109 protein-coding genes (2 of these 109 only partly in view) are annotated in these 111305 nt (G+C 66.2%); 44 read left to right on the forward strand and 65 right to left on the reverse strand.

The features are described from left to right. Together metK and FHY19_RS20610 are read right to left on the reverse strand one after the other, a co-directional pair. On the reverse strand, positions 1-1076 hold the 5' portion of the coding sequence (gene metK, locus FHY19_RS20605; RefSeq protein WP_259168233.1) for a methionine adenosyltransferase. The gene continues 136 nt to the left of window position 1, outside the view; only the first 1076 of its 1212 coding nucleotides appear in the window; its start codon is at positions 1074-1076; its stop codon lies off the left edge, out of view. Between the two features lie 358 nt (positions 1077-1434). Beyond that, positions 1435-1920: an OsmC family protein gene (locus FHY19_RS20610; protein ID WP_259154454.1), complete on the reverse strand. Its 486-nt coding sequence runs from the start codon at positions 1918-1920 to the stop codon at positions 1435-1437. A gap of 475 nt (positions 1921-2395) precedes the next feature. On the opposite strand from FHY19_RS20610, the gene FHY19_RS20615 reads away from it, so the two are divergent. Continuing rightward, positions 2396-3484, forward strand: a complete 1089-nt coding sequence (locus FHY19_RS20615; RefSeq protein ID WP_259168235.1) for a metal-dependent hydrolase — start codon at positions 2396-2398, stop codon at positions 3482-3484. A 204-nt stretch (positions 3485-3688) separates the two neighbouring features. Here the strand turns inward: FHY19_RS20615 and dusB are convergent, their stop codons facing one another. From dusB to FHY19_RS20635, 4 genes are all read right to left on the reverse strand, one after another. Next, the gene (gene dusB / locus FHY19_RS20620; protein WP_259168236.1) at positions 3689-4687 is read right to left on the reverse strand and encodes a tRNA dihydrouridine synthase DusB; all 999 of its coding nucleotides are present in this window, start codon (positions 4685-4687) and stop codon (positions 3689-3691) included. Positions 4688-4817: 130 nt separating this feature from the next. Then, entirely contained in the window at positions 4818-5420 is a 603-nt protein-coding gene (locus tag FHY19_RS20625) for a DUF4893 domain-containing protein (RefSeq protein WP_259168238.1), read from the reverse strand. A 99-nt stretch (positions 5421-5519) separates the two neighbouring features. Further along, positions 5520-6473, reverse strand: a complete 954-nt coding sequence (locus FHY19_RS20630; RefSeq protein WP_259168239.1) for a ribokinase — start codon at positions 6471-6473, stop codon at positions 5520-5522. An 80-nt stretch (positions 6474-6553) separates the two neighbouring features. Beyond that, the gene (locus FHY19_RS20635) at positions 6554-7852 is read right to left on the reverse strand and encodes a nucleoside transporter C-terminal domain-containing protein (protein ID WP_259154444.1); all 1299 of its coding nucleotides are present in this window, start codon (positions 7850-7852) and stop codon (positions 6554-6556) included. A gap of 153 nt (positions 7853-8005) precedes the next feature. Here FHY19_RS20635 and FHY19_RS20640 point away from each other — a divergent pair, with 153 nt between their 5' ends. The 5 genes from FHY19_RS20640 (at position 8006) to FHY19_RS20660 (ending at position 13475) form a co-directional block, all read left to right on the forward strand. After that, complete coding sequence (locus tag FHY19_RS20640; RefSeq protein WP_259155956.1) at positions 8006-8989, forward strand: aldo/keto reductase; 984 nt, start codon at positions 8006-8008, stop codon at positions 8987-8989. A 262-nt stretch (positions 8990-9251) separates the two neighbouring features. Then, positions 9252-9491, forward strand: a complete 240-nt coding sequence (locus tag FHY19_RS20645) for a hemin uptake protein HemP (protein WP_259155955.1) — start codon at positions 9252-9254, stop codon at positions 9489-9491. Positions 9492-9646: 155 nt separating this feature from the next. Beyond that, on the forward strand, positions 9647-11878 hold the full coding sequence (locus tag FHY19_RS20650) for a TonB-dependent hemoglobin/transferrin/lactoferrin family receptor (protein WP_259168241.1): 2232 nt from the start codon (positions 9647-9649) through the stop codon (positions 11876-11878). A 5-nt stretch (positions 11879-11883) separates the two neighbouring features. Continuing rightward, positions 11884-12516 carry a Hemin transport protein gene (locus FHY19_RS20655; RefSeq protein WP_259168243.1) on the forward strand — a complete coding sequence of 211 codons (633 nt, stop codon included), beginning with the start codon at positions 11884-11886 and terminating at the stop codon, positions 12514-12516. A 29-nt stretch (positions 12517-12545) separates the two neighbouring features. Continuing rightward, positions 12546-13475, forward strand: coding sequence for a DUF6607 family protein (locus FHY19_RS20660; RefSeq protein WP_259168246.1), 930 nt, complete (start codon positions 12546-12548; stop codon positions 13473-13475). Between the two features lie 241 nt (positions 13476-13716). Here the strand turns inward: FHY19_RS20660 and FHY19_RS20665 are convergent, their stop codons facing one another. The 7 genes from FHY19_RS20665 to FHY19_RS20695 all read right to left on the reverse strand — a co-directional run bounded on the left by FHY19_RS20665 (position 13717) and on the right by FHY19_RS20695 (position 21294). Next, positions 13717-14070: a DMT family protein gene (locus FHY19_RS20665; RefSeq protein ID WP_046962671.1), complete on the reverse strand. Its 354-nt coding sequence runs from the start codon at positions 14068-14070 to the stop codon at positions 13717-13719. Positions 14071-14238: 168 nt separating this feature from the next. Further along, positions 14239-15123: an ABC transporter permease gene (locus FHY19_RS20670; protein WP_259168247.1), complete on the reverse strand. Its 885-nt coding sequence runs from the start codon at positions 15121-15123 to the stop codon at positions 14239-14241. After that, positions 15120-15953: an ABC transporter ATP-binding protein gene (locus FHY19_RS20675; RefSeq protein ID WP_259168251.1), complete on the reverse strand. Its 834-nt coding sequence runs from the start codon at positions 15951-15953 to the stop codon at positions 15120-15122. Before FHY19_RS20675 ends, FHY19_RS20670 begins: the two co-directional genes overlap by 4 nt. A gap of 3 nt (positions 15954-15956) precedes the next feature. Continuing rightward, complete coding sequence (locus tag FHY19_RS20680; protein WP_259168252.1) at positions 15957-17003, reverse strand: ABC transporter substrate-binding protein; 1047 nt, start codon at positions 17001-17003, stop codon at positions 15957-15959. A gap of 40 nt (positions 17004-17043) precedes the next feature. Next, entirely contained in the window at positions 17044-17961 is a 918-nt protein-coding gene (locus tag FHY19_RS20685; RefSeq protein ID WP_259168255.1) for a TauD/TfdA family dioxygenase, read from the reverse strand. A 247-nt stretch (positions 17962-18208) separates the two neighbouring features. After that, positions 18209-20692 (reverse strand): FtsX-like permease family protein, encoded by a 2484-nt coding sequence (locus FHY19_RS20690; protein WP_259168257.1) that lies wholly within the window; start codon positions 20690-20692, stop codon positions 18209-18211. After that, positions 20689-21294, reverse strand: a complete 606-nt coding sequence (locus tag FHY19_RS20695; RefSeq protein ID WP_023902758.1) for an ATP-binding cassette domain-containing protein — start codon at positions 21292-21294, stop codon at positions 20689-20691. The genes FHY19_RS20690 and FHY19_RS20695 overlap by 4 nt, the downstream gene beginning before the upstream one ends. A gap of 103 nt (positions 21295-21397) precedes the next feature. Between FHY19_RS20695 and FHY19_RS20700 the strand changes: the two genes are divergently transcribed. The 3 genes from FHY19_RS20700 to FHY19_RS20710 all read left to right on the forward strand — a co-directional run bounded on the left by FHY19_RS20700 (position 21398) and on the right by FHY19_RS20710 (position 24282). Beyond that, on the forward strand, positions 21398-22066 hold the full coding sequence (locus FHY19_RS20700) for an arylesterase (RefSeq protein ID WP_259155954.1): 669 nt from the start codon (positions 21398-21400) through the stop codon (positions 22064-22066). Between the two features lie 88 nt (positions 22067-22154). Further along, positions 22155-22868 (forward strand): response regulator transcription factor, encoded by a 714-nt coding sequence (locus FHY19_RS20705; protein WP_005408123.1) that lies wholly within the window; start codon positions 22155-22157, stop codon positions 22866-22868. Positions 22869-23010: 142 nt separating this feature from the next. Continuing rightward, positions 23011-24282, forward strand: a complete 1272-nt coding sequence (locus FHY19_RS20710) for a HAMP domain-containing sensor histidine kinase (RefSeq protein ID WP_259154393.1) — start codon at positions 23011-23013, stop codon at positions 24280-24282. Between the two features lie 310 nt (positions 24283-24592). Here the strand turns inward: FHY19_RS20710 and FHY19_RS20715 are convergent, their stop codons facing one another. Beyond that, the gene (locus tag FHY19_RS20715) at positions 24593-25303 is read right to left on the reverse strand and encodes an SGNH/GDSL hydrolase family protein (protein ID WP_259154392.1); all 711 of its coding nucleotides are present in this window, start codon (positions 25301-25303) and stop codon (positions 24593-24595) included. Positions 25304-25486: 183 nt separating this feature from the next. On the opposite strand from FHY19_RS20715, the gene FHY19_RS20720 reads away from it, so the two are divergent. The 8 genes from FHY19_RS20720 (at position 25487) to FHY19_RS20755 (ending at position 31203) form a co-directional block, all read left to right on the forward strand. Next, positions 25487-25867, forward strand: coding sequence for a diacylglycerol kinase (locus FHY19_RS20720; RefSeq protein ID WP_259168259.1), 381 nt, complete (start codon positions 25487-25489; stop codon positions 25865-25867). A 399-nt stretch (positions 25868-26266) separates the two neighbouring features. Continuing rightward, the gene (locus FHY19_RS20725; RefSeq protein WP_259168261.1) at positions 26267-26932 is read left to right on the forward strand and encodes a LemA family protein; all 666 of its coding nucleotides are present in this window, start codon (positions 26267-26269) and stop codon (positions 26930-26932) included. 316 nt (positions 26933-27248) lie between these two features. Beyond that, entirely contained in the window at positions 27249-28145 is an 897-nt protein-coding gene (locus tag FHY19_RS20730; RefSeq protein WP_259168263.1) for a TPM domain-containing protein, read from the forward strand. Continuing rightward, a complete protein-coding gene (locus FHY19_RS20735) occupies positions 28145-28636 on the forward strand; it encodes a TPM domain-containing protein (RefSeq protein WP_259154376.1) in 492 nt (163 codons plus the stop codon). The genes FHY19_RS20730 and FHY19_RS20735 overlap by 1 nt, the downstream gene beginning before the upstream one ends. A 53-nt stretch (positions 28637-28689) precedes the next feature. After that, the gene (gene lgt, locus FHY19_RS20740) at positions 28690-29580 is read left to right on the forward strand and encodes a prolipoprotein diacylglyceryl transferase (protein ID WP_259168266.1); all 891 of its coding nucleotides are present in this window, start codon (positions 28690-28692) and stop codon (positions 29578-29580) included. Continuing rightward, positions 29577-30371: a thymidylate synthase gene (locus FHY19_RS20745; protein ID WP_259154370.1), complete on the forward strand. Its 795-nt coding sequence runs from the start codon at positions 29577-29579 to the stop codon at positions 30369-30371. Before lgt ends, FHY19_RS20745 begins: the two co-directional genes overlap by 4 nt. 53 nt (positions 30372-30424) lie before the next feature. Further along, a complete protein-coding gene (locus FHY19_RS20750) occupies positions 30425-30712 on the forward strand; it encodes a hypothetical protein (protein ID WP_259168267.1) in 288 nt (95 codons plus the stop codon). Next, positions 30709-31203, forward strand: a complete 495-nt coding sequence (locus FHY19_RS20755; RefSeq protein ID WP_259168269.1) for a dihydrofolate reductase — start codon at positions 30709-30711, stop codon at positions 31201-31203. Before FHY19_RS20750 ends, FHY19_RS20755 begins: the two co-directional genes overlap by 4 nt. Positions 31204-31293: 90 nt before the next feature. Here the strand turns inward: FHY19_RS20755 and FHY19_RS20760 are convergent, their stop codons facing one another. The 7 genes from FHY19_RS20760 to msuE all read right to left on the reverse strand — a co-directional run bounded on the left by FHY19_RS20760 (position 31294) and on the right by msuE (position 38169). Beyond that, positions 31294-32367, reverse strand: a complete 1074-nt coding sequence (locus FHY19_RS20760; protein WP_259154367.1) for a sigma-54 dependent transcriptional regulator — start codon at positions 32365-32367, stop codon at positions 31294-31296. An 89-nt stretch (positions 32368-32456) separates the two neighbouring features. Next, positions 32457-33644, reverse strand: coding sequence for an acyl-CoA dehydrogenase family protein (locus FHY19_RS20765; RefSeq protein WP_259168271.1), 1188 nt, complete (start codon positions 33642-33644; stop codon positions 32457-32459). A 120-nt stretch (positions 33645-33764) separates the two neighbouring features. Continuing rightward, entirely contained in the window at positions 33765-34520 is a 756-nt protein-coding gene (locus FHY19_RS20770) for an ABC transporter ATP-binding protein (RefSeq protein WP_259168273.1), read from the reverse strand. Then, positions 34517-35371, reverse strand: coding sequence for an ABC transporter permease (locus FHY19_RS20775; protein WP_259168275.1), 855 nt, complete (start codon positions 35369-35371; stop codon positions 34517-34519). Before FHY19_RS20775 ends, FHY19_RS20770 begins: the two co-directional genes overlap by 4 nt. 8 nt (positions 35372-35379) lie before the next feature. Continuing rightward, on the reverse strand, positions 35380-36384 hold the full coding sequence (locus FHY19_RS20780) for an aliphatic sulfonate ABC transporter substrate-binding protein (RefSeq protein WP_259168277.1): 1005 nt from the start codon (positions 36382-36384) through the stop codon (positions 35380-35382). An 11-nt stretch (positions 36385-36395) separates the two neighbouring features. Beyond that, positions 36396-37559 (reverse strand): FMNH2-dependent alkanesulfonate monooxygenase, encoded by a 1164-nt coding sequence (gene ssuD, locus FHY19_RS20785; RefSeq protein ID WP_259168279.1) that lies wholly within the window; start codon positions 37557-37559, stop codon positions 36396-36398. A gap of 46 nt (positions 37560-37605) precedes the next feature. Then, positions 37606-38169: an FMN reductase gene (gene msuE / locus FHY19_RS20790; RefSeq protein WP_259154339.1), complete on the reverse strand. Its 564-nt coding sequence runs from the start codon at positions 38167-38169 to the stop codon at positions 37606-37608. Between the two features lie 847 nt (positions 38170-39016). Here msuE and sfnG point away from each other — a divergent pair. Continuing rightward, positions 39017-40120 (forward strand): dimethylsulfone monooxygenase SfnG, encoded by a 1104-nt coding sequence (sfnG, locus tag FHY19_RS20795; protein ID WP_259168282.1) that lies wholly within the window; start codon positions 39017-39019, stop codon positions 40118-40120. A 34-nt stretch (positions 40121-40154) separates the two neighbouring features. Here sfnG and FHY19_RS20800 read toward each other — a convergent pair whose 3' ends face one another. The 9 genes from FHY19_RS20800 to FHY19_RS20840 all read right to left on the reverse strand — a co-directional run bounded on the left by FHY19_RS20800 (position 40155) and on the right by FHY19_RS20840 (position 49542). Next, the gene (locus FHY19_RS20800) at positions 40155-41183 is read right to left on the reverse strand and encodes a symmetrical bis(5'-nucleosyl)-tetraphosphatase (protein ID WP_259168283.1); all 1029 of its coding nucleotides are present in this window, start codon (positions 41181-41183) and stop codon (positions 40155-40157) included. A gap of 28 nt (positions 41184-41211) precedes the next feature. Beyond that, complete coding sequence (apaG, locus tag FHY19_RS20805) at positions 41212-41595, reverse strand: Co2+/Mg2+ efflux protein ApaG (RefSeq protein ID WP_259154333.1); 384 nt, start codon at positions 41593-41595, stop codon at positions 41212-41214. A 36-nt stretch (positions 41596-41631) separates the two neighbouring features. Next, on the reverse strand, positions 41632-42420 hold the full coding sequence (rsmA, locus tag FHY19_RS20810) for a 16S rRNA (adenine(1518)-N(6)/adenine(1519)-N(6))-dimethyltransferase RsmA (protein ID WP_259168285.1): 789 nt from the start codon (positions 42418-42420) through the stop codon (positions 41632-41634). Between the two features lie 115 nt (positions 42421-42535). Continuing rightward, positions 42536-43504 (reverse strand): 4-hydroxythreonine-4-phosphate dehydrogenase PdxA, encoded by a 969-nt coding sequence (gene pdxA / locus FHY19_RS20815; RefSeq protein WP_259168287.1) that lies wholly within the window; start codon positions 43502-43504, stop codon positions 42536-42538. 7 nt (positions 43505-43511) lie between these two features. After that, positions 43512-44903: a peptidylprolyl isomerase gene (locus FHY19_RS20820; protein ID WP_259154326.1), complete on the reverse strand. Its 1392-nt coding sequence runs from the start codon at positions 44901-44903 to the stop codon at positions 43512-43514. After that, positions 44900-47329 carry an LPS-assembly protein LptD gene (gene lptD / locus FHY19_RS20825; protein ID WP_259168289.1) on the reverse strand — a complete coding sequence of 810 codons (2430 nt, stop codon included), beginning with the start codon at positions 47327-47329 and terminating at the stop codon, positions 44900-44902. Before lptD ends, FHY19_RS20820 begins: the two co-directional genes overlap by 4 nt. Positions 47330-47454: 125 nt before the next feature. Next, on the reverse strand, positions 47455-48363 hold the full coding sequence (locus tag FHY19_RS20830; RefSeq protein ID WP_259168290.1) for a histone deacetylase family protein: 909 nt from the start codon (positions 48361-48363) through the stop codon (positions 47455-47457). 38 nt (positions 48364-48401) lie between these two features. Continuing rightward, positions 48402-48959, reverse strand: coding sequence for a cob(I)yrinic acid a,c-diamide adenosyltransferase (locus FHY19_RS20835; RefSeq protein WP_259168292.1), 558 nt, complete (start codon positions 48957-48959; stop codon positions 48402-48404). A 4-nt stretch (positions 48960-48963) separates the two neighbouring features. After that, entirely contained in the window at positions 48964-49542 is a 579-nt protein-coding gene (locus FHY19_RS20840; RefSeq protein ID WP_259154315.1) for a hypothetical protein, read from the reverse strand. A gap of 194 nt (positions 49543-49736) precedes the next feature. Here FHY19_RS20840 and ubiH point away from each other — a divergent pair, with 194 nt between their 5' ends. The 5 genes from ubiH (at position 49737) to FHY19_RS20865 (ending at position 54630) form a co-directional block, all read left to right on the forward strand. Beyond that, on the forward strand, positions 49737-50945 hold the full coding sequence (gene ubiH, locus FHY19_RS20845) for a 2-octaprenyl-6-methoxyphenyl hydroxylase (protein ID WP_259168294.1): 1209 nt from the start codon (positions 49737-49739) through the stop codon (positions 50943-50945). Continuing rightward, positions 50942-52123 (forward strand): UbiH/UbiF family hydroxylase, encoded by a 1182-nt coding sequence (locus tag FHY19_RS20850; RefSeq protein ID WP_259168297.1) that lies wholly within the window; start codon positions 50942-50944, stop codon positions 52121-52123. Before ubiH ends, FHY19_RS20850 begins: the two co-directional genes overlap by 4 nt. A 122-nt stretch (positions 52124-52245) precedes the next feature. Next, positions 52246-52965, forward strand: coding sequence for an alpha/beta hydrolase (locus FHY19_RS20855; RefSeq protein ID WP_259168298.1), 720 nt, complete (start codon positions 52246-52248; stop codon positions 52963-52965). 83 nt (positions 52966-53048) lie between these two features. Next, positions 53049-53477 (forward strand): nuclear transport factor 2 family protein, encoded by a 429-nt coding sequence (locus tag FHY19_RS20860; protein ID WP_259168300.1) that lies wholly within the window; start codon positions 53049-53051, stop codon positions 53475-53477. A 118-nt stretch (positions 53478-53595) separates the two neighbouring features. After that, a complete protein-coding gene (locus tag FHY19_RS20865) occupies positions 53596-54630 on the forward strand; it encodes a transporter (RefSeq protein WP_259168302.1) in 1035 nt (344 codons plus the stop codon). Positions 54631-54754: 124 nt separating this feature from the next. On the opposite strand, the gene FHY19_RS20870 is transcribed toward FHY19_RS20865, so the two are convergent. Next, entirely contained in the window at positions 54755-55429 is a 675-nt protein-coding gene (locus FHY19_RS20870) for a GntR family transcriptional regulator (protein ID WP_259168304.1), read from the reverse strand. A gap of 231 nt (positions 55430-55660) precedes the next feature. Between FHY19_RS20870 and FHY19_RS20875 the strand changes: the two genes are divergently transcribed. The 3 genes from FHY19_RS20875 to FHY19_RS20885 all read left to right on the forward strand — a co-directional run bounded on the left by FHY19_RS20875 (position 55661) and on the right by FHY19_RS20885 (position 57992). Then, a complete protein-coding gene (locus FHY19_RS20875) occupies positions 55661-56557 on the forward strand; it encodes a gallate dioxygenase (protein WP_259154297.1) in 897 nt (298 codons plus the stop codon). A gap of 10 nt (positions 56558-56567) precedes the next feature. Next, positions 56568-56927 carry a protocatechuate 3,4-dioxygenase gene (locus tag FHY19_RS20880; protein ID WP_259168306.1) on the forward strand — a complete coding sequence of 120 codons (360 nt, stop codon included), beginning with the start codon at positions 56568-56570 and terminating at the stop codon, positions 56925-56927. A gap of 63 nt (positions 56928-56990) precedes the next feature. Continuing rightward, complete coding sequence (locus FHY19_RS20885) at positions 56991-57992, forward strand: LysR substrate-binding domain-containing protein (RefSeq protein ID WP_259154284.1); 1002 nt, start codon at positions 56991-56993, stop codon at positions 57990-57992. Positions 57993-58249: 257 nt separating this feature from the next. Here FHY19_RS20885 and FHY19_RS20890 read toward each other — a convergent pair whose 3' ends face one another. The 7 genes from FHY19_RS20890 to FHY19_RS20920 all read right to left on the reverse strand — a co-directional run bounded on the left by FHY19_RS20890 (position 58250) and on the right by FHY19_RS20920 (position 65250). After that, positions 58250-59728 (reverse strand): AMP-binding protein, encoded by a 1479-nt coding sequence (locus tag FHY19_RS20890; protein ID WP_259154274.1) that lies wholly within the window; start codon positions 59726-59728, stop codon positions 58250-58252. Positions 59729-59934: 206 nt separating this feature from the next. Further along, positions 59935-61404, reverse strand: a complete 1470-nt coding sequence (locus tag FHY19_RS20895) for an aldehyde dehydrogenase (RefSeq protein ID WP_259168307.1) — start codon at positions 61402-61404, stop codon at positions 59935-59937. A gap of 83 nt (positions 61405-61487) precedes the next feature. Then, a complete protein-coding gene (locus tag FHY19_RS20900) occupies positions 61488-62315 on the reverse strand; it encodes a p-hydroxycinnamoyl CoA hydratase/lyase (protein ID WP_259154262.1) in 828 nt (275 codons plus the stop codon). 32 nt (positions 62316-62347) lie between these two features. Then, positions 62348-62821 (reverse strand): MarR family transcriptional regulator, encoded by a 474-nt coding sequence (locus FHY19_RS20905; RefSeq protein ID WP_259154261.1) that lies wholly within the window; start codon positions 62819-62821, stop codon positions 62348-62350. 144 nt (positions 62822-62965) lie between these two features. Continuing rightward, positions 62966-63361 (reverse strand): EF-hand domain-containing protein, encoded by a 396-nt coding sequence (locus FHY19_RS20910; protein WP_259168309.1) that lies wholly within the window; start codon positions 63359-63361, stop codon positions 62966-62968. Between the two features lie 176 nt (positions 63362-63537). Continuing rightward, positions 63538-64260: a hypothetical protein gene (locus FHY19_RS20915; RefSeq protein ID WP_259168310.1), complete on the reverse strand. Its 723-nt coding sequence runs from the start codon at positions 64258-64260 to the stop codon at positions 63538-63540. Positions 64261-64344: 84 nt separating this feature from the next. Beyond that, a complete protein-coding gene (locus FHY19_RS20920; protein ID WP_259168312.1) occupies positions 64345-65250 on the reverse strand; it encodes an SMP-30/gluconolactonase/LRE family protein in 906 nt (301 codons plus the stop codon). A gap of 256 nt (positions 65251-65506) precedes the next feature. Here FHY19_RS20920 and FHY19_RS20925 point away from each other — a divergent pair, with 256 nt between their 5' ends. Beyond that, the gene (locus FHY19_RS20925; RefSeq protein ID WP_259154250.1) at positions 65507-66616 is read left to right on the forward strand and encodes a Gfo/Idh/MocA family oxidoreductase; all 1110 of its coding nucleotides are present in this window, start codon (positions 65507-65509) and stop codon (positions 66614-66616) included. Between the two features lie 203 nt (positions 66617-66819). On the opposite strand, the gene rlmM is transcribed toward FHY19_RS20925, so the two are convergent. From rlmM to FHY19_RS20955, 6 genes are all read right to left on the reverse strand, one after another. Beyond that, positions 66820-67863: a 23S rRNA (cytidine(2498)-2'-O)-methyltransferase RlmM gene (gene rlmM / locus FHY19_RS20930; protein ID WP_259154249.1), complete on the reverse strand. Its 1044-nt coding sequence runs from the start codon at positions 67861-67863 to the stop codon at positions 66820-66822. Positions 67864-67884: 21 nt separating this feature from the next. Continuing rightward, positions 67885-68445, reverse strand: a complete 561-nt coding sequence (locus tag FHY19_RS20935) for a nucleoside deaminase (protein WP_259154247.1) — start codon at positions 68443-68445, stop codon at positions 67885-67887. Continuing rightward, the gene (locus FHY19_RS20940; RefSeq protein ID WP_259168314.1) at positions 68445-68861 is read right to left on the reverse strand and encodes a hypothetical protein; all 417 of its coding nucleotides are present in this window, start codon (positions 68859-68861) and stop codon (positions 68445-68447) included. The genes FHY19_RS20935 and FHY19_RS20940 overlap by 1 nt, the downstream gene beginning before the upstream one ends. Before the next feature lie 165 nt (positions 68862-69026). Beyond that, entirely contained in the window at positions 69027-69299 is a 273-nt protein-coding gene (locus tag FHY19_RS20945) for a hypothetical protein (RefSeq protein WP_259168413.1), read from the reverse strand. A 40-nt stretch (positions 69300-69339) separates the two neighbouring features. Further along, positions 69340-70269, reverse strand: coding sequence for a DMT family transporter (locus tag FHY19_RS20950; RefSeq protein WP_259168315.1), 930 nt, complete (start codon positions 70267-70269; stop codon positions 69340-69342). Positions 70270-70633: 364 nt separating this feature from the next. After that, a complete protein-coding gene (locus tag FHY19_RS20955) occupies positions 70634-72373 on the reverse strand; it encodes a glutamine--tRNA ligase/YqeY domain fusion protein (RefSeq protein WP_259168317.1) in 1740 nt (579 codons plus the stop codon). Between the two features lie 303 nt (positions 72374-72676). On the opposite strand from FHY19_RS20955, the gene FHY19_RS20960 reads away from it, so the two are divergent. Next, positions 72677-73318 (forward strand): glutathione S-transferase family protein, encoded by a 642-nt coding sequence (locus tag FHY19_RS20960; RefSeq protein WP_259168319.1) that lies wholly within the window; start codon positions 72677-72679, stop codon positions 73316-73318. Then, positions 73318-73548: a DUF2007 domain-containing protein gene (locus FHY19_RS20965; RefSeq protein WP_259154235.1), complete on the forward strand. Its 231-nt coding sequence runs from the start codon at positions 73318-73320 to the stop codon at positions 73546-73548. The genes FHY19_RS20960 and FHY19_RS20965 overlap by 1 nt, the downstream gene beginning before the upstream one ends. Before the next feature lie 91 nt (positions 73549-73639). Here FHY19_RS20965 and FHY19_RS20970 read toward each other — a convergent pair whose 3' ends face one another. From FHY19_RS20970 to FHY19_RS20980, 3 genes are read right to left on the reverse strand one after another with little or no spacing between them, the layout of a single operon-like run. Continuing rightward, a complete protein-coding gene (locus FHY19_RS20970) occupies positions 73640-74104 on the reverse strand; it encodes a response regulator (protein WP_259168321.1) in 465 nt (154 codons plus the stop codon). Then, positions 74101-76011, reverse strand: coding sequence for an ATP-binding protein (locus tag FHY19_RS20975; RefSeq protein ID WP_259168322.1), 1911 nt, complete (start codon positions 76009-76011; stop codon positions 74101-74103). Before FHY19_RS20975 ends, FHY19_RS20970 begins: the two co-directional genes overlap by 4 nt. Beyond that, positions 76008-76715: a response regulator transcription factor gene (locus FHY19_RS20980; RefSeq protein WP_259154223.1), complete on the reverse strand. Its 708-nt coding sequence runs from the start codon at positions 76713-76715 to the stop codon at positions 76008-76010. Before FHY19_RS20980 ends, FHY19_RS20975 begins: the two co-directional genes overlap by 4 nt. A gap of 125 nt (positions 76716-76840) precedes the next feature. Between FHY19_RS20980 and FHY19_RS20985 the strand changes: the two genes are divergently transcribed. Further along, entirely contained in the window at positions 76841-77356 is a 516-nt protein-coding gene (locus FHY19_RS20985) for an SgcJ/EcaC family oxidoreductase (protein ID WP_259154217.1), read from the forward strand. A 96-nt stretch (positions 77357-77452) separates the two neighbouring features. Further along, entirely contained in the window at positions 77453-78103 is a 651-nt protein-coding gene (gene msrA, locus FHY19_RS20990) for a peptide-methionine (S)-S-oxide reductase MsrA (protein ID WP_259154214.1), read from the forward strand. A 340-nt stretch (positions 78104-78443) separates the two neighbouring features. Here msrA and FHY19_RS20995 read toward each other — a convergent pair whose 3' ends face one another. The 6 genes from FHY19_RS20995 to ahpC form a co-directional block, all read right to left on the reverse strand. Beyond that, positions 78444-79013 (reverse strand): type 1 glutamine amidotransferase family protein, encoded by a 570-nt coding sequence (locus FHY19_RS20995; RefSeq protein ID WP_259168326.1) that lies wholly within the window; start codon positions 79011-79013, stop codon positions 78444-78446. Positions 79014-79430: 417 nt separating this feature from the next. Then, positions 79431-80399, reverse strand: coding sequence for a transaldolase (gene tal / locus FHY19_RS21000; protein ID WP_259168327.1), 969 nt, complete (start codon positions 80397-80399; stop codon positions 79431-79433). A 53-nt stretch (positions 80400-80452) separates the two neighbouring features. Further along, the gene (gene rnk / locus FHY19_RS21005; protein ID WP_055851460.1) at positions 80453-80893 is read right to left on the reverse strand and encodes a nucleoside diphosphate kinase regulator; all 441 of its coding nucleotides are present in this window, start codon (positions 80891-80893) and stop codon (positions 80453-80455) included. A 416-nt stretch (positions 80894-81309) separates the two neighbouring features. After that, positions 81310-82251 carry a LysR substrate-binding domain-containing protein gene (locus FHY19_RS21010; RefSeq protein ID WP_259168328.1) on the reverse strand — a complete coding sequence of 314 codons (942 nt, stop codon included), beginning with the start codon at positions 82249-82251 and terminating at the stop codon, positions 81310-81312. 90 nt (positions 82252-82341) lie between these two features. Beyond that, positions 82342-83934, reverse strand: coding sequence for an alkyl hydroperoxide reductase subunit F (ahpF, locus tag FHY19_RS21015; RefSeq protein ID WP_259168329.1), 1593 nt, complete (start codon positions 83932-83934; stop codon positions 82342-82344). Between the two features lie 189 nt (positions 83935-84123). After that, complete coding sequence (gene ahpC, locus FHY19_RS21020; protein WP_003488826.1) at positions 84124-84687, reverse strand: alkyl hydroperoxide reductase subunit C; 564 nt, start codon at positions 84685-84687, stop codon at positions 84124-84126. Between the two features lie 202 nt (positions 84688-84889). On the opposite strand from ahpC, the gene prmC reads away from it, so the two are divergent. Continuing rightward, positions 84890-85744, forward strand: a complete 855-nt coding sequence (gene prmC / locus FHY19_RS21025; RefSeq protein ID WP_259168342.1) for a peptide chain release factor N(5)-glutamine methyltransferase — start codon at positions 84890-84892, stop codon at positions 85742-85744. A gap of 135 nt (positions 85745-85879) precedes the next feature. Beyond that, positions 85880-86821, forward strand: coding sequence for a prolyl aminopeptidase (gene pip, locus FHY19_RS21030; RefSeq protein ID WP_259168344.1), 942 nt, complete (start codon positions 85880-85882; stop codon positions 86819-86821). A 127-nt stretch (positions 86822-86948) separates the two neighbouring features. On the opposite strand, the gene FHY19_RS21035 is transcribed toward pip, so the two are convergent. Genes FHY19_RS21035 through FHY19_RS21050 form a run of 4 tightly spaced genes read right to left on the reverse strand, consistent with a single transcriptional unit; the run spans position 86949 to position 89833 of the window. After that, complete coding sequence (locus FHY19_RS21035) at positions 86949-87746, reverse strand: N-formylglutamate amidohydrolase (RefSeq protein WP_259168346.1); 798 nt, start codon at positions 87744-87746, stop codon at positions 86949-86951. After that, a complete protein-coding gene (locus FHY19_RS21040) occupies positions 87727-88278 on the reverse strand; it encodes an NUDIX hydrolase (protein ID WP_065466011.1) in 552 nt (183 codons plus the stop codon). The genes FHY19_RS21035 and FHY19_RS21040 overlap by 20 nt, the downstream gene beginning before the upstream one ends. 2 nt (positions 88279-88280) lie before the next feature. Further along, positions 88281-89261 (reverse strand): 5'-3' exonuclease H3TH domain-containing protein, encoded by a 981-nt coding sequence (locus FHY19_RS21045; RefSeq protein WP_259168349.1) that lies wholly within the window; start codon positions 89259-89261, stop codon positions 88281-88283. Then, a complete protein-coding gene (locus FHY19_RS21050; RefSeq protein ID WP_259154177.1) occupies positions 89258-89833 on the reverse strand; it encodes a nitroreductase in 576 nt (191 codons plus the stop codon). The genes FHY19_RS21045 and FHY19_RS21050 overlap by 4 nt, the downstream gene beginning before the upstream one ends. Before the next feature lie 133 nt (positions 89834-89966). Here FHY19_RS21050 and FHY19_RS21055 point away from each other — a divergent pair, with 133 nt between their 5' ends. Next, a complete protein-coding gene (locus FHY19_RS21055) occupies positions 89967-92201 on the forward strand; it encodes a DUF1631 domain-containing protein (protein ID WP_259168352.1) in 2235 nt (744 codons plus the stop codon). 222 nt (positions 92202-92423) lie between these two features. Then, positions 92424-94781 carry a DUF1631 domain-containing protein gene (locus FHY19_RS21060; protein ID WP_259168355.1) on the forward strand — a complete coding sequence of 786 codons (2358 nt, stop codon included), beginning with the start codon at positions 92424-92426 and terminating at the stop codon, positions 94779-94781. Positions 94782-94964: 183 nt separating this feature from the next. Here FHY19_RS21060 and FHY19_RS21065 read toward each other — a convergent pair whose 3' ends face one another. Further along, entirely contained in the window at positions 94965-95828 is an 864-nt protein-coding gene (locus tag FHY19_RS21065; RefSeq protein ID WP_259168357.1) for an alpha/beta hydrolase, read from the reverse strand. A 120-nt stretch (positions 95829-95948) separates the two neighbouring features. Here FHY19_RS21065 and FHY19_RS21070 point away from each other — a divergent pair, with 120 nt between their 5' ends. Together FHY19_RS21070 and FHY19_RS21075 are read left to right on the forward strand one after the other, a co-directional pair. After that, the gene (locus FHY19_RS21070; protein WP_259154172.1) at positions 95949-96548 is read left to right on the forward strand and encodes a TetR/AcrR family transcriptional regulator; all 600 of its coding nucleotides are present in this window, start codon (positions 95949-95951) and stop codon (positions 96546-96548) included. Positions 96549-96704: 156 nt separating this feature from the next. Beyond that, entirely contained in the window at positions 96705-97796 is a 1092-nt protein-coding gene (locus FHY19_RS21075; protein WP_259168359.1) for an NAD(P) transhydrogenase subunit alpha, read from the forward strand. Positions 97797-97984: 188 nt separating this feature from the next. On the opposite strand, the gene FHY19_RS21080 is transcribed toward FHY19_RS21075, so the two are convergent. From FHY19_RS21080 to FHY19_RS21090, 3 genes are read right to left on the reverse strand one after another with little or no spacing between them, the layout of a single operon-like run. Further along, complete coding sequence (locus FHY19_RS21080; RefSeq protein ID WP_259168361.1) at positions 97985-98473, reverse strand: DUF3106 domain-containing protein; 489 nt, start codon at positions 98471-98473, stop codon at positions 97985-97987. 5 nt (positions 98474-98478) lie between these two features. Next, entirely contained in the window at positions 98479-98826 is a 348-nt protein-coding gene (locus FHY19_RS21085; protein WP_259168362.1) for a hypothetical protein, read from the reverse strand. Further along, positions 98823-99386, reverse strand: coding sequence for an RNA polymerase sigma factor (locus FHY19_RS21090; protein ID WP_259154161.1), 564 nt, complete (start codon positions 99384-99386; stop codon positions 98823-98825). The genes FHY19_RS21085 and FHY19_RS21090 overlap by 4 nt, the downstream gene beginning before the upstream one ends. 113 nt (positions 99387-99499) lie before the next feature. Between FHY19_RS21090 and FHY19_RS21095 the strand changes: the two genes are divergently transcribed. Next, on the forward strand, positions 99500-99802 hold the full coding sequence (locus tag FHY19_RS21095; RefSeq protein ID WP_259154160.1) for an NAD(P) transhydrogenase subunit alpha: 303 nt from the start codon (positions 99500-99502) through the stop codon (positions 99800-99802). Continuing rightward, entirely contained in the window at positions 99799-101256 is a 1458-nt protein-coding gene (locus FHY19_RS21100; protein ID WP_259168363.1) for an NAD(P)(+) transhydrogenase (Re/Si-specific) subunit beta, read from the forward strand. The genes FHY19_RS21095 and FHY19_RS21100 overlap by 4 nt, the downstream gene beginning before the upstream one ends. Before the next feature lie 779 nt (positions 101257-102035). Here FHY19_RS21100 and FHY19_RS21105 read toward each other — a convergent pair. Then, positions 102036-102455 carry a hypothetical protein gene (locus FHY19_RS21105; RefSeq protein WP_259168365.1) on the reverse strand — a complete coding sequence of 140 codons (420 nt, stop codon included), beginning with the start codon at positions 102453-102455 and terminating at the stop codon, positions 102036-102038. 195 nt (positions 102456-102650) lie between these two features. Between FHY19_RS21105 and sufT the strand changes: the two genes are divergently transcribed. The 5 genes from sufT (at position 102651) to FHY19_RS21130 (ending at position 110129) form a co-directional block, all read left to right on the forward strand. Beyond that, positions 102651-103205: a putative Fe-S cluster assembly protein SufT gene (gene sufT, locus FHY19_RS21110; RefSeq protein WP_029219190.1), complete on the forward strand. Its 555-nt coding sequence runs from the start codon at positions 102651-102653 to the stop codon at positions 103203-103205. 66 nt (positions 103206-103271) lie between these two features. Beyond that, entirely contained in the window at positions 103272-104357 is a 1086-nt protein-coding gene (locus FHY19_RS21115; RefSeq protein ID WP_259168367.1) for a branched-chain amino acid aminotransferase, read from the forward strand. 317 nt (positions 104358-104674) lie between these two features. Further along, the gene (locus FHY19_RS21120) at positions 104675-106420 is read left to right on the forward strand and encodes a S8 family peptidase (RefSeq protein WP_259168369.1); all 1746 of its coding nucleotides are present in this window, start codon (positions 104675-104677) and stop codon (positions 106418-106420) included. A 260-nt stretch (positions 106421-106680) separates the two neighbouring features. Beyond that, positions 106681-108090 carry a S8 family peptidase gene (locus FHY19_RS21125; protein ID WP_259154150.1) on the forward strand — a complete coding sequence of 470 codons (1410 nt, stop codon included), beginning with the start codon at positions 106681-106683 and terminating at the stop codon, positions 108088-108090. 341 nt (positions 108091-108431) lie between these two features. Then, positions 108432-110129 (forward strand): S8 family peptidase, encoded by a 1698-nt coding sequence (locus FHY19_RS21130; RefSeq protein WP_259168371.1) that lies wholly within the window; start codon positions 108432-108434, stop codon positions 110127-110129. A 30-nt stretch (positions 110130-110159) separates the two neighbouring features. Here FHY19_RS21130 and ybaK read toward each other — a convergent pair whose 3' ends face one another. The 3 genes from ybaK to FHY19_RS21145 form a co-directional block, all read right to left on the reverse strand. Next, positions 110160-110633 carry a Cys-tRNA(Pro) deacylase gene (gene ybaK, locus FHY19_RS21135; protein WP_259154146.1) on the reverse strand — a complete coding sequence of 158 codons (474 nt, stop codon included), beginning with the start codon at positions 110631-110633 and terminating at the stop codon, positions 110160-110162. 4 nt (positions 110634-110637) lie between these two features. Next, positions 110638-111123, reverse strand: a complete 486-nt coding sequence (locus FHY19_RS21140) for an asparaginase domain-containing protein (protein ID WP_259168373.1) — start codon at positions 111121-111123, stop codon at positions 110638-110640. 85 nt (positions 111124-111208) lie between these two features. Then, positions 111209-111305, reverse strand: the 3' end of a protein-coding gene (locus tag FHY19_RS21145) for a DUF2069 domain-containing protein (protein WP_047128204.1). The gene runs 248 nt beyond the window's last position; only the last 97 of its 345 coding nucleotides appear in the window; its start codon lies off the right edge, out of view; the stop codon is at positions 111209-111211.

Genomic DNA, 111305 nt, shown 5'->3' on the forward strand with positions numbered 1-111305 from the left:
GACGCAGTCTGCTGGTACATCGGGTGGATCAGGTCGAGCATCTGGATGATGCCGAACGGACGCAGGTCGAAATGCTTGCGGATCAGCTTTTCGATCTGCTCGTCGGCGATCTTGCCGGTGCCGAAGGTGGTGACCGAAATCGAGGTCGGCTCGGCCACGCCGATGGCGTAGGAAACCTGCACTTCGCAACGGTCGGCCAGGCCGGCGGCCACGACGTTCTTGGCCACATAGCGCGCGGCATAGGCGGCCGAACGGTCGACCTTGGACGGATCCTTGCCGGAGAACGCGCCGCCGCCGTGACGGGCCCAGCCGCCGTAGGTGTCGACGATGATCTTGCGGCCGGTCAGGCCGCAATCGCCCACCGGGCCGCCGATCACGAACTTGCCGGTCGGGTTGATGTGGAACTTGGTGCCCTTGTGCAGCCACTTGGCCGGCAGCACCGGCTTGAGGATTTCCTCGCGCACCGCTTCGATCAGGTCCTTCTGCTTGATGCCCGGGTCGTGCTGGGTCGACAGCACCACCGCGTCGATCGCGGTCGCCACGCCGTCTTCATAGCGCAGGGTGACCTGCGACTTGGCGTCCGGACGCAGCCAGGACAGCGCCGAGTTCTTCTTCTTGCGGATCTTCGCCTGCTGCTCGACCAGGCGGTGCGACAGGTGGATCGCCGCCGGCATGAAGCTGTCGGTCTCGTTGGTGGCATAGCCGAACATCAGGCCCTGGTCGCCGGCGCCCTGTTCTTCGGGCTTCTTGCGGTCCACGCCCTGGTTGATGTCCGGCGACTGCTTGCCGATCAGGTTGAGCACGCCACAGGTCTCGCCGTCGAAGCCGACGTCGGAGCTGTTATAGCCGATGTCCAGGATCACCTTGCGGGTGAGGGCTTCCAGGTCGATCCAGGCGCTGGTGGTCACTTCGCCGGCAACGATCGCCACACCGGTCTTGACCATGGTCTCGCACGCCACGCGGGCACGCTTGTCCTGGGCCAGGATGGCATCCAGCACGGCGTCGGAGATCTGGTCGGCGATCTTGTCCGGATGGCCTTCGGAGACCGATTCGGAGGTGAACAGGTAGCTGGACATCAGGCTTATATCCCTTAATTCGGATGAAAAGATGGGTGCGGATGATACACGCCCCGTGTGTCGGTTGCATTGTGCGCCTGAACGCGATGCCGTGGGGTTAAGCGCGACCGACAAGGCGCTCCGGCAGCCGGCAATGAGGTGTCCGCATCGCGCCAAAGGCGGCCATGCGTGAGCGAGGCGGGCCGATCCCCACAGCCCAGCGCCGTACCTGCCAAGGCGCGGCGTGCAATGGGGCCGTCTGCCACTGCCTGAGTTGCTCCAGCACCTGGCCGACACTCGGGTCGAGCTGCAAACGCTGTGGTCGGCGTTGGGCTTCTACCCACGACAGGACTTGCCACAGCCTCGAGCAACCCGCCGTTCAGTTCGATTCGGCCAGTTGCAGCCGGGGCTCGTGGCTGACCGGGAAATTCATCGAGCGGGCGATGAAGCACTTTTCATGCGCGGTGTGGTGCAGCGCTCTGGCTTGCTCGAGGTCGCTGCCCGGTGCCAGGGTCACCAGCGGGCGCAGCACCACCGAGGTGAACTGCCCGGCGCCATCGGCCTGTTCCAGCATGGCGCCTTCGGCGTTGTCCTCGTAGGCCTGCACGATAATGCCGGCATTGGCGCACAATCCCAGGTACCAGAGCTTGTGACAGGCCGACAGCGAGGCGACCAACAGGTCTTCGGGGTTCCAGCGTGCCGGGTCGCCGCGGAAGCCTGGATCTGATGAGCCGTCGATCACGCTGGCCTTGCCCTCCGCCTCGATACGGTGGTCACGGCTATAGGCGCGATATCCCGAGGTGCCGCTGCCCTGGTTGCCGGTCCAGGTGACCCTGACGCTGTACTGGTGCTGTTGGTCTGGCATTCCCGCACTCCTTGCCTGGGGCGCACACCATGCGTCCTTCAGACCGGGCTGGCAAGGGACTCCACTGCCTAGGCCTCCACCGGGGTAGGCGCTTCCCAGCGGTGAAACATCCGTGCCAGGTCTTTTCGCATCGGTTGCTGTTGCGCCGGCCGTGACGCAGAGGCGGCGCTTTCCCGGTTTGCTTCAAACAACAAAAGGTCACTTGCGCAGCGTTGCCATGCAGCCGGTCGCGAGTCTTCTTGTGTCCGAGCCGCGACAGGTGCGTAGCGTTCCACACGTACGGCGACCGCTCGTCAAGGCTGCGCCTGCGCCTCACTATCCGCTGCACCCGCGCAGCGTGCCGGCCGCTGCAATGCGCCGCTGGTCGCCCTGGCGCGGATCTTCCCTGCAGCTCCGCGCCAGCGCAGCTGTGTGCCGACTGAAAGCGCGTGGGGCGATGCCCGTCCGTGCATGTGGGGCCTGCTAGCATCGGGCGATGGATTCCCTCACCCAGATCGTTCTTGGCGGTGCCATCGCTGCCGCCATCGCGCCGCCCGGACAGCGGCGTGCCGCCTTGCTCGCCGGCGCGGCACTGGGCACCTTGCCCGACCTCGATTCACTGGCCTTGCTGCCACTGACCGACGACCCGGTCACCCTGATGACGGTGCACCGCAGCGTCAGCCACTCGCTGTTCGTGCTGCCGCTGCTGGGCTGGCTGATCTGGTGGCTGTTCCGGCGCTACGGCAATGGACGGGTGGCCAGCGCCCCCAGGCGCTGGTTCTGGGCGATCCAGCTGGCCTTGATCACCCATCCGCTGCTGGACGCCTTCACCGTGTATGGCACCCAGCTGTGGTGGCCGCTGCAGCCGCATCCGACCATGTGGTCCAGCGTTTTCATCATCGACCCGGCCTACACGCTGTGGCTGCTGCTGGCCTGCGCGATCGCCTGGTTCGCGCGCGCGCGCCCACTCGCCCAGCGCGTGCTGGTGATCGGGCTGGTGGCAAGTTCGGCCTATCTGGGCTGGTCGTTGATCGCCAAGCATCTGGTCGATCAGGAAGCCGACCGCGCGCTGGCAGCGATGGGGCTGGCCGATGCGCCGCGCTTCTCGGTGCCGATGCCGCTCAACACCTTGCTATGGCGGGTGGTGGCGATGACGCCCGGCGGCTATGTGATCGGCGAGCGCTCGCTGGTGGCCGACACCGGGCCGATGCAGTTTCGCGGCTTTTCCAGCAACACCCAGGCGCTGGGCGAAGTGGCCGCGTTCGATTCGGTGCGTCGGCTGACCTGGTTCAACCGCGGCTTCATGCGCGCACGCCTGGTCGATGACGACTTGATGCTCAGCGATCTGCGCATGGGCCTGGAGCCGGACTACAACTTCAATTTCGTCGTCGCGCACCGCGACGGCGGGCAATGGCAGCCGATCGTGCCGCGTCAGGTCCAGGCGGCCTATCGCGCGCCGGTGGCCCGCGATCAGATCGGCGCAGTGCTGGCGCAGATGTGGCACCGCATCTGGCATGCGCCAGCCGGCACGGCGCTCACCGGCGATCTCGAGCAGGTCAACACGCCGGCAACGTCGACACACTAGAGCCGCCAACAATCCGACCGTGCCGCCGCCAGCTAGGCGCGGCCCGTGCTCGGTGCGGCATCCACCAGGCGCACTTCATTTGCGTTCCCAGCGCGCCGTGCCTGACGGCTGCTTGCAAGGTGTCGTGAGCCATGCCAGGCCATGGTGCGCAGCGGATGCCAGCACGCAGCGCAGCTGCGCGTGTTCGGGTGCCGTCCAGATGCCTCAGGCGGCGTTCGGCAGCGGTGGTGCCACGCCGGCAATCAAGGCGTCGAAATAATCGCGGGTCAGCGCCAGCTGCGCTTCGGGCGTTTCGGCGCGATTGACCACGGCGCGGAAGTCGGCGCTCTGCGGGTGATCCTTCGCGTACCAGCCCAGGTGTTTGCGCGCGATGCGCACGCCCTGCGGTTGGCCGTAGAACGCATGTAGCGCGTCCAGATGACCGAGCAGGGTGTCGCGCACGAAGGCCAGCGTCGGTGGCGGCAACAGCGTGCCGCTGGCCAGGTAATGCGCCACTTCGCCAAAGATCCATGGCCGCCCCTGCGCCGCGCGCCCGATCATCACCGCATCCACACCGGTGGCGCGCAGCACCTGCGCGGCCTTCTGCGGCGAATCGATGTCGCCGTTGGCGATCACCGGGATCTGCAGCGCCGCCTTGATCTCGCCGATGGTGGCGTACTCGGCAGTGCCGGTGTAATGCTGGTCGCGGGTACGCCCATGCACCGCCATCGCAGCGATGCCGCAATCCTGCGCGATGCGCGCGATGACCGGGCCGTTGCGGTGGTCGCAGTCCCAGCCGGTGCGGATCTTCAGGGTCACTGGCACATCCACTGCCTGCACCACCGCGCGCAAGATCCGCGCCACCAGTTCCTCGTCGCGCATCAACGCCGAGCCGGCCCAGGCATTGCAGACCTTCTTGGCCGGGCAGCCCATGTTGATATCGATCAGCTGCGCGCCATGGTCCACGTTGTAGCGCGCCGCCTCGGCCAGCTGCTGCGGCTCGGTGCCGGCAATCTGCACGCTGATCGGATCCGGCTCGCCGGCATGGTCCATGCGGTGCAGCGATTTGCGCGTGCCCCAGAAACGCGGATCGGAGATGGTCATCTCCGATACCGCCAGCCCGGCGCCCAGCCGCTTGCACAGCAGCCGGAACGGCTTGTCGGTGACGCCCGCCATCGGGGCGAGAATCACCTTGGGGGCAATGGTGTAAGGGCCGATCTGCATGCGCGCATTGTCGCTGGGGTTGCTGCTGCTGCCAACTCGGGCGCCGCCACACAAGCGCGGACCGGTGCTGGAGCAGGCCAGCACGCGCCGGCCGGATCGCACCGACGCGACCGGGCCCGGGATCGGCAGGTCAGCGGATCAGCTGGTACAGCTCGAAACCCTTGGCGCCACCGTCCAGGATCAGCAGCAGTTCGTCCGGCCCCAGAGCGACCAGCCGGCCGACGCTGTTGCCGTTGGTGCCGTCGGAGATGTTGCCGGGCGCGTAGCGGCCTTCCGGTTCGTCGTTGACCGTGCTGGCACCGAGGAAGGCAAACTCGCGGCTGTCCTTGGCCAGTGGATACAGCGTGCCGCTGCGACGCTGCGAGCCGCTGACCTTGCGGAAGCGATAGCCGCAGGCATCGCGGCTGATCTCGGCCTTGAAATAGGGGTAGGCATAGGCGAACCGCTGGTCGACCTGGATCGAGCGCACCTGCCAGCGGCCGTCCAGCTTGCCTGGCACCTGCGGCGACCCAGCGCGCTGCAGCAGCGTGCGCGCCAGCGCGGCGCCGTCTTCCTGGTCGGTATCGTCGTAATGCGCTGCGATCGCCTGTTGCAGGCTGTCCGCAGACACGGTTACCGCAGCGCGGTCGGCATCGCTGGCAGTGCCGTTCCAGTCGCAACGCTGCGCAGCGGCCGACAGCGGGACAAGCCAGGCGCACAGCGAAACGAACCGGATCAGGGAAAAATGACGCATCGAGAACTCCTTGTCGTGATGCAGGCCCGTCACGGCGACGGGCGGTGAAGTGCGGTGGCCCGAGTGAATGCCAGCCGATGTCGCCATCGGCGCAGGCGGTTAGCCGGCGTCCGGCAGCAGCCGTGGCATCGATGCCGCGGCGCCTTCCACTTCGGTGGAGCGGGCGGCGTAGCGGGTGGCAAAGCGGACATGGGTGATGAAGCTCGCGCCCGGCGACTGCGCCAGCGAGGCCACCAGCGCGCCGTTGAAGGCGTCGCCGGCACCGGTGGTGTCCACCGTCTGCGCGCTTTCTGCGCCCACGCGGTAATGCGCCGCACTATCGCCGCGCAACTGCTCGTCGGCATGCGAAATGAAGGCGCCTACCGAGCCCAGCGTCACCACGACGGTGCCGCCCGGCAGCAGCTTGCGGCATAGCGAATGCAGCGTATTGCCATCCAGTGCGGCCACATCGTCGGCATTGATGCGCTCGCCGACGTGGCGGCCGAGCAGGGCGGCGAACTCGGTTTCGTTCGGGGTCAGCACATCCGACAGCTTGAGCAGGCCGATCGAGGTCGGTGCGTTGGCTGGTGCGGCGTTGAGCACGGTCAGTACGCCGCATTCGTGCGCCAGGGTCAGTGCCGACTCGATGGTTTCGGCCGGCGATTCCAGCTGTGCCAGCAGCACGCGGGCCGAGGCAACCAGCGCGCGCTGGTTCTCGACGAAACCGGTGCTCAGCACCGAGTTGGCGCCGGCACCGATCACGATGGTGTTGCGGCCGTGGCCGTCGACATAGATGCCGCCGGTGCCGGTCGGTTCATTGCTCGGCTCGGCGATCAGCGCAAAACCGTCGTGCGCGGCCAGCGAGCGCGCCAGCGCGCCGCCGGCATCGTCGCCCAGCGCGCACAGGAAGTGCGTCTTGGCGCCGGCACGTGCGGCCGCGACCGCCTGATTGAATCCCTTGCCACCCGGGCCGGTGCTGTAGCGGCCGGCGATGGTGGCACCCGGCGCAGGCAGCACATCGCAGCGCCACACGTGATCGACATTGAAAGACCCGACAACGACGACCGAACTCATAAATACCTGCTTGCTTGAATGACTTGAATGAAACGTGGCGTCCGGCGATTAGACCGCGACACCGATGAACCCGCGCCGCCTCAACCGAAGTGCGAGAGCACGCCGGCAATGGTAGCGGTCATGAAGGTGGCGATCGAACCGCCGAGCACCGCACGCAGGCCGAACTTGGCCAGATCGTGACGACGTTCCGGCGCCAGCCCGCCGATGCCGCCGATCTGGATCGCGATCGAGCTGAAGTTGGCAAAGCCGCACAGGGCATAGGTGGCGATCAGGCGGCCTTCTTCGCTCAGGCTCACGCCGGCGACCTGGCCCTTCACGATCTGCGACAGCTCGGTGTAGGCGACGAATTCGTTGATCACCACCTTCTGGCCGATCAGCGAACCCACCGTTGTCGCGTCCGCCCACGGCGTGCCGATCACCCACGCCACCGGTGCCAGCACGTAGCCGAAGATCGTCGACAGGTTGGTCGGCCGGCCCAGCGCCGCTGCCGCGCCGGTCACTTCGCCCAGCCAGGTCAGCGGGGCGTTGATCAAGGCGATCAGCGCGATGAAGGCCAGCAGCATCGCGCCGATGTTCAGCGCCAGGCGCAGGCCATCGCCGGCACCGGCCGCGGCCGCATCGATGATGTTGCTGGTGGTCTTTTCCACTTCCATCTTGACCGTGCCGCGGGTCAACGGCGTGCCGGTCTCCGGTACCAGCAGCTTGGCCACCACCAGCGTGGCAGGTGCGGCCATGATGCTGGCGGCCAGCAGATGCTTGGCGTAGAACGCCTGCTGCGCAGGGTCGCTGCCGCCGAGCATGCCCACATACGCAGCCAGCACGCCGCCGGCGATATGCGCCATGCCGCCGATCATCATCGTCAGCAGCTCGGACTGGGTCATCTTGGGGATGTACGGGCGCACCGTCAGCGGCGCCTCGGTCTGGCCGATGAAGACGCTGGCGCACACGCTGGTGGTTTCCGCGCCGGACACGCGCATCACCTTGGTGATCGCCCAGGCCATCGCGCGCACCACCAGTTGCATCACGCCCAGGTGGTACAGCACGCCCATCAGCGCAGAGAAGAAGATGATGGTGGGCAGCACCTGAAACGCAAAGATGAAGCCGTAGCTTTCGATGTTCATCAGGCTGCCGAAAATGAAGGTGGAGCCTTCATTGACGAAGCTCAGCACCTTCACAAAGCCCTTGCCCAGCGAATCGAACACGTCGCGCCCGCCCGGTACCAGCAGCACCAGCGAGGCGAACGAGATCTGCAGCAACAGGCCGGTGGCGACCAGCTTCCAGTCGATCGCGCGGCGGTTGGTCGAAAACAGCCAGGTGATGCCGATGAGCACCGCCAGACCGAACAGGCCGAAACCGATCCTTCCCAAACCTTCGACCATTCCAATCCCCGGGCTGCCAACGGCAAAACGGGAAGCCTAGAGCAGGGGGTGTCGGCGGGCAAGGCGAACGGCATTCAGAAGGCCGTCGCAGGCTTGCGCAGGCCTCCAGCTCGGTAAACTGCGCAAGCCGGTCCGGGGCAGGTGCCCTGGAGGTTGCAGGAGATCGCCATGCTTTACCGTCGTCTGGGTTCCACCGGGCTGCAATTGTCGGCCTTGTCGTTCGGGGCCTGGGTGACCTTCGGCAAGCAGATCGGGCGCGGCGAAGCGCGCAACCTGATTGCCGCAGCCTGGGACAACGGCATCAATTTCTTCGACAACGCCGAGGTCTACGCACGCGGCCGCGCCGAAGAGGTGATGGGCGATGTGATCGCCGACCTGCGCCTGCCGCGCGATGGCTACTGCGTGTCGAGCAAGGTGTTCTTCGGTGCGGTGGACAGCCCGCGCCCGACCCAGCGCGGGCTCTCGCGCAAGCATGTCACCGACGCCTGCCATGCGGCGCTCAAGCGCCTGCGCGTGGACTATCTGGATCTGTATCTCTGCCACCGGCCCGACCCGGACACGCCGATCCTGGAAACCGTGCGTGCGATGGACGCGCTGATCCGCCAGGGCAAGGTGCTGTACTGGGGCACCTCCGAATGGAGCGCCGAGCAGTTGCGGACGGCCATCGCCATCGCCGGGCAGGAGCACCTGCACGCTCCTTCGATGGAGCAACCGCAGTACAACCTGTTGCACCGCGACCGGCTGGAGCGCGAATACGCGCCCCTGTGCGAGGGCGGGCTCGGTACCACCATCTGGTCGCCGCTGGCGTCGGGCCTGCTGACCGGCAAGTACAACGCCGGTGTAGACGCCGATAGCCGCCTCGGCCAACCGGATAATCACTGGCTGCAGGACGAAGTGCTGGGCACCCAGGAGTCGCGCCGTCTCGAACGGGCCCGCGCGTTCTGCGCAGTGGCTGCCGAGCTCGGGCAGTCGCCGGCCCGGCTGGCCATCGCCTGGTGCCTGCGCAACCCGCACGTGTCCACGGTGATTCTGGGTGCGAGCCGCGTGGCGCAGCTGGAAGAAAATCTCGGCGCCCTGGAGACCTTGACCAAGGTCGATGCCGCCGGTTGGGCACGGGTGGAGGACGCGACCCGCTGAGGGCAGCCGAGTGCGGTGGGCACGGGTGGCTGCGCGGGTTTGGCGGGCGCTTGTACGCAACGAGACGCCGCAACTGGCCGGTGCACGCCGGTCCGATTCCCTACATGGCGCTGCCGTCTCTCGCGGCGGTCCCCCGGTTTGTCCACTGCATTGCGGAAATCCCCACAGGGACTTTTTCGATAGGTTTAGTGAATCGAAATAGTTAAACCCATGCAAAGCTCGCGTCGCGAAGATGAGAATGGCTCTTGATCATTAAATGAGAATGGTTATTATTTGTCTAGCCAACCGACTGGAGATCCAGACCATGACCGCTCATCCCGTGCTGCTCCGCTCCGAACCGGTCAACCTGCGCGACCGCGCCGTCCCACGTGTCGTTCCTGCCGAAGACCTGATCAGCAGCGAGGCGCTGCTCAAGGGCCGTCGCGAAGTGCTGATCCAGCACGGCGACCGCGTCTACCGCCTGCGCCATACCAGCAACGACAAGCTCATCCTGACCAAGTAAGTTCCACCCTCCGACCCGCGCATTGGCGCGGGGCTCGGGTCGTCTGTCGCGGGCGTTGCCGCCGCCGTCCGCGCTTCCCACGCTCTTTCCCCGGCGGCCGGTGTCGGCCTTGTCTGCAGCAGGTGCTGCCGGGAACTTCCCCTCAAAGGTTCCCGATGATTCGCCTGCATCCGCTGGTGGTCGCGCTGTCGCTTGCGCTGCCTGCTGTTCCGTTGTTTGCCCACGCTGCCGAATCAGACGCTGGCGGCGATGCTGCGCGTGAGGTACACGACTTCGATCGTATGCAGGTCACCGCCACGCGCACCCAGCGTGCATTGATCGACGTGCCGGGCACGGTGGACGTCATCGACCGCGAACAACTGGACAACCAACTGGTACGCGAACTCAGGGATCTGTTCCGCTACACGCCCGGCGTGTCGGTGACCAGCAACAGCGGCCGCTTTGCCGGCGCCAGCGGCATCCGCATCCGCGGGCTGGACGGCAACCGCGTCGCGATCCTGGTGGATAACGTACCGGTGTCGGACACCTTCGCGTTCGGCAGCTATCTCAATGCCAACCGAAATTTCGTCGATCTTGAAACGCTCAAGCGAGTGGAGGTCGTGCGTGGGCCGGCCAGCTCGCTGTATGGCTCCGATGCGCTGGGTGGCGTGGTGGCTTTCGTCACCAAGGACCCTGCCGATTACCTGAGCGCCGACAAGCGCAGCTATGTCGGCCTGAAGTTCGGCTACGAAGGCGACTGGAACGGCTTGTTTGCCGGTGCCACTGCGGCATTCGGCGGCGAGCGCTGGAGCGGCATGGTGGCCGTGGCGCATCGCCAGGGCCAGGAAGCGCAGAACCAGGGCGACAACCGCAGTCGCGATTTCACCCGCACCGCGGCCAACCCGCAGCGTATCGATGGCCGCAGCGTGCTGACCAAGCTGGTGTACGCGCCGAGCGCGCAGCAGCGCTTCAAGCTTACCGTGGAGGGCAACGAAGACTACGGCAGCATCGAGGCGTTGACCGGCATCGACCCGCGCGTGACAACGCCATCGTTGCGCATCCTGTCGCAGGACGGCCGCGATCATCAGACCCGTGCGCGGGTGTCGCTGCGGCATGAGCTGGACGCACTGGACGCGGCGCTGGCCGACGACCTGCAATGGCAGCTCTATCGCCAGGACAGCGAAAGCCTGCAACGCACCGACGAATTGCGCGGCAACAACACGCGCCGTCATAACGAACACAACTTCGATCAGCGCGTCTATGGCTTGCTGGTCAACGCGCACAAGTCCATCGACACCGGCACGCTCAATCACGACATCACCTATGGCCTGGACGGCACCTGGACCGACACCCACGCCAAGCGCGATGGCTACTCTGTCAACCTGGCCAATGGCGCGATCACCAATCGTGTGGGGCAGGACGTGTTTCCGGTGCGCGATTTCCCGAAGAGCGAAACCACCAAGCTCGGGGTGTATGCGCAGGACGAGATCGGCTTGTTGGATGGCAGGCTGTCGCTGACGCCAGGCGTGCGCGTGGATTATTTCCGGCTGTCGCCGCAGGTGGACGACATCTTCCGCGAAGACAACCCGGGTGTGGCGGTCGAAACCATCGACCAGACCCAGGTGTCGCCCAAATTCGGCGCGGTGTGGCGGTTCTCGCAAGCCTGGTCGGCGTATGCCAACTACGCGCACGGCTTCCGCGCGCCGCCGTACAACGACGTCAATATCGGCTTCACCAATCTGCAGGCGCGCTACACCGCCATCGCCAACCCGGATCTGAAATCGGAAACCAGTCGCGGCGGCGAGCTGGGGCTGCGCTTCAACGATGCCGTGGGCTATCTGGGCGTGAGCGTGTACTACACCGACTACCGCAACTTCATCGAATCCTACGCACCGGCCGGCGTCAATGCGGAAGGCTTGATGCTGTTCCAGTCGCGCAATGTCGACGATGTGGTGATCAAGGGCGCCGAAGCGCGTGGCGGGCTGAATCTTGGCGCGCTGGCCGGCTGGCAGGGCTGGTCGTTGAGCAGCGCGGTGGCCTATTCGGAAGGCGACAACCTCACCGACGATACGCCGCTGAATTCGGTCGACCCATTGCGCGGCACGCTGGGCGTGGCCTTCGACAGCGATGGCTGGGGTGCGGAACTGATCGGCACCTTTGTCGCACGCAAGCGTCGCCCGCAGCTGGACAGTTACTACACCCCGGCCGGCTACGCCACGCTGGATCTGATGGGGCATTGGGAGTTCGCGCCCGGCGGCAAGGTCACCGCCGGCATCTTCAATCTCGCCGACCGCCGCTATGTGGACTGGAACGCGCTGCCCAACGGCACGCTGGCCAGCAGCACGGTGCTGGATCGCTTCACCGGCGCCGGACGCACGGCCTCGGTCAGCCTGGCGGTGAGCTGGTAGCGGCCATGCCCATCGCCCGCACACTGCCGTTGTCCTCGGGTGCACGTGCCGACCGCGCAGCGTTGCCGCGCGCAGCGCAGCTGTCGGCGCTGGGTACGGTGCTGTGCTTGTATCGTCCGGCGCTGGGCACTGAACTCGATGGCTGGCGGCACGCGGTCGATGCGGCCGCCTCGCGCCAGGTGGACAGCGATGGCGTGCGCGAAAGCATCTGGTTCTTCGGTGCCGACGGCCAATGCTGCTGGCGCCTGTGCCTGTTGCCGGACAGCGATTTTTTGAGTTGGGATCGCCTGGTCTCGCGCTTGCCGCCACTGCCGGCGGAAACGCACGGCCTGGGCGTCGGCGAGCGCCTATGGCGCCGGCTGGCCGGACGCATGCGCGGTGAAAGCTGGCGGTTGAGCGCGCTGCGCCTGCAGTCCACGGCCAACCGCCAGCAGCCGCTGGTCGCCAGTCTTGCGACCGTTTCCGCGCTGGGCGCCGAGGTTGCCGCACGACTGGCCCGCGAAGAAGGCATCGACGGACGTGTGGCCGTGGACGATTGCTGCTGCGCACGCGCTGCCGCCGCGCGCGCCACGCAGGCGGCCCCGCGCGGTACCGATCCCACCGACATGACCACGTCGCTGCTGCGCCTGCGCCGCTGACGTTTCCACGACCACGACCGAGAGTTCCGATGAGCCGATTGTTTACGTATTTTCCTGCCGTGATGTTGAGCCTGTTACCGGCGGTCGCCGCCGCGGCTGAAGAGCCCGAGCGCGACCGCCAGAGCATCCTGGCGATGCAGGGCGAATACGCTGTGGATTTCGCCTTCGACGAGACCGTGTTGCTCAAGCCCGGTTACGAGCGCGCGTCGGCGATGCGCAGCGGCGCCAACGAGGTGGTGATCGTGGTGGAAGACACACCACGCAAGATCGTGCTGCAGCACCTGCTGGTGGATGAAAAGACCAAGCATGTGACCAAACATTGGCGGCAGGACTGGGTCTACGAAGCGCCGCAGCGCTTCGAATTCAGCTCCGAACAGACCTGGCAGGTGCGCGCAGTGCCGGCGGCGGTGACTGCCGGTGCCTGGACCCAGTGCGTCTTCGAGGTAAGCGATGCGCCGCGCTATTGCGGCACCGGACGCTGGGACTACGCCGACGGTCACCCGACCTGGACCAGCGACTTGAGCTGGCGTCCCTTGCCCCGCCGCGAATACACCAAGCGCAGCGACTACAACGCGCTGTCGGTCATCAATCGCCACACGCTCACACCCAATGGCTGGACCCACGAACAGTTCAACACCAAGGTGTTGCGCAAGCCCGATGGCAGCCAGCAGGCCATCGCGCGCGAGTTCGGCTTCAACGATTACCGCAAGACCACCGAGGTCGACTTCGCCCCGGCTTATGCCTACTGGAAAGGCACGCAAGGCTATTGGGCCAAGGTACGTACGCGCTGGGCCGCATTCCTGGACACGCCGCCAGGCCTGCATCTGAAAACCAAGCCCGACGGCATGGCGATGATCATGCCGATGTTCGAACAGGCCGAGACCGTGCAGAAGGGCAAGCGGGTCAAGGACGCGCAGATAGACGCGGTGTTTGCGCAGTGGGTGGAGCGCGCAGATTAAACACATCGCTGATGTGTAGGAGCGCGCTTGCGCGCGATGAGGCCTTACCGATAACGCCCCATCGCGCGCCAGCGCGCTCCTACAGGGAATTGCCTAGTCCTTTTCAGCGCCTGGCCCAGGGACAAGCGCGACACGCCGGCGAATGCCGCACTCGGATGTCGTAGGAGCGCACCCGGGCGCGACGTGGCTTTCCCGGAAATGCCCAGCGCGCCCGGGTGCGCTCCTACGGGCAAGGCAGCGGTTATTCCTTGAACATCAAGAACGCCGCCACCAGGATCAGGCCGAACGCAGCCCAGTGATTCCACTTCAGTGCCTGGCCCAGGTAAAAGGTCGAGAAGCCTGCGAACACCAGCAGCGTGATCACTTCCTGCATGCCCTTGAGCTGCGGTGCCGAATACACCGCGCTACCCAGGCGGTTGCCCGGCACCTGCAGGCAGTACTCGAAAAACGCGATGCCCCAGCTAACCAGGATCGCAATCATCAGCGGCGTGCTCTTGTACTTCAGATGCCCGTACCAGGCGAAGGTCATGAACACGTTGCTGGCGAGCAGCAGCAGGATTGGGTACAGGTAAGCAGTGAAGGGGGCGGTGGGCATGACGGCGGACGGCAGGAAAGGGGCCGGCAGCATAAGCCAGCGCCGTTAAGCGCACGCGACCGTGCCGATGAGTCCGGCATGCGGGCTCAGGCCGTCGAGCCGATGCGAAGCGCCTGCATGAGGCATGGCTAGGGAGAACGTTTGGCCACGCAGCGTAGCGCCACCCCGCTAGCGCTGCATCCCCCAGCGCCTGACGGTGAGCCGTTCGATGGCCTGGAACACCACGCCTTCCACCAGCAGCCCCAGCACGATCACCATGGCCAGGCCGGCGAACACCTTGTCGGTGTAGAGCTCATTGCGGTTCTGGAAGATGTACCAGCCCAGGCCGCCCTGGCCGGAGGTGGCGCCGAACACCAGCTCGGCCGCGATCAGGGTGCGCCAGGCGAACGCCCAGCCGATCTTCAGGCCGGACAGGATCGCCGGCAGGGCGGCCGGGATCAGCAACTGTGCCACGTAGCGTGGGCCCCGCAAGCCATAGTTGCGGCCGGCCATGCGCAGGGTTTCCGGCACCGCCTGGAAGCCGGCGTAGGTGGTCAGCGCCAGTGGCCACAGCACCGAATGCACCAACACGAACACCAGGCTGCCGGTGCCCAGCCCGAACCACAGCAGGGCCAGCGGCAGCAGCGCGATGGCCGGCAGCGGGTTGAACATCGCCGTCAGCGTGCCCAGCACATCGCGGCCCCAGCGCGTGGACGCAGCCAGTGCGGTCAGCACGAAAGCCAGCACCACGCCAAGCACATAGCCCTGCGCCAGCACTCGCAGCGAGGCGCCCACGCGGCGCAATAATTCGCCCGACAGCAGCCCGTCGTAGAACGCATGCGCGGTCTGCCATGCGCTCGGCAGCATCAGATCGTCGCCGACCACCCGCGCGGCGATCTCCCATACCGCCACCAGCGCCCCCAGTACCAGCGCCTTGCGCAGCCATGGCGGAGCCTGCCAGCGCGCGGGCACTGCAGTGGCGACCAGTGCAGGATCCAGGGGCTGTACGGCCAGTTCGTACTCGGCGCGCACCGGCGGCAGCGGCGGCAGCCTGGCAGCAGTGCTGCGGGTCATGGCAGCGCCTCGCGCTGACGCAAGGCAGGACGACGCAAAGGCGCCACCTTGTCGTTGTCGAGCGTGGCGTCGGGCAGGTCGAACAGCAAACGGTGGATGCGCTGGGCGGTTTGCTGAAACGCCACGCTGCCGGCGCTGTGCGGGCCGAATGCGTGCGCGTTGAGTTCGGCGCGCACCTGGCCGGGATGCGGCGACAGCAGCAACACACGGTTGCCGACCACCAGCGCTTCTTCGATGGAGTGGGTGACAAACAATAGCGTGAAGCGCAATTGCTCCCACAGCTCCAGTACCTGCTCCTGCATGCGCGAGCGCGTCAGCGCGTCCAGCGCCGCGAACGGCTCGTCCATCAACAGCACCCGCGGACGCATCGCCAGCGCGCGTGCTATGGCGACGCGCTGCTTCATGCCCCCGGACAAGGTGTGCGGGTAGGCCTCGGCAAACGCGCTCAGCCCGACCTGCGCCAGGCTTTCATCGGCACGCTCGCGCGCTTCGGCGCGGCTGAGCTTGCGCGCTGCGCGCAGGCCGAAGACCACGTTCTCGCGGACGCTCTTCCAGGGCGCCAGCTGGTCGAATTCCTGGAATACGACGACGCGATCCGGACCCGGCCCGGTGACCGCGTTGCCATCCAGACGGATCTGCCCCTCGCGCGGGGTGACGAAGCCGGCCACCGCCTTGAGCAGGGTGGATTTGCCGCAACCCGATGGCCCCAGCAGCACGAAGCGATCGGCTTCATGCACATCGAAGCGCACCCGATGCGTGGCGCGCACCACGCGCTGCGCTGAGGCGTATTCCAGGCTGACATGATCGACTTGCAGCAGCGGCTCACGCATCGCTCAGCTCCCGCCCGCAATCAGCGGATCATCGAAGAAATAATCGCCCACCTTGGCGGGTGCCTGCTTGATCGCACCACTGTGCTGCATGAACTTGCCCAGCTTCAGCGTGTTCTGCGGCGCCACGGTGAACTGCACCTTGGGGTCCTTGAGAATCTGCAGGACCAGCGCGCGGTCGATGCTCGAGCCGTTACGACGCAAGAAGATGTCCGCCGCCTGCTCCGGGTGTGCAGTGACGAATGTCGCCGCCTGGTCCAATGCAGCGACAAAGGCGCGATAGGTCTTGGGATTGTCACGGCGGAACTTCTCGGTGGCGTACAGCACCGTGGCCGACGATGGGCCGCCTTCGATGTCGTAGGAACTGGTCACGATATGTGCGGCCGGGTTGCGCGCCAGTTCCTGTTCCTGAAACGGTGGGCTGGCGAAATGCGCAGTGATTTCGCTGCGTCCACGGATGATTGCCGCGGCGGCATCCGGGTGTGGCAATGCCACCTGCAGCGGGTCCAGCTGATGGGTGCCCTTGTCGCCCCAGCGTTGTTGCGAGGCATGCTGCAGAAACCGCGATTGCACCGACACGCCGGTGGCCGGCACCGCAATACGGTCCTGCGGCGTGAAGTCGCCGATGCTCTTGATGCGCGGGTTGTTGCTGATCAGGTAGTACGGGAAGTTGCCCAGCGAGGCCACGCCGCGCACATTCTGCCGACCACGGGTGCGGTCCCAGATGGTGAACAACGGTCCGACCCCTGCACCTGCGATATCGATCGAACCGGTGAGCAAGGCATCGTTAACCGCCGCGCCACCGGACAACTGCAGGAACTGCACGTCGATGTCCACGCCGGCGGCCTTGCCTTGTTGCTCGATCAGCTTCTGCTCCTGTGCCACGTCCAGCAGCAGGTAGACGATGCCGAACTGCTTGGCGATGCGCAGCTTTCCTTCTGCCTGCGCAGTGGCGCTCAGCAGCAATGGCAGTGCGGCCAGCAACAATGCCGCGACGCGCTTTGAGACTGTGCGGCGCCTGGAAAGTGCGTGAGAAGTGACGGTCAAACGCATACGGCGCTCCAGTCGAAAGGGGGGAGGGACAGGCGCGCGCTCAGAACGGCGCATCGCCTTCGATGGTGGTGCGGTTGAGCCGGCGGCGCAGGTGATCGGGCGTGCCGGCGGCCAGATGCATGACCGAGCGGTTGTCCCAGAACACCATGTCGTACGGCTGCCATTGATGCCGGTACACCAGCGCCGCGCGCGTGCTGTGTTCGAACAACACCTGCAGCAGGGCACGGCTTTCGTCTTCGGGCAGCCCGACAATACGGGTGGTGAAGTGTTCGCTGACAAACAGCGCTTTTTGCCCGGTTTCCGGGTGCGTCCGCACGATGGGATGCTGCACCGGTACTACTTCGGCAATCTGTTCGGGTGTCAGCGCCGGGCGCCACGGGTTGCGTGCGCGCAGCTCTTCGTACTTGGCGAGATAACTATGTTCGGCCTGCAGGTCCTGCACGCGGCGCTTGAGCGGCGCGGGCAGCGTTTCCCAGGCCAGATGTTGATTGGCGAACAAGGTGTCGCCACCTTCGCTGGGCAGTTCCTGCGCGTGCAGCAGCGAACCCAGGCTGGGCGTTTGCTTGTACGACAGATCCGAGTGCCAGTAATGCCCGGCATCGCCGAGCCCGATCGGCTCGCCGTTCTCCTTGATGTTGGACACCACCAGCACTTCCGGATGCCCGCGCAGCTGGAAGTTGCGCAGCACATGGATCTGCAACGGTCCGAAACGACGGCTAAAATCCACCTGCTGCGCGGGCGTGATGCGCTGATCGCGGAACACCAGTACGTGATGGTCCAGATGCGCAGCGTGGATGCGCGCGAAGGTCGCGGCATCCAGCGGCTGCGACAGATCCAGCCCCAGGACTTCCGCACCCAGTGGCGCGTCGAACGGCACGATCCGCACGGCCGACGCCTGCGCGGCGGTGGCATCGTTGCGCGGCGATTGCACGCGCGCTGCAGAATTCACGCTAGCCATGACGTTGGCACCTCGACAACAGCAGAGGCCGCCCGAACGGCGACCGGACTGGTCACTCTAGGCAGTCATGCCGCCGCTGCGAACGTACGATTGGCAAGGTGCTTATGCGCTGCAGGTATATGCACTGCAACATGCGCGATGCCCGACGCTGCGCAAGGCGCAGCGCTCCATGCCGGTGGGTCATGGCGCGCAGCTGGTGGCGCAATCCTTGGCCAATCGCCACCACAGGGCCGGCTCCTGGCCGGCCTTATTCTGTGCGCAGTGCCAATGCCGGCGGCGTGGACAGGATGCGCCGGGTGCCCGACCAGCCTGCGAGCAGGCTCAATGCCAGCCCGAACGCGCCGCCCAGCAGCAGCCGCGGCCAATCCGGCGCCAGCGCGATGTCGAACGCCTGCTGCCCGACCACCGCGCCGATGACGGCCGCAGCCGTGACCGCCAGGCCCGCAGCCAGCAGCCCCAATGCGCCGAACTCCACCAGCACGGCGCCACGCAACTGCCCGCGCCGCGCGCCCAGCGTGCGCAGCACTGCGCTGTCGTAGCGGCGCTCGCCTGCGGTGGCCTGCAGCGCGGCCAGCAGCACCAGCACGCCGGCCAGCAGGCTGAAGCCCATCACCAGCTGCACGGCCTGCGCCACCTGGTCGATCACCTCGCGTACGCGGCCGAGAATTGCATCGATGTCCAATACCGAAATATTGGGGTAGTCGCGACTGAGCGATGCCAGCTTGGGCGCATTGCCGGGCGGCAGATGGAAGGCGGAAATCAGGTTGTACGGCGCATCGCCCACCGCGCCCTGGTTGAGCAGCAGGAAGAAGTTGACCCGGAACGAATCCCAATCGGCCTTGCGGATGCTGGTGACGGTGAAGCTGCGCTGTTGTTCGCCCAGCAACAAGGTGATGCGGTCGCCGAGCTTGAGCTGATAGCGCTGTGCCCAGCCTTCCTCCACTGACGCCTCGGCCTGCGTACTGTCGGCGCTCCAGAACTTGCCTTGCAGCAAGGTGTTGGCCGGCGGAAATGCATGCCGCCAGGAAAAGTTGACCGGGCGGTTGTCGCCGTCGCCATCGTCCTGCGGGTCGCGGTCGCCGCGCACCGGCGGCTTGTCGTTGATCGCCACCAGCCGGCCGGTGGAAAACGGCTCCACCGCAGCGTTATCCACGCCCAGGCCTCGCAAGGTCTGCAGCACCGGCTCGGTCTGCTCGGGCTGGATGTTCATCAGGAAGTAGTTGGGCGTGTCCGCAGGCAGGCGGTCGCGCCATTGGCCCAGCAGGCCGGGGCCGACCACCGCCAGCAGCAGCAGCGCGCACAACGAGAGCGACAGGCCGACCAGCTGCACCACGCTCAACCCGCGTCGGCGCGTCAGCGAGGCCAAGCCCAGCTTCCAGGCCCCGCGCAGACGGTGCTGGATCGGCCGCAGCAATGCCAGCAAGCCCAGCCCCAGCAGCATCGCCACCAGCGCCAGCGCGGCCAGGCCGCCCAGCACCCAGCCAGCCAGCACCAGGTTGCCGGTGGCATAGACGGTGAGCGCCAGCGTAGCGGCCAATGCGGCCGCATATACCAGCAACGAGCTCGGCGGCACCGCGGCAAAGCTGCGGTTGAGCACGCGCATCGGCGGCACGTTGCGCAGCCGCAGCAGCGGCGGCAGGCCGAAGCCCAGCAGCAGCACCAGGCCGATGCCTGCACCGGCCAGGGCCGGCGTGGCCTGGGGCAGCGGCAGCCGGTTCGGGATCAGGCTGCCCAGCGCCTGTACCAGGCCTTCCTGCGCCAGCATTCCCAAGCCGATGCCGACCAGGCAGGCCGGGATCGCGGTCAACAGCAACTGCAGCGACAGCATTGCCAGGATGTCGCGCTGCCTGGCGCCCAGGCAGCGCAGCACCGCCACGGTGTCGATGCGCCGCATCGCAAACCGGTTGGCCGCCAGCGCAGTGGCGACGCCGGACAACAACACCGCCAGCAAGGCCGACAGGGCCAGGAAACGCCCGGCGCGATCGAACGCGGCGCGCATGCCGCGCTGGGTGTCTTCGATACCGACCAGGCGGTATTCGCTGGCGCGCGGCTTGAGCCAGGCGCGCAGGTCGGCGATCGCGGCCGGCGCACCGGCAAACATCAATCGGTAGGAGGCGCGGCTGCCCGGGCCAAGCAGGCCGGCGCCCTCGATGTCGGCGCGATTGACCAGCAGCGGCGGCGACAGCTGCATCAACTCGCCCGAGGCATCCGGCTCGGCGCGCAGCACGCCGGTGATGGTGAGATGGCCGGCGCCGAATTCCAGCTGCTCGCCCACGCGCAGGCCCAGTGCTTCCAGCAGCCGCGGGTCGGCGTAGGCCTGGCCCGGCGGCGGTGCGGTGGCAGGGCTGCCTTCGCCGCCGCTGCCGTGCTTGGACACCAGCAACTGCCCACGCAACGGGTAGCCGGCGCCGACGCCGCGGATATTGGCCATCTGGCTGGCATCGCCATGGAACAGCACGCTGGGGAAGCTGACCATGCGGGTACTCTGCAGCCCGCGTCGCTGTGCCTCCTCGGCAAAGCCGGCCGGAATCTCCTGGCGCCCGGTGACGCCCAGATCGCCACCGAGCACCTCTGCCGCACTGGAGGTCAATGCCAGCGTCACCCGGTCCACCAGGGTGCCCACCGCCGTCATCACCGCAACGCCCAGCACCAGCGCGGCGAACACGGTCAGCAGGTCGCCGGCCAGGAATTCGCGGCGCACCGCGCGCGCGGCCTGTCGCAGTACGTTCATGCGGCCGGACCGGTCTGTGCGTGCAGGCGGCCGCTGTCGATGCGGTAGATGTGATGGCAGCGCTGTGCCAGGGTCATGTCGTGGGTGACCAGCACCAGGGTGGTGTCGCTGGTGGCATTGAGCGCAAACAGCAGGTCGCTGATCTGCGCGCCGGTGGTCTGGTCCAGGCTGCCGGTGGGCTCGTCGGCAAACAGGATGCGCGGTCTGGCCACGAATGCGCGTGCCAGCGCCACGCGCTGCTGCTCGCCACCGGACAGCTGGCGCGGGTAATGCCGCGCACGCGCGCTCAGGCCGACCGCCTCCAGCACCTCGCGCACCCGCGCCGGGTCTTCGCGCCCGGCCAGTTCCAGCGGTAGCGCGATGTTTTCTTCTGCCGTCAGCGCCGGCAGCAGGTGGAAGCTCTGGAACACGAAGCCGACTTCGCGCGCGCGCAGGGCGGCACGCGCTTCTTCGTCCAGCTGCCCCAAGTCCTGGCCGGACAGCGCAATGCTGCCGCGGCTGGGCAGGTCCAGCCCGGCAAGCAGGCCGAGCAGGGTGGTCTTGCCCGAACCGGAGGCCCCAACGATGGCGATACTGTCGCCTTCACTGACCGTCAAGCTCACGTTGTCGAGGATGTGGAGTGTTCCCTCCGGTCCACTGACGGATTTACCGACCTCGCGGACGTCGATGGCGGTGCGGGTGCTGGAGCGGGGGGCCAGACTGTCGATGAGGAATCTCCGAATGCGTGAAAGAACACTGCGATATGGCGCGCTGGTCCTGTGGCTGCTGACACTGTCCCTGCTTGCGCCGGGATTTGCCTCTGCCAAAAGTCCGGTGACGACCGCGCCGATCCTGGTCGTCGGCGACAGCCTGAGCGCTGCGCACAACATCCCGGTGCAGTCCGGCTGGGTCACCTTGCTCGACCAACGCCTCAAGCGTGACATGGCGACGCCACCGGCGGTCGTCAATGCCAGCATCAGCGGCGAAACCACCTCCGGCGCATTGACGCGGCTGCCAGGCCTGCTGGCAAAGCACCATCCCGGCGTGGTGGTGATCGAACTCGGCGGCAACGATGCGCTGCGTGGGCTGACCCCGGCCCAGCTGAAGGCAAACCTGGAGAAGATGATCAAGCTCAGTCAAGCGTCCGGCGCCAAGGTCCTGTTGCTGGGCATCGACGTGCCGCCGAACTACGGCCCGGCCTACCGCGAGCGCCTGAAGGCCACCTATGCCGACCTGTCCAGACAGTACAACACCGCGCTGGTGCCGTTCTTTCTGGAGAAGGTGGCCCTGCAGCCCGGGTTGATGCAGGCCGACGGCCTGCACCCGACCGCGGCGGCCCAGCCCAAGGTGCTGGAGACGGTGTGGCCGGCGCTGCGACCACTGCTGGGGCGTTGATCGGATGACATGAAACGTTATTCGGCCTTCACGTCGCTTGCACCGCCGATCCGGCATGTTTCACAAAGCTGAAGACCGAGGAAAGTCCATGCGTCAGACCAAGGAAACGTCCGGCCTCGTGCTGGTCGTCGAAGACAACCGCAATATCTCCGAAATGATCGGCGAATACCTGGAAGGCCGTGGCTTCGAGGTCGACTATGCGCAGGATGGACTGGACGGTTACCGTCTGGCCGCCGAGAACAGTTACGACGTGGTCGTGCTGGACCTCATGCTGCCACGCCTGGACGGTATCGAAGTGTGCCGCCGCCTGCGTAACGACGCACGCAAGTCCACCCCGGTGCTGATGCTGACCGCCCGCGATACGCTGGACGACAAGCTCACCGGCCTGGGTTTCGGCGCCGACGACTACCTGACCAAGCCGTTCGCCATCCAGGAACTGGAAGCGCGCCTGCGTGCCCTGATCCGCCGCGAACGTCGTCAGGTGGGCTCGGAAGTGCTCAAGGTCGCCGACCTGGTGCTCGATCCGGTCAGCATGCGCGCCACCCGTGCCGGCACCGAGCTGCAGCTCTCGCCGATCGGCCTGCGCCTGCTCACCATCCTGATGCGCGAATCGCCGCGGGTGGTCACCCGCCAGGAAATCGAGCGCGAAATCTGGGGCAATGGGTTGCCGGATTCGGACACCCTGCGCAGCCATCTGTACAACCTGCGCAAGATCATCGACAAGCCGTTCGATCGCCCGCTGCTGCACACCGTGCAGAGCGCCGGCTATCGCATTGCCGACATCGCCCAACCGATGACCTGATGTCGCCGGCCGGCTGCCGACTGGCGGCCGGCCGCTCCTGTAGGCGCAGACGCGCCGCTCGTTCTCCCGTGCCGCCGGCTGGTTGCACGATGGACTCACGGAAGCGTTGCCTATAATCCGGCGCTCTCCCCTGGATGCAGCAATGCCACACGGGCTCCCGCGAAAAATACGTCTTGCCTTCCTGCTGCAGGTCGCGCTGGCGAGCTTGGCGATTGTGCTTGGCGGGTATTTGATTTCCTTCGTGATCAAGTACAGCCTGGTGCGCACCGTGCTTGCCGACGAGGCCGTGCACTTCTGGCGCATGCACAAGAGCACACCGGACAACCGGCCGCCGAACACACGCAATATCCAAGGGTATTTCTCGCCTGCGGGCAATGCCGCCGATGCCGCGCCGCGCGCACTGCAAACGCTGTCGCCGGGTTTCAGCGAGGTGGCTGCTGCCGATGCGCTGGTCTATGTGGATCAGCGCCCAGAGGGGCGCTTGTACCTGGTGTTTCCGCGCTCGCGTGCCGCGCATCTGACGCTGTGGTTCGGCGTGGTGCCGGCCATCGTCGTGCTGTTGGGGATTTACGGCGTTTCCTGGTTCACCTACCGCGTGTCCAAGCGACTGGTGTCGCCGATCAGCTGGCTCGCGCGACGCGTATCGCACTGGGACCCGCGCAACCCCGATGTGGATGAATTGTCGCCGGAGCGCTTGCCCGCAGAGTTGCAGGGCGAAACCCGACAACTGGCCGCCGCATTGCATGCGCTCGGCCAGCGGGTCAGCGACCACGTCGCGCGCGAACGCAATTTCACCCGCGATGCCAGTCACGAGTTGCGCACACCGCTGACGGTGATCCGGGTGGCCAGCGACATGGCGCTGGCCGACGACGAGCTATCGCAGCGTACCCAGCGCAGCCTGCGTCGCATCCAGCGCGCCGGCCGCGACATGGAAGCGGTCATCGACGCGTTCCTGATCCTGGCACGCGAAGCGGAAATCGATCCGCAAAGCGAAACCTTCGATGCGGCAGAGCTGGCCAGCGAAGAGGTGGAGAGCGCCCGCGAATTGCTTGGCGACAAGCCGGTGTCCTTGCACATGGTCGGCGACCGCAGCCTGCAGATGTTCGCGCCGCCACGGGTCATGCGGGTGGTGCTGAGCAATCTGTTGCGCAACGCCTGCGCCTATACCGATACCGGCAGCATCGAAGTTGAAGTGACCCAGGACCGCATCGTGGTGCGCGATACCGGCATCGGCATGAGCGAAGAAGCGCGTGCGCGTGCGTTCGAACCGTTTTTTCGCGCCGATCCCACGCGCCCGCAGGGCACCGGCCTGGGATTGTCGATCGTGCGCCGGCTGTGCGATCGCTTCGGCTGGCGGATCGAACTGCACAGCGAGGCAGGTGTGGGAACGTCGGTGGCGGTCGTGGTGGCGTAAGCCGGTGGCTGTTCGCCAGGCGCGGCGTTGTCGGTCGATCGCTTCGGCATGAAGGCGCTCACGCACCATCCGTGCATGGGTGACCAGGTGCGGGATGCCTCAAGCCGATGCGTCTCGCTTCATCCGCTGGCGTTGCGTGCCGTGGTGAGAACGCGCATCGCCTCTACGACGCAGGACGGTGAGTGCACCCGTTGCCATGCGCTGCGTCCTTGCTGCGCCTGCGGTGCATGAGGCTTTCGCGGCGGCCGGTCACCTCCGCGGCCACTGCCCCGATCCGATGGCCTGCGCCATCAGATCGCTTGGCCAACCCTTATTTTTGCTCCAATACCGGCGCCACGGCCTTGCGCCAGAGGGCATAGCCGTCTGCAGTCATGTGCAACATGTCTTCGCGAAACAGCTCAGGGCGCGGCTTGCCCCTGGCATCGAGCATGGGTGTATAGACATCCACAAAATCCACGCGCGGCAGCGGCGCGAGTGCGTCCTTGATCAGGCGATTGGCGGCGATCACCGACGGCAGCAATTGCGCACGCGAGGGACTGGGTTTGATCGACAGATAACTGATGCGTGCATCGGGCAGGTCGCGCCGAATGCGGGCGACGAACGCGACCACGTCATCGCGCACCTGCTCGGGCGTCCGGCCGCTGTTGAGATCGTTATCGCCGGCATACAGCAGCACCTGGCGTGGCGCATACGGGATCACGATGCGGTCGGCGTACCAGGTGCTGTCGCGCACTTCCGAGCCGCCGAACCCGCGATTGATGACCGGTTTGCCGGGAAAATCCTGCGCCAGCGTGTCCCAGAAGCGGATCGAGGAACTGCCGACGAACACGATGCCGTGCCTGGGCGGCGGCTGGCGCGCGTCGTTGGCGGCAAAGCGCTGCATGTCTTCTTCCCAGGCCGCGTTGGAGATCTGCGCGGGCACCGCAGGTGCGGCGTGTGGCGCCTGATGGGCCTGGGCGATGGCGTGGCCGGAGAACAGTGCGAGGGCGCACAACAGTGCGCGCAAGGCGGATCGAGTCATGCGAAAACCTGCAGCAATCAAGCGGGCTGCCCATGGTGCAGCAGTCTGCGAGCTGAGGGCAAACCGGACCGTGGCTGGCGGTGTGCAGCGCCACGGTGCAAGATTCGCACTTTCCCCAGCAGCGACCATGCCATGCGTCCCCCTTGTCCCCCGACGCGCCCTTGCGGCCGGAAGCACTGACGCATGGCCGATCAATTGGGACACGTGCCGCGCGGACCGCGCCGCATGCTCAAGGCTGCGATCTGGTCGTGGCAGGGATTGCGTGCAGCCTGGCTGCACGAATCCTCGTTCCGGCTGGAAGTCTGCCTGGCCGTGGTCATGGCCCCGCTGGGCATCTGGCTGGGTCAGTCGGCGCTGGAACGCGTTGCGCTGGTCGCGCCGTTGTTGATCGTGCTGGCCGCCGAGCTGCTGAATTCGGCCATCGAAGCGGTGATCGAACGCTATGGTCCCGAGCACCACGTGCTCGCCGGCCGCGCCAAGGACATGGGCTCGGCAGCGGTGTTTCTGCTGCTGCTCAATGTGCTGCTGTGCTGGGGGGTGATTCTGGTGCCGCGGGTGCTGTGAAGGACTTTATCGGTCTTTAGAGCCCTCCCGTATGCGGTGGCTGCTGCGGCAACTGCTCGCTGGTGCCGCCCGGGATCGGACGCTAGTGCTCCCTGGGCGTTGCATGCCGCGCTCGGACGCACGCGATGGGCAATGACGCGTTGGGCACTCGGGTTGGAGACGTCCGCCGGTTCGCGCAACGCAGGATCGGCGTGGTGACAGGTGCTGCGATGCATTGGCTGGCAGCGGCCTTGGGCGCTATCGCTGTCGCGATGGAGCGCCGATCGACAGCGTTGCGCATTGCGCACCGGCGGTTGCTTTGGTGTGCAGCACCGCCGCGCACGCCAGGCGCAAGCATGTGTATGCCGGCTTGACCCGACGCGTGGCATGCTGCGGCTCTCTTTCAACGGAATCGCCTGCATGTCTGTCCTGATGCGTGCCCTGGTATTGCTGCTCCTGACCGCCTCTCTGTCGGGTTGCGGGTACAACGCGATCCAGCAAAAGGAAGAGGGCGTCAAAGCCGGTTGGTCGGAAGTCCTGAACCAGTACCAGCGCCGTGCCGACCTGATTCCCAACCTCGTGCGCACCGTGCAGGGTTACGCACAGCAGGAGCGTCAGGTGCTGACCGAAGTCACCAATGCGCGTGCGCGCGTCGGGCAGATCCAGGTCAATGCCGATGACGAAGCCTCGCTCAAGAGTTTTCAGCAGGCGCAGGGCGAGCTGGGCAGCGCGTTGTCGCGGTTGCTGGTGGTCAGTGAAAATTACCCGCAGCTCAAGTCCGACCAGTCGTTCCGCGACCTGCAGGTGCAGCTGGAAGGCACCGAAAACCGCATCACCGTCGCCCGCGGCAGATACATCCAGACGGTGCAGGACTACAACACCTACATCCGTTCGTTTCCGCAGGTGATCACCGCCAAGATCTTCGGTTATCAGCCCAAGCCGAATTTCAGCGTGGAAAACGAAGCGCAGATCTCGCGCGCGCCGCAGGTGGATTTCGGCAATCAGCAAGCGCCGCAGCAGCAGCCGCTACAGCAGCAACCGCCACAGCAGCAACCGCCACAGCAGCAACCGCAGCCTGCGCATTGAATCCCTGCACTGCGCAGTACCGAATGCTGCGCGGTGTGCTGCACGGCACGTCGAGGCAGTCGCTACGTTGGCCATGTCGATCCATCTATCGCTTGCTCAATCAAGAGCAACTTGCAGATGCGGGATATCAAGCCCCTCTCCCCTCGGGAGAGGGGCTGGGTGAGGGGATGCAGCGACGCCCTTGCATCGTTCCAATTGCGCGTGGCGTCGCTCGCGCGCCCATCCGCCCCTGCGGGGCATCTTCTCCCGCACGGAAAAGGGATAGCCAAGTGTCAGTGCTGATGAATTGTCAGTGCTTATCAGGTAGGAGTCGGTAATGCGGAAAATGGACAGGTGGGTGTGCTGGATAATGGCGTTACTGCTGCTGCCCGCTTCGGTGCTGGCGCAGGATCTTGCGGCCATTCCACCCTTGCGCTCGCCAGTGGTCGATGTCACCGGCACGCTCGATGCGGCGCAGATCCAGCAGCTCGAGCAGCAGGCGCTGGCGTTGCAGCAGCGCAAGGGCGCGCAGCTGCAGATCCTGATCGTGCCGACCACCCAGCCGGAGGCGATCGAGCAATACGCCCAGCGCGTGTTCGATCAGTGGAAGATCGGGCGCCAGGGCGTGGACGATGGCGTGCTGCTGCTGGTGGCCAAGGACGATCGCCGCGTGCGGATCCAGCCCGGTTATGGCCTGGAAGGCGCCATCCCCGACATCGTGGCCAACCGCATCATCCAGGAGTATCTGGCGCCGCGCTTTCGCGAGGGCGACTACGGCGGCGGCATTCGCGATGCGACCGCGACGCTGGCCGGCCTGATCGAGGGAGAAGCCCTGCCGGAACCGGTCAGCGGGCATGCCGATGGTGGCGTGGGCAGCGGTGCAGGCGGTGGCGGCTGGATCATGGCGTTGTTCATCGGATTTGTGGTCGCAATGGTGGCGCGCGGCATTCTCGGCGCCTTGCCGCGGCCGTTGCGCGCCGTGTTGACCGGTGTCGCCGCCGGCGCTGCCGCCCTGCTGTTTACCTCGTTGCTGTTCGCCAGCGTCGGTGCAGCCATCATCGGCCTGTTGGCGGGCCTGGTCTCCGGTTCGCCTGGACGCTTCGTCGGTGGCGGGGGCTGGGGCGGCGGTGGGTTCGGAGGATTCGGGGGCGGTGGCCGTGGTGGTTTTGGCGGCGGCGGCTGGGGTGGCGGCGGTGGATCATCGGGAGGCGGTGGCGCCTCGGGGAGCTGGTAATGCGGTGGTTCAGGCATTTTTTCGCGCCCTCGGCGCAGCGCAGGTTTCCGGCTGCCTGCATGGACACCATCGCTGCGGCCGTGGCCGCCAGCGAACGCAGCCATACCGGCCAGATCATGGTGGCGGTGGATGCGGACCTGCCGCTCGGGGCGCTGTGGCGTGGGCACACGGCCCGCCAGCGCGCCGAGCAGGCGTTCGCGCAGCTGCGCACCTGGGACACCGAAGCCAACAACGGTGTCTTGATTTATCTGCTGCTGGCGGACCATGCCATCGAAGTGGTCGCCGACCGCGGCCTGCGCAGCCAGGTGCCGGAGGCACAGTGGGCGGAGGTGTGCCGGCGCATGCAGCAGTTCCTGCGTGAGGGCCAGCACGAGGCCGCGGTCCTGGCCGGGATCGAGGCGGTGACCGAGCTGCTGGTCGCGCATTTCCCGGCCACCGGCGACGTGCAGCATGAAGACGAGCTGCCCGATCGGCCACAGCTCTTAGGCTGAGCGCGCTCGAGGTGTCAGAATAGCGGCCTCGCTTTTCGTCATACGCGGTCCGCATGATCTATCTGCACGCCATCGACCCCATCGCCTTCTCGCTCGGCCCGGTGCAGGTGCACTGGTACGGCTTGATGTATCTGGCCGCCTTCTTCTCGGCCTGGGCGCTGGGCCGCTCGCGCATCCTGCGCGGCCGTCTGCCCGGCGTGGATATGGACGGTTTTTCCGACCTGCTGTTCTACGGCATGCTCGGCGTGGTGCTGGGCGGGCGCATCGGCTACATGCTGTTTTATGCGTTCGACACCTTCCTGGCCAATCCACTGATCCTGTTCAAGGTGTGGGAAGGCGGCATGAGCTTCCACGGTGGCCTGCTCGGCGTGCTGTTCGCCTGCTGGCTGTGGGCGCGCCGCCATCGCCTGCACTTCTTCAACGTGATGGATTTCGTCGCGCCGCTGGTGCCGTTGGGCCTTGGCTTCGGGAGGCTCGGCAATTTTGTCGGCGGCGAGCTGTGGGGTAAGTTCACCCAGGCCGGCTGGGGTGTGATCTTCCCGCATGCACCGGAGCTGGCTGACATCGCACCAGCGCAGATTCACGCGCAGTACGCCGCCGGCGCACTGGATCGCTTCGCCCGTCACCCGTCCCAGCTGTACGAGGCCGCGCTGGAAGGCGTGGTGATGTTCGTCGTGTTGTGGGCATTCTCGATGAAGCCGCGCGCGCGCTATGCGGTGTCGGGGCTGTTTGCGCTGCTGTACGGGGTGTTCCGCTTCATCGTGGAATTCGTGCGGGTGCCGGATGCGCCGATTGGCTATCTGGCCTTCAACTGGCTGACGATGGGCCAGATTCTGAGCTTGCCATTGATTGCGGTGGGTCTGGTCTTGCTGGCGATGTCGCGCCGCGCGCCGGTGTTGCAGCCGGTGGTGCCGGTTGCCGCAACCGTGGAGGCGGCCAAGTGAAGCCGTACCTGGATCTGCTGCAACACGTGCTGGAACACGGCGCCGAAAAGTCCGATCGCACCGGTACCGGCACGCGCAGCGTATTCGGCTGGCAGATGCGCTTCGATCTCAATGCCGGTTTTCCGCTGGTCACCACCAAGAAGCTGCACCTGCGCTCGATCATCCACGAGCTGCTGTGGTTTCTGCAGGGCGACACCAACATCGGGTATCTGAAAGACAACCAGGTGCGTATCTGGGACGAATGGGCCGACGACAATGGCGATCTCGGCCCGGTCTATGGCAAGCAGTGGCGGCGCTGGACCGGCCCGGACGGCGTCGAGATCGACCAGATGCAGTGGCTGGTCGATGAGATCAAGCGCAATCCGGATTCGCGTCGCCTGGTCATCAGCGCCTGGAATGTCGGCGAACTGCCGCAGATGGCATTGATGCCCTGCCATAGCCTGTTCCAGTTCTACGTGGTCGACGGCAAGCTCAGTTGCCAGCTCTACCAGCGCAGCGGCGACATCTTTCTGGGCGTGCCGTTCAACATCGCCAGCTATGCGCTGCTGACCCATATGGTGGCGCAGGCCACCGGCCTGGGCGTGGGCGATTTCGTGCATACGCTGGGCGATGCGCATCTGTATTCGAATCACTTCGAGCAGGCCCGCGAGCAGCTGACGCGCACCCCGCGCGCATTGCCGACCTTGCGCCTGAATCCCGAAGTCACCGACCTGTTCGGGTTCCGCTTCGAGGACATCGCGATCGACGGCTACGACCCGCATCCGGCGATCAAGGCGCCGGTGGCGGTGTGACGAGCGAGTTGCGGCATGGTCCGCCAGCATCCACTTGAGACGACAGCACTGTGATGGCCAAGCATTCGATCAAGGCACGGGAAAAACTGGCTGATTCGCTGATGGCAATGCAGGCCAGCCTGTTTGTGAATCTCACGAGCATCCTGCTCATCGCACCGATCGGCTTTTTCGGTATTGCCTTGTACAAGGGCGAACCCCTGCAGCTGACGAACCTCTTCGGCGGGCAGTCTTCGGCGGCGCTGGCGGTGATTGCTGTGTTGTACCTTGTGGCTTTCTGCCTTGGAATGATGGGCCGGCACGCCGCGATGAAAATCTACGACACGCTGTATCCGGACCGATGAAACTGACCCTGATCGTCGCCTTCGACCGCAACAACGCCATCGGTCGCGATAACGATCTGCCGTGGAAGCTGCCGGACGATCTCAAACGTTTCAAGGCGCTGACGCTGGGCAAGCCGATCCTGATGGGGCGCAAGACCGCGCAATCGCTGGGGCGCGCCTTGCCAGGGCGCCTGAATCTGGTGCTGACGCGCTCGGGGCAGGTGCCGTTCGCGGGCATGCAGGCGGTGGCATCAATCGATCAGGCGATACAGCGTGCCGGGCAGGAGGGCGCGCAGGAGCTGTGCGTGATCGGAGGCGGCGAGGTGTATCGCCTGACGATGGAACGCGCAGACCTGTTGGCTGTCACCGAGGTGGACACCGTGGTCGACCGTGCCGATACGCACTTCCCGCCGATCGACCCGGCGGTGTGGGTGCCGGTGCAGCGCGAGGAGCATGCAGCCGATGCGCGCCACGCCTTCGCATTTTCTTACGTGGATTATCGGCGCCGCTGAGCGGCCGCATTTTCACACCGGGCAAGGCTGACCAAGGTGCGACGCCGCACTGCGAGGCAGCGTGGCAAGCGTGGATCGACACCCGGCGCGTCAATCGACGCGCTTGTTGACCACCACCTCGCCCAGTTCGATCAGGCGCGCACGCACGACGTTGCGGCTCAGTCCCAGCAGGGCAGCAGTCCTGACCTGGTTGTGGTGGCAATGCCGGTAGGCGGCACGCAATAGCTGCGCTTCGACGGTGGCATGCAGCGCGCCGTCATTGCTCTCGAACAAGGTGTCGAAGGCGCGTGCGAGCAGAGCCGTGGCATCGGGTTGCGCATCGCTGGTGGACGGGGTGGGCAGGCGCAGTGGCGACAACCGGATGTCGTCAGCGCGCACCACGCCGTCGCGGTGGATCAGCAAGGTGTGGTGGATGACATTTTCCAGCTCGCGGATATTGCCCGGCCACGGGTACTGCACCAGGAGCCGCTCGGCCTCCGCGCTGACCATGACCTGGCCATGGCCCAGGCGCTGGCTGTAGATCTGCACGAAATGGCGGATCAACGGTGGAATGTCGCCGGGCCGTTCGCGTAGCGGCTTGAGCCCGACGCCGACCACGTTGAGCCGGTAGAACAGGTCCTGGCGGAACTGCCCCTGGCCGATTGCCTGTTCCAGCGGCACGTTGGTGGCGGCCAGCACCCGTACGTCGATCGGGATACTGCGGCGCGACCCCAGGCGCACCACTTCGCGCTCCTGCAGCACGCGCAACAGCTTGACCTGGATCGGCATCGGCAGATCGCCGATCTCGTCGAGAAACAGCGTGCCGCCATTGGCTTCCTCGAACCAGCCGGCCTTGGCGCTGAGTGCGCCGGTGAAGGCGCCTTTTTCGTGCCCGAACAATTCTGCATCGACCAGCGATTCGCTGAAGGCTCCGCAGTTGACCGCCACGAACGGCTGCTGCGCACGCGCGCTGAGGCTATGGATATGACGCGCCACCAGCTCCTTGCCAGTGCCGGATTCGCCGATGATCAGTACGCTGGCTTCGCTGGGCGCCACGCGTTCCAGGTGTGCCAGCAATGCCTGCGATGCCGGGTCTTCGAACACATGCGCGGCGGCGGTCGTGCGGTTGCCGGCAGCGACGCGTTGCGGCAACGACGGTAGGGTCAGCAGACGGAAATCGGACATGGGCCGGATGCTAGGAGAGAGAAGAGGGAGCTACGCAGCACCGAGATGCGCAGGCGAACTCGCGGTGACGAGCATGCCGCCACAGCGATTCATGAGTAGAAGCTGGGTGTAGGCGCCTGTTGCCGTAGCGCCCATTCGCCGAGTTCGCGCACCTTGTAGTCGACCGGATCGTGCAGGGTCTGGGTACGCAGATTGCGCCAGTAGCGGTCCAGGCGCAGCGCCGCATGGGTGGCGCGTGCGCCGGTGACCTCGAACAGTTTGCTGCTCACCTCCAGCCCCACGCGTGTGCTGGCGACCTTGGCGGCGGCCACTGCCAGGGCCACCTGTGCACGTTCGTCGCCGGTGAGCGCGTGTTCCTTGCGCCAGGCGGCATCGAGCAGATCGGCGGCGCGCCCGGCCAGCAGGCGTGCGCTTTCCAGCCCCAGCCAGAACTCGCCGTAATGGGCCAGGATGTAGGGATCGTCGCTGGCCCGCTCGACCCCGGAGCGATGCCAGGGGCGCGTTTCGGTCAAGGTATAGGTGCGTGCTTCTTCGAACGCGCCTTCGGCGATGCCCAGGAAGACATGCGCAAACAGCAACTGCGCCAGCAAGGGGCGCAGGCACGCGAATGGCGTGCTCAGCGGGCCGGGATCGAGCAGCAACTCGTTTTCTTCCACTCGCACGCGCTCGAAGGTAGTGCTGCCGCTGTCGGTCTGGCGCTGGCCGATGTTGTCCCAGTCGTGGCCCAGCGTAATGCCGCTGCGCGCGGTGGGCACGGCGCCGATCAGCAGCTTGCCGCTGCGCTCGTCCAGTGCGGAGGCGATCAGCATCTGCGAATCGAGAGCGCCGGAACAGAAACTCTTCTTGCCGGAAAATTCGCGCCAGCCCTCGTACTGCACGGCGACGGTGCGGGTATCCAGGGGATTGAGCGCGTTACCCCAGAACCACTGCTTGCGCGCGGTCTGCTCCAACCACGGCTGCCACTGCGCCGGTTGGCCGAACAAGCGCACGGTGGCCAGCATCAGGTGGTGGAAGCCGAACACGTGCGCGATCGAACTATCGGCCTTGGCGAATTCGCGCACGATGGTCAGCACCTCGCTCCAGCTGGCGCCAAGACCGCCGTATTGCAGCGGGATGCTCAGGCCCAGCAAGCCGCTGGCGCGCAGCGCATCGCGTTCTGCCTTGGGGGTGCCGCCACGCGCATCGCGTTCGATTGCGGTGGCTGCGAAGTCGTTGGCCAGGCGGCGGGCCGTGTGCAGCGGATTCAGTACGGTGGGTTGCAGTTGGTGGCTTGTCATGCGCTGTGGCCTCGTTCCAGTCGCAGAGAGATGATCGGTACCCGGTGGCGCGCGTGCCGCCGGCCCGTGCCGGTTGGCAGCCGTATGTGTCGGGGTGGCCTGCAGGCGAACGCCGCATGCTTACACCGCATGGATGTCGTGCAGCGCAGCCAGCAGGTCCTCACGCGCCTCACGCAGCGCCGCCTCGTGCGCCCGGCGGTCGCGTGGCCGCGGTGTGTCCAGTACCTGGGTATGCACGATGGACCCGGGCTGGCCGCCGATAACGATGGCGCGGTCGCTCAGATAGACCGCCTCGTCGATATCGTGCGTCACCAGCAGCACGGTGAAGCCGTGCTCGCCGGCCAGGCGCAGCAGCAGCTCCTGCAGCCGGATGCGGGTAAAGGCATCCACCGCGCTGAAGGGTTCGTCCAGCAACAGCACCTGCGGTTGCCGGTAAAGCCCACGCGCCAGTGCCACCCGCTGCGCCTGGCCGCCGGAGAGTTGCTTGGGCAACGCCTGCGCGTGGTCGAGCAGGCCAACCTCGGACAGCAACTGTTGCACGCGCGGCGATTGCCGCGCTGCCGCCGGCGAAACGGCGGTGTCGTCGGCGAAGGCGACATTGGCTGCCACGTCCAGCCAGGGCAGCAGGCGCGGCTCCTGGAAGATGAAGCCGATACGGCGGTCGATTCCCTGCACGCGGCTGCCATCCAGCAATACTTCGCCGCCGTAGTCGCGCTCCAGGCCGGCGACGATGCGTAACAAGGTGCTTTTGCCGCAACCGCTGGGTCCGATCAGGCCCAGGATTTCGCCCGGTGCCACGCGCAGCTCGATGTCCTGCAGCACGCTGCGTGCACCGAAGCGTTTGTTCGCTACCTGGATCTGCAGGCCGGCACTCATGCCGCGTGCGCCGCGTGCGGGTGGGCGCGGCGGTTCTGCAGGTTGTCGCGCCAGTGCAGCGTGCGGGTTTCCAATGTCTTGAGCACGCTGTCACTGAGCTTGCCGAGCAGGGCCAGCAACACGATGGCGGCAATGACGATGTCCGGCCGCGAGGTCTCGCGCCCGTCGCTCAGCAGATAGCCCAGCCCGCGCGTGGCCGCGATCAGTTCGGCGGCCACCAGAAACATCCAGGCCAGACTCAGGCTGGTACGCAACCCGGTGAAGATGGATGGCAACGCGGCCGGCAGCAGGATCCGCCGCACCATGCGCCCCCAGGGCAGGCCATAGGTCTCGCCCAGCTCGATCAGCGTGCGGTCGACTTGGCGCAGGCCATTGGCCACGCCCAGATACATCGGGAAGAACGCACCGATCGCGATCAGGGTGATCTTCGGCGCTTCGTCGATGCCCATCCACAGCAATAACAACGGCACCCAGGCCAGGCTGGGAACTGCGCGCAGCGCCTGGAAACTGGGATCCAGCAAGCGCTCCAGCCAGCGGTTCAAGCCGACGCCGATGCCGATCAGCAGCCCCAGCCCGGCACCCAGCGCAAAGCCCACCAGCACCCGTAGCACGCTGGCGCCGAGATGGCCGGCCAGCCCCCGGCCGGCTTCGTCTGCCAGCGTGGTCAGGATCTGGCTGGGAGGCGGCAGCAGATAGCGTGGCGTCCACCCCAGCGCCGAGCACACTTCCAGTGCCGCAAAAAAGCTCACTGGCAGCACCAGGCCCAGGCCGCCGGCAGGCAGGCGCCAGTGTCGACTCAGGCGGCGGGACGGTGGCAGGGTGCGCGACAGGCGGAGCGAGGTCTGATTCATGGTGGCGGTCATCCCTGCGCCACGCCAGCGCGCGTGGCATAGCGTGGATCGATCAAGGTGCCCAGCACCTGGGTCAGGTCGGTTCCCGGCCGCACCAGGCCTTCTTCCAGCAGGATCGGCGCGGCGCTGCGCAAGGCCGCCAATTGCTCGGCACCAATCAGTGGCCGGCTGAGATCGGTGCGCCGCAATTGCAGTTGCGCAACCGGCACCGAGAGCCTGGCCTGCTCGGCGATCAGGCTCGCCAGCGCGTCCGGATGCGCGATGGCCCAACGGCGTGCCTTCTCATAGGCCTGCAGCACCAGCGGAATCTGCTCGGGGTAGGCGGCGGCGAATTTTTCGCTGGTGTTCAAGAAGCCGTACGAATTAAAGGCGACGTTGCGATAGAGCAGCCGTGAGCCGGCTTCGAGCTGGCTGGCAGCCATATGCGGGTCCAGTCCTGCCCAGGCATTGACATTGCCGCGTTCCAGTGCAATACGCCCATCCGGATGCTGCAGATGGACGATGTCGACATCGTTCCGGTGCAACCCGACCTCGCGCAGCGCGCGCAACAGGAGCAGATACGCGTCGGTGCCCTTGGTGGCGGCCACCCGTTTGCCCTTGAGTTCGGCCACGCGCTGAATCGGCGATTGCTTGCCGACGACCAGGGCCACCCATTCCGGGCGCGAGTACACATAGACCGCCTTGACCGGATTGCCGTTGGCGCGCCCCAGCAGCGCGGCCAGGCCGGCGGTGCTGCCAAAGTCGATGCTGTTGCCGGCCAGATACTCCAGTGCGCGATTGCTGCCGGCCGATAACACCCAGGTGACCTCGGTGCCCTGCGGCTTGAGCGCCTCTTCCAGCCAGCCGAAGTGCCTGAGCACCAGCGAGGTAGGCGAGTAGTAGGCGTAATCCATGCGCAGGCGCTCGGGAACGGCGATCTTGCGCGGCGCGTCTGCGGCGCCGGACAGCAGTGGCGGGGCACCGAGCGCGACTCCGGCCAGCGTTCCGAGTTTGAGCAGGTTGCGACGCTTCATGAGTACTCCTCTCAGCGCGCCGAAGCGCGTGGCACGATGGTGTTGGCGATGACCTCGCCGAAGGGGCCGCTCAGTGGTTGCCCGGGCAGTTGTTGCCGGCGTACGCGTGGCAGCAGCGGGAACACCAGTTCGGCAAAGCGATAGGCCTCTTCCAGGTGCGGATAGCCGGAAAAGATGAAGGTGTCGATGCCGAGCGCCGCGTATTCCTCGATCCGCTGCACCACCGTCTGCGGGCTGCCGACCAGGGCGGTACCGGCACCGCCGCGAACCAGGCCAACCCCGGCCCACAGGTTCGGGCTGACTTCCAGATCGGCGCGCGTGCGGCCCTGGCCACGCCCATGCAAGGCGGCCATGCGCCGCTGGCCGACAGAATCCATACGCGCGAAGGCGCGCTGTGCGCGCTCCACGGTGTCGTCGTCGAGATGACCGATCAGCGCATCGGCCGCCGCCCAGGCCTGCGCGTCGGTTTCGCGCACGATGACATGCAGGCGGATGCCGAAGCGCAGCGTGCGCCCGAGCGCTGCCGCCTTGCTGCGGACGGTGGCGATCTTCTGCGCCACCGCAGCCGGCGGCTCGCCCCAGGTGAGGTAGGTGTCCACCTGCTCGGCCGCCAGGTCGTGCGCCGCATCGGACGAGCCGCCAAACCACACGGGCGGATACGGCCGTTGCACGGTGGGATACAGCAGTTGCGCCGCCTTCACCTGCAGATGCTTGCCGTCGAAGTCGTAGCTCTGGCTGTCATGGCTGTGGCGGATGATCTCGCGCCAGATCCGGATGAATTCGGCCGAGGCATCGTAACGGTCGGCGTGATCGAGAAACACGCCATCGCCTTCCAGCTCGCCGCGGTCGCCGCCTGTGACCAGATTGACCAGCAGGCGCCCTCCGGACAGCCGGTCGAAGCTGGCCGCCATGCGCGCTGCCAGTGCGGGCGCCATCAGCCCGGGGCGCAGCGCCACCAGAAACTTCAGCTGGCGCGTGGCATTGATCAGGCTGGACGCAATCACCCACGGGTCTTCGCAGGAGCGCCCGGTGGGAATCAGTACCCCTTCATAGCCCAGCGTGTCCGCCGCTACGGCCACCTGTGTCACGTAGTCGGCACTGACCTGGCGCGCGCCTTCGCTGGTGCCCAGATAGCGGCTGTCGCCGTGGGTGGGAATGAACCAGAACATCTCCATCGCACTCTCCTTCAGGTGGGCTGCTGCATCGCGCCGGCGAACCGGATCAGGCGATGCGCAGTCGCGCATCGGGGCGCACGCCCAGCACGCCGGCAGCGCGTTCGGCGGCCAGTGCGATACGCTGGCACAGCGCTTGATCGACCACCCGGTAATCGTGGAAATCGCTTTCGCTGGCATAGATGCCGATCGGTAGCGTCAGCGCCTGGAAGAACGCGAACAATGGCCGCAGTTGGTGATCGATGACCAATGCATGCCGTTCGCTGCCGCCGGTAGCGGCCAGCAACACCGGCGTGTCGATCAGTGCGTGCATGTCGATCAGGTCGAACAGATGCTTGAGCAAGCCTGGATACGATCCGCGATACACCGGTGCGACAACCAGTAGCAGGTCTGCCGTTTCGACCTGGCGCAAGGCCTGTTCCGTGGTTGCGTCGACGTCGCTGCGCCATTGCGCCGTGCCCAAGGGCTTTGCGATATCGCCGAGCTGGATGATGCTGGGCTTGATGGCCAGGTGCTGCGCCAGCTCTGCCAGGGTGGCCTCTGCCAGGGCCAGGCTGCGCGAAGGGCGCGAGGTGCTGCCGGAGACGGCAACGACATTCAACGGAGTGCGCATGCGAGATTCCTGTAGGGGGGCGTGTCGAACTGTCACGCAAACTCCGTGCCATCCAGACATGCTTGCTGTTGCTGCAGCGACATAAAACGCGAAAGCAACATGCGTCGACGTGTCAATCACGAGCAATTGCATCTGACTGCATGGCGCGATGCAGTGCAATGGCAAAGCGCCATCAGCGATGGCGTGCGCTTAGCAGAATTGAGAATGATCTAATGAAATTGCAGAAAATGGGCTGTTTCAAGCCATTTTCGATGCGGTCTTCATGACGTAACGAGTATGAGGATAGAGCGCGCGGAGATAAGCGCCCAAAAACTGTTTGCAGGGAAACATCGGATCAGCAGTTTGCGCACTTTCCTGGTTGGATACATTCATCCAGTGCGGCATGCAGGACCATTCACGCGCGTGGCATTGTTCGTTTCAATAACGCCCGGTGCGTGCAGTGCAGCCACGCCGGGTAGCGACGTGGCTGCTGGAGTGATCGCCCGGGCTTTACGAACAAGGTCGCGTGGATGCGTGTACATCACCGATATCGGCGTGGTATCGCGCAGCCAGAGCCTGCTTGCGTAGCCTGCAAGGTTGCATCGCGTTGTCGTATTGGGTCGTTCGCTGGCGAGTCAATTGTTTTCGCGCGGCGCGCGATGTTGGTCAACGCGATGTGGATCGCACGGCGGGCATGTCGACATGTCGCGCAGAGATAAGCATGGCACGCGATGTGCGTTGCATGCGATGGCGGTGACCCGCGTACGCGCGTCGTATTTGCAAAGCGCAATGCATGTGCTTTCCAGCACCGAAGAAGACCGGCAGCGCGCAGTCCGCCGTCCAATCCTTATCCTCGCAGGAGTTTCCAATGAGCCATTCGTCCAACGCTGCGCCGCTGAGCTTCGCCTACTGGGTTCCCAATGTCAGCGGCGGGCTGGTTGTCAGCACGATCGAGCAGCGCACCGACTGGAGCCTGGACTATAACGTGCGGCTGGCGCAGGCCGCCGAACACGCCGGCTTCGATTACGCGCTGACCCAGATCCGTTTTACCGCCGGCTATGGCGCCGAGCATCAGCATGAGTCGGTGTCCTTCAGTCAGGCCTTGCTGCATTCCACCTCGCGCCTGAAGGTATTGGCCGCTATCCTGCCCGGCCCCTGGGCGCCGGCCGTGGTGGCCAAGCAGATCGCCACCATCGACCACATCAGCAACGGACGCATTGCGATCAATGTGGTCAGCGGCTGGTTCAAGGGCGAGTTCGTTGCCATTGGGGAGCCGTGGCTGGAACACGACGAGCGCTATCGGCGCTCCAGGGAATTCATCCAGGTGCTGAAGGGGATCTGGACTCAGGATGCCTTCAGTTTCCATGGCGATTTCTACCGTTTCAACAACTACACCCTCAGTCCTAAACCGCTGCAGAAGCCGCACCCGGAGATCTTTCAAGGCGGAAGTTCGCGCGCGGCGCGCGACAATGCGGCAAGCGTGTCGGATTGGTATTTCACCAATGGCAACACGCCGGAGCAGTTGCGCATACAGATCCAGGACCTGCAGACCAAGGCGGCCGCCAACGGCCACCGCGTTCGTGTCGGCGTCAACGCCTTCGTGATCGCGCGCGAGACCGAACAGGAGGCGCAGGCGGTGCTGCAGGAAATCATCGCGCATGCGCATGTCGACGCGGTCAGGGCGTTCGCCGATGCCGCACGGCAGGCCGGGCAGGCCTCGCCGGAGGGAGAGGGCAATTGGGCCACCTCCACCTTCGAGGACCTGGTGCAGTACAACGACGGTTTCCGCACCAACCTGATCGGTACGCCACAACAGATCGCCGAGCGCATCCTGGCCCTGCAGGAGGTGGGCGTGGATCTGGTGCTGTGCGGCTTCCTGCACTTCATCGAAGAGGTGGAGTACTTCGGCCGAGAAGTGCTGCCGCGTGTGCGCGCGCTGGAAGCGCAACGCGCGCAGTCGGCGCTGGCCTGAGCACCACGCCCAGGCCGCGACGGCGGCCGGAGGCTTATTCCGCTGCCGGGCCGGCTGGACGTGTGGTGCCGGCGCCGGTTTCGCGGGCATTGGGCGCGGCGGTGCCCTTGCCATTAGCGCCGCCGCTGCCACCAGCGCCACCGCCGGTGCCGTTTCCGCCACGTCCACGGCCACGCCCGCGCGGGCGGCCCTGGCCTTCGCGTGGACGCCGCGGCGCGTTTGCAGCGGGGGCGGCGGGGGCGGTGACTTCGCGCCCCGGCACCTGTACCACACGCAGCTCCTCGGTATCCAGCTGCAGGGCGGTGAGCTTGCCGCCCCACACCGCGCCGGTATCGATGGCATGCACGCCCTGGGTGATGGTGAGCCCCAGCGCGGACCAGTGGCCGCACACGATCTTGAGATCGCGCTCGACCCGGCCCGGCACCTCGAACCACGGGTAGAGTCCTTGTGCCTGCGTGCCCGGCGTGCCCTTGTCGTCGGTGGCGATGCGCCCGCGCGGCGTGCAATAGCGCATGCGCGTGAACAGGTTGATGATCGCGCGGCTGCGGTCGTATCCGCTCAAACCTGGCGACCAGCCCGGCTGATCGCCATACATGTTGCGCAACAGTTTGCGATAGCCGCCGCCCTGTAGCTGCTGCTCGACCTCGCGCGCATGTTTTTCGGCCAGCTGCGTGGTCCATTTCGGCGCCAGTCCGGCGTGGATCATCATCCAGCCCAGTTCGCGGTCCACGTGCGCCAGCTTCTGCATGCGCAGCCAGTCCAGCAGCATGTCGCGGTCCTCGGCCAGCACGATGCGCTGCAGGTCCGGATTGACCTTGCGCTGCTCTTCTTCCGAGCGCGCGCCGATCGCCAGCAGCGACAGGTCATGATTGCCCAGTACCACCACGCTGTGCGCGCGCAGCGAATGCACCAGCCGCAGCGTTTCCAGCGATTGCCCGCCGCGGTTGACCAGGTCGCCGCAGAACCACAGCGTGTCCTGTGCCGGGTCGAAATTGATCTTCTCCAGCAATCGCTGGGTGATGTCGTAGCACCCTTGCAGGTCGCCAATTGCCCAGACGCTCATCGCGTGCGCTCCATCAATCCAGCAGTCATCAGTGCAGCGTCCTGGGTACGCTCAGCACGAAGGCGGCGATCGGGGCGGTGAATTCGGTGCCATCGTCGGCCACCATGTCGTAATGGCCTTGCATCTGGCCCTGCTCGGTTTCCAGCAGTACACCGGAGGTGTAATGGAAGGCTTCGCCGGGGCGCAGCCACGGCTGCTCGCCGACCACGCCTTCGCCGTCCACCTGCTCGGTGCGGCCGTTGGCGTCGGTGATTTGCCAATGGCGTGCGATCAGGCGCGCGGGCACGGCACCCGCGTTGTGGATGCGGATGCTGTAGGCGAAGGCAAAGCGGCCTTCTTCCGGGGTCGATTGCTGGGCGAGGAAGCGCGGCGACACCTCGACCTCGACCCGATAGCGTGGATCATCTTGCATGGGGAAAGTCTAAATAAAACGGCGTGGGAGCGGCGCTCAAGCCAGCTCGACATTGGCCAACCGGATGAAATCGGCGACCTCGAGTTGTTCGGCGCGGGCATCCGGCCGCACGCCAGCCGCCTCGAAATGCGCGGGTTCGCAAACGCTGGACAAGGCATTGCGCAGCGTCTTGCGACGCTGCCCGAAGCCGGCGCGCACCACATCGGCAAAGCGGCGGCGGTCGTTGATCATGACCGTGGCCGCATCGCGCGGCACCAGCCGCACCACTGCCGAGTCCACCTTCGGCGGCGGTCGGAACGCGCCTGGCGGCACCACGAACAGTGCGGTGACCTCGCAATACGCCTGCAGCATCACGCTGAGCCGGCCATAGACCTTGCTGCCGGGACCGGCGGCCATGCGGTCGACCACTTCCTTCTGCAGCATGAAGTGCATGTCGGCCACTGCAGCGGCGTGGTCCAGCGCGTGGAACAGGATCGGCGAGGAGATGTTGTAAGGCAGGTTGCCGACCAGCCGGATCGGCGTGCCGTTGGCCAGTTCGGTGAAATCCACGCTGAGTACGTCGCGGTGGATGATGCTTAGCTCGCCGATCGGTGCGGCCGCCTCGGTCAATGGCGCGATCAGGTCGCGATCGAACTCGATCACCGTCAACGCGCCATGCTTGCGCAGCAGCGGGAAGGTGATGGCGCCCTGGCCGGGACCGATTTCGACCAGGTGCTGGCCGGCGCGCGGAGCCACCGCCTGGACGATCCGGTCGATGTAATACCGGTCGGCAAGAAAGTGCTGGCCAAGCGACTTCTTGGCCGGTGCGCTGAAGGAAGGATTCATGCGCGCAGTTTAACGGAGCCGGCGGCTGCACGCGGTGTCGGTGCTGCGTGTGGCCGCCGTGATAGCGAGGGAAGTCATCCCTAACCTGCGGCGATCGGGCAGCAGCGACGCGACGTTAGCTGCGTGCCGCCAGGCGTGCGCACAACGCCGTTGCCGCCATCAGGCTGGAGGGATCGGCGATGCCGCGCCCGGCCAGGTCCAGCGCTGTGCCGTGATCCACCGCCACGCGCGGGTAGGGCAGGCCCAGCGTGATGTTCACCGCCTGCTCGAAACCGCTGTACTTGAGTACCGGCAGGCCCTGGTCGTGGTACATCGCCACCACCGCATCGAAACCGCCCAGCTTCTGCGGCAGAAAGGCAGTGTCGGCCGGCAGCGGGCCGATCAGCTGCATGCCTTCGTCGCGTAGCCGCTCCAGCACCGGGATGATGATGTCCAGTTCTTCGCGGCCCAGGTGACCGTCTTCGCCTGCATGGGGGTTGAGGCCGAGCACGGCGATACGCGGGTTTTCCAGGCCGAAGTCGCGGCGCATCGCGGCATGGGTGATGCGCAGGCAGCGCGCAACCGCGTCGGCGGTGATCGCATCGGCCACCGCACGCAGCGGCAGATGCGTGGTCACCAGTGCCACGCGCACGATGCTGTTGGCCAGCATCATCACCACCGGGCAGTGGGCCTGTTCGGCCAGCAATTCGGTGGTGCCGGTGTAGGCGATCCCGCCGGCGTTGATGATCGCCTTGTGCACCGGGCCGGTCACGATGCCTTGCAGACGTCCGGCAAGGCAGTCGCCGGCGGCGGTACGCAGGCCGGCAATGACGGCCGCTGCATTGGCCGGGTCGGCGGTGCCGAAGCGGGTCGGGACGGCCTGACGAATCGGAAACAGCGGCAGATCGCCGGGCATGCGTGCCGGCTGGTCTGGATCGAGCAGGCGCACAGACAAGGACAGCGCCTTGGCGGCGCTGTTCAGGGTATCTGGGTCGGCGTAGGCAACCAGCTGCGCATCGGAGCGCGGCTGCTGGACGAGCCGGATGCACAGCTCCGGCCCGATTCCGGCCGGCTCGCCTGGCACCAGCGCGAGCGACGGCACCATCACCGACTCAGCGCGCCGGCTGTGCCGGCGGCGGGGTCGGGGCAGCCGGTTCTGCGCTCTTGGTCGGCTCGGCAGTCGCGTTGCCGTCGGCGCGATCGCCGGTGCGGTAGCTCACATATGCCTCGCCACGCAGTTCCTGCAGGTAGCGGTTGTATTCCTCTTCCAGCTTGCGGCGGCCGATGGTTTCACGGACCTGCGCACGCTGGTTTTCCGCGCTGACGTCGGTCTGACGGCTGCCGACGCGCTGCACGATGTGCCAACCGGCCTGCGTGCGGAACGGTTCGGACACCGCACCGTCGGCTAGGCCTTCGACCTGCTTGCCGAAATCCGGGCCGAACGCGTCGGCCGGGAACCAACCCAGATCGCCACCCTGGCCACGGCTATTGGTGTCTTCGGAGGACTCCTTGGCCGTTGCCTGGAAGTCGGCGCCGCCGGCGATGCGTGCCCGCAGCGTGTCGATCTTGGCCTTGGCCTGTGCGTCGGTCTGGTTGTCGCCGATGCGGACCAGGATGTGGCGCGCGTTGTATTCGGTGACCATCTTCTTTTCGCCGCCGGCATTGGCGTCGCGCATTTCCACCAGCTTGAGCAGCTGGAACCCGCTGGGACCACGTAGCGGTCCTGCGACCTGGCCGGGCTGCATGTCGCGGATCAGCTGGGCAAATGCGTTGGGGATTTCGTCCAGGCTACGCCAGCCCAGGTCGCCGCCTTCCAGCGCGTTGGGGCTATCCGAATAACGCACCGCTGCCGCAGAGAAGTCCAGTTCGCCCTTGTCGATCAGGGCCTTGACGCCATCGACCTTCTTTTGCCCGGTGGCGATCTGGTCGGCAGTCGCGCCTTCCGGCAGGCCCACCAGGATATGCGCCAGGTGGTACTGGCTACCGGTCGTGGCCTGTTGGGCCAGCGCGGTATCCACTTCGCCTTCGCTCACGCTGATGCGGCTCTGCGCAAAGCTCTGGCGCAGGCGCTGCACGATGATTTCGTCGCGCACCGAGGCGCGGAAATCGCCGTAGGCCATGCCATCGGCGGCCAGCTTCTGGCGCAGGCCATCCACGGTGGTGCCGTTCTGCTGGGCGATGCTGGCAATGGCGCGGTTGAGTTCCTCGTCGCTGACGCGGATGCCGCTGCCGTCGGCGCGGCCGACCTGCAACTTGACCAGGACCAGGCGCTCAAGCACCTGCCGCTGCAGGACATCGTCCGGCGGCAGCTGGTTTTCGCGACCGGCGTACTGCGACTTGACGTTGCGCACAGCGCGATCGAGCTCGCTCTGCAGCACCACGTCTTCGTCCACGATAGCGGCGATACGATCCAGCGGCTGGGATTGCTGCGCCGATGCCAGCGGCGAGACCGTGCTGGTGATTACCAGCAACGAGGCAAGAAGAACAGAGAAAGGCTTGGTCATGGAATCAGGTTCGGATCGTAATCGTCCGGATTGGTCGTGGTGTTGCTGGGCGGGACCAGGTACAGGTCGTCGCGGTAATAACCGAGAATAGCACGGCGCAAAGTGCGGTCCGTATTCTGGCCGAACGAGCTCAAGCCCTTGAGCACGAACTCGAACTGGATCGAGTTGTCCATCTCGCCGTCGCGGTTGCGCACGAACCGGCGCACCAGTGCGCGCACCGCCAGGCAGCAGCTGTCCCACTGCACGCCGCCGATGATTTCCAGCGGCTTGCGGTCCAGCAGCGAGTAGTAATAGCGTCCGACCGCACTCCAGGTAGGGTTGATCGGATACAGGAACGAGAAGTCGGCCTGCTTGAGCTGGTCGCTGTTGTCGATCAGGTTGCGACGGTAGCGATACGCCAAGTTGATGATGCCGTCGTTGCCCAGCAGATAGCGCGTGCGCAGGCTGGCCAGGTCTTCCTTGCGCGAGTTCGGATTCCACTGATACGTGGCGCCCATCGACCAGCGGTCGTTGATCATGTAGTTGGCGTCTGCCACCCAGGCGGACTTGCCCTGCTCAATGGGTTGTTCGCTATTGGCGGTGGAATTGTTGATCGTGACCAGCGAGTCATTGAAGTACAGGATCTGACCGGCGCTCAGCGATAACTTCTCGCGCCCGTCGTCCTGGCGCAGCCAGCGCGAGGTCACCGCCAGGGTCAGCTGGTTGGCATCGTTCTGGCGGTCGGCGCCGGTGTAACGCGAGTCGCGAAACAGCTGTCCGTAGCTGAAGGTGAACGGCCGCGTATCGAAGACCGGCAGATCGTCCTGGTCGCGGTACGGCACGTACAGGTAGTACATGCGTGGCTCCAACGTGTTGAGATAGTTGGTGCCGAAGACCGAGGTCTCGCGATCAAAATACAGGCCGGCGTCCAGCGAGGCGATCGGCAGGCTGCGGGTGGGCGTGCGATCTCCGGTCAGCGGCGGCGTGGTGGCCACGGTCGAATCCAGCTGATAAGCGGTGTAGCGCCAGGCCACCGTAGGCGTCAGAAACCAGGCCGCGCCCGACAGCGGCATCGAGATGTAGGGTTTAACGTCCAGGCGTGAGCCGCTGCCATAGTCCTGGTTGCGGATGTTGGTGCGGACGTATTCGTCGCCGTTGTTGTTGTTGTTGTTGTTGCCGTTGGTGTTCGGGACGAAGTTCACCTGATAGGAATCGTCATGCGTGAACCGCACCGCCTCGGCATAGACACCAGCTTCGAAAATGCCGAACGGCTTTTCCCAGGTGAAATACGCGCGCGGCTGCCGGTTGTAGGGCAGGGCTCGTTCGTCCAGGGTGTAGTCGGTCAGCTGCCAGCGGTCGGCCATCAGGCCGGCGGTCCAGGTTTCGCCGGTGCCGTAGATGCCGATGGTGCTCTGCAGGCTGGAGGCAGAGCCCATACCGTTCAGGCGGCTGGTGAAGTCTTCCACATAGCGGGTGTCGCTGACCCAGGAGATGCTGCTGCGCGCCTGCCAATGGCTGTTGACGTTGTGGTAGCCGCTATAGAACACGCTGCCGCGGTCCTTGTCGCGCAACTTGTCGTTGGGCAGGTAGTTACCGGTGATTTCGCCGCGACCGCCGTCGTACAGGTAGCGGAACTCGGTACCGAACATGAAACCGCGCTTGCTCATGTAGCGCGGCAGCAAGGTCGCATCGTAATTGGGCGCCAGATTCAGGTAGATCGGCTGCAGGTAATCGAAGCCGTTGCGCCCGGACAGGCCGAACTGCGGAAACAGCAGGCCGGTCTGGCGACGGTCGTCGATCGGGAACTTGAACCACGGGAAGTACAGCACCGGCACCTTGCCGATCTGCAGCACGGCGTTGCGTGCTGTGCCGAAGCCCTCTTCATTGTCGACGTCGATCTCCGGCGCACGCACGCGCCAGATCGGCTGCGAGGGATCGCAGGTGGTATAGGTGGAGCGGTGCATCTGCCCGACCTGGCCCTGCAGGTCCACGGATTCGGCGCCGCCGTTGCCACGCCGGTCCACCAGCTGGTACTGGATGTTGGTGACCTTGTGGCTGTCGGTATCCTGGTTGCCTTCGGCACGGTCGGCGACCATGCGAAAGGAAGTGTCCTGGTAGCGCACATTGCCTTCGGCGATGTAGTTGCCGGTCTCGGTGTCCATGCGCAGGTTGTCTGCGCCCAGGAACTGATCGCCACGTTTGAGCGCCACGTTGCCCTGGTATTGCGGGGTGGTGCTGGTGCCGGACAGCTGGTCGCCTTCGATGTCGGTCGGCAGCTGCTGGCGCATTTCGGCAGCCTTCGGGTCCGCGGCGGGGGCGCCGTCGAAGCCTGGTAGCGGGTCCACGGCCGGGCACAATCCCCAGTTCAACGGCTTGTCGGCAGCCATGGCCGGGAGGCAGATGGCGATGCTCAAGGGCAGGGGCAGCAGGCGGAGAGCTCGGCGCACGCGTGGTTCAACCAATAAAATGGCGACTAGCTTGCCGTATACCCCGCATAGGGGCAATGAAGAGCGCTGGCGCGGAGAGGGCGAGGTTCATCGCCAGCATCGAGGCGACCGGGGCCAACTACCGGTCAGCGCAGCGCAGCGACGTGGGCCACGCTGCTTTCGCGCAGTGCCTGCAGGTCGTAGCCGCCTTCCAGCAGAGAGACCACGCGCCCGCGTGCATGGCGTTCGGCCAGGGTGCGCAGGGCGGCGGTCAGCCAGCCGAAATCGTCGTCGTCCAGCATCAGGTCGGCCAGCGGGTCGCGCAGATGGGCGTCGAAGCCAGCCGAGATCAGGATCAGTTGCGGACGAAACGCATTGATCAGCGGCAGCATTTCGTCCTCCCAGACATTGCGGAAGCGCAGCCCGTCGCTGCCCGGCGGCAACAGCAGATTGTGGACATTGCCGACGCCGCGCTCATGGACGCTGCCCGAATGCGGGTACAGCCCGGACTGGTGGGTGCTGAGGTACTGCACGGCCGGGTCGCGTTCGAAGATCGCCTGGGTACCGTTGCCGTGATGCACGTCGAAATCGACGATGGTGATGCGCTCCAGGCCATGCCGGTCGCGTGCGTGGGCGGCGGCCACGGCGACGTTGTTGAACAGGCAGAAGCCCATCGACACCTGCGCGGTGGCGTGGTGGCCGGGCGGGCGGACGGCGCAGAAGGCGGTGCGGGTCAGGTCCTGCATCACCGCATCCACGGCGGCGATGCCGGCGCCGGCGGCGCGCAGGGCGGCTGCGCGCGAGGCCGGCACCATGCGGGTGTCCACGTCCAGCTGGCGGTATCCGGTGAAAGGGGTTTCCAGCACGGCGTCGACCTGTTCGCGCTCGTGCACGCGGCACAGGTCGCCGAGCTTGGCCAGTGGCGCCTCGCGCCAGTCCAGATCGGGGAAGGCGGCGCGCAAGGCATCGACCACCGCTTCCAGGCGGGCAGGACTCTCGGGGTGCTCAGGGCCGGCGTCGTGGCCGAGGCAGGCGGGGTGGGTAAAGACCAGCATGGGGCAACTCTAGCCTCTCCGCGGCGCCGGGCACATGCTCAAGCGCGACGGCGGTCGTGCCGCCACAGCACTTCCTGCTGGCCATCGACACGGGCCAGTACCCGCGCCAGCACGAACAGCAGGTCGGACAGGCGATTGAGGTAACCGATCGCCTCGCTGCGCACCGTTTCCTGGCGCGACAGGGCGACGGTTTCGCGCTCGGCCCGGCGCACGATGGTGCGGGCCAGATGGCAGCGTGCGGCCGCCTCGCCACCGGCCGGCAGGATGAATTCCTGCAGCGGTGGCAAGCTGTCGTTGAAGTGGTCCAGATGGTGTTCCAGGGCCTGGATGTCCGACGCCGTCATGGCCGCATGCCCGGGGATGCAGAGTTCGCCGCCCAGATCGAACAACTGGTGCTGCACGGTGGTCAGCAGTTCGGCGATCGGGGTCGGGACACCGGGGGCCGCCAGCAGCACCCCAATGGCCGAATTGGCTTCGTCCACGGTGCCGTAGGCGTTGACGCGCAAGGCATCCTTGCCGGTACGGCTGCCATCGCCCAGCCCGGTGCTGCCATCGTCGCCGGTGCGCGTATAGATACGAGAAAGACGGTTGCCCATGCGGTCAGCCGGCGTGGGTCTGGCGCGGTGGAGCAATCACGCGCTCGGCCACGACCTGGACAAGTGCCGCCGCAGCCACGTACAGCGCAGCGCTGCGCAGGTACGGCCCCAGCCAGTCGGTGTAGTTCTTGAACCAGCCGGCCACGGTGGGCTCGCTCACGCTGGCGCTGATCCAGTAGAAGCTGCCCTGGGCGATCAGCTGGCACAGCGCCACGGCGACCAGCAGGGTGGGAACCAGCCAGGCCAACGCGCTCCACTGCGCACCGTGGTAATGCCGACGCAGCCAGACGCCGCCGGCCCACAACGCGAAATACGCCGGAATCAGGCACCAGTACGCCGGCGACACGCAGTAGTGCTGCCAGAAGCTCATGCCCTGGCCGGTGATCACCAGCCAGTCCACCGCGACCGCCAGCCCCATCAAGAGCGGGAATGCCAGCCGGGTGCGCGCCGCCAGATGGAATCCGCCGATGAAGAACACCGCCCACGACGCATCCGGCACCGGGGCGAAGTGATTGATCCGCGTGGCCGCCATCAGCACGGCCAGCAGGCTCAGGATCCAGGTGTCGTGCGAGCGAGGCGTCATGTGCGGGAAGGGCCGGGTTGCAGAGGGGGAAGTGTAGCGTGGAAGCCGGCGCGCCCGCGCCGCGGTCTGACCGACGCCGGGCTGGGCGGTGGGAAGACCGGCGCCGACTGCGGCGACGCGCGCACCGGCAGACGCGGCAAGATGTCCCACGCAGCGGCGCCACCGGGCCGGGGGCGAAGGCTTATCATGGCCAGATGACACACCCACATGACGTTCTGATCGTTGGCGGCGGCCTGGTCGGCTCCAGCCTGGCGATTGCACTGGACCGCCTCGGCCTGGATGTCGGGCTGGTCGAAGCCACGCCGGCCGGCGCGCCGCCGGCGGTGTTCGACCAACGCAACCTGAGTTTTGCCGCGGCCACCGTCAACGCGCTCGGCGTGCTGGGGGTGATGGCCAAGCTGCGCAGCCCGCCCGGCCCGATCCGGCGCATCCACGTCAGCCGCGCCGGCGATTTCGGGCGCGTGCAGCTGGATGCCGTCGACTACGGGCGCGACAGCTTTGGTCAGGTGGTGGTGGCGCGCGACTTCGGCGACGCCTTGCAGGCACGTCTGGACGAAACGGCTGGCGTGCGCCGTTACCGCCCGGCGCGCTGCATCGGTGTGGAGCCGGTACAGGACGGCATGCGCGCGGTGCGCGTGGCAACTGCCGATGGCGAACAGCGCGTCCTGGCCAGGCTGGTGGTCGGTGCCGATGGCACGCACAGCGCCGTGCGCGAACTGCTGCATATCGACACCGACACGCACGATTTCCTGCAGACCCTGTTCGTGGCCCGCGTGCGCGCCTCCCGGCCGCCGGATGGCACCGCATGGGAGCGCTTCGGCGAGCATGGGCCGACTGCGCTGCTGCCGCGGGGCGACCGCCACTACGGCGCGATCCATTGCGTCGCGCGCGCCGAGGCCGAGGCGGTCGCCGCGCTCGACGAGGCCGGCTGGCTGGCCCGGTTGCAGCGTGCGGCCGGCTGGCGCGCCGGGCGCTTTGTCGCCAGCGGCGAACGCAGCGCCTATCCGCTGGTGCAGGTGCTTGCCAACCACCTGATCGCCGAGCGCGTGGTGCTGCTCGGCAACGCGGCGCAGACGCTGCACCCCATCGGCGCGCAGGGCTTCAACCTGGGCTTGCGCGATGCGCTGACATTGGCCGAGCTGATCGAACACGATCGCAGCGATGCCGGGTCCGGCGCGCTGCTGGCCGACTATGTGGCGCGTCGGCGCGTGGACCGCGAGCAGACGATCGGCTTCTCCAGCGGGCTGGCGCGGCTGACCGGAAACCCGGCACCGTTGCTGCGGCCGCTACGCAGCCTGGGATTGCTCGCGACCTCGCAGGCCGCGCCGCTGCAATCGATGCTGGTCGGCGGAGCGATGGGTTTTCGTGGCGATGTGCCGCAACTATGCCGGGGGCGCGTATGAGCCGCCGCAGTACGCGCGATGCGGTGATCGTCGGCGGTGGTGTGGTCGGCGCCGCCTGCGCGCTGGCGCTGGCAGACGCCGGCTTGAGCGTTGCGCTGGTGGAAGGGCGCGAGCCCGCGCGCTGGCATGCCGATCAGCCCGATCTGCGTGTGTATGCCTTCGCCGCCGACAACGCCGCGCTGCTCGACAGTCTTGGCGTGTGGGCCAGCGTGCGCACCGGGCGCGTGCAGCCATATCGGCGCATGCGGGTCTGGGATGCCGGCGGTGGCGGCGAGCTGCGTTTCGACGCCGACACGTTGGGCCGCGAACAACTTGGCTGGATCGTCGAGCATGCGCTGCTGGTCGATCGCCTCTGGGCGGCCGTGCACAGTGCGGGGATCGAAGTGCATTGTCCGGCGCGCGTGGCCGAACTGGAGCAGGACGCCAACGGCGTGCGCCTGCGCCTGGACGACGGCAGTCGGCTGGAAGCTGCGATTGCCGTCGCGGCCGATGGCGCAGCGTCCACCTTGCGCGACCTGACCGGCCTGCCGGTGTCGCGGCATGCCTACGCACAACGTGGCGTGGTTGCCTTTGTGGAGACCGAACAGCCGCACCAGGCTACTGCCTGGCAGCGCTTTCTGACCACCGGGCCGCTGGCGTTCCTGCCGTTTGCCGATGGCCGCAGTTCGATTGTCTGGACGTTGCCCGATAGCGATGCCGAGCGCGTACTGGAACTGGACGATGCGGCGTTTTCGCACCAGCTGACCCAGGCGTTTGCCGCGCGCCTGGGACAGGTGCGTGTGGTGTCCGCACGCACTGCATTTCCGCTGCAACGGCAATTGGTGGAGCAATACGTCAGCGGCCGCGTGCTGGCCCTTGGCGACGCCGCGCATGTGGTGCATCCGCTGGCGGGGCAGGGCGTCAACCTGGGCCTGCGCGATGTCGCTGCGCTGCGCGCGCAAGTGCGCGCAGCGCTTGCCAAACGTGCGGACTGGGCCGCGCCGCATCGGCTGCAGCGCTGGGCGCGCACCCGCCGCAGCGGAAATACGGTGGCCGCCTACGGTTTCGATGCGATCAACAGCGTGTTTTCCAACGACGAAATGCACCTGACCCTGCTGCGCGGATCGGTGCTCGGCCTGGCCGGCAAACTGCCGCCATTGGTCGATGCGTTGTGGAAACGTGCATCCGGCGGCGCGTGACCGTCCTCGCGCCCGCAGGCCGGTCCGCCAGGCGGCAATGCTGACGTTATATGCCTTTTGGCTTATAGCGTAGGCCGCATCTTCCATACGACGCACGCGTCCGGCGTGGCTACAGTCGCGCCATGACTTCCGTTGCGCATACGTCCAGACCCACCTTGCTGCTGCTCTGCGGCCTGCTTTGCGACGCTGCCATCTGGCAACCGCAGCGCGACGCGCTGGCGGATCTGGCCGATGTGCAGGTGCTGGACTTCCCTGGATTCGACAGCATCGTGCAGATGGCCGCCCACGTGTTGGCTGGCGCACCGCCGCAGTTCGCGTTGGCCGGGCATTCGATGGGCGGGCGGGTTGCGCTGGAAATCATGCGTCAGGCACCAGAACGGGTGACGCAGCTGGCGCTGCTCGATACCGGCATCGCGCCGCGTCGCGATGGAGAACGCGAAGAACGTCAGGCGCTGGTGGATCTGGCGCGAACGCAGGGCATGCATGCGCTGGCGCTGGCCTGGCTGCCGCCCATGCTGCACCCCGCACGCATTGCCGATTCCGGTTTGATGCAAGGCCTCAGCGCGATGGTGCAGCGGCAAAGCGCGCAAAGCTTTGCGGGCCAGGTCAACGCGTTGCTGGAGCGTCCGGATGCCGCGCCGGTGCTTGCGCAGATTCGCTGCCCCACCTTGCTGGGCGTCGGGCGCCAGGATGCCTGGAGCCCGCTGGCCCGGCATCAGGACATGGCACGGCAGATTCCCCAGGCACGCCTGAGCGTGTTCGAAGACTGCGGGCACATGGCGCCGGTGGAAGCGCCTGCCGCGGTGACGGCGGCGTTGCGCGATTGGTTGCAGGCCGCGTGATGGCGCAGAGGAAACGGCGCGTGGGTCACTGCTGCAGTCGCTGACCGCGCCAACCGGTGTTTGCTGGAAATAAAGGAGGCTGCATGCACGACGATGTCTCGATCATCATTGCCTGCGAGCAATTGATCCGCCGGTTCGCGCTGTACAACGATCGTCACGACCATGAGCAACTCGCGGCATTGTTCACCGACGATGGCGTGTTCGCGCGCCCCAGCGCGCCCGATGCTCCAGTGCATGGCCGCGCGGCGATTCTGCAGGCCTTTCGCGAGCGCCCGCCGCGCACCACCTGTCATCTGATGCTCAACACCCTGGTCGACATTCAATCGCCCACATTGGCGCATGCGCACAGCAACGTGCTGCTCTACACCGCCGGCGATACGTCGATGTCGCCGCCATGGAGCACGCAATCGCCCGCCTTGCTGGGCAGTTTCGACGATGTGCTGGTCTTAGAGCAGGAGCGTTGGTTGTTCAAGCAACGCCTTGGAACCTTGTTGCTGCGCATCGGCAGCTGAGCCGCATTCCCCTCCAGGCATGGTGCTGGCGCCGGTTTCGCGCCGCGCGTTGCCGTCCCGCTTTCTTCCCCACGTCGCGCTCGCAGTCATCCATCCCTTCGCATTGGAGATTCGCCCAGTGGAACGCGTTCGCATCCCCGCCCGTCGTCGCTCTGTCCTGTCTCGCGCACTGTCACGCCGGCCGTGTTCATTGGTTGCGGGGGCGTTATTCGCCGTCGCATTGCCGAATGCGGCACTGGCGCAAGCAGTGCCGGAGACAGCCGCGCCTCCACAAGGCATCAATCTTGGCGGTACCAGTTTCATGGACGGCTTCGGTTCGATGACGCCCGGCTGGACCGTCATCGAGTATCTGCGTCACTACAACCTGAATGCCATCAAGAACGCGAGCGGCGACGACTCGCCGGCCTTTCGCGATCCGCAGGTCGACGTCAGCGTGCTGCTCACACAGCTCATCTACGTGACGCCCTACACTTGGAAAAGCGGCTCGCTGAGCTTCAATGCCATCGTGCCGTTGGTCAATTACGACACCGCATTCGCCGCTGACAGCCCGGTGCGATTGAGCAGCAACGGCTTCGGCATGGGCGACATTTCGTTCGGGCCGGCACTGCAGATGCCGCCGGTGATGCGCGATGGGCGAGTGTTCTTCTTTCAGCGCTTCGCGATCGACGCGTTTGCGCCGGTGGGCAAGTTCGACCGCGACACCGCGATCAACCAGAGCACCGGGTTCTGGTCGGTGGCGCCGCATTGGGCATTCACCGTGCAACCCAGCGAAGACTGGGAAATCAGCGCGCGCATCAATTACCTGTACAACTTTCGCACCAGTCGCGCCGGCGGGGTGCCGCCGATTCCAGGATTCCGCTTTCGCAATGGCCAGGCCGGCGATGCGGTGTGGGTCAATCTGGCTACGTCGCTCAAACTCAACGAGCAATGGCGCGTGGGTCTGAACGGTTACTACCTGCAGCAGTTGAAAGACAACCGTACCAATGACCAGCGCGTGCCGGACAGCAAGCGCATGCAGGTCTATCTGGGCCCGGGCCTGTCCTGGCGCATGGACCAAAAGAACGTGTTCAATTTCAACGTATACATGCCGCTGAAGGTGGAGAACTCGGTGGCCGGCAACAGCTTCAATCTGATGTTCGTGCACTCGCTATAGCGCATGCAATCTGCCACGCACGCCGGCCGTCGTGGTCGGCGTGCGTCGGATACAACAGACGGTCCTGGCGCGCACATCGATGCCATTGCTCTACCCGACACACAGCACCGTGCATCTGCAAGACTCACAGTCCCATGCTGTGTCGCTGTGTATTGGCATGTTCGCGGAACAGCAGTTCCGCACGTGCGCCATCGCGTTGTTCGATGGCAGCGACAATCGCGCCATGCTGGCGGTGCCCGTAATACAGATCGTCATAGGCCAGGGTGGCCGAGCGCTGACCGAACACCACGTTGACCGGGCTGACGAAGGGCACCAGCGTGCAGCGGTCCACCGTTTCGGTGAGGATCGGTTTGTTGGCCGCCACCACGATGGCGCGATGGAAGCGCGCATTGATCGCGCCGTAGGTCTGCTCATCGCCTGCATCGAGGCTACGTTTGGCAAACAGCCGGTCGCCCTCGCACAGACAATCGTGCAGGGTGGAAAGCAAGCTTGCCGACGCGCCCTGTTCGGCCACCGTGCGCGCCGCCATTCCCTCCATCAGCGCTCGCACTGCCAGGGCATCCAGGCTTTCCTGCTGGCTGAAACGCCGGACCGCGTAGCCACGGTTGCCGACCTGCACCAGAAGGCCCTCCTGGCATAACGCCGGCAACGCCTGGCGGATGGGTGTGCGCGAAATGGCCAGACGCTCGGCCAGGGCCGCCTCGGTGATGCGCTCGCCCGGGGCAAAGGTGCCACACAGGATCAATTCGCGTAGTTGCTGGACCGCTTGCAATCGGTGGTTGTTCGCCATTGGCTCCATTCTCTCGCGCCGTACCGCAGCGCACGTTCCTTCGAAGGGGAAACTCGCAATTACCTGTACAAAAACCTTGCAGATGAGATCGCTTGATGGCAATTTGGATCCCAAGGATACCGTTTTGGCGATCCGGGGTGGTTGGTCACCCGTGTTGGGATCCATTGCATCGTCAATCCTGACTCAATCAATGACGTGCGCGCTGCCTTCGCTGGCAGCGCTGCATCGCAGGAGCAAAGCATGGCTAGCATCATCGGCGGCATCGGAACCTCGCACGTTCCCACCATCGGGGTGGCCTACGACAAGGGCAAGCAACAGGATCCGGTATGGAAGCCGTTGTTCGACGGCTACACGCCGGTGGCCGAGTGGCTGGCCGAACAACGGGCCGACGTGCTGGTGTTTTTCTATAACGACCACTGCACGACCTTCTTCTTCGATCTGTATCCGACCTTTGCGCTGGGCGTGGGCGAGCGCTTTCCGGTCGCAGACGAAGGCGCAGGGCTGCGGAATCTGCCTGCGATCCGCGGCGACGTGCAGCTGCAGGCGCATATCGCCGAGTGCCTGGTCAACGACGAATTCGACCTGACCGTGTTCCAGGACAAGCCGATCGACCACGGCTGTGCGGCGCCGCTGCCGCTGCTGTGGCCGCATGTACCGGACTGGCCGGGCACGGTGGTGCCGATTGCGATCAACGTCCTGCAGTACCCGCTGCCGACCGCACGCCGCTGCTACCGGCTGGGCCAGGCGGTGCGTCGTGCGATCGAGTCGTATCCGGAAGACCTCAGGGTGGTGGTGGTCGGCACCGGCGGGCTGTCGCACCAGATCCATGGCGAGCGCACCGGCTTCAACAACACCGATTGGGACATGGAGTTTCTGGACCGCTTCCAGCACGCGCCGGAAACGCTGACCGATCTGACCCACACCGACTACGTGCGCCTGGGCGGTGCCGAGAGCGTGGAGCAGATCATGTGGCTGGCCATGCGCGGGGCACTGGATGGGCCGATCCGCAAGCTGCATCAGAACTACTACCTGATGACGACCACCGCGATGACCGTGGTGTTGTACGAGCCGGGCGAAGAACGCGCCGACGCGCCGCGCTCGGCAGAGCTGCTGGCGCGCACCGCCAACGCGGCATGAGGGTCTGCTGATGAATCCGCAAGTAAAAGACATGGACAAGATCGACGGCACCTATCTGTTCGATCTGCGCACCAGCAACCGCGCACTACGCCTCAATCGCTTCTTCTGGCATATGATCCGCGCCCCATGGCGCGATCGCTTTTTGCAGGAGGCGGAAGTGTTGATGCAGGAAGCCGAGCTCACCGAGCACGAGAAAGAGCTGGTGCGCGCGCGCGACTGGCTTGGACTGGTGCAGTACGGCGCCAATTTTTTTGTGATCGAAAAGTTCGCCCGCGTGGTGCGCATGACCAATCTGCAGGTTTACGCGATCATGCGCGGCGAGTCGTTCGAAGACTTCATGCAGACCAGGCGTGTGCCCGAGGCGCGCTGATCTGTGCGTCCCGGCCACTGGCCGGGTGCTGCCCCCCGACTTTCCAACGTAAGGCCCACCCCCATGACCATGTCCTCCGTGTTCTTCGAGCACCGCATCAAGGTCCGGCATCTACGTGTCATCGAGGCGCTGGACCGGCAAAAAAGCCTGCTCCGCGCCTCACGCGTATTGAATGTGACCCAGCCTGCACTCACGCGTGCCTTGCAGGAGATCGAAGAGATCGTCGGCGCGCCCTTGTTCGAGCGCCATTCGCGTGGCGTGCGTCCCAATGCGATGGGCGAGGTGCTGGTCCAGACCGCGCACGTCGTGCTCGGCCAGCTGCGGCGCGCGCAGGACACCTTCGAAGGCTTGTTGCAGGACGATGCGCTCACCATCACCGTCGGTGCCCTGCCGGTGGCCGCGAGCGGCCTGCTACCGGCAGTGCTGGCAGCCTTGTACCGCACCGAGCCGACGCTGCGGGTGCGCCTGCTGCATGGACGCACCGATGAATTGCTGCCAAAGCTTGCCGGAAACGAGGTGGATCTTGTCGTCGGCCGCCTGTATCCGCTGGCGCGCTACGACGCGTTGGTGCGCAAGGTGCTGTACCAGGATCCGATTGCGCTGGTGGCGCGGAGCGACCATCCGTTGTTTGCCAATGGCCCGGTGCGAATCGCCGAAGCGGCTGCCTACCGACAGGTGTTGCCAACCCTGAGTCAGCACGTGGAGCGCGACGTGGCGCAGGTCATGCGCGAGCACGGATTGGCCACGCGCGATCAACTGCGGTCCAGTTCTGCCAGTTTCACCCGCGAGATCCTGCTCGGTACCGACAGTATTGCGGTGATGCCAAGCATGATGGTCGCCGGCGATATCGCACGCGGCGAACTGCGGGCCTTCCAGCTACAGCAGCCCTCGCAGGCGCGCGCAGGTGGCGTGATCTATCGCGACAGCAGCGCCATCCTCAAACCCGGCGTACGGTTGTTGATGCGCGAGCTGGAACATCAACTGGCGCTAATGGCGCAGCAAGGTGCGGTATGGGTGGACGAGCACATCGGCGAGGACGACATGCTGCTGGATGCCTCTGCATAACGGATGATCGCAGCGACACGCGCGAGGTGCATCGCCGGGCGGGACGCGTGCGGTGCGTCGCTTGCTTGGACCGTGGCGCTGTTCGACTGCGGTCGTGGATGGACTCGACTGCCGCATACGTTTGATTGAAGCCCGCGCCGCGCTCGGGTGATCCTGCGCCAGGCTGATCGAGTGGCTTGCACAGCGATAGCCGACATCGCTGCAGTCCGGGCGTGCGCGCTGATGCGCACGCTCGTCTCCGTCGGCTGCCAACGCCATCAGGCTTCCTTGGCCAAGGCATCCTTCAACCGCGCCTTCTGCAGCTTGCCGGTCGCCGTGCGTGGCAACGCCTCCACCAGACGCAGGTGTTTGGGGACCTTGTACTTGGCCAGGCGCTCGATCAGATAGCTGCGGATCTGCTCCAGATCCGTCGCTTCGGCAGCGGGCACGATCGCCAGATACCCCACCTCGCCCCATTGCGGGTCGGCCATGCCGACCACGGCGCACTCGCGGATGTCGGGGTGATCGGCCAGCACGGCTTCGATCTCGGCCGGATACACGTTTTCGCCGCCGGAAATGAACATGTCCTTCTTGCGGTCCACCACCCAGAAGAAGCCCTCGTCATCGCGCCTGACGATATCGCCGGTGCGAAACCAGCCTTGTGCATCGCGCATCTGTGCGGTGGCCTGTGGATCGCGCCAGTAGCCGGGACTGAGGTTGGGGCCGCGCAACAACAACTCGCCAGGCACGCCCGCCGGACAGTCGTTGCCATCCCCGTCCACCACCCGGGTCTGCACGTTGGGCGACGAAATGCCTGCTGCGCCGAGCTTGCGACGAATCACATCGCAATCCACCGACATGCCGAATACCGTGCCGGCTTCGCTCATGCCGAAGCCGCAGACCATGGGGATGCCATCGTCCAGCCAGCCCAGCAGATCGTCTGCGGCGTGCGGCGCGCCACCGCTGACCAGCGCGGTGAGGTGACGCAGCGTTGCCGGATCGAAACCGGGCTGGCTGCGAAACGCCTGCATCATCTGCGGCACGCCGACATAGTGGCTAATGCCCAGCGCCGGGTTGCCGAGCCAGCTCAATGTCCGCTTCGGCTCGAAGCCGCTCGACACCTGGATCGACCCGCCCACCGCCAATGCCGGCCGCACATTGGTGGCCAGGCCGATGATATGGAACATCGGCGCCTCGCACAGAAAACTGCTGTTGGCATCCACACGTGTGGTGACGCCGAAGTTATGCGCCACCTGCTGCAGATTGTGCTCGTTCAACATCACGCCCTTGGGCTGGCCGGACGTGCCCGAGGTAAACAGGATCAGGCTCACGCGCTCGGGCGGGATGTACGACGTTTCGGCCGGTGCCAGCACCTTGGCATTGTCGATGAAGCTGGCCAGGGCTTCCACATGTGCGCGCCCGGCCGCGACGTCATCGCCCAGCAACAGATGCGGCTGCGCGCGTTGCAGCAAGGTGTCCAGCTCGGTGGCGCTCAGCCGCCAGTTGAGCGGCACATAGATCGCGCCGACCCGCGCACAGGCAAAATGCAGCGCGACCTGCCACACCGAATTGCGGGCCAGCACCGCCAGCCGTTCGCCGTCGACGCAGCCGCGCGTCTGCAGCAAGGCGGCGAGCTGGCCGATCAAGGTGTCTAGTTCGGCATATGTCCATTCCTGCTCCAGCAACAGGTCGCGTGCCGCAAGCCGTTGCGGTGTGAGGCGGGCATGGAAGGAAATCGAGTCGGTCGGCATGGTCATGGCGCTGTCTATCCGAATGCAAAGTGGGGGAGTGACTGGCGTGAGTGCGACAGAGATGGCAGGAAGGTTGATGCGCGTGCGCAACGGCGCAGTACGCGTTCACAGACAGGTTGCTCGCGCACCACGGGAGACGACATGTCCTGATGTGCAGTGCGCTGCATTGCGGCGACGCAGGCAGGCTCGCCGCAATGCCGCTGAGGTAAGGCTCAACTGAGATAGACGGTTTTGGTTTCGAGAAACGCATGCAGGCCTTCGATGCCGCCTTCGCGGCCCATGCCCGAGTGCTTGAAGCCGCCGAACGGCATTTCGATATCCACCCACATACCGTTGATCGAATGGCTGCCGCTGCGCACGCGCCGCGCAATGCGATACGCGCGATCGACATCCTCGCCATAGACGGTGCCGTGCAAGCCATAGTCGCTGGCATTGGCCTTGGCGATCAGATCGGCCTCGTCGTGATAGTCGATGAAGCTCACCACCGGGCCGAAGATTTCTTCGCGTGCGATGGTCATGTCCGGTGTGACGTTGGCGAACACCGTCGGCTCGATAAAGAAGCCACGCGGCAAATGCGCCGGGCGGTTGCCCCCCATCACCAGCTGCGCGCCTTCGGCACTGCCCTGGGCGATATAGGACTGCACGCGTTCCAGCTGCCGGCCGAGCGCCAACGGCCCCATGCCGGTGTCGGCGGCGAATGGGTCGCCGAGTTTGAGTGCGCCCAGTGCCGCGCAATACGCCTGCAGGATTTCGTCGCGCCGTTGCGCCGGTACCAGTACACGGGTCAGCGAAAAGCACACCTGGCCGGTGATCGGCATGGAGTAGGGCACCAGGCTGGGGAGCACTTTGGCCAGGTCGGCATCGTCGAGCACGATGGCGGCCGATTTGCCGCCCAGCTCCAGGCCGACCCGCGCCAGGCGTTCGGCACAGGCCACGCCGATCAGGCGCCCGGCCTGGGTGGAGCCGGTGAAGCTGACCTTGTCGACAAGCGGGTGCCGGATCAGCTGCTCGCCGACCTCGCGGCCTGCCGGCAACAGGTTGAACACGCCGTCGGGCACGCCCGCGGCGCTGATGCATTCGGCCAGGATGTACGCATCGATCGGGGTCTCCGGAGAGGGTTTGGCCACCACCGTGCAGCCGGCGGCCAGCGCGGCGGCGACCTTGTAACAAAGCAAGACCAGTGGCGCATTCCAGGGCGTGATCGCCGCAACCACGCCAACCGGTTCCTGCACCACATGCACGCGTCCGCCATTGGCGCGGGCGCGCGGTTCGACGAACGGATGGGTGGCGATCAGATCGCCGTAGTAGTCGAACAGGCCGGGCGCCTGCTGCGAGGCGCGCCGGCTGAAACCGATGGTGGCGCCGACCTGGCCGGTCCAGGCTTCGGCCAGCTCCGGCATGCGTGCGCGCAGCTGGTCGGCAACGCGCTTGAGGATCACCCCGCGCTCGGGCGGCGACAGTTGCGGCCAGGGGCCGGTGTCGAAGGCGGCACGCGCCGCGGCCACGGCGGCCTCGGTATCTGCGTGCGATGGTTCGGTGTAGCGCAGCAGGCGTTCTTCGGTATGCGGGGCGATCACATCGACATGGCGATCGCCGTTGCTTGCGCGCCACTGGCCGTCGATGAACAGGCCCAGCGGTCCACGCGCGGCGATCCCGCGCAGCGTTGCGGATAAGGCTTCCATACTCCCTCCTCGGTGCAGAAAACCACTGGCAGCGCCAGCGATGCGTGGGTCGCACGCATCGCTTCGGGCGCCGTCGGACGTGCTTAGGCGCTGTTTTTCTTGAGGTCGTACTCGCCCAGGCCGGGCTTGTAGCTCTTTTCGTCGATGAACTGACGAATGCCTTCCTTGCGGGCGTTGTTATCGAACGAGTTGGCCGCTTCCTGCATGCGCACCAGATAATCTTCGGCTTCGTCGTAGGTCATGGTGCCCACGCGGCGCACAGCGTCCTTGGCGTATTTCAACGCCACCGGGTTCTTGCGCAGCAACAGCTCGGCCACTTCGCGCGTGCGTGCCTCCAACCGTTCCAGCGGCACGCTCTCGTTGACCAGGCGCCATTCGGCCGCCTTCTTGCCGTCGACCATTTCGCCGGTGAGCGTCATCCACATCGCATCGCGCATGGACAGCAGCTCGACCGCAACCTTGGTCACACCGCCGCCCGGCAGGATGCCCCAGTTGATCTCCGACAGGCCGAACTGCGCTTCATCGGCGGCAATGGCCAGGTCGCAGGCGAACAGCGGGCCGAAGCCGCCACCGAAGCACCAGCCGTTGACCATCGCGATGGTGGGCTTCTGATACCAGCGCAGGCGACGGAACCAGCCATAGGATTCGCGTTGCGAACGCCGCACGCCGCGCAGGCCCTGCGCTTCGGTTTCGCGGAAGTATTCCTTCAGGTCCATGCCGGCCGACCAGGCGGTGCCTTCGCCACCGAGCACCAGCACGCCGACGTCGTCGTCAAACTCCAGCTCGTCCAGCACGTCCATCATGCGGCGGTTGAGCGCCGGGCTCATCGCGTTGCGCTTGTCCGGGCGTGCGAACTTCACCCAGGCAATGCGGTTTTCGATGCGAACCGATACCACGTCATGCTCGTTCAAGCGGCGTCTCCTTCAAGTCGGGGGCTGCGGGATCAGAGGTCTTCGGCCAGCGCGGCCTCTGCCACGGCTGTGCGCTCCAGCGTGGCGCTGGCGTTCAATTTGCACAGCAGGCGGAGCAGGGTTTGCTGTTCGCCGGCCTGCAGGCCGGTGCAGGTGCGTGCGACGGCGCGTGCCAGGCAGGCTTGCGCCACCTCCAGCGTGCGATGGCCATGGTCGGTCAGGTACAGGCCCTTGCTGCGACGGTCGCGGCCGGCCAGGCGTTCGATCAGGCCTTGCTCGGCCAGCGCATTGGCGATCTTCATGCCGGCGGCGCGGTTGACCAGCAGGCGGTTGCCGAGTTCGGTCTGGTCGCAACCGGGCTGGTCGCGGATGTGGATCAGCGCGGTGACGCGTGCCGGGGTGAGATGCAGCTCGGCCAGTTCCTGGCGGGCGGCATGGCTGGACGCCAAGGTGGCCAGTTGCAGTTGGTAGCCGAGGTCTTTGGCCAGTGCCAGGAGAGCGGTCATCGATCCATCCAAATTGTATCCGTTAAATACAATCTAGCCGACCGAAGCGGGCGCTGCAAGAGGGGGTGATGTCGAAAGCCGAAGCGCTGTTGCGCACCTGCGTCATGCCGGTGCGCCTGCCTGCCGCTCAGGTGTGCGGCGTGATCACGGAGTCAGCCAGCCGGCCAGCTGCTCGCGCGTCAGGTAGCCGCTGTGGCGGCTGTCGAGCGCATCGAATTCGTCGGCCAGCGCGGGGTTGGCCTGGGCTTCGGCACGGCTGATGCGGCCGTCGCCGTCCGAGTCCATAGCCTGGAAGTCGATACGGTAGCTGCCGACCACGCTGCTGGGCTGGATCGAGCGCACGATCACGCTGGATTCGTCGCGCGGGCGTTCCAGCCGGGTCTGATGGGTGACCTCGCCGCTGGACAGCGGCTGGGTGCGGATGACAGTGGGCACATCGACCAGCGGCATGCTGCTGGCCGGCGTGGGTGCCTGCTGGGCGGATGCGACGCCGCAAACGAGCAGCAGTACGGTACATGTGGCGAGACGGCGGATGGTCATCAGATCCCCCTGATGTGGAACAGCCGGTAAGGATAGAGGGTGTGGGCCGCTTGCGGTGGTGCGCGTTCGGTGAAGGCGGCGCATCGCCAGCTTCCTTGCACGAGTTGGCAGTCGCGGCATTGGCGTCAACGGCGGATCTTGCAAGGCGACAGCGTTGCCGTCGCCTTGCAGGCCACTCAGCCGGGGATGAACGGAAACACGATCTTGAGCAGGCCCTTCAAGCCGCCTTCGGCCGTGCTGGCCACGGCCTTGGCGCCCAGGCTGTTGAGTGCGCGGCGCACGTCTTCCCAACGCAGCTGCGCGATGTCCTTTTTCAACAGGTCCGCCACTTCTTCGGCAGTGGGCGTGAGCTTTTGCAGTTCGCGTATCGCCGCCTGCGGGTCCTGCTGCAGATAGCCCCAGCGTTCGGCGATCTTCAGCAGCGTGTCGAAGCGCACCGCCACCACCTCGCGATTGCGTTCGTACACCGGCAATGCGCCGACATCGAGAATCGCCTGCTCGAACTGCTGTGCGTCGTCGGGGTGCTCGATCCGCACCGCCAGAAATCCCTCTTTGCGGCTGCGCTCGCTGACATGCTTGGCACCGGAGCGCAGATTGTCTTCGGTGAACACGTTGGCCACGATGCGCTGAATTGCCGCGTCGCCTTCTTCGGGCACCAGGGCACGCCAACGGGCATAGCCATCGCGACGCAAGGCCTTGACCTTGGCCGAGGTGACGCGCAACTGCAGGGCGACAAGGGCGTTGGAGCTATTGCGCGAGATCGCACCATCGCGCTCCAGCAGCACGAAGATCAGCAGTTCCAGGTCGCGTTTGGTCAGTGACTGGAACCCCTGCAACAGGGTCAGTCGCAGGAATTCGCTGCCGAAGGCGGCCGCATCCTTGAGTTCGATCGGTTGCATGGGGGGGAGTCCTCCGCGGGTGACCTGCAGGATGCCAGGATGCTGTTGCGCGACCTGAGAACCGATGCGACGCGCGCAGCAATTTCAGTGTCCGGTTTCGCGCCCTGGGCGATCGGATCTGAACGTTTCAACTGCGCCACGATCCTGCAGGGTGACGAACACCTGTTTGCCATCGCTGCCACCGAAGGCGACGTTGCTGGCCTTGCGGCCCTTGAGCGCGATGGTGCGCAGCAACTTGCCCGCCGGCGAGACCACCGCGATCTGCCCGGCATCGTAGCGGGCGATATATAGATTGCCGTCGGCATCGCAGCGCATGCCGTCCATGCCGAAATCGGGGAAGGCGATCAGCAGGCGCTTGTTGCGCAGGCTGCCATCGTCTCGCCGGTCATATACCCACACCTTGCGCGAGACGCTTTCGTTGACATACAGGCGCTTGCCGTCCGGACTGACGTCCAGACCGTTCGGCGTGGTCATGCCCGATTCCATCAGCTGCACCGCACCATCGCGACGGATGTGCCACAAGCGCCCGCGATTGTCCTTCCAGTTCGGGTCGCTGGCATAGAAACTGCCATCTGGCGCCAGCGCCAAGTCGTTGGGTCCATCGGAATCGGGCAGCGAGGCGAAGGTGCTCACCACGCGCGTCTGCAGGTTCACTTGCAGGATCTTGTGGCCGGTGTAATCGGCGACGTACATCGCGCCATCACGAAAGCGAATGCCGTTGCCTGTACTGCCGGCAGGCAAGGTGACAAACACCTCGGCAGTTGCGCTGCTGTCTGCTTGCAGCGCGATGCGCGCGATGGTGCCGTCCTTGCCCAGATTCACGGCGTACAGCGCGCCATCCGGGCCTGCTGCCGGGCCTTCGGCGTTATGCGTGAATGCGCCATCGCCAATCAGGTCGCGTGCAACAAACGGGGTGTCGTCGGCGATGGCGAGCGAACTGGACAATAAAAACGCCAGTGGCAGTAGCCGGCGGCGGGCGGCAATGGTCATGCGCAGTGCTCCAGATGTGATCGTTTGCAGTGTGCCAGAACGTGCAGCCCGACCATGGCGATGATCACGTGCGATCAAGTAAGGTGCGCGGGCAGTACCGGACCAGGGCAGCTGGGCAATGCTGGCGTGTGGCCAGGCAGAGGTGGTCGATGCATGCCGAGGTCGTGCGCGCATCGCAACGTCCATCGCGCTGACGCTGCCTGCATGATGCCGCTGGTCAACGCCGGTCGCTATTCTCTCTACGAAGGAGGTTTGCATGTCTGTGGAATCCTTGACGCGTCGCCGCTTGCTTGCCGCCTTCGGCAGTGCGGGCATCCTGCTTGGCGCACCTGCATGGGCGCTGCCGAAAAAGAAGCCCGGAAAGCCGCTCAATGTGGCCCTGGCCGGGCTGGGAAGTTATGCCGGCGAGCAACTCGCGCCAGGCCTGGCGTTGACCAAGCACTGCAAACTGGCCGGTATCGTGACCGGTACGCCGTCGAAGATTGCGCCGTGGCAATCCAAGTACGGCATTGCCGATCGCAACGTCTACAACTACGACAACTTCGACCGCATTGCCGACAACGACGACATCGATGTGGTCTACATCGTCACACCGACCCACATGCACGCACCGCTGGCACTGCGTGCGGCGGCGGCCGGCAAGCATGTGTGGTGCGAAAAGCCGATGGCGATGCACGCAGGCGAATGCGAGGCGATGATCGCGGCCTGCAAGCGCAACAAGGTGGCGCTGACGATCGGCTACCGCATGCAGCACGAACCCAATACGCGGCGGCTGATTGCAATGGCCAGCGAGAAGCCGTTCGGCGCGATGCAGCGAGTGCGTGCCGAGGCCGGCTACAACGGTTATCGCGATACGACCAAGGCCGATCGCCCGTGGCGGCTGCGTTCGCAATTCGGTGGCGGTGCGATGTACGACATGGGTGTGTATCCGCTCAATGCCGCGCGTTACACCGTGGGTGCCGAGCCGCTGGCAGTCACCGCCAGGCGCTGGACCGATCGTCCCGAGTTGTTCGATGAAGTCGATGAGCATATGGATTTCACGCTGGAATTTCCCAATTCCGTGCGTGCGGCATGCAAGACCAGCTTCGGCGCCAACATGAATGTGCTGCGTGCCGAATGCGAGCGTGGCTGGTACGAGCTGTCGCCGTTCCAGAGCTACCAGGGCGTGACCGGCAAGGCCAGCGACGGCCGCGTGTTCGACGCCAAGGTGCCGCATCAGCAGGCCTTGCAGATGGACGAAGACGCATTGGCGATCATCAATGGCACACCGTTGCGTGCACCGGGCGAAGAAGGCCTGCGGGACATCCGCATCGTCGATGCGATCTATCGCTCCGCGCGCGAAGGCAGCAAGCGCATCGTGCTCTGATCGCGCCTGGCTCCGTCATCGACGGAGCAGGCCCGCCCAAGCCAGGCGAGCAGGCGGGGAGGATGGCGGGCGCACCCACCCGCCACGATGAAGCACCCGAAGCCCGTGCAGTTCACTACCGAAAGCGTCGCCAGCAATCCCGCCGCCGGTCCCCGGCTTTTACGATTCCCGATTCCCGATTCCCGAATCCCGAATCCCGGCTCTCAGTCCCGCATCGCCAGCACGGTGATCTCTTCGCGATCGTGATACAGCTGCTTGGCACGTACGGTCAGCGATTTTTCGGCCTGCTGCTCGAACAGGTCCAGGCACAGGCGCGTCTCGTCCCAGCGCTTTTTCATCGGCAGCTTGAGGTTGAAGATGGTGTGGCGGCACCAGCCTTCGCGGATCCATGTGGCCATGCGCTCGGCCACGCGGCGCGGTTGCTCGACCATGTCGCAGACCATCCAGTCCAGTGCTTGCGCAGGCCTCCAGTGAAAGCCGTCGGCGCGTAGATGCTCGACCAGGCCGGTTTCCAGCACATGCTCGCGTAGCGGGCCGTTGTCGACGCTGGTGACATGCAGATGCTGGCGCGTCAGGACCCAGGTCCAGCCGCCGGGAGCGGCGCCCAGATCGGCCGCGCGCATGCCGGGTTTGACCAGGCGCTCGCGCTCCTCGGGCGTGAGCAGGGTGAGCAGTGCTTCGTCGAGCTTGAGCGCCGAGCGCGACGGTGCTTCGGGTAACAGTTTCAGCCGTGGAATGCCCAGCGGCCACGGCGCGCTGTCGTCGGCATCGGCCACCGCCAGCAAGGCGTGGTCGCCATCGAGAAAACACACGTGCAGGCGCGGCAGACGCGGCTGCGGCTTGTCGGTGAGCAGGCCGGCCTTGCGCAGTGCCGGCCGCAGCGCGTTGCCGAAGCTGCGCGCCAGGCCAGCGAGCGGTTTGCCGGCGTCCGAATCCGGGTGCTCCACCCACAGATCGCCAAAGCGCGCCTGCCCTTCCAGCGCGGCCAGGATCGGGGTGATACGGTCTTTGGGGTCGATGCCCTTGAGCTCGGCAAGCACCACCAGCTTCTGCCGCGCAAAGATCAGTTCGCGCCAGTGCAGTTTTGCGGCCAGTTGCGCGGGCTCATCGCAGACGAACAGTACATAGCCATCGTTGCGCTGGGTGCGTGCATAGCCGGCGATGCCGACGAATGCGGCGCGCGCGCTCAGTTCGGCGGCCAGCTCCGGTTCAAAGCCCTGGCGGCAATAGCAGAGCAGCCCGCTCATCGCGGCGCTCGCGGCGAGCGGTCAATAATGGTCACCGCCGCCCTCGCCGTAACTGCGCAGCACCGCACAGGCGTGTTCGCGTTGTACATCGCGGACCACCTCGATGCCGCGGCGGGTGAGTTCGCCCACCCAGTCGGCAGGCAGCGGGCCTTCGTCGAATTCGGTCAGTGCCATCACGTCTTCGGCGCGCGCGCCGATCAACAGGCGGTCGATCCCGGCCCACACCGTGGCGCCATAGCACTGGCAACACGGCTGCGCGGAAGTGGCCAGCGTCACCGGCGACAGCACATCGTTCAAACGCGGCGTCTGCAGGCGCTGCTGCGCGAGCATGTAGGCCATGTTTTCGGCGTGCGCCAGCGAGGTGGTCTGCGGCACCACGCGATTCACCGCCGCAGCGATGATGCGGTGGTCCGGGCCGAACACGACCGCACCGAACGGGCCGCCGCTGCGCTCGCGCACATTCATTCGCGACAGGTCGATTGCCAGCGCCACCTTGTCCTCGTCGCTGGGATAGGCGCGGCTGTCGTCGACATGCGCGTGGATCCAGTCGGGTAGCGTGAGGTGGACTTGCGCGTAGAGCATCAGTGGACCATTTCGGTAGAAGGGGGAGCGGGGCGCAGTGTATCGGCCTGGGCGTCCTTTGCGGCACATTGCCCGGCCACGCACTGGCAGGCGCTGATCTCGCGGAAGCCGCACACGCTCATCATGCCGCTGGCCTGGCACTGCGCCATCACGGCCTTGGGATCGGTGGCGCTGTTGACGTTGACGCAGGCCGGGAATGCGCCGCAGCAGTTGCCGACGTTCTTTACCGTGCAATCGGCGTCGGTGCGGCAGGTGGTCGTCACGGTGATCGGTTTGCCTGTTGCCGGGCCGCTTGCCGAGCCGGTCGCCGGAGGCGGCGCGGCCGTCTCGGCCTGGGGTGCGGCCACACAGCCGATCGACACAAGGCAGGCCAGCAGCACCATCGTGCTCAGACACCGGGATAACAGACGGGACATGCGGCCGCTCCGATCAGGACAGGTGAGCGACCATGGTAAGCCCCGGATGCGCCGAATGTGGCGAGCGCTGGATCAGCCTTGGAAAACCCGGGGATCCCTGTCCTGCGGGCTAACGCTGGCCAGGGCCTGGCGTGTGATCGAAATACGCCTGCGGCGTCCGTGCAGTCAATGCTGTCTGCGCAGCGCCCGGTTGCAGCGTGTGGCAAGGTCCAGTTGCTGCATGCTTTCGTCGCGGCGATCGCTGGGCAGATCCTCATCTGCCCGCCCCGGAACAAGCGTGCAGAACACCTCGGCCGGAGTCGTCGCGTTCGAGACTGGCGGCTGCGGCGAGCAGGCCGTCAGGCCGATCGACAGCGAAAACACCGCGCTGCGCAACGTGTTTGCGGGTGAGCGTAAACGTGGTTGTGGGAGGCACATGGCGGCGTTGTTGGCGGACACAGCCTGCAATCTAGGCCGATGGCTGCATCAGCTGCCGGCGTCATTTCGCTTCCGCATGCAGTGCTGCGCACCACAGCACGCCGACCAGCAGGCAGGCGATGGCGGCCAGCTCCAGTGGCGTGGGCAGGCGCATTTCCCAGGCAAAGCCGTACAGCAGCGCAAAGATCGTTTCGAACACGATCATCTGCCCGACCAGGGTCAGCGGCAGCACGCGGCTGGCCCGGTTCCACAAGGCATTGCCGATCACCGAGGCCAGGATGCCCAGCAACAGCGAAATGCCCCAGAAACTTGCCCAGTCGAGCGGCGCATGTGGACCGCTGCCGATCAGTGCGGCCGGCGCCAGCAACAGCGCCAATGCGCCGGTGACCACGCCGGTAAGCAGCGACCAGTCGCCACCTGACAGGTCGGGACGGCGACGCAACCAGCGTGCATTGGCGATCGAATAGGCCGACCACGAGACCAGTGCACCGACTGCGCACAGCAAGCCGGCAATGCGGGTGAGGCGGTCGTTCGCCTGCTGCCCGGAGTCGTCCTGCACGGTGTCCAGCGCGACCAATGCCACGCCGATGACGCAGAGCAGGCATGGCGCGGCGAGCCGCCGCAGTTGCACCGCGCCGGCCGCGCGCGTGCCGATGACGGTGACGACCACCGGCAGCAGCCCGATGATCAGCGCCGTGGCCGCGCTACCGGCCCACTGCACCGCGCTGCCGAGCAATACGTAATAAATCAGATTGCCCATCAGGCTCAGGCGAACCAGCGCCCACCATTCGGCGCGACCCAGACGGGCAGCGGTCTGTCGCGCGCGCGGGGCCAGTACCAGCGCGGCCACCACGCCATACGACAGATAGCGCGCCACTGCCAATTGCAGCGGGGTGAACGCCGACAACAACTGCGGTGCCAGAAACACCAGCCCCCATAACGCGCCCGCACCGATGCCACAGGCCACGCCCATCGTCAGGCGCTCACGCATCGTGCTTCTCCTTTATGCAATGCGCTGCAGCGTGCAGTGCAGCGCTGCGTTGATCAAGCTCGCCGCTCGCACGCATGCCCGCGGCACTCTGTCCACAATGAAGCAGTCCACAGCGGTGCGCCCGCAAGCAACATGCCCGACGCGATCTTTCATGCCTCTCACGATCGTCCGCTTGCATGCGTCATGCAGGATGATTGGCCCCCGCATGCACGGGTGAGCGTCGTGGGCAACGACACCGCTGCGATCAGCAGCCGGACGGCCGCAAGCCGGTTGTTCGAACAAGGCGGGCGAACGATTCCATCTGCCCATCAAACAATCGGCGACGCCTGCCGTATCGCAAGCGTCGCCGACCTGGTTGCCGCGATTACTTGGCCCAGGTATCGCGCAAGGTCACGCTGCGGTTGAACACCGGCGTGGTCGCGCTGTGGTCGCGGCGGTCGGCCACGAAATACCCGGTACGTTCGAACTGGAACGCCTGCTCCGGTGCTGCCTGCGCCGCCGACGGCTCCACATAGCCGCGCACGCTGCGCTTGGAGTCGGGGTTGAGATAGTCGCGGTAGGTCTTGCCTTCGGATTCGTCGTCGGGCTTTTCTACCGAGAAAAGCCGGTCGTACAGGCGGATTTCCGCCTCCACCGCATGCGCCGCACTGACCCAGTGAATGGTGCCCTTGACCTTGCGGTTGGCGCCTTCCATGCCCGGACGCGATTCCGGATCCAGCCAGCCGCGCAGCTCGACGATCTCGCCGGCAGCGTTCTTGATCACCTCATCCACACGCGCGATGCCCGCGCCACGCAGACGGATTTCGCCGCCCGGCACCAGGCGCTTCCAGCCCTTGGGCGGGACCTCGGCAAAATCCTCGCGCTCGATCCACAGCTCGCGCGAGAACGGCACCTCACGGGTGCCGAAGCTCTCATCCTTGGGATGATTGGAAAACTGCAGTGTCTCGGCATGGCCGTCGGGCAGGTTGCTCAACACCAGCTTGAGCGGGTCGATCACCGCCATGCGGCGTGCCGCGGCGGCATCCAGATCCTCGCGCAGGCAGCCTTCCAGCACCGAGAAGTCGATCAGCGAGTTCTGCTTGCTGATGCCGACCCGGTCCACGAACAGGCGCATCGCCGCCGGTGTGTAGCCACGCCGGCGCAGGCCCTGCAGCGTGTACATGCGCGGGTCGTCCCAGCCATCCACCAGCTGTTCTTCCACCAGCGCGGTGAGCTTGCGCTTGCTCATCACCGTGTAGTTGATGTTCAGGCGCGAAAATTCGATCTGGCGCGGCTTGGCGGCCTCGCGCGGCAGGCCCTTGTCCAGCAGCGGCTGCAGCAACTCCGGATGCCCGGCCAGGTCCACCTTGTCCACGCACCAGTCGTACAGCGGGCGGTGGTCTTCGAACTCCAGCGTGCACAGCGAGTGGGTGATGCCTTCCACTGCATCGCCCAGCGAGTGCGCAAAGTCGTACATCGGGTAGATCGGCCAGGCGTTGCCGGTGTTCTGATGCTCGACATGCTTGATGCGATACAGCGCCGGGTCGCGCAGGTTGATGTTGCCGCTGGCCATGTCGATCTTGGCGCGCAGCGTGCGTGCGCCATCGGGGAATTCGCCGGCGCGCATGCGGCCGAACAGGTCCAGGTTTTCCTCGATGCTGCGCTCGCGGTACGGCGAATTGCGGCCGGGCTCGGTCAGCGTGCCGCGGTACTCGCGCACCTGTTCGGCGGACAGGTCGCAGACGAAGGCATGGCCATCGCGGATCAGCTTCTGCGCAGCCAGGTAATACACCTCGAAGTAGTCTGACGCGTGGCGCAGCTGCGCCCACGCGTAGCCCAGCCAGCGCACGTCATCCTGGATGGCGGCTGCAAATTCGGGGTCTTCCTTGGCCGGGTTGGTGTCGTCCAGGCGCAGGTTGCACAGGCCGCCGAACTCGGCTGCCAGGCCAAAGTCCAGGCAGATCGCCTTGGCGTGGCCGATGTGCAGGTAGCCATTGGGCTCGGGCGGGAAGCGGGTGCGGATGACCGTGTGCTTGCCGCTGGCCAGGTCCTCGCGAACGATCTGGCGGATGAAGTCTTTCTTCTCCGCCGGGGCGGTGGCGTCGGTGGCTGGAATCTCGGACATGCGGGGCATCGGCAATAAGTAAACCGCAAGTTTAGGCGGTGGCACCGGTTAGGGGTAGGCGGCGTGGGTGTTGCGCGCTCGGCTGATGCGGTTTACGGCGGCGTGAAGTGCCGGCAAGGCCCCCGCATCCCTGCCATCAGCGCACTTCGCTGGCGCAACGGGCATCCCCAAGGCCGCAAGCTGCGGCGAGCCGTCAGGCCGCCGCGAGGCTGCCAGAAGGAGTGCGGCTGCGCCCGGTCGGCACTGCTGGCGGTGGCCGGCCCCGACGCGTACGCTGCGCCGACCCTCTGCAGCGAGCAGCGCATGCCTTTGCCCCGCCTGGTGATCGGCGACAAAACCCTGTCTTCGTGGTCGTTGCGGCCGTGGCTGCTGCTGCGACATTTCCAGGTGCCGTTCGACGAAGTTCGCCTACCGCTGGATACGCCCGAGTTCCAGGCGCGCATCGCCGGTTATTCGCCCACCCGCAAGGTGCCGGTGCTGTGGGACGACACCCTGCATGTCTGGGATTCGCTGGCGATTTGCGAATACATCAACGAGCGCTGGCTCGACGGCCGCGGCTGGCCGGCCGATCTGGCGGTGCGGGCCCAGGCGCGCGCGGCCGCGGCCGAAATGCATTCGGGTTTTGCCGCCTTGCGCATGCAGTTGCCGATGGATCTGGCGCGTCCGCCTGGTCCGGCGCAGTGGGATGCGGCGGCCGAATGCGACATCACCCGCATCCAGGCCCTGTGGGCCAGCCTGCGCGCCGAGCACGGCCATGCCGGCACTTTCCTGTGCGGCAACTTCGGTATCGTCGATGCGATGTATGCCCCGGTTGCGCTGCGCTTTGCCAGCTATGGCGTACCGCTGTTCGAGGCTGCCGGCGATTACCTGGCCGCCCTGGATGCGCTGCCGGCGCTGCGCGAATGGCGCAACGGCGCAGAACGCGAACGCGCGGAGCGTGGCTGATGCAGGTTGCCTATCGCGCCAGCCATATCATCGATGCGCATCTGGCCAAGCACGCGCTGGAAGATGCCGGCATCACTTCTTTCGTGTTCGGCGAATCGCTGCTGGGCGGCGCCGGCGAATTGCCGGCCTTCGGCGTGCTGCAGGTGTGCGTGGCCGACATCCATCTGAGCCAGGCGCAAGCGGTGCTGGCCGACATCGGCCTGTGCGGGCAGGTCACCCGCGCGCTGTAGCGCAGCGCCAGTCGTAGGAGCGCACCCGGGCGCGACGGGCGTTACCGATAAAGCCTCGTCGCGCCCAGGTGCGCTCCTACGACATGCTCCATCATTCCGGCCGACGCCATCCTGGCGGCGCGGCCTCCGGCGCGGCCAGTGCGCGCAGGCGTTTGAACAGCACCGTGGTTTCGGCCACGTTCCACACCCGCAGCGCGACCTCGAAGGTGTCCAGTGGCTTGGTCAGGAAGTCCTTGGCGCCCAGGCCCAATGCGCGGTGACGCGCGCTGCGGCTGGGGTCGGCGGTGAGCACGATCACCGGCAGGAAATGCCCCGGGTCGGACAGCCGCGCCAGCTGTTCCAGCAGCGCATAGCCGTCCAGCTCGGGCATCTTCAGGTCCAGCAGGATCAGGTCGGGCGCGAACGCCGACACCAGCCCCATCACCCGTAGCGGGTCGGTGGTGGCGATGACCTGCTGGAAGCCTTCGCGCTGCAGCAGGTCTTCGAGCAGCCGGACATTGGCCGGCTCGTCGTCGACGATGAGAATGCGGGAGCCGAGGATTTCGTCGCGTGTCATGCCAGCAGCCCGTCGATCACGGTGAAGAATTCCGCTACATCGAGCGGTTTGGTCAGATATGCACGCACGCCTTGATTGCCGACGCGCGCCAGGGTGGCGGTGGTGGCATCGGCGCTGATCACCACCACCGGCACCTGTGCCGTGGCCGGCTGCGCCTGCAGCTCGCGCAGCAGTTCTTCGCCGTTGCCATCGCTCAGGTGCAGGTCCAGCAGGATCAGATCCGGAACGCCCTGCTGCAGCAGCTCGCGTGCCTGCGCCAGGCTGGCGGCTTCGAGCAAATGCCACTGCGGGCGACGCTCGGTGAGGGTGCGGATCAGCGCCTGGTTGGACGGGTTGTCTTCGATGCTCAGCAGCTGGCACACCCCGCTGCCGCTGGTGCTGGGGGGCAGCAGGGTGCGCGCCGGCTCGCTGCGCTGCGGCTCGCCCTGCGGCAGTGCGATCCAGAAGCGTGCGCCATCGCGGCTGCTGTCCACGCCGATCTGCCCACCCATCGCCTCGATCAGGCGCTTGCTCAACGCCAGGCCCAGACCGGTACCCTCCACGGCCGACCGCTCGGCGCCCAGTCGCTCGAACGGTGTGAACAGGCGCTCGATCTGCGCCGGCGTCAGGCCCGTGCCCTGGTCGGCCACGGTGATACGCACCTGTTCGCCATCTGCCTGTGCGGTGACCTGCACCTGGCCTCCGGGGCGATTGAACTTGACAGCGTTCGACAGCAGATTCAGCAGCACCTGACGCAACCGCTGCGCGTCGGCGCGGACCGTCCATGGCCCTTCGATGGCGGCCGGTTGCAGCGCAATGCCGTACCTGTCGGCATCTGGCGCGATCAGGCCCAGCGCCTCGTGCACGGCTGCGCGCACCGCGATGGGTTCCGGGCTCAGATCCAGTTGATCGGCCTCGATCCGCGCGATGTCCAGCAGCTCGGTGATCAGCCCCAGCAGGTGCCGGCCGGCGCCCAGGATGTGCTGCAGATGGCGGCGGGGACCGGGCTCGGGCAGGTCCATTTCCAGTACCTGCGCATAGCCCAGGATCGCATTGAGCGGTGTGCGCAGTTCATGGCTGCTGCGCGAGAGGAATTCGGTTTTTGCGCGGTTGGCGGTTTCCGCCTCGCGCCGTGCCAGCTGCGCTTCGGCCGCACGTGCGGCCAGCAGCTCGCTGGCCTGCGCCAGGCGCTGGCCGACCTGGCCCAATTCATCGCCGGCACGCGGCTGCGGTGCCAGCGGCAGGCCTTCGCCCAATCGGTCGGCGTTGGCCGCCAGGGTGCGCAGCCGCCCGGACAAGGCCGAGGCGAACCACGCTACCGCGAACACCGCGCCCAGGCCGCCGAGCATGGCCGCACTCAGGGTGATGATGAGATTGCGCTGACGCAAGCCCTGCGCCTTGGCGGTGCGCACCTGCAATTGCGCGGTTTCGTAATTGCGCAGTTCGCGCAGCTCGGCACGCAGGATGTCGAGCTTGTACTTGCCGTCCCAGAGCTGGCGGATCTCTTCCTCGCGACTCAGATCCGGGGCCAGCAAGCGGCGCCAACCCTGCATTTTTTCCGCAAACAACGGCTTGATGCGCGCAAACCGCTGCGCCTGCCCCGGGTCGGTGATGCGTTGCGACAGGCGCTCGGCCACGCGTTGCAGCCGCGGTTCGGCATCGCGGTACGGGGTGAGGAATTCGTCGCGGCGCACCAGCCGGTAGCCGCGCACGCCGGCCGCGGTTTCGGCCAATAACGCATGCGCTTCGTACAGGTCGCTCAACACTTCCAGCGTCTGGCGCACGTCGTTTTCGGCGGCGATGTTCTGCCGCTCCACGCTGTAGATCGCCATCAGCGCCACCGCCAGCAACAGCAGCGGCAGGGTCACCACCGCCAGACTCTTGCGGGTGATCGGCCAATCGTTCCAACGCACTGCCAATGCATTCATAGCGCGAGTCCGGCTTGGACCGCGTACACCGCGGCCTGGGTGCGATCTTTTACCTCAAGTTTCTGCAGGATTCGCTCCACATGCACTTTCACGGTGCCGGGAGAAATCCCCAGTTCAGCTGCCAGGGTGGCATTGGTGAGCCCGCGCGGCAGCAGCGACAGCACCTGTTTTTCGCGCTTGCTCAGCGCGCTGAGGCGGTCGTCCTGTATCGGTTTGCGCCGACGCGTGGCGATCGGCTTGGCCGGTTCGGCCACCATCGCCGGCAACAACAGCGCAAAGGCCTGCAGCGCCTGCACGTCGTCGTTGCCGGGCGCGGGGCGGTTGTCGTGCCAGGCCACGCAGAGCATGCCGTGGGTCGTGCCCATCGCATGGATCGGCACCTTGGCTTCGCGCATGTCGCTGGGGCGCGGCGGCATCAGCCACGCCGCTTCGTGGCCGTCGCCGGCTGCACTGGCACCGGGCGGCAGTGCGCGTCCGCGGCTGGCCAGTACCTGCGCGCGCGGCCCGCGCTGCGCCAGCACGGCGCCGTGTTCCAGGCCCAGCAACAACAGCACGCGGCCAAGCACCGCATCGCAGGCGTGCTCGGGCGTGTGCGCCTGACGCAGGGCCACGGCCGCCTCCCATAACGCCTGCCAGCGCGCGCTATCGGAAGCCTCGCGCCGCAAGCTCAGACGCCAATCGCCAGCATTGGTAGGGGTTTCCATGGATTCGCTCTAGGCCGATCAGCATATTTGAGTATATGCCACTCGGCAGAATTGTTGGGGTCGCTCGATTTCGATACTGAGCTCGCCCGCTGAGGCACCCCACCACAACCCAACGGAGATTTCCCATGCGTCGCACTCTGTCCTCTTTGGTTCTGGCTCTGGCTGCCACCCCGGCGCTGGCCGGCGGCGTCATGCACTACGCCGACAAGGCCACGCTGCCGGCTGGCGGCGAAGAGCGTGAAGTCGCTGCGCTGTTCGACACCTGGAACGCTGCGCTGGCCACGGGCAACCCGCACAAGGTGGCCGATCTGTATGCGCCCGATGGCGTGCTGCTGCCGACCGTGTCCAACGAAGTACGCGCCTCGCGCCAGCAGATCGAAAAGTACTTCGAGATGTTCCTGACCAAAAAGCCCCAGGGCGTGGTCAATTACCGCACCGTGCGCGTGCTCGATGACGACAGCGCGGTGGATGCCGGTGTGTACACCTTCACGCTGACCGACAAGGACGGCAAGAAGAGCGATGTGCAGGCGCGCTACACCTTCGTCTACGAAAAGCGCGACGGCAAGTGGCTGATCATCAACCACCACAGCTCGGCGATGCCGGAAGTGGACACGCGCGCGGCGGTCGCCAAGACCAAGTAAGCGCCGCATCGGCGACGGGTGCCGGCCGGGCAGGCTTGAAAGCTGCCGCGGCCGGCGCCATCCAGCAGGCAATCTTCACGATTGCGGAGTTGCACCATGCTGGGAATCGGCGCCTTCAAACAACGTATGCCACGTCCGGGCGAGGCACTGCCTGGCCGCGAGCAAGCGCTGCCGTTGCATAACACGCACCTGATCAACGGTCACCCGTTGCGCGGGGAATTTACCGGCCTGGCCCAGGTGCAATTCGGGCTTGGTTGCTTCTGGGGCGCGGAACGCAAGTTCTGGAACGTGCCGGGGGTGTACACCACCGCGGTGGGTTATGCCGGCGGTGAGACACCCAATGCGACCTACTCCGAAGTGTGTTCGGGACAGACCGGCCATACCGAAGCGGTGTTGGTGGTGTACGACGAAGCGTCGGTGTCGTTCGCACAGTTGTTGCGCACGTTCTGGGAAAGCCACGACCCCACCCAGGGCATGCAGCAGGGCAACGATGTCGGCACGCAGTACCGCTCGGCCATCTACTGCACGACGCAGGCGCAATACGACGCGGCACTCGCCAGCCGCGACGCCTATCAGCAGCAGCTGGATGCTGCAGGGTATGGCGCAATCACCACGGAGATCCGTTTCCCGGCGCCGACGTTCTACTACGCCGAAGACGATCACCAGCAGTATCTCGCCAAGCACCCCAATGGCTATTGCGGGCTTGGCGGCACGGGAGTGAGCTGCCCGATCGGGCTGGATGCCTGACGGAAAGGCGGGCCGGATTGAAACGCTGCCAACCACGTGATCGTGGCAGCGCGCCGATGGCCAATAGTGACCGGCAGCGTTATCACGATCAGGCAGCGCATGGGAGTGCATGCCAGGCAACTTGAATGGCTACGTCGGAGACGACGTGGCCATCTTTTTTTGCGGCGTGCGCCAGACGCGCCGCCGCCGCGTGTGGCTGAGCAACGCACCGGCGCAGCGCATCATTGCGGTCAATCACGACAGCCAATCACGACAGCCAACCGGTGCAATGAATCGGTGCGGCGAATCACTGCATCCGGTCAGCGCAGCAAATGCGCCAGGTGTGCCTGCATCCGTTGGATCAGACAAATTCGCCGGCAAACATGCCGCGCAGCTGCGTAAGCATGTCGGTACGTTCGGGATGCAGCAAGCGCATGCAGGCCAGCGCAAAGCCGACCGGGCTGGTGCCTGGCGCAGTAATCACGCTGTCGGCGGTGACGACTTTTTCGTGGCGATACTGCGCGGCACCGGCATACGGCACCACGTGTTCCTGCAAAAACGCCAGCGCGTTGCTGGTATGGGCACGGTTGTCGAGCAGGCCGGCATAGGCCAGCGCGATGGTGGCGCCGCAGATCGCCGCGACCGGGCGCTGGTGCTGCACGCGCTCCACCAATAGCCCGCTCAAGCCCGGAATCTCGCCCGCCTGCCAGCGCTCGCTGCCGGGCAGGATCCATAGGTCGGCATCCAGCGGCGCCAGATCCGAGAGCGCAAATTCCGGGGTGATGCGCAGACCGCCGATGGACTGCACGGACTGGCCATCGATGCTGGCAATGGCCACCTGGTCGCCAAACCATTCGCGCGCCGCTGGCAGCACCACGCCGATTTCCCAATCGGCCACGCCGTCGACCATCACCACTGCAATGTTTGCCATTGTCCGTTACGCCAGTTGAGGTATCCGGATTCTAGGCAGTGCGCGTGCGGCGATTGTAAGCAAGGTGTGGAGATGCGCAGGGAGCGGGCGGCAGCGCGACCGGGTTCATCGGCCAGCCGAACGGAGGCTGCCTGCGAGATAGGCGGGATAGCAGACGGTGGCCGCCATATGCGAGGCACGCAGTGTGGATCGGATCCGTCGCGTTACCTGCGTTACCTCAACAGACAGCGTGTGCCGGCGCCGGGGAAGCGCGCCGATCAGCCGTATCGACCTGCAAGCGGGCCTCGGACGCGCGGGCGGTGGTGTGCGAGCAGGATGAAAAAACGCTGTGCTGCGATCCTCGCTGCACTCCCGAACACGACAACGCCCGCAGCATCGGCTGCGGGCGCTGGTGGTCGTGCTTTTACGTCAGGACGATCAGCCGGCGAGCTTGTCGGCGATGGTCTTGCGCAGGGCTTGCAGGTCCTTGGCAAAGGTATCGATGCCGCCGGCCAGCTTTTCGGTGGCCATCGGGTCGGCGGCCAGGTCGGTGGCGAAGCTGTCGCTGTTGATCGGGGTGATCTGCGCGTTGTCGGCAGCCGCCGGCGAGAGCTTGCGCGGCAACTGCCCGTGTTCGGCATCCAGCTTTTCCAGCAGGTCCGGCGAGATGGTCAGGCGGTCGCAGCCGGCCAGCGCTTCGATCTGCGCGGTGGAGCGGAACGAGGCGCCCATCACCACGGTGGACGAGCCGCGCCGCTTGAATTCGTTATAGACGGTGCGCACGAACACCACGCCCGGATCTTCGTCGATGCTGTCCGGGGTCTGGCCCTGGGCGACGTAGTAATCCAGGATGCGGCCGACGAACGGGGAAATCAGGAACACGCCGGCTTCTGCGCAGGCCAGCGCCTGGGAGCGATTGAAGATCAGCGTGAGGTTGCAGTCGATGCCTTCGCGCTGCAGCTGACGGGCAGCTTCGATGCCTTCCCATGTCGCGGCAATCTTGATCAGGATCTTGTCTTTGGACACGCCACGCTCGGCGTACATCGCGATGAACTTGCGCGCCTTGGCGATGGTGGCCTGGGTGTCGTGCGCCAGGTCGGCGTCCACTTCGGTGGAGACGCGGCCCGGCACCAGTTCGGCCAGCTTGACGCCCACGCCGATGGTCAGGCGGTCGGCGACCTCGTTGACGGTGGCGGTGCGGTCTTCGCCACCGTGCTCACGGCCCCAGGCCAGTTCGCGCTCGATCAGATCGGCATAGACCGGCAGGTCCAGCGCCTTTTTGACCAGGGTGGGATTGGTGGTGCAGTCGACCGGCTTCAGTCGCTTGATGGCGTCGTAATCGCCGGTGTCGGCAACGACCACGGACAGGTCGCGCAGTTGGGCAAGCTTGGAGGGGGATGCAGTCATGCGGGTTCTCTCGAATCGTGGAACGGGTCGTGGATAGGACGCAGTGCGCTACGTTAGCGCGCCGCGCGCTGGAAGTCGCCCGCGGCAGCGGGTTGATCGTGCACGGCCGTCACGCGCAGGCGCAGGTCACGCCCGTCGGGCGTGCGCCAGTCGATGCTCTGGCCGACCGACAGGCCAAGCAGCGCACTGCCGACCGGCGCCAGCACCGAGATGCGGCTGTGCTGGACATCGGCCTCATGCGGGTACACGAGGGTGAGCGTATGCCGTTCGCCGTGCAGCTGGTCTTCGCATTCGATGCGCGAGTGCATGGTGACGACATCGCCGGGAATCTGGTCGGGCGGCAGCACGCGTGCGCGGCCCAGTTCGTCGCTCAGCGCAGTGGCGGCGGGATGTTTGTTGAACGCGGGGGAATCGAGCAAGGCCTCAAGACGTGCGAGGTCGTGGCTGGAGACAAGGATCGATGGCGGCAAGCCGCTGTGATGTTGCGAAGTCATGGCACTCTCCTGACGAATACGGCTCGCCAACACGGCAAGCGGCATCGACAAGATGAGGGCACCGTCGGCCGATCCCAATACATCCTGCCCGGCGCAACACTGCGACTGACTTGCGAAGGTCGAGGCGTCTTTCAGGGCGCCGGGATTAGCGCGTCGATCAAGCGAGCGCTGCGACAGAGGCCCAGGGCGCAGACGGCAGGAGCAACGCCTGCGCATCTAAGCCGCCAGATGGAAGCAGCCGCACGCATGAATCTGCAGCGTTGGAAAAACAGCGGTGCAAGAAGAACAAAAGGCGCCGCTTCCGCGCCGCCGTTGTGTGTCGTCTACGAAGGTCGCCAAAAGCGACCACAGCCGTGAAACGCTTTGACGATTCCCGATTCCCGATTCCCGATTCCCGATTCCCGATTCCCGAATCCCTAAGCCGCAACCGCCTTGGGACCCGTCACAGGCTGCTCCAGCGTGAACAGGCTGTCCGGCAGTTCCTTGAACAACTGCGACAGCTGCTCTAGGAAGGCGGTCATCGCCGAGCTGCGACGCCAGGCCATGGCAATGCGGCGGCTGGGTTGTTTGTCTTCGCGGAAGCGGATCAGGCGGATGTTTTCCGAGCGGGCAACCGGCGGCTTGACTGCCAGCAGCGGCAGCAGGGTGACGCCGACATTGGCAGCCACCATCTGACGCAGGGTTTCCAGGCTGGTGGCCTGGAATTCCGACTTCTCCAACGCTCCTGCCAGATGGCAGACATCCAGCGCCTGTTCGCGCAGGCAGTGGCCGTCTTCCAGCAGCAACAGGCGCTGTTCGGACAGATCGTCCAGCGTCATGCTGTCGTGGCGCGCCAACGGATGGCCTTCCGGCACCGCCAGCACGAAGGGCTCCTCGAACAGGAACTCGGCATGCAACTGGTCGTCCTGCAACGGCAGCGCCAGCAGCGCCGCATCCAGGCGTCCCTCGCGCAACTGGTGCATCAGCCGGTCGCTTTTTTCCTCGATCAACAGCAACTCCAGGCGCGGGAAACGCTCGCGGATGCGCGGCACCACATGCGGCAACAGATACGGCGCCAGGGTGGGGAAGATGCCCAGCCGCACCGTGCCTGCTTCCGGGTCCTGGCTGCGCCGTGCGGCTTCCTTCATCTGTTCCACCTCGGCCACGATGCCGCGCGCACGCATCGCCGCTTCGCGGCCGGCCGGGGTCAGCATCACCTTGCGCGGGGCGCGCTCCACCAGCGGCACACCCAGCTCGTCCTCGAGTTTCTTAATCTGGGTGGACAGTGTCGGCTGACTGACAAAACACGCCGTCGCGGCGCGGCCGAAATGCTTGTGGTCAGCCAGGGCTACCAGATATTTCAGGTCACGCAGATTCATGTGCAGCAGCCCTCAAGGCGGTGACGGTTAACGACTGACGTGCGATGCAGCTTAGCGCCCGGCATGGCCGGGCGATGGCTGCGGTTGCGCTTATGCGGCTTGCGCAACGTTTTCGGCGCTGACCGGTGCGCTGGAGCGGATCAGGTGATCGAATGCGCTCAGGGCGGCCTTGGAGCCTTCGCCCATCGCGATCACGATCTGCTTGTACGGCACCGTGGTGGCGTCGCCTGCCGCAAACACCCCCGGCACGCTGGTCTGGCCACGGTCGTCGATGATGATCTCGCCACGCGGCGACAGCTCCACCGTGCCGCGCAGGAACTCGGTGTTGGGCAGCAGGCCGATCTGCACGAACACGCCTTCCAGATCCACGTGCTGGATATCGCCGCCGGTGCGGTCCTTGTAGACCAGGCCGGTGACCTTCTGCCCGTCGCCGAGCACTTCGGTGGTCTGTGAGCTGGTGATGATGCGCACGTTGTGCAGGCTGCGCAGCTTGCGCTGCAGCACTTCATCGGCGCGCAGCTTGTCGTCGAATTCCACCAGCGTGACATGCGCCACGATACCGGCCAGATCGATCGCGGCCTCAACACCGGAATTGCCGCCGCCGATCACCGCCACGCGCTTGCCCTTGAACAGCGGGCCATCGCAATGCGGGCAATAGGCCACGCCCTTGTTCTTGTACTGGTCTTCGCCCGGCACGTTCATCTGCCGCCAGCGGGCGCCGGTGGACAGGATCACGGTCTTGCTCCTGAGCGAGGCGCCATTGGCCAGCTTGATCTCGATCAGGCCATCGGCACCGGCCGGGATCAGCTGCTCGGCGCGCTGCAGGTTCATGATGTCCACGTCGTACTGGCGCACATGCTGCTCGAGCGCGGCGGCCATCTTCGGGCCCTCGGTTTCCGGTACCGAGATGAAGTTTTCGATCGACATGGTGTCCAGCACCTGGCCACCGAAACGCTCGGCGGCCACGCCGGTGCGGATGCCCTTGCGCGCGGCATACACCGCTGCTGCCGAGCCAGCCGGGCCGCCGCCGACCACCAGCACATCGAAGGCGTCCTTGGCGGCGATCCTGGCGGCGTCGCGCTTGGCTGCGTTGGTGTCGAGCTTGGCGACGATCTGCTCCAGCGTCATGCGGCCCTGGTCGAACAGCTCGCCGTTCAAGTACACGGTGGGCACCGACATGATCTGGCGGGTTTCGACCTCGTCCTGGAACCACGCACCGTCGATGGCCACGTGCTTGATGCGCGGGTTGAGCACGGCGGCCAGGTTCAGCGCCTGCACCACGTCCGGGCAGTTCTGGCACGACAGCGAGAAATAGGTTTCGAACTGGTAGTCGCCATCCAGGTGCTGGACCTGCTCGATCAGCTCGGCGGCAGCCTTGGACGGGTGCCCGCCCACCTGCAAAAGCGCCAGCACCAGCGAGGTGAACTCGTGGCCCATCGGCAGGCCGGCAAAGCGCAGCGAGATGTCCTGGCCCGGCGTGGTCAGCGCAAACGAGGGCTTGCGCTGGTTGTCGTCGCGGTGGATGTCCAGGCTGATCTTGTCCGAGAGCAACACCAGGTCCTCGAGCAGGTCGAGCATTTCGCGCGAGCCGGCGCTGTCGTCGATCGAGGCATTGATCTGGATCGGCCGCGTAACCCGTTCCAGGTAGGCGGTCAGCTGGGTCTTGAGATTGGCATCCAACATGGAAAACTCCTGGAAATGGGCAAGGGGAGAGCGTGGCGTCGCTGCGCAAGCGCAGGTCGCCGGGGGAGGAAGGAGGTGAACCGCAGCCGGCGCATGTCGGGATGCGTGCTGGCGATGGCTGGCGTGCAGCCCGGCACCGGCTCCGGTTCACCCCCGGCCCGATGAACCGGGCCAGGGATGCGCAGCGACTTAGATCTTGCCGACCAGGTCCAGCGACGGAGCCAGGGTCTTGGCGCCTTCCTTCCACTTGGCCGGGCAGACCTGGCCAGGGTTGTTGGCGACGAACTGGGCCGCGGTCAGCTTGCGCAGCGTCTCGGTGACGTCGCGGGCGATCGAGTTGTCGTGGATTTCCAGGGTCTTGATCACGCCTTCCGGATTGATGATGAAGGTGCCGCGCAGGGCCAGGCCTTCTTCTTCAATGTGCACGCCGAAGGCGCGGGTCAGCTTGTGGGTCGGGTCGCCGATCAGCGGGAACTGCGCCTTGCCCACGGCCGGCGAGGTTTCATGCCACACCTTGTGCGAGAAGTGCGTATCGGTGGTGACGATGTAGACCTCGGCGCCTGCCTTCTGAAACGCGGCATAGTTGTCGGCGGCGTCTTCCACTTCGGTCGGGCAGTTGAAGGTGAATGCAGCCGGCATGAAGATCAGCACCGACCACTTGCCCTTCAGGCTGGCCTCGGTGACTTCGATGAAATTGCCGTTGTGGTACGCATTCGCCTTGAACGGCTGGACCTGAGTGTTGATGAGAGACATTGAGTTTCCTCGTGCGATGAAGGGGGGCGGGGGATGGAACAGCCGCCATGGTAGGCAGGATCGATAGATTTCTCAAATCGATTGATGGAATTGGATAGATAGTTTTTGGCTATCGATTTTGCAGACGGCATCTGGCGCTGCGGGTGGGCCGTCCCATCTCCGATAATGGTCGGCCGATGTTTCGCATGAGTGAATGATCCGTATGAGCGACGATCCTGCAGGCATCCCTGCCGAACAGCTGCTACGGCAGGCCGCGCTGCGGATCGACCGTCGAGACGCCGAACCGCTGCTGTTGCACGCGCTGAGCCGCGACCGCGCCTGGCTGTTCGCGCACGGCCGTGACCCGGTGCCGCCGACCATGGCGCAGGCCTTCGAAGCCTTGGTGCAGCGGCGGCAGGCGGGCGAGCCGGTGGCCTACCTGACCGGTTCGCGAGGGTTCTGGACCCTGGACCTGGCTGTCTCCACCGCCACGCTGATTCCACGTGCCGATACCGAAGCGCTGGTCGAGCTGGCGCTGGAGCGGCTGGAGCACACGCCCGGCCGCCGCGTGGCCGATCTGGGAACGGGCAGCGGCGCGATCGCCCTGGCGATCGCCAGCGAGCGGCCGCAGGCGCAGGTGATCGCCACCGACGCCAGTGCGGCCGCGCTCGCCATCGCCCAGCGCAACGCCGACAGTCACCGTCTATCGAACGTGCACTGCCGCCACGGCAGCTGGTTCGCGCCGCTGGCCGGCGAGCGCTTTGATCTGATCGCCAGCAATCCGCCCTACATCGCGGCCGGCGACCCGCATCTTGCGCAGGGCGATCTGCGCTATGAGCCGGCCAGCGCGCTGGCCTCCGGCAGCGATGGGCTGGACGACATCCGTTCGATCGTGGCCGATGCGCCCGCGCATCTGCGCGCAGGCGGCTGGCTGCTGCTCGAGCATGGCTGGGATCAGGGTGCGGCCGTGGCCGAGCTGCTGCGCGCGCGCGGGTTTACGCACGTGGCCACGCATCAGGATCTGGAACAGCGCGATCGGGTGACGCTGGGATGCTGGGAGGCGGGCGCGACGCAATAAGGTTGTCTGCTGCAGTGTCGCTGACGGTGCAGTCACTGCGTGCCGGCGTGCCCGGGCACTCACCGCTGCGGGAAGACACGGCCGTTGGCTCCATCGTCGATCGCTACAATGCGGGTTTTCGCCCAGGACCGACGCATGCGCACGCTCTATCCCGAGATCACGCCCTACGAGCAGGGCAGCCTGAAGGTCGACGACCGCCACACGCTGTACTTCGAACAGTGCGGCAACCCGCAGGGCAAACCGGTGGTGATGCTGCACGGCGGCCCCGGCGGCGGCTGCAACGCCAAGATGCGGCGCTTCCACGACCCGGCCAAGTACCGCATCGTGCTGTTCGACCAGCGCGGCTCGGGCCGGTCCACCCCGCATGCCGATCTCACCGACAACACCACCTGGGATCTGGTCGCCGACATCGAGCGCCTGCGCACGCACCTGGGCATCGAGCGCTGGCAGGTGTTCGGCGGCAGCTGGGGCTCGACGCTGGCGCTTGCGTATGCGCAGACCCACCCGCAGCAGGTCACCGAGCTGGTGCTGCGCGGCATCTTCCTGCTGCGTCGTTTCGAGCTGGAATGGTTCTATCAGGAAGGCGCCAGCCGGCTGTTCCCGGACGCATGGGAGCACTACATCAGCGCCATCCCGGCCGACGAACATGGCGATCTGATCGCTGCGTTCCATCGCCGCCTGACCAGCGACGACGAAGCCACGCGGCTGGCCGCCGCCAAGGCCTGGAGCGTGTGGGAAGGCGCCACCAGCTTTTTGCACGTCGACGAAGACTTCGTCACCGGGCATGAGGACGCGCACTTTGCGTTGGCGTTCGCACGCATCGAGAACCACTACTTCGTCAACAAGGGCTTCTTCGAGGTGGAAGGCCAGTTGCTGCGCGACGCGCACCGCATTGCCGATATCCCCGGGGTGATCGTGCACGGCCGTTACGATGTGGTCTGCCCGCTGCAAAGCGCCTGGGATCTGCACAAGGCCTGGCCGAAGTCACAGTTGCAGATCAGCCCGGCCTCGGGGCACTCGGCGTTCGAGCCGGAAAATGTCGATGCCTTGGTACGCGCGACCGACGGGTTTGCCTGAACGACCATGTCGGACGCAGACGGGTCATGCCCTCGCATGACCCGTAGGAGCGCGCTTGCGCGCGATGGGGCGCTACCGGTAAAGCCCGATCGCGCGCAAGCGCGCTCCTACCCTGCTTGCCGGTTTTTTAGCGCGGCAGCAGCGCATCCGCCAGCGGCGGCAGGATGCGCGCCAATCGATCTGCCCATGCCTGTTGACCGGCGGCGTCGCCGATCAGGTCCTGGCGGATTTCCAGTTCCACATGCAGCAGGCCGCGGCCTTCGCCATGGACCGGGATGGCGTAGTCGCTGGCATCGCTGACCGCATATGGTTGATTGTCTCCCACCACCAGGTCCGGCTCCGCACGCAAGGCATCCAGCAAACGATGCGCCAGCCGCGTGTCGCGGTGGTACAGCACGCCGGCATGCCAGGGACGCGCGTTGCCGGCCATCACCGGGGTGAAGCTGTGCATCGACACCAGCAGCGTCGGTTGCGCGCGCTGCGCGCGTGCATCCAGTTCGGCCGCGATGCGCGCGTGGTATGGCGCGAAGATCGCATCGATACGTTGCTGGCGATCGGCGGCGGTCAACGCCAGGTTGCCGGGAATCGACGTGCCGTCGCTGACCTCCGGCATCCGGCTGGCCGCGCCATCGGGCCGGTTGCAGTCGATCACCAGGCGCGAATAGGTCTGGGCGAAGGCGATGGCATCCAGCGCCTCGGCCAGCAGACGGGTGACCTGCGCAATGCCGATATCCCAGCCGATATGGCGGTCCAGCTCGAACTGCGGCAGGCCCAGGTTGTCCAGTCGCGCCGGCACGCGCTGGCCGGCGTGGTCGGCGATCAACAGCCACGGCGACGCCGCCCGCGCGTTGTGCACGGTGAACGCCGGCGGGTCTTCTGGGCCAAGCAATGGGTCCACGGCGGCATCAACCACGCGGCGTGCCATCCAGGGCGTGATCGACCAGGTACAGCCCGGCCCACAACTTGGGGTCCATCTGATAGCCCTCGGCCATCTTCTGCACCAGCCAGGCGCCGACCTGCGCGCGCGGGATTTCGTGCACGGTGATGTCCTCGCTGGCATCGCCGCCGCCGGCGCCGACCTTGCGCAGCCCGGTGGCGCGCACGAAGGCGATCTTCTCGCTGCTGGCGCCGGCCGAGGTGGGGCCGATCATCAGCACTTCGGCGTGCGCGGCGGTCCAGCCGGTCTCTTCTTCCAGTTCGCGGATCGCCGACAGCTCGATCGACTCGTCGGCATGCACATCGCCGACCAGGCCGGCCGGCATTTCGATGGTGCGCGCCTGCAGCGGCACGCGGAACTGTTCAACGAACAACATCGCATCGTCCGGGGTCACCGCCACGATGATCGCGGCCAGGCCGCCGGCATGCACGCGTTCGGAGTACTCCCAGGTGCCGCGCACGACCATGCGCTGGTACTTGCCTTCGTAGACCACGGTGGGCGGGGTGTCGTGTCGGTTCATGGTCAGGCGCCTTGAGACAGGGAAGCGGGAGGTGGGGGCAGCGCGGCGCCGTCGCACACGGCCAGCAGGCGGCGGCGCGTGAGCGGCCCGAAGCGCAGGCTGTCGCACAAGCCGATCAGCATGTCCGCATCGGCCTGCGCGCGCGTGAAACCGGCGTCGGTCAAGCCCAGCGGTGCATCCAGTGCAATGGTGGTGAGCTGGCGCCACAGCAACGCATGATCGCGTTGTTCGCGCAGCCGTACGGCCATTTGCGCAGCGCCGCGCAAGCGCAGGAACGGAATCTCGTCGATGCGTTCCAGCAGCGCATCCAGGCTGCCGAAATGCGCCAGCAGTACGGCCGCCGATTTGGCACCGATGCCGGTGATGCCGGGAATGTTGTCGATCGCATCGCCGCACAACGCCAGGTAGTCGGCGATCTGGTGCGCATGCACGCCATGGCGCGCCTTGACCCCGTCCATGCCCCAGCGCAGGTTGCGCGCGTAGTCCCATTGCTCGTCGTGTTCGAACAACAGTTGCGACAGATCCTTGTCGGCCGACACGATCACCCCGCGCAGGCCGTGCGCGCGCACGCTGTGCAAGGCGCTGCCGATCAGGTCGTCGGCCTCGTACTCGCGGTGGGCCAGCACGCTCAGGCCCAGGGCTGCGCACAGCGCCTTGCAGTGCGCGAACTGGCGTCGCAGTGCATCCGGTGCCGGCTCGCGGTTGCCCTTGTAAGCGGGGTAGATCGCGTGCCGAAAACAGCTGTCCAGTGCTTCGTCGAAGGCGATGGTGATGTGCTGCGGGCGCTCGCGTTCCAGCAGGTCCAGCAGAAAACGCGCAAAGCCGTGCACCGCATTGGTCGGCCAGCCTTGCGCGTCCTGAAATTCGTCCGGAATCGAGTGCCAGGCACGGAACACGTACAGGCTGGCATCGATCAGGTACAACGGCTCCGGGCGCGGGCCGCCCGGCAGCGCCGCGGCAATGGCACCCGGCAGCGTGCTCACGGGGTCCAGTCGCGCAGCAAGGTGCGCGGGTCCGGACGCTCGCGCTCGGGCACCTGCATGCGCGGCGTGCCGACATGGATGAAGCCGGCGATGCGCTCGTTTTCGCCCAGGCCCAGATAGCCGGTCACGGCCGGGTCGTAGGCCATCCAGGCAGTCAGCCACTGCGCGCCGAAGCCATGCGCCTGCGCGGCCTGCAGTAATGCAAAACACACGCAACCGGCGGTGAGCAGTTGCTCCTGCTCGGGCACCTTGTGCTCCGGGCGTAGCGTGGCGACGACCACGATCACCAGCGGTGCATCGCTGAAGCGGTTACGGTCTTTCTCGACCACCGCCGGTGGTGCCAGCGGATCGGCGGCCTGGGTGCGTTCGGCCAGAAAGTCGCCCAAGGCATGCCGCGCGTCGCCGCTGATGCGCAGGAAACGGAACGGCACCAGCTTGCCGTGATCGGGCACGCGCACCGCCGATGTCAACATGCGCAGCAAGGTGTCTTCATCCGGGCCGGGCTCACCCAGTTGTTTGGAAGGGACCGACCGACGTGCGTCCAGCGCCTGGAGCGAATAGGGTGCGTGCATAATTTGCGGTTCTGGGCAACGAATGCGCCAATTATAGACGGGCCCTTCCCAACGCCGGCCGCATGATGGCCGGCCCCGGGATGTCTGCAGTCATGGCATCGCCCCTTCCTGCCCGCTCTTTCAGCGTTGTCCGATGACCCAGTTCGTTTCCGCCGAGCCGCTACCCAGTCGCAACCCGCAACTGCTCGATCAGGTGCGCGAGATCGTGTTGCTGCCGCTGGCCGATGCATTCATCGATGTGCAGGATGCGCTGGCCGAGGCGCTGTTCCGGCTGGCGGCCGATGCCGGTGCGGCGCAGAACGATTTCATGGAAGCCATCCAGGCCTTGCGGCAGCAGCGCGAGCCGATCACCGCGCGCTTTCGCGGGCATCTGGCCAAGGCCTGGCAGGGCCTGGAGTCCGCGCGCCCGCTCTCGGCCGAGCGCACCCTGGCGCGCGGCGCGGCGGGGCTGAGCCTGTTGCCCGAACAGGATCTGGAAGTCCGGCTGGCGGTGCGCAATCTGGCCGGCGCCCTGCAGCATCAGTGGCGGCCGGAGCTGATGCGGCTCAATCGCTATCTCGGCTTCATCGCCGGCGGGCTGCGCATCGATGGCGACAGCAACCCGTTCGGTCCCGAGCACCTGGGCGTGGCGCTATACGAGGCCTTCCAGGGCGTGACGCTGGCGGCGAAGGTGCATCTGGCGGTGATCAAGGTGTGCGAGCAGCAGCTGATGCCGCGCGTGGGCCAGCGTTATGCGGAGCTGGAGCAGGCCCTGGCGCAAGTGGCCCGTCTGCGCGAGCTGCCGCAGGCGCGGCTGCGCCGCGGCGGCATCCCGCGGCAGGGCCAGGCCGGCGGCGAAGACAGCGCCGACACGCCGGACTGGATCGCCCGCTTCTTTGCCGACTGGTCCGGCGGGCAGGGGGCGCTGGTCGGCGTGGCGGTGATCGACGTGCATCTGCGCAGTGGCCGCGAAGTGCTGCCGGCAGCATTGCACCAGCGCCTGCAACAGGCGCGCCGCCTGCGCGAGCCCGAGGCTGGCCGGTCGGAGTCGGCCGCGCTGCGGCGGCTGTCGCCACGCGAGGTGGTCTCGGCGTTGTCGCTGCTGCAGACCATGCCCGGCGCCGGGTTCGACAGCATCGACGACGGCGAGCGGGGCTTGCCGTCTGCGCTGCGTCAGCACCTCATGCGCGCGGCTGCCTCGCTTGGCGTCGACCCGGCCACCACCTGCCTGGACCCCAACGATGCCGACGCGCTGGATCTGATCGCGCTGCTGTTCGACGCGATCCTGGTGCAGAGCCAGCTCTCTGCGGCGCAACGTCGCCTGCTGGGGCAGCTGCTGGTGCCGATGGCCAAGATGGCGATGCTCGACGGCCATCTGTTCGTGCGCGATGGGCATCCGGCGCGCCGCCTGCTCAATCTGCTGGTGGATGCCTGCGATGGCAACGGCTGCGAAACCGCCGCCGAACAGGCTTTGCTGGCGCAGGTGGAGTCTGCCGTTGCCACTGTGGTGCGCGACTTCGATGAGCATCCAGCGGTCTTTCTGGCGCTGGAAGCCGAGTTCGGCGCCAGTTACGAGCAATACCGGCGACGCGTGGACATTGCCGAGCGCCGCGCCAATGAGCTGCAACGTGCCGAAGAACGCCGCGAACGCGCGCGCGGCATTGCCGCCCAGGCGCTGGCCGAGCGCCTGGCGCGCGGACCGCTTCCGCCGGTGGTGGAGCACTTCCTCAGCCGCGTCTGGCATCCGAGCGTGCAACAGGCCGCGCTGCGCACCGATGGCGCCGGCCCGGCCCTGGACGCTGCCATTGCAGTGGGCGATGCCGTGCTGGCGCAGTTGACGCCTGCACGCAGCGACACCGGGCTGGACGCGCAGCAGCGGACGGCGCTGCTGCAGGCGTTTGCGCTGGCCGGCCTTGGGGCGCGCGAGGCCGAGCAGGCCTTGCTGGAATTGCTGCGCGCGCTGGCACCCACGCCGGCTGTCGCCGATGCGGAACGACTCGCGCCCACCCTGAGCGCGTTGAGCCTTGCGCCCAGCCCGGCCGACCCGATGGCAGAGCCGCTGACGCCGATGCTCGATGCCGGGGCGCAGGTGGAATTCGACCGCATCACTGCCGATTTCTTCCGCGCCCTGGCGATCGGCACCAGCCTGGATTTCGTCGACCGCGAAGGCCGCGTCCAGCCCGGCAAGCTATCGTGGATCAGCCCGATTTCCGGGCGGCTGATGTTCGTCAATCGCCGTGGCGGGCGGCTGTGCGTGTCCTCGCCCGAAGAGCTGGCCATGATGGTCTGGCTGGACCGGCTGCGTCTGCACCGCGAAGAGGACGCCTTCTACAGCGCAATGCAGGGCGTGGTCGACGGGCTGGATGCGACTGCCAACCTGAAGCCTTAACCCCCGCAGGCGTACAAGGAGCCACGACAGGCTCCACCGTAGCGTTGCGAGCTAGGATGTCGGCTTGACACGCAAACCCTGGGCGGTCACGAGTAAAGTGAGAGATGCGTCACACTTAACGAACGAGCGAAACGCCTACCATGCGAAGGCGGAATTTGGGGCCGCGTCTGTTTTTCCTCGTTTGAATATTTTCACGCCTGCAGAGGCGGGGAGCCTTTGCGCATGACTTTTCAGCCCAGTCCGTCGGGACACCCGGGCCGTGACCAACGCTTGCTCGAACAGGCGCACGACGTGTTCGTGCCCGCGCTCGTGCAGGTGTTTGCAGCTGCAGTGGCGCATTTCGATGATGTGCTGTTCGATCGCGCCGAATCCGCTGGCGCGTCACAGCTGCTTTTTCTCGATGGCATGCGCGAGTTACGCCGCAAGCGCGAAGACGTGACAACGCAATTCCGCCAACAGCTGGAAGACGGCTGGCAGGCGCTACTGCTGGGCACGCCGCTATCGGCCGAAGTGGTGCTGGCCGGCGACATGGGCACCGGCCCGCTCAGCCTGGTGCCCGAGCACGTGCTCGAATCGCGATTGGCGGTGCGCAACCTTGCCACCGTGCTGCTGCGCGACTTCAAGCAGGTGCTGGCGCGCGTCGACCGCCGCCTGGGCTGGGTTGCCGGTGGCCTGGAGTTGGTGGCCGACACCAACCCGATCGGTCCGGAACATCTGGGCGTGGCGATCCACGAAGCGTTCGCCACCTGCGACCTGGCGCCGGAAGTGCGGCTGGTGCTGATCAAGCTGTGCGAACGCGACCTGGCCGAGCCGATCGGCAAGTTGTACGCGCGCCTGGATGAAACCCTGGCCAAGGCCGGCGTGATGCCGGAGATTTCGCAGCCCAAGCGCCCGCCACCGCGCATGCAGCCACGCGGGCAGACACCCGAAGAGCATGCGCAGGCCCAAGCGCAGGGCGGCAACGCCGACATGGACGGCGACGATCAGAACGATCAATACGCGCCGGCCTGGGCCAATCGCTTCCTGGACCGTTGGGCGCATAGCCGTGGCCGCATGCAGGCCGCCGCGCAACGCGGCCATGCCGATGGGTCTGGCGCCGGCGGCATGGACGGCGACGCCGATCATCCGGGCGGCAGCCAGGGCATGCTGCTGGATGCGCTGCATGAGCTGTTGCAGCAGACCCGTAGCGTGCGCGACAGCACGGCGTCGGCCGCGTCGGTGGCGGTGGGCCAGCAACGCCCGCTGAGTCAGCGCGAAATGATGTCGGTGTTGTCGCTGCTGCAGGCCACCCCCAGCGCGACGCTGCAGGCGGCCATCGGCGACGACAACGAATCGCTTGCGCAGCGTCTGAAGAACGAAGTGCTCAACAGCGCCACGCGTCTTGGCGTGGACCCGGCTACCGCAAAGCTGGACCCGATGGACGAGGATGCGATCGACCTGGTCGGCATGCTGTTCGACGTGATGCTGGACGAGCGCGACCTGGAGAACCGCTCGCGCGAGATGATTGGCCGGCTGGTGGTGCCATTCGTCAAGGTGGCGCTGCTGGACCGCAAGATGTTCGTGCAGAAGACCCACCCGGCGCGGCGTCTGCTCAATTCGCTGGCCGAGGCCTGCGAGGGCAACAACGGCGACAGTGCCGCCGAGCGCGTGCTGATGGGCAAGGTCGAGGAAATCGTCGACCGCCTGGTGGCCGAATTCAACGAGAACCTTGCGATCTTCCTGACCCTGGAAGAAGAGTTCCGCGATTTCCTGTCGCAGCACCGTCGCCGTGTGGAAATTGCCGAGCGCCGCGCCACCGAAACCCAGCGCGGCCAGGAAAAGCTCGAGCTCGCGCGCAGCCGCGCGCTGACGGAGCTGGAGCAGCGGGTGCTGGCCGGTGCGCCGTTGCCCAAGGCGGTGGAAGACTTCCTGCGCCAGCCGTGGCTGCATCATCTGACCATGGCCATCCTGCGCGACGGCGACGAAGGCCCCGGCACGCTGGAGGCATTGGCATTGGCCGATGGCGTGCTGGAAGAACTGGGTGAAGCGCGCCGCCACATCATCGGCAAGCCATGGCTGCAGGTCTGGCAACCGGCATTGCATCGCGTATTTGCCAGCGTGGGCCTGCATGGCGACGCGGTGGTGGTGGCGATCACCGCATTGCACGACACCTTGCAGGCCATTGCCGAGGCGCGCCCGGAGCTGGAAAAGGCCCTGCCGGAACTGCCGCAGGTCAACCTGCCGCCGCCGGCCGCCGAAAGCGTCAGCGTGGTGCTGGGTGCCGAAGCGGTGGCGCAGAGCATCGACAGTGCCGACGCCGAACGTTTCCGTGCGATGGACATCGGTACCTGGCTGGATTTTGTCGACAAGGACGGCAAGGTCCAGGCCGGCAAGCTATCGTGGGTAAGCCCGATCTCGCAGCGGCTGTTGTTCGTCAACCGCCGCGGTGTGCGTTTCTGTGTCGCCTCGCCCGAAGAGCTGGCCGTGATGGTGCGGCTGGGCCGCCTGCGCGAACACATCAACGACGGCGCGTTCGACAGTGCGATGCAGGGCGTGATCGATCGGCTGGATCCGCTGCACACCAACGGCACGGTGCACTGAAGGCACGCTGGCGTTGCCTTGGCCGGCAGGCCGGTGGAACGACTGCAGAACTCACATCACCCACGTGCCTGCTCGCGATTGGCGTGCGTGCGTGCGGCACCGCGTCGGCCAGCGCAGTCCACCGATGCGGATCGCATCTAAGGCCTGCGGCCAGGTCAACCCGGATGCCCTGGCGGTGTGTGCCTACGGCGCTGCCGGCCCGACAAACTCCAATGCGCGCGTGATCACCGAGGGGTGATCGACCATGCGGTTATGCCCCAGCCCTTCGGTACTGAACAGCTGCGCGCCCGGCCAGAGTGCGGCAAAGCGTGCGCCTTCTTCCCAGGGCGTTTCGCGATCGCGGCGGTCGTGGATGACCAGCGCCGGGCGATCGAACTGCGGCAGATGCGAGGACGCGTCGAAGTCGGCAAAACAGGTGCCGGTCAGCTCGATCAGCCAGTCCTCGAACGGCACAAAGGTCGCAGGCGCAAGGCCGGCCGCCTGGAACTGGCGCCTTGCGCTGCCTGCAGGCTCCACCAGCGGGGCGATCAATACATAGCGCGCTGGGCGCCAGGCCGGATCATCGGCAAACACCGCGGCGGCGGCGCCCAGCGAGTGACCGATAAAGACGGCGGGGCGCCCGAAGCGGCTGCCCATCTCGCGCAGGATCTTCACGAAATGCGGCAGATTGCTGATCTGCCCGCTGCTCAAGCCGTGTGCAGCCTGGTCGAAGGCCAGCACCGCATACCCGAGCGCCCGCAGCTGCGGAACCCAGGCGGCAAAGCGCAGGCCGTAGCTGGCCCAGCCATGCGACAGCAGTACGTACGGCTGCCGGGCGGGGTCGCCCCACTGGTACACCGCGATGTCGAAACCTTCGATGCGCAGCGTCTGGCGTTGCACATCGTCCAGCGTGGCTGCGATAGCGGCAGCCTGTCGACGTCCGGCCGGGCCCGGGGTCACGAAGCGGCGTGCCAGGTAGCGGCCGGTCGGACCAGGAGCCAGGCGGCTGGCGCCGGCCATCAGGCTGCGCAGCAACCTCGCGCGCAGCTTGGTAAGTGATGAGCTCATGGGCGTTCCTTGGGGGAGTGAGCCATCTTGTCGATGACAAGATGCGTGCAGAGTCTGGTGCCTGAATCTTGTCAGCGTCAAGATTATCTGCTGCACTGGGGGCCCGATAAGCGAACCGCCATGCCACGACCAGACGCCCCGGCTGCGTATCACCACGGCGACCTGCCGGCCGCGCTGCGGCGTGCCGGGTGGGAGTTGCTGGGTGAATCCGGCCTGCGTGGACTCACCCTGCGCGAGTGCGCGCGGCGCGCGGGCGTGTCGCACGCCGCACCGGCGCATCACTTCGGCTCGCTGGATGGGCTGCTGGCGGAGTTGGCGGCCGATGGCTACGCGCGCATGCTCGATCGCATCCGCGCCACCCAGCAGGAAGTGAACGACCCGCTGCTGGGCTGCGGGCTGGGCTATATCCGCTTTGCTGTCGACTATCCGCAGCAGTTCCGCTTGATGCTGGGACTGGACGTGCGTGCCAGCGGCCTGCCACGGCTGGTGCAGATCAGCGAGGCGGCGATGGCCTACCTGCGCGACACGGTGCGCGCCCAGTGGATCGCTCGCCATGGCAGCGACCCGGATCCGGCGGTGCTGGAGCAACGCACCCTGTTGAGCTGGAGCGCGGTGCACGGGTATGCTTCGTTGGTGATCGACGGCAGGCACGAGCGATTGCGCGCCTTCGCGCCGGAAACCGTGATGGCGCCCCTGTTGAAGGGGTTGCTGGAGCCGTAACGCAGTTGCAGGGCACCAGGCACGCTGCCGCCAGGCGATCGCACAGTCCACGCGCTGGCGATCTGCCTTCCAATTGCACACCGGTGCATCACCGCCGGCGCGGCCGGTGCGCTCTGCTAGCATCGCGGCGACTGAAGCGCGCGACCGGAGCAACCCATGGCTGTGCAGGTGCTGGTGCTGAAAGAACGGGCGGCAGGCGAACGCCGGGTGGCAGCAACGCCGGAAACGGTCAAGAAGCTGGTCGCGCTCGGCGCCAGCGTGTGGATCGAGCCGGCTGCCGGCCACGCCAGCAGCATGGACGATGCGGCATATATCGCGGCCGGTGCGCAGCTTGCCGACACGCAGACGCTGACCCAGGCCGACGTCGTGCTGTGCGTGCAGGCGCCGCCGACCGAGGTGCTGCTGCACTGCAAGCCGCAGGCGGTCGTGATCGGCATGCTCGCCCCCGATGCCGACCCGGCGCGTGCGCAGGCATTTGCCACGCGCGAGCTGGTTGCGTTTCCGCTGGAGCGCCTGCCGCGCACCACACGCGCGCAGGCGATGGACGTGCTGAGTTCGCAGGCCGGCATGGCCGGCTACAAGGCAGTGCTGATCGCCGCGCAACTGGCGCCGCGGTTCTTCCCGATGCTCACCACAGCCGCCGGCACCATGCGCCCCAGCAAGGTCCTGGTAATCGGCGCGGGCGTGGCCGGCCTGCAGGCGATCGCCACGGCCAAACGGCTGGGTGCGCAGGTGGAAGGCTTCGACGTGCGCCCGGAAACCCGCGAACAGATCGCGTCCCTGGGCGCGCGCTTTCTGGATCTGGGCGTGAGCGCTGCCGGCGAAGGCGGCTATGCACGCCAACTCACCGACGACGAACGCGCCGAGCAGCAGCGCCGCCTGGCCGAGCATCTCAAGGGCGTGGATGTGGTGGTCTGCACCGCGGCCGTGCCGGGGCGGCCTGCGCCAAAGATCGTGACCACTGAAATGGTGCAGGGCATGCGCGCCGGCAGCGTGCTGGTGGACCTGGCCGCGGAAACCGGCGGCAACTGCGCGGCCACGCGTCCGGGCGAAACCCTTGAGCTCGATGGCGTGGTGATCGCCGGGCCGCTCAATCTGGCAAGCCAGGGCGCGGTGCATGCCAGCGAGATGTTTGCGCGCAACGTCTACGCGTTCGCGGCGTTGTTGATCAAGGAAGGCGCACTGTCGTTCGACTGGGACGACGAACTGCTGGCCAGGACGCGCTGGTCGGCGCCATCGACTACATAGCCGGGCCGATCCCCACGCGCCTCGATCGCTGGCGTTTGCTGGTAGGAGCGCGCTGGCGCGCGATGGAGCTTTGTCGGTAAGGCTTCATCGCGCGCCAGCGCGCTCCTACGATGGCCGCGCGCCTGTCCGCCTGCGACCGGGGTGCACCCATGCGCTGGCGTGTCGCGCTCGCCGCGGCGGCGCTGCGTTCAATCCTCCGTCGGCGGGTGCTCGCGCAGCCAGGCGCTGCGTTCGGCCGGGCTCATCTTCTGCCAGCGTTGTTGCAGCTCGTTGCGTTGCTGCGGGTTGAGCGTGCGCATGCGGTCGAACAAGGCCTTGGCCTCGCGGCGCTGGTCCGGGCTCATGTTGCGGAAGCGGTCCATCCCGGCCTTGGCCTGCTTGCGCTGGTCGGGGGTCATGTCCAGCCAGCGACTGGCGTGCCGGTACATGCGCGGGCGTTCTTCGGGCACATCGTTCCAGCGCTCGCGCAGCGCATCGATCAGTACCTGACGCTGCTGTTGGGTCAGCTTGTCCCACTCCGGCATCGGGGTCTCGTTGCGCGGTCCCGGGCCATGCGGGCCGGGTCCGTCCATCGGCCCAGGCCCCGGGGGACCCGACGGGCGGTCCTGCGCCAACAGCGGCACGCATGGCCCGGCGCAGAGCAACAGGGTCAACAGCAGGCGGGTAGTGCGGGTCATCGTGCTCATTCCATGGCCAGGGCGGTATCGGACCCGAGCCAGACATACAGGTCGGGGTTCTGGGTCAGCAGGTCGTCGGTGTCGGTACTGGCGGCATTGCCGGCCACGGTCGTGGCCGCGGACGCGCCTGCGGGGGCGTTGTCGCCCGGTCGCAGTTGCAGGCCGATGCCGATAGCCAGCAAGCCGGAACAGGCGGTGGCCAGCAACCAGTAACCGCGGCGCGCGCGGGCGGCCGGCGCCTGGCGGGCCTGGCGCAGGCGTGCCAGGGTCTGCGGTGGCAGGCTGATGAGCGCGGCGGCATGCAGTTGGCGCAGTTGCGCATCGAACTGGGCCGGATCGTGGGAGCGGTTCACAGGAAATCCTCGAACTGTTTTTGTAACGCGTCGCGTGCGCGCGACAGATGAGTCTTGACCGAACCTTCGGAGCAGCCCATCGCCTTGGCGGTGGTGGCCACATCCAGGTCTTCCAGCACGCGCAGCGTGAATGCCTCGCGCTGGCGTGCCGGCAGGTTGCGCAGCGCCTGGACCAGTCGCTGGTAGGCCTGCTGATGTTGCTGCTCGCCGACCGGTCCGATGCCGGGGTCGGCCCAATCGATCGGGCCCTCGTCATCGGCGCGCTCGGCCGGCGCCCAGAATTTCAGGCGGAAGCTCCGGCGGCGCTGCAGGTCGATGATGCGGCTGCGCAGGATGCTCCAGAACAGCGGCGTCCATTCCTCTGCCGGCCGTTCGCGGTAGCCGAGCAGCTTGACCATGGCGTCCTGCACGGCATCCAGCGCGTCTTCGCGGTGACGCAGACCGGCCTCGGCAAACCGGAACGCACGCGGGCCGATGCCGGCCAGGAAGGCGTCCAGCGACACCGGGACGGCGGCGGCCGTTGCAGAAGGCTGCGGATCGAAAGGGGTTCCCACCAGCACAGCGTAGCTTCCGCGAGGACGATACGACGTCAACGGCCCAGCGCCGATTCGGTTGACATGGCCGATGCGTGAGTATGATCGGTGGGCCGCAACGGCCAGTGGAGCGAAAGACGATGAGCGACGGATTCGTAGCGCTGTACATCTTCATGCTGGCGGCCATCGCCGGCCACGTCATCATCTCGCGGGTGCCGGTGATCCTGCATACCCCGCTGATGTCCGGTTCCAACTTCATCCACGGCATCGTGCTGATCGGTGCGATGGTGGTGCTGGGGCATGCCGATACCACCCTGGAAAAAGCACTGGGGTTCGTCGCGGTGGTACTGGGTGCGGGCAACGCGGCCGGTGGCTACGTGGTGACCGAGCGGATGCTGGAGATGTTCAAATCCAGCCGTAAGCCTGGCGGGGATGCGCCATGAACGTCTCCACCCCCGAATTGCTGGATTGGCTGGTCAAGTCCAGCTACCTGATCGCAGCCACGCTGTTCCTGCTCGGCCTGCAGCGCATGGCCTCGCCACTGACCGCGCGCAGCGGCATCCGCTGGGCCGGGCTGGGCATGCTGATCGCCACGGTGGCCACGTTCTTCCTGCCCGAATTGCACAACGTGCCGTTGATCCTGGCCGCGCTGGCGATCGGCACCGGCGTGGCGTGGTGGTCGGCCAAGAAGGTGGCCATCACCGACATGCCGCAGATGGTGGCGTTGTACAACGGCATGGGCGGCGGCTCGGCGGCGGCGATCGGGGCGGTGGAGCTGCTGCGGTTTTCGTTCTTCGCCAATCGCGACACCGCGCACTGGAGCGCGCAGGCGATCGCCGAGCTGGCGGCGCGGCGGCCGGACACCACCACCGTGGTGCTGGCGGTGATCGGCTCGGCCATCGGTGCGGTGTCACTGTCAGGTTCGATCATCGCCTGGGCCAAGCTGGACGGCCGGCTCGACCGTCGGGTGACCTTTCCCGGCCAGCAGGCGGTCAATCTGCTGATCGCGCTGGCGCTAGTGGTGCTCGGCATCTGGGCGGCCACCAGTCTGCAGCCGCTGGCGATCATCGGCTTCTTCGTGGTGGCGCTGGCGTTGGGCGTGTTGATGACGCTGCCGATCGGCGGCGCCGACATGCCGGTGGTGATCTCGCTGTACAACGCGTTCACCGGCCTGGCGGTGGCGTTCGAAGGCTATGTACTGGGCAACGAGGCGTTGATCATCGCCGGCATGATGGTCGGCGCGGCCGGCATCCTGCTGACGCGCTTGATGGCCAAGGCGATGAACCGGCCGATCAGCGGCGTGCTGTTCTCCCACTTCGGCGGCGGTGGTCAGGCGCAGGAGATCAGCGGGGCGCAAAAGCCGATCGAGGCTGGCGATGTGGCGGCGATGATGGCCTTCGCCGAGCGGGTGGTGATCGTGCCTGGCTACGGCATGGCGGTGGCGCAGGCGCAGCACAAGATCTGGGAGCTGGCGCAGCGGCTGATCGCGCGCGGGGTCAAGGTGAAGTTCGCGATCCACCCGGTGGCCGGGCGCATGCCGGGGCACATGAACGTGCTGCTGGCCGAAGCCGGCGTGCCCTACGACCTCATCGCCGATATGGACGACATCAACCCCGAGTTCGCCAGCACAGATGTCTCGCTGGTGATCGGCGCCAACGATGTGGTCAACCCGGTCGCCAAGACCGACTCGGCCAGCCCGATCTACGGTATGCCGATCCTGGACGTGGTCAATTCACGCAACACCGTGGTGATCAAGCGTGGCAAGGGCACCGGGTTTGCCGGCATCGAGAATGCGCTGTTCTACGCCGACAACACCCGCATGTTGTATGGCGACGGTGCGGAAGCAGCCGGCGCGCTGGTCAGTGAGTTGAAGGCGCTGGATGGGGGCGGGCACTGAGGCGTTGTGCGACTGATTTAGCGGATGAATTTGCGAAGCCACTTGGTCGAGGGGCGGTGTTCTCGCTGCCAGTTCCTTGCAGCTGAGCGCAGATCGGCTGCTTCACGAGCGATCTATTCGCACTATCTGGCCAGCCTTATCAGCCAGCCCGAAACAAGCCACTGAGCTTTTGAGTCACAGCAGTGCTTAGTGACAGTCAAACGCTCGGCTCGTCGAGTGCGCGGTGCCCTCACCGCTTGCGGGACACGCCGTGAATCCGTCCGTGGAGGCTCCTTGGCGGCATCCATGCCGCCAAGGGTCCCGCAACCGGCGAGGACACCGCACCAGGAGTTGGTCGGTGCTCGAATGAAAAGCTGCCTGTTGCGATTGCAAGTCTTGCGTTGGGACGCTGAAAAGTTTGCAGGTTGCTTTGTTGAGCCGCTGCCGTTATTCGGTTTGCGCTGGAAAGCTGATCGAACGCACGGTGATCTGAACCACGCACACCATGCCTTGCTTGCAACCAAACCACCGACCATCTCGACAGGTCCTTGCCCGTCCACCGTCGCGGGACCTTACGCGGCATGGATGCCGCGTAAGAGCCTACAAGGACGTACTTGCGGCGTGTCCCGCGAGGGTGGGCTGGCAAGGGCCCCGCAACCAAGCCGCAGAGCTCTCCCGGATATCGCTGCGTCAGGAAAATAAAGCGCCAGCGCTAAGCAGGAGCGGCGTGACTTGAGCGGTGCACATCAAGCATCAGCTTCAACGGATGCCTATCAGCAGCCGTTGCGAGCACGTCCGACTCAGCGCGCCGCCCACCACGCCAGGACCAGCGCGGCGGCATAGCACAGCAGGTCGAAGCCGTTGTTGGCCAGTTGCAGCAGGGTCCATGCCAGCCCGGTGCCCATCTTTTGTGCCGAGGTCCACGGGTCCAGGCCCAGTGCGCTACCCAGCTGCGCCGAGGCGATGCCCCAGTTGGCGCCGACGATGATCAGTGCGGTGGTCGCCACTGTCACCCCGATACGCAACCGGCCGGCGCGCAACGTACCCAGGCGCAGCATCCACGCCACTTCCAGCGCAACCAGCACTGCCATCCAGCCGGCCTGGTTGCCCAGCGCAAGGGCGATCAGCAGCCAGGCGATGAGGGCGGTAACGCTTCCCAGCAGCAGGAGCGGGGGCCAGAGCCAGTGGGCGGTTCTGGCGGACGCGGAAGTGGGCGGCATTGGGGCTCCTGACAGTGCACACATGATAGAGCGCGTGGTGCGCTTTGCGCTGCATTGCCGGCGTGAGCCACGGTGGCTGCAGATGACTGTGTTTCAGATGGAATGCAGCGTCGGCGGCACGACCGGCAGCGGCATCGCCTTGGTCGGCTAGAATGGCCGACTTGCGCGCGTCCGGCGCGGCCCCATATCCAGCCCATGTACTCCCGTAGCAGCGAACCCGTCCAGTTCGAACGCGATTGCGATGCCGTCATGGTGCCGCAGGGCGATTCGGTGACCCTGCCCGCAGGCAGTTATGGCTATATCACCCAGGCCCTGGGTGGCAGCTACACGGTCTTTGTCGAAGGCAATCTGTTCCGCATTGCCGGCAAGGATGGCGATGCGATCGGCAAGGAGGCCCCGCCGGGGCTGGAGCTGCCCGACAACGCCAGCGACGAGGAAGTGGAAGCCCTGGTGTGGCAGCAGCTACGCACCTGCTTCGACCCTGAAATCCCGTTCAACATCGTCGATCTGGGCCTGGTCTACGAGGCGGTGGTCAGCCATCGCGAGGAAGACGACCAGCGCCGGGTGGACGTCAAGATGACCCTCACCGCGCCCGGTTGCGGCATGGGCGAGATCCTGGTCGACGACGTGCGCAGCAAGGTGGAAATGATCCCGACCATTGCCGAAGCCGACGTCGAGCTGGTGTTCGACCCGCCGTGGGGCCGGCATATGATGTCCGAAGCGGCCCGTCTCGAGACCGGCATGCTCTGACCGTCAGGCGCCATGTCCGTAGATGTGGCGCCGCGTCCTTATCGCCCGCCATACAGGAATCTTCCGGTGTCCGTGTCCTTCGCTTCCACCCGTTCTCCGTCGCCGCGCAGCGCCGACGAACTGTCCGTGATCCTGGCCGCGCCCGGTTTCGGGCTGCATTTCACCGACCACATGGTCGCCATTTCCTGGAACAACGAGCAGGGCTGGCATGACGCCCAGGTGCGCGCCTACGGGCCGCTGCAACTGGACCCGGCTGCCTCCGTGCTGCATTACGGCCAGGAAATCTTCGAAGGCATCAAGGCCTACCGGCATGCCGACGGCTCGATCTGGACCTTCCGTCCGCAGGCCAATGGCGAGCGCCTGCAGCGCTCGGCGCGCCGTCTGGCGCTGCCGGAACTGCCGGTGGACCTGTTTGTCGAATCGCTGCGCCAGCTGGTGGCCGTGGATGCCGGCTGGGTGCCGTCGGCGCCGGAAACCAGCCTGTATTTCCGTCCGTTCATGATTGCCGACGAGGCCTTCCTGGGCGTGCGCGCCGCGCACAAGGCCTCCTACTACGTCATCGCAAGTCCCGCCGGCCCGTACTTCGCCAAGGGCGTGGCGCCGGTGTCGATCTGGTTGTCCACCGAGTACGCACGTGCGGCCAAGGGCGGCACCGGCGCGGCCAAGTGCGGCGGCAACTATGCCGCTTCGTTGCTGCCGCAGCAGAAGGCCTATGCACAGGGCTGCTCGCAGGTGCTGTTCCTGGACCCGGTGGAAGGCAAGTACATCGAGGAACTGGGTGGCATGAACGTGTTCCTGGTCTACAAGGACGGCACGCTGGTGACGCCGGAATTGTCCGGCAGCATTCTGGAAGGCATCACCCGTGACAGCATCCTGCAGCTGGCGCGCGACCGCTGCATGCGCGTGATCGAGCGCAAGGTGTCCATCGACGAATGGAAGCAGGGCGTGGCGTCGGGCGAGATCAGCGAAGTATTCGCCTGCGGCACTGCCGCAGTGGTCACCCCGATCGGTGAGCTCAAGGGCGACGGCTTTGCGGTGGGCGACCTGTCGGCTCCTGCCGGCGAAGTCACCATGTCGCTGCGTCAGGAATTGACCGATATCCAGTACGGCCGCGTGCCCGACCGGCATGGGTGGCTGGTGCGCTTGTCCTGAGTCAGCGGCACATCGTCAAAAACAGGCCCCTGCGCGTCAGCGCAGGGGCTTTTTTTTTGGCTGCCGTGCAGCAACAACGACTGGTGCACCGTCAAAAAACTGTGGGAAGCGGACTGAACAGACATGATGCTTGTCACAAAACTGATATTTAAGTTTCAAAAGTGTCGATTTCGTATTGTCCAGTCTGGTTGCAGTGGGATAGGTTCGCTGAACGGATCGATAACAGGGGATCGATGCCGGGGACTCGGCGCCGACCTGTGCAGGCGGTGCCGGATTACACCGCCAAGGCGGTTCTCTTTGATTTGGAAGGGAATTCGATGTCGAACGAGTCTTTCCGCAAGCGTCCTCGCACGCTTACCGTCCTGGGCGCTACCGCGCTGACCTCCCTGTTGCTGGCGACGCCTGCGTTTGCCGGTGAGGTCTACCTGGATGGTCTTGCAACTGCCCAAACCCATCAGAAATTCATCGTGACCTACAAGGACGGCAGCACTGCGCTGGCCAGTCCGAGCGCGTTGAGCAGTTCGTTGCGTGCCGCCGCACGCGCGATGCCGGCCAAGGCCGGCAAGGCGCTGGGCCTGGCCTCCGTCCGCCGTCTGGCACTGGGGCCGGAACTGATCAAGGCCGACCGCGCGCTGGACCGCGCCGAAGCCGAAACCCTGATGCGCCAGCTGGCCGCCGATCCCAACGTGCAGAGCGTGGAAGTCGACCAGATCCTGCATGCCACGCTGACGCCCAACGACACCCGGCTGTCCGAGCAATGGGGCTTTGGCACCACCAACGCCGGCCTCAACATCCGTCCGGCCTGGGACAAGGCCACCGGGACCGGCGTGGTGGTTGCGGTGATCGATACCGGCATCACCACGCACGCCGACCTCAATGCCAACATCCTGCCGGGCTACGACTTCATCAGCGACGCCACCACGGCGCGCGATGGCAATGGACGCGACAGCAACCCGGCCGACGAAGGCGACTGGTATGCCGCCAACGAATGCGGCACCGGCATTCCCGCTGCCAACTCCAGCTGGCACGGCACCCACGTCGCCGGCACGGTGGCCGCGGTGACCAACAACAGCACCGGCGTGGCCGGTACCGCCTACAACGCCAAGGTCGTGCCGGTGCGCGTACTCGGCAAGTGCGGCGGTTCGCTGTCGGATATCGCCGACGCCATCGTCTGGTCTTCCGGCGGCAGCGTCAGCGGCGTGCCGGCCAATGCCAACCCGGCCGAAGTGATCAACATGTCGCTCGGCGGCGGCGGCGCCTGCTCGACCACCATGCAGAACGCGATCAGCGGGGCGGTATCGCGCGGTACCACCGTGGTGGTGGCAGCCGGCAACAGCTCGGCCAACGTGTCCGGCTCGCTGCCGGCCAATTGCGCCAATGTGATCGCAGTGGCCGCCACGACCTCGGCCGGTGCCAAGGCCAGCTATTCCAACTTCGGCGCCGGTATCGATGTATCCGCACCGGGCTCGGCGATCCTGTCCACGCTCAACAGCGGCACCACCACCCCGGGCAGTGCCAGCTACGCGTCCTACAACGGCACCTCGATGGCGTCCCCGCATGTGGCTGGCGTGGTCGCGCTGGTGCAGTCGGTTGCGCCGACCGCGTTGACGCCTGCCGCAGTCGAGACCTTGCTCAAGAACACCGCACGCGCGTTGCCGGGTGCCTGTTCCGGCGGTTGCGGCGCCGGCATCGTCAATGCCGACGCCGCAGTGACGGCGGCCATCAGCGGCAGCAACGGTGGGGGCGGTGGCGGAACCGGCAATACGCTGACCAACGGCACGCCCGTCACCGGCCTGGGTGCGGCCAGCGGTGCGGAGCTGAACTACACCATCGCCGTTCCCGCCGGCAGCGGCACGCTGACCGTGGCGATCAGCGGCGGTACCGGCGATGCGGATCTGTACGTGCGTGCCGGCAGTGCACCGACCGACACCACCTACACCTGCCGCCCGTACCGCAGCGGCAATGCCGAAACCTGCAGCATCACTGCGCCGTCGGGCACGTATTACGTGCGGGTCAAGGCATACAGCACGTTCTCCGGTGTGACCTTGCGCGCCAGCTACTAAGCCTGTCGTTAGACGCTGTTGCGCTGTCTGGCCGCCTGGCCAGGCAGCGCCGCCTAGCGCTGCCTCCCATCTGCGATGTCCGTCCACGTCTGCCGTTTGGGCAGGCGCTGGCGAGGCATTGCCGCTCGGCCGGAATGGACACCGGTCAGTCGTTTCGACGGGCGCCCGTGCCCGTCCATTCCGACCCGATCCGCAGTCTGCGGCAAGGGCGGCCATCTCGCCGCAACCGCGGCACTTCATAAAAAACTGAGGAACGATCGATGTCCAATGTGTCGCAACGTCGTGCACCTGCACGCGCACTGGTGGTGCTGGGTGTTTCCGCGCTGACCTCCCTGCTGGCCGTGCCGGCGTTTGCCGGTCAGGTCAACCTGTCCGGCCTGGAATCGCAGCCCACGCTGGACCGCTTCATCGTCAAGTACAAGGACGGCAGCAGCCCGGCAGTGAGTCCGACGTCGATGCGCGCATCGCTCAATTCAGTCGCCACCGCAGTGCCGGCCCGCGCCGGTCGCGCGCTGGGCCTGAGCCACGTGCGCCGTACCGCGCTCGGTTCGGAAGTGCTCAAGGCCAGCCGTGGCCTGGACCGTGCCGAGGCCGAAACGCTGATGCGCCGCATCGCCGCCGACCCGAGCGTGGACTACGTGGAAGTCGACCAGATCATGTATCCGACCCTGACCCCGAACGACACGCGGCTGTCCGAGCAATGGGGCTTCGGTACCACCGCTTCCAGCATCAACGTGCGCCCGGCCTGGGACACCGCCACCGGCACCGGCGTGGTGGTGGCAGTGATCGACACCGGCATCACCAGCCACCCAGACCTCAATGCGAACGTGCTGCCGGGCTACGACTTCATCAGCGACGCGGCGCGTGCGCGCGACAACAATGGCCGCGACAACAATCCGGCCGACCAGGGCGACTGGCGTGCTGCCAATCAGTGCGGGTCCGGCGTGCCGGCCGCCAATTCCAGCTGGCACGGCACCCATGTGGCCGGCACCATTGCCGCGGTCACCAACAACGGCACCGGTGTGGCCGGGACCGCGTTCAATGCGCGCGTCGTGCCGATCCGCGCCCTGGGCCTGTGCGGCGGCACCACCTCCGACATCGCCGATGCCATCGTCTGGGCTTCCGGCGGCACGGTCTCGGGCGTGCCGGCCAATGCCAACCCGGCCGAGGTGATCAACATGTCGCTGGGCGGCAGTGGCACCTGTTCCAGCACCTACCAGAACGCCATCAACGGCGCGGTGTCGCGCGGCACCACGGTGGTGGTGGCGGCTGGCAACAGCAACGCCAACGTGGCCAACTTCACCCCGGCCAGCTGCGCCAACGTGATCTCGGTGGCGTCGATCACCTCGGCCGGCGCGCGTTCGAGCTTCTCCAACTTCGGCAGCACCATCGATATCTCCGGCCCTGGCTCGGCGATCCTGTCAACCTTGAACAGCGGCACCACCACGCCGGGCAGCGCCAGCTACGCGTCCTACAACGGCACCTCGATGGCGGCCCCGCACGTGGCCGGCGTGGTGGCGCTGGTGCAGTCGGCAGCCAGCCGTCCGCTGACCCCCGCGGCAGTGGAAACCCTGCTGAAGAACACCGCGCGTCCGTTGCCGGGCACCTGCTCGGGCGGCTGCGGTGCCGGCATCGTCAATGCGGCGGGCGCGGTCAGCCAGACCCCGTAAGGCGAAGGCCATGCGCGATGCCGGCCTGACCGCCGGCATCGACGTCGGGCCAGCCCCGACGTCGCTGTCGGTGTTTTGAAACCTGCACTGCCCCGCTTCGGCGGGGCAGTGTGCGTTTGGGCCTCGGCCACGCCTGGGAATTGGCCAACCGGCGGCGGCAGTGGCTGAACAAAGCGCATGGCACTGCCGTCCGGCCGCTTCAGCCATGCAGATGGCACGCCGATAGCCAGCCCACGTGAGGCATGGCCGTGTGCAACCGCCCCACGATCAGGCAGTGCGCGTCGCAGAGGGCGTCAGCGCGTTGTCTTCCGAACGTTCAACGCCTTGGGGAGGGTTGATCCATGTCGTATGTCTCGCTTGGTGCGCTGCGCCACGCTGTCTTGGTCTGCGCGTTGTCATGCACGTTTTATGCCACTGCTGGCGAGGTCAGCCTGCAAGGGCTGGCGTCCAGCTCCACCCATCAACGTTTCATTGTCAGCTACAAGGACCGCGTCGGCAGCAGCCGTGCGACCGGCTTGTCTGCGCCATGGCGCGAGATCGCCAGCGCCGTGCCTGCACAGCGCGGACGCGCGTTGGGCTTGTCGGCCACTCGCCGGCTCAGCACGGGCCCGATGCTGTTGGTGGCCGATCGCAAACTGGACCGCGTGGACGCAGAAAGCCTGATGCGGCGCCTTGCCGCCGACCCGGCCGTCAAGCGCGTGGAAGTTGACGTGTTGATGCGCCCCTTGCTGGTGCCCAACGATCCGGGCGTGCCGCAGCAATGGGCGATGGGCGCCACCGCCGCCAGCATGAATATCCGACCGGCGTGGGATCGCACCACCGGTAAGGGCATCGTGGTGGCGGTGATCGATACCGGCATCACCAAGCATCCGGATCTGGACGCCAATGTCCTGCCCGGCTACGACTTCATCATCGACCCGGCGACGGCGCGCGATGGCAATGCGCGCGATGCCAGTGCCGCCGACCAGGGCGACTGGACCGCCGCCAACGAGTGCGGGCCGGGTGCGTCCGCGTCCAGCTCCAGCTGGCATGGCACGCATGTGGCCGGCATCGTGGCGGCGGTCGGCAACAATGCGGTCGGCGTGGTCGGTACCGCGTTCAATGCCAGGGTGCTGCCGCTGCGCGTGCTTGGCCGCTGCGGCGGTTACATGTCCGACATCGCCGATGCGATCGTCTGGGCCTCTGGCGGAAAGGTCAACGGTGTGCCGGCCAACCCGAATCCTGCCACGGTGATCAACCTGTCGCTGGGCGGCTACGGCAGTTGCTCGGCAACGATGAGTAATGCCATCGCCGCTGCGGTGACACGTGGCAGTTCGGTGGTGGTGGCGGCGGGCAACAGCAATATGGATGTGTCCACCAGCGTGCCGGCCAATTGCCCGAACGTGATCGCAGTGGCGGCCACCACCTCGGCGGGCGCCAAGGCCAGCTTCTCCAACTTCGGCAAGGGCGTGGATATCGCGGCGCCGGGACAGGCCATCGTCTCCACGCTCAACAGCGGCACCACGGTGCCGGGGAATGCGGCGTATGCGTCGTACAGCGGTACCTCGATGGCTGCACCGCATGTGGCCGGTGTGGTGGCGTTGATGCAATCGGTGGCGCTGAATCCGCTGACGCCGGCCACGGTGAAAGCCCTGCTCAAGAGCAGCGCCCGGCCGTTGCCGGTTGCCTGTACGCAGGGCTGCGGTGTGGGCCTGGTCAATGCCGATGGCGCGGTTGCTGCGGTGATCGAGTCGACCACCCTTGCCCGGAATGTGGCGCGTACCGGCTTGAGTGCGGCGCAGTCGGATGTGCTGTATTACCAGATCAACGTGCCGGCCGGCACGCGCACGCTGAAGGTGACGCTCAACGGTGGCAGCGGCAATGCCGATCTGTCGCTACGCGCAGGTGCACTGCCGACCGATACCGCCTACAGCTGCCGCAGCCTGCTGCCGGGCAATGCCGACAGCTGCACAGTCAACGCACCGGCGGCCGGTACGTACTACGTGCGGTTGAAGGCGACATTGGCGTTTTCAGGCGTCAGCGTCACGGCGGCGTACTGAGCAGGGTGGCGGCGGTGATGCCGCCGCGGCTCAGTCGCACAGTGCGCAGGCCCGCGCACTGAGTGCCTGCAGCAACTGTGCGCCGGGCAATTCCAGCAGCAACCCGCGCTGGCCGGCGTTGATCCACAGCGCCGGTGCGTCCAGCGCCGTGGCTTCGATCAGCACCGGCGTCTGCCGTTGCTGACCGAGCGGGCTGATACCGCCCACCTTGTAGCCGGTGCGGCGTTGTGCATCGGCCACGTCCATCATGCGTGCGGACTTTCCGCCGCACGCGCTGGCCAGTTTCTTCAGCGACAGGCGCCGGTCGCAGGGAATGACCGCACACACGGCCAGGTCGTCGACCCAGGCCATCAAGGTCTTCAGCACCGTCTGCGGTGCCAGCCCAAGCGCGTTTGCCGCCTGCAGGCCTTTGGCGTCTGCATCGTGTTGATAGTCGTAGGGGTGTAGCGCGTAGGCCACGCCTGCAGCGTCCAATGCCTTGGTCGCGCGGGTGGCCTTGCTCATGGCCTCAGACCGGTTCGAAGCGGTTGGCTGCGACGTTCTTGCGCACTTTCTCGGGATTCCAGATGCGTCCGTTCATGGCGATGTACACGCCGGCCGGCAGCGACTGCACCGCGCCGACCGCGCAGCCGATGTTGAACTCGGCATCGGAGCCGCGAAAGCGCGCCGGATTGAGCGCGCCGGTCATCACGATGGTCTTGTCGGCGATCGACTGCAGCACCTTGCCGGTTTCCACCATCGAGTCGGTGCCGTGGGTGATCAGCACGTGGCGGGTCGGCTGGGCGGCAATGGTGGCGCGCACAAGTTCGCGGTCGGCGTCGGTGATGTGCAGCGAATCCTTGCGGATGATCGGAATCACCGAGAAGCGGAAGGTCACGCCCAGCTCCTTGAGGATCTGGCCGATCTGCGGGTCGCCGATCTGGTAGTCCGATTTGTCGTCGAAGTAGATCTTGTCGATCGTGCCACCGGTGGTGACGATCAGGAGGTCTTCCATTGCTGCGGGTCCTTCAAACGGGCGCGGTGCAGGCCGCGCGAGGGCCGTCATGATACGACCCCGGCGCGGGTGCTGCCCAAGCGGGTCAACGTGGAGGGCGCTTGCGGCCGAAGCGCGCCGCCATGCCGGGGCCGCCCACCAATGCCACCACCAGCAGGGCCAGCAGTACTTCCAGCCAGGCC

Origin of the sequence: Xanthomonas sp. 4461 (genome assembly GCF_024806475.1) — a bacterium.
In the GTDB taxonomy this organism is placed as follows: domain Bacteria; phylum Pseudomonadota; class Gammaproteobacteria; order Xanthomonadales; family Xanthomonadaceae; genus Xanthomonas; species Xanthomonas arboricola_F.

Bases quoted from the DNA above. Each gene is read 5' to 3' on its own strand.
- FHY19_RS20645 (WP_259155955.1), top strand. From the start codon at position 9,252: ATGGTTATTATTTGTCTAGCCAACCGACTGGAGATCCAGACCATGACC.
- FHY19_RS20670 (WP_259168247.1), bottom strand. From the start codon at position 15,123: ATGACCCGCAGCACTGCTGCCAGGCTGCCGCCGCTGCCGCCGGTGCGC.
- FHY19_RS20635 (WP_259154444.1), bottom strand. From the start codon at position 7,852: ATGGTCGAAGGTTTGGGAAGGATCGGTTTCGGCCTGTTCGGTCTGGCG.
- ahpC (WP_003488826.1), bottom strand. From the start codon at position 84,687: ATGTCTCTCATCAACACTCAGGTCCAGCCGTTCAAGGCGAATGCGTAC.
- msrA (WP_259154214.1), top strand. From the start codon at position 77,453: ATGCTGGGAATCGGCGCCTTCAAACAACGTATGCCACGTCCGGGCGAG.
- FHY19_RS20875 (WP_259154297.1), top strand. From the start codon at position 55,661: ATGGCTAGCATCATCGGCGGCATCGGAACCTCGCACGTTCCCACCATC.
- FHY19_RS20910 (WP_259168309.1), bottom strand. From the start codon at position 63,361: ATGACCATCCGCCGTCTCGCCACATGTACCGTACTGCTGCTCGTTTGC.
- FHY19_RS21075 (WP_259168359.1), top strand. From the start codon at position 96,705: ATGGCTGTGCAGGTGCTGGTGCTGAAAGAACGGGCGGCAGGCGAACGC.
- FHY19_RS20700 (WP_259155954.1), top strand. From the start codon at position 21,398: ATGAGGAATCTCCGAATGCGTGAAAGAACACTGCGATATGGCGCGCTG.
- ubiH (WP_259168294.1), top strand. From the start codon at position 49,737: ATGACACACCCACATGACGTTCTGATCGTTGGCGGCGGCCTGGTCGGC.
- FHY19_RS20885 (WP_259154284.1), top strand. From the start codon at position 56,991: ATGACCATGTCCTCCGTGTTCTTCGAGCACCGCATCAAGGTCCGGCAT.
- FHY19_RS20760 (WP_259154367.1), bottom strand. From the start codon at position 32,367: ATGTCCGATTTCCGTCTGCTGACCCTACCGTCGTTGCCGCAACGCGTC.
- FHY19_RS20765 (WP_259168271.1), bottom strand. From the start codon at position 33,644: ATGACAAGCCACCAACTGCAACCCACCGTACTGAATCCGCTGCACACG.
- rsmA (WP_259168285.1), bottom strand. From the start codon at position 42,420: ATGAATCCTTCCTTCAGCGCACCGGCCAAGAAGTCGCTTGGCCAGCAC.
- FHY19_RS21100 (WP_259168363.1), top strand. From the start codon at position 99,799: ATGAACGTCTCCACCCCCGAATTGCTGGATTGGCTGGTCAAGTCCAGC.
- FHY19_RS20685 (WP_259168255.1), bottom strand. From the start codon at position 17,961: ATGGCTAGCGTGAATTCTGCAGCGCGCGTGCAATCGCCGCGCAACGAT.
- FHY19_RS20735 (WP_259154376.1), top strand. From the start codon at position 28,145: ATGCGGTGGTTCAGGCATTTTTTCGCGCCCTCGGCGCAGCGCAGGTTT.
- FHY19_RS20890 (WP_259154274.1), bottom strand. From the start codon at position 59,728: ATGACCATGCCGACCGACTCGATTTCCTTCCATGCCCGCCTCACACCG.
- FHY19_RS21055 (WP_259168352.1), top strand. From the start codon at position 89,967: ATGACCCAGTTCGTTTCCGCCGAGCCGCTACCCAGTCGCAACCCGCAA.
- FHY19_RS20730 (WP_259168263.1), top strand. From the start codon at position 27,249: ATGCGGAAAATGGACAGGTGGGTGTGCTGGATAATGGCGTTACTGCTG.
- FHY19_RS20650 (WP_259168241.1), top strand. From the start codon at position 9,647: ATGATTCGCCTGCATCCGCTGGTGGTCGCGCTGTCGCTTGCGCTGCCT.
- pip (WP_259168344.1), top strand. From the start codon at position 85,880: ATGCGCACGCTCTATCCCGAGATCACGCCCTACGAGCAGGGCAGCCTG.
- FHY19_RS21050 (WP_259154177.1), bottom strand. From the start codon at position 89,833: ATGCACGCACCCTATTCGCTCCAGGCGCTGGACGCACGTCGGTCGGTC.
- FHY19_RS20755 (WP_259168269.1), top strand. From the start codon at position 30,709: ATGAAACTGACCCTGATCGTCGCCTTCGACCGCAACAACGCCATCGGT.
- FHY19_RS20610 (WP_259154454.1), bottom strand. From the start codon at position 1,920: ATGCCAGACCAACAGCACCAGTACAGCGTCAGGGTCACCTGGACCGGC.
- FHY19_RS20915 (WP_259168310.1), bottom strand. From the start codon at position 64,260: ATGCAACCGATCGAACTCAAGGATGCGGCCGCCTTCGGCAGCGAATTC.
- FHY19_RS20870 (WP_259168304.1), bottom strand. From the start codon at position 55,429: ATGGAGCCAATGGCGAACAACCACCGATTGCAAGCGGTCCAGCAACTA.
- FHY19_RS20710 (WP_259154393.1), top strand. From the start codon at position 23,011: ATGCCACACGGGCTCCCGCGAAAAATACGTCTTGCCTTCCTGCTGCAG.
- msuE (WP_259154339.1), bottom strand. From the start codon at position 38,169: ATGCGCACTCCGTTGAATGTCGTTGCCGTCTCCGGCAGCACCTCGCGC.
- FHY19_RS20840 (WP_259154315.1), bottom strand. From the start codon at position 49,542: ATGACGCCTCGCTCGCACGACACCTGGATCCTGAGCCTGCTGGCCGTG.
- FHY19_RS20965 (WP_259154235.1), top strand. From the start codon at position 73,318: ATGCAGGTTGCCTATCGCGCCAGCCATATCATCGATGCGCATCTGGCC.
- FHY19_RS21095 (WP_259154160.1), top strand. From the start codon at position 99,500: ATGAGCGACGGATTCGTAGCGCTGTACATCTTCATGCTGGCGGCCATC.
- apaG (WP_259154333.1), bottom strand. From the start codon at position 41,595: ATGCAAGATGATCCACGCTATCGGGTCGAGGTCGAGGTGTCGCCGCGC.
- FHY19_RS20750 (WP_259168267.1), top strand. From the start codon at position 30,425: ATGGCCAAGCATTCGATCAAGGCACGGGAAAAACTGGCTGATTCGCTG.
- FHY19_RS20665 (WP_046962671.1), bottom strand. From the start codon at position 14,070: ATGCCCACCGCCCCCTTCACTGCTTACCTGTACCCAATCCTGCTGCTG.
- FHY19_RS21065 (WP_259168357.1), bottom strand. From the start codon at position 95,828: ATGAGCTCATCACTTACCAAGCTGCGCGCGAGGTTGCTGCGCAGCCTG.
- FHY19_RS20625 (WP_259168238.1), bottom strand. From the start codon at position 5,420: ATGCGTCATTTTTCCCTGATCCGGTTCGTTTCGCTGTGCGCCTGGCTT.
- FHY19_RS21130 (WP_259168371.1), top strand. From the start codon at position 108,432: ATGTCGTATGTCTCGCTTGGTGCGCTGCGCCACGCTGTCTTGGTCTGC.
- ahpF (WP_259168329.1), bottom strand. From the start codon at position 83,934: ATGTTGGATGCCAATCTCAAGACCCAGCTGACCGCCTACCTGGAACGG.
- rnk (WP_055851460.1), bottom strand. From the start codon at position 80,893: ATGACTTCGCAACATCACAGCGGCTTGCCGCCATCGATCCTTGTCTCC.
- FHY19_RS20680 (WP_259168252.1), bottom strand. From the start codon at position 17,003: ATGCGTTTGACCGTCACTTCTCACGCACTTTCCAGGCGCCGCACAGTC.
- FHY19_RS21120 (WP_259168369.1), top strand. From the start codon at position 104,675: ATGTCGAACGAGTCTTTCCGCAAGCGTCCTCGCACGCTTACCGTCCTG.
- FHY19_RS20980 (WP_259154223.1), bottom strand. From the start codon at position 76,715: ATGGAAACCCCTACCAATGCTGGCGATTGGCGTCTGAGCTTGCGGCGC.
- FHY19_RS20775 (WP_259168275.1), bottom strand. From the start codon at position 35,371: ATGAATCAGACCTCGCTCCGCCTGTCGCGCACCCTGCCACCGTCCCGC.
- FHY19_RS20770 (WP_259168273.1), bottom strand. From the start codon at position 34,520: ATGAGTGCCGGCCTGCAGATCCAGGTAGCGAACAAACGCTTCGGTGCA.
- FHY19_RS20615 (WP_259168235.1), top strand. From the start codon at position 2,396: ATGGATTCCCTCACCCAGATCGTTCTTGGCGGTGCCATCGCTGCCGCC.
- FHY19_RS20655 (WP_259168243.1), top strand. From the start codon at position 11,884: ATGCCCATCGCCCGCACACTGCCGTTGTCCTCGGGTGCACGTGCCGAC.
- lgt (WP_259168266.1), top strand. From the start codon at position 28,690: ATGATCTATCTGCACGCCATCGACCCCATCGCCTTCTCGCTCGGCCCG.
- FHY19_RS21080 (WP_259168361.1), bottom strand. From the start codon at position 98,473: ATGACCCGCACTACCCGCCTGCTGTTGACCCTGTTGCTCTGCGCCGGG.
- FHY19_RS20935 (WP_259154247.1), bottom strand. From the start codon at position 68,445: ATGCTCTACGCGCAAGTCCACCTCACGCTACCCGACTGGATCCACGCG.
- sufT (WP_029219190.1), top strand. From the start codon at position 102,651: ATGTACTCCCGTAGCAGCGAACCCGTCCAGTTCGAACGCGATTGCGAT.
- FHY19_RS21060 (WP_259168355.1), top strand. From the start codon at position 92,424: ATGACTTTTCAGCCCAGTCCGTCGGGACACCCGGGCCGTGACCAACGC.
- FHY19_RS20850 (WP_259168297.1), top strand. From the start codon at position 50,942: ATGAGCCGCCGCAGTACGCGCGATGCGGTGATCGTCGGCGGTGGTGTG.
- sfnG (WP_259168282.1), top strand. From the start codon at position 39,017: ATGAGCCATTCGTCCAACGCTGCGCCGCTGAGCTTCGCCTACTGGGTT.
- FHY19_RS20630 (WP_259168239.1), bottom strand. From the start codon at position 6,473: ATGAGTTCGGTCGTCGTTGTCGGGTCTTTCAATGTCGATCACGTGTGG.
- FHY19_RS20660 (WP_259168246.1), top strand. From the start codon at position 12,546: ATGAGCCGATTGTTTACGTATTTTCCTGCCGTGATGTTGAGCCTGTTA.
- FHY19_RS21040 (WP_065466011.1), bottom strand. From the start codon at position 88,278: ATGAACCGACACGACACCCCGCCCACCGTGGTCTACGAAGGCAAGTAC.
- FHY19_RS20860 (WP_259168300.1), top strand. From the start codon at position 53,049: ATGCACGACGATGTCTCGATCATCATTGCCTGCGAGCAATTGATCCGC.
- FHY19_RS20855 (WP_259168298.1), top strand. From the start codon at position 52,246: ATGACTTCCGTTGCGCATACGTCCAGACCCACCTTGCTGCTGCTCTGC.
- FHY19_RS20940 (WP_259168314.1), bottom strand. From the start codon at position 68,861: ATGTCCCGTCTGTTATCCCGGTGTCTGAGCACGATGGTGCTGCTGGCC.
- FHY19_RS21140 (WP_259168373.1), bottom strand. From the start codon at position 111,123: ATGGAAGACCTCCTGATCGTCACCACCGGTGGCACGATCGACAAGATC.
- FHY19_RS20690 (WP_259168257.1), bottom strand. From the start codon at position 20,692: ATGAACGTACTGCGACAGGCCGCGCGCGCGGTGCGCCGCGAATTCCTG.
- FHY19_RS20970 (WP_259168321.1), bottom strand. From the start codon at position 74,104: ATGACACGCGACGAAATCCTCGGCTCCCGCATTCTCATCGTCGACGAC.
- FHY19_RS20725 (WP_259168261.1), top strand. From the start codon at position 26,267: ATGTCTGTCCTGATGCGTGCCCTGGTATTGCTGCTCCTGACCGCCTCT.
- ssuD (WP_259168279.1), bottom strand. From the start codon at position 37,559: ATGGAGATGTTCTGGTTCATTCCCACCCACGGCGACAGCCGCTATCTG.
- FHY19_RS21070 (WP_259154172.1), top strand. From the start codon at position 95,949: ATGCCACGACCAGACGCCCCGGCTGCGTATCACCACGGCGACCTGCCG.
- FHY19_RS20975 (WP_259168322.1), bottom strand. From the start codon at position 76,011: ATGAATGCATTGGCAGTGCGTTGGAACGATTGGCCGATCACCCGCAAG.
- FHY19_RS20920 (WP_259168312.1), bottom strand. From the start codon at position 65,250: ATGACCATTGCCGCCCGCCGCCGGCTACTGCCACTGGCGTTTTTATTG.
- FHY19_RS20830 (WP_259168290.1), bottom strand. From the start codon at position 48,363: ATGCTGGTCTTTACCCACCCCGCCTGCCTCGGCCACGACGCCGGCCCT.
- FHY19_RS21125 (WP_259154150.1), top strand. From the start codon at position 106,681: ATGTCCAATGTGTCGCAACGTCGTGCACCTGCACGCGCACTGGTGGTG.
- FHY19_RS21105 (WP_259168365.1), bottom strand. From the start codon at position 102,455: ATGCCGCCCACTTCCGCGTCCGCCAGAACCGCCCACTGGCTCTGGCCC.
- FHY19_RS20800 (WP_259168283.1), bottom strand. From the start codon at position 41,183: ATGAGCGTCTGGGCAATTGGCGACCTGCAAGGGTGCTACGACATCACC.
- FHY19_RS21010 (WP_259168328.1), bottom strand. From the start codon at position 82,251: ATGAATCTGCGTGACCTGAAATATCTGGTAGCCCTGGCTGACCACAAG.
- ybaK (WP_259154146.1), bottom strand. From the start codon at position 110,633: ATGAGCAAGGCCACCCGCGCGACCAAGGCATTGGACGCTGCAGGCGTG.
- FHY19_RS20675 (WP_259168251.1), bottom strand. From the start codon at position 15,953: ATGCGTGAGCCGCTGCTGCAAGTCGATCATGTCAGCCTGGAATACGCC.
- prmC (WP_259168342.1), top strand. From the start codon at position 84,890: ATGAGCGACGATCCTGCAGGCATCCCTGCCGAACAGCTGCTACGGCAG.
- FHY19_RS20835 (WP_259168292.1), bottom strand. From the start codon at position 48,959: ATGGGCAACCGTCTTTCTCGTATCTATACGCGCACCGGCGACGATGGC.
- FHY19_RS21035 (WP_259168346.1), bottom strand. From the start codon at position 87,746: ATGGCACGCCGCGTGGTTGATGCCGCCGTGGACCCATTGCTTGGCCCA.
- FHY19_RS20995 (WP_259168326.1), bottom strand. From the start codon at position 79,013: ATGGCAAACATTGCAGTGGTGATGGTCGACGGCGTGGCCGATTGGGAA.
- pdxA (WP_259168287.1), bottom strand. From the start codon at position 43,504: ATGGTGCCGTCGCTCGCGCTGGTGCCAGGCGAGCCGGCCGGAATCGGG.
- FHY19_RS20705 (WP_005408123.1), top strand. From the start codon at position 22,155: ATGCGTCAGACCAAGGAAACGTCCGGCCTCGTGCTGGTCGTCGAAGAC.
- FHY19_RS20985 (WP_259154217.1), top strand. From the start codon at position 76,841: ATGCGTCGCACTCTGTCCTCTTTGGTTCTGGCTCTGGCTGCCACCCCG.
- FHY19_RS20955 (WP_259168317.1), bottom strand. From the start codon at position 72,373: ATGTCCGAGATTCCAGCCACCGACGCCACCGCCCCGGCGGAGAAGAAA.
- FHY19_RS20950 (WP_259168315.1), bottom strand. From the start codon at position 70,269: ATGCGTGAGCGCCTGACGATGGGCGTGGCCTGTGGCATCGGTGCGGGC.
- FHY19_RS20880 (WP_259168306.1), top strand. From the start codon at position 56,568: ATGAATCCGCAAGTAAAAGACATGGACAAGATCGACGGCACCTATCTG.
- FHY19_RS20780 (WP_259168277.1), bottom strand. From the start codon at position 36,384: ATGAAGCGTCGCAACCTGCTCAAACTCGGAACGCTGGCCGGAGTCGCG.
- tal (WP_259168327.1), bottom strand. From the start codon at position 80,399: ATGACTGCATCCCCCTCCAAGCTTGCCCAACTGCGCGACCTGTCCGTG.
- FHY19_RS20905 (WP_259154261.1), bottom strand. From the start codon at position 62,821: ATGACCGCTCTCCTGGCACTGGCCAAAGACCTCGGCTACCAACTGCAA.
- FHY19_RS20715 (WP_259154392.1), bottom strand. From the start codon at position 25,303: ATGACTCGATCCGCCTTGCGCGCACTGTTGTGCGCCCTCGCACTGTTC.
- FHY19_RS20925 (WP_259154250.1), top strand. From the start codon at position 65,507: ATGTCTGTGGAATCCTTGACGCGTCGCCGCTTGCTTGCCGCCTTCGGC.
- dusB (WP_259168236.1), bottom strand. From the start codon at position 4,687: ATGCAGATCGGCCCTTACACCATTGCCCCCAAGGTGATTCTCGCCCCG.
- FHY19_RS20960 (WP_259168319.1), top strand. From the start codon at position 72,677: ATGCCTTTGCCCCGCCTGGTGATCGGCGACAAAACCCTGTCTTCGTGG.
- FHY19_RS20720 (WP_259168259.1), top strand. From the start codon at position 25,487: ATGGCCGATCAATTGGGACACGTGCCGCGCGGACCGCGCCGCATGCTC.
- FHY19_RS20895 (WP_259168307.1), bottom strand. From the start codon at position 61,404: ATGGAAGCCTTATCCGCAACGCTGCGCGGGATCGCCGCGCGTGGACCG.
- FHY19_RS20820 (WP_259154326.1), bottom strand. From the start codon at position 44,903: ATGACCAAGCCTTTCTCTGTTCTTCTTGCCTCGTTGCTGGTAATCACC.
- rlmM (WP_259154249.1), bottom strand. From the start codon at position 67,863: ATGAGCGGGCTGCTCTGCTATTGCCGCCAGGGCTTTGAACCGGAGCTG.